Origin of the sequence: Prochlorococcus sp. MIT 1341 (genome assembly GCF_034092415.1) — a bacterium.
Taxonomy (GTDB): domain Bacteria; phylum Cyanobacteriota; class Cyanobacteriia; order PCC-6307; family Cyanobiaceae; genus AG-363-P08.
The window spans coordinates 1,758,689-1,872,912 of the sequence record NZ_CP139304.1 but is presented as its reverse complement, the minus strand read 5'-3'; the positions used below and the strand labels follow the sequence as shown (position 1 = coordinate 1,872,912).

Genomic DNA, 114,224 nt, shown 5'->3' with positions numbered 1-114,224 from the left:
TGCAAGTCAGGACGATGAAGGAGCCCATCCGCCGCTAAAACTGCGGCCAAAGTGACTTTTGGCAAATCCATACCTTTAGAAAGCATCTGAGTCCCAACTAAAACATCAGCTTCTCCATTCGCAAAGCGCTCCAAAATTTGGCGGTGTCCATCTCGACCGCGTATGGAGTCTCTGTCAAAACGCAAAAAAGTTACCCCTTCCAACTCTTGAGCAAGATGTTCCATTACGCGCTGAGTCCCAGCGCCAAAAGGCTTAAAAGCACTTGAGCCACAAAAACTGCAAGTCGAACAGATATTGCTTCGATAATCACACCAATGACAACGCAACCATTGGAACCCATCCTTTTTTTTGTGCACCGTTAAAGCAATATCACAGTGCGGGCATTGAACAACCTCACCACAACTTCTACAACTCAAAAAACTGCTATAGCCTCTTCTCGGCACAAGGATCACAGCTTGTTCTTTTTTCTCCGGCAACTCAGCTAATCGACTGATTAAGGCACGGCTAACAAGCAATCGATGTCCTTCAGCTAATTCCTGCCTCATGTCAATTAAATGAACAGTAGGTAAAGGACGGTTCTCAATTCGATTATTTAGTCTTGCCAAAGCTATTTGCCCTCGAGGGGCCAAGTTTTTCCAGGTAACTAAAGAAGGCGTAGCAGTACCCATTACCACTTTCGCTCCAACTCGTTGAGCTCTATCTAAAGCCAAGTCCCTTGCGTGATAGCAAGGCATTGGTGACTCTTGCTTATATGAACTGTCATGTTCCTCATCTACGACAATTAAGCCGAGCGGAACTAAAGGCAAAAAAACTGCTGATCGAGTTCCAACAACAACTATTGGATCTTCGGCGTTCAGTCCTTTACGCCAGGTTGATACTCTTTCTTTTTCGGAACATGCGCTGTGATATTCCCATACAACTGGTCCAAATCTTTTTCTAAAGCGATCAACCAACTGAGGTATCAATCCAATCTCAGGTGTCAAAATCAAACAATGATTTCCTGCAACCAACTCTCTTTCTGCTAATTGCAAATAAACCTCGGTTTTCCCTGAGCCAGTTACGCCCCAAAGCAACATCGCCTCCCCCGCAGATTGGGACTTGTAAATTTCAACAGCTTTAGCCTGTTCAGAATTTAGCTCTTGAGCTGGTTCTAAAGATTTTTTAAACTTAACCACACCCTCCAAGCATTCTTCTTCCTTAAGCTCACGTTTCTCTCGGCTTACTAAACCCTTCCTAATAAGACTATTAACAAGGCCTAAACTATATCCTTCACTGGCTAGATCTTTTTGCCAGGCTCCTCCACCTCTTTGAAGCAAAGTATTTCTCAAATCTAATTGCCGCCTTGGGAGGCCAACTGATTTATCGAACCCAAGCTCCAATTGAATCCAAAAATATTTAAGGGGAAGCAATTGCGATCCTGAACTCTGCCCCAACCAACCAGGGGGCAATGCTGCCTTAAGCATGCGAAATTGACTGGTATAACAGCAGGCTGCTCTGGATTCCAACCACTCTCGCCATAGAGGGTCAACTGCAGCAGATTGAATCAATCCTTCAATAGGCTTATAAAGCCGATCGGCTTTATCTTTGAAAGATTTTTTACTGAGCAAGTTTGAAGGAGAGGAAGCTCTCTTTGCGACAACCAATCCCTTCATTAATCGTCCCCGCAGGCGAACTAGGACCAAATCACCCAAACCAACCCCAAAAGGGCGCGAATCTATATAAGTAAAACAACGCCCCTCTCTGCCTGCCTCAAGCCAAACATCTACCTCAATGGAAGATGAGCATGAAGATTGGAAAAGGTCAGTTGCCGAGGTCACAAGTTTTTTTTAACATGAGTTTGTTGGGCAACCAAAAGGTTGCAGTCGGAATGAAGCACACTTCCGCCCAGAGGGAAGACGCGAAGATCTATCAATGGGGTTATTGCCCCAAACGATTGACCGGTCTGAGAAAGCCCCTGACAACCATGCAACGATCTACGGATACTTTTTATCAGCTGAATACCATCATCAATCCATCCTAAAAAGGTCTTCAAAATCAACTGCATGACGAAAATGTCATCAGTGATCTGTTGAATCATCTTTTTATTACCAAGGAGTTTTAGGTATTTAGTTTGATATGCCTTCCTTTGCATACCTTGCAGAGAAGTAATCCTCCTAATCATTTTTTTTTCGCGTCGTTTGCCATGAGTCCTGCCGTAACCAAACTAGAAACTAAAAAGGCCCAGCCTAAAGCCACAAAAAAAGAAGATGTCTTGCCTTTAACAAGTAAAGCAAAGGCGACTTCAAAGAAAGCTAAAAAATCAACCGCTAAAAGCAAATCTTCTAAAAAGTCAAAAGTTGCCACTGCTAAAGCGAAGGTTGATTCTAAGCTAGAAACTTCTACTCAGAGCCTTGATGATCAGGCGGATCAACTACTTGCCGCTTCAGAAACAGATATGAGTCCAAAAGGCCTTGATGATGCCGAGGTTAATGATATTTCTTCGATCAGCAAAGAGGCTAGAGCAAGAGCTTTGGCAAGTATACGGATTGGTCCAAAAGGCGTATATACAGAAGATTCAATAAGGGTTTACCTACAAGAGATTGGTCGTATACGACTGCTTCGTCCAGACGAAGAAATTGAACTTGCCCGAAAAATTGCAGATCTCCTTCACTTAGAAGAAGTTGCAGCTCAATTCGAAAGTGACAATGGTCACTTTCCAACGACTAAGGAATGGGCAGTCCTTGAGAATATGACTCTTGTGAAATTCCGTCGAAGACTAATGCTCGGGCGACGGGCAAAAGAAAAGATGGTGCAATCAAACCTTCGATTGGTTGTATCAATAGCAAAAAAATATATGAATCGAGGCCTCTCATTTCAGGACCTGATCCAAGAGGGAAGTCTTGGTCTAATTCGTGCTGCTGAAAAATTTGACCATGAAAAAGGCTATAAGTTCTCTACCTACGCCACATGGTGGATTCGACAAGCTATCACAAGAGCAATAGCTGATCAAAGTAGAACTATTCGGCTTCCTGTTCATCTCTACGAAACTATTTCCAGAATCAAAAAAACCACCAAAGTACTAAGTCAAGAATTTGGGCGTAAACCAACAGAAGAGGAAATAGCAGAAAGTATGGAAATGACAATTGAGAAGCTGCGCTTCATAGCGAAAAGCGCTCAATTACCTATATCCCTTGAAACTCCCATTGGCAAAGAAGAAGACTCTCGATTGGGAGACTTTATTGAGGCTGATATAGAAAATCCTGACCAAGATGTTGCAAAAAATCTATTACGTGAAGATCTAGAGGGAGTTCTAGCGACCCTTAGTCCTCGAGAGAGAGACGTTCTTCGTCTCAGATATGGTCTAGATGATGGCAGGATGAAAACACTTGAAGAGATTGGGCAAATTTTCGACGTTACAAGGGAGCGAATAAGGCAAATAGAAGCCAAAGCTCTCCGCAAGCTACGTCATCCAAACCGTAATGGAGTCCTAAAGGAATACATCAAATAAACGAAAAATCTCTACTTAATTAAACCCAAGAGATCAAATTAAGCCTCTTTAGATGGATAATGAAGCTAGAGGCTTACCGGGTTGGTAAGCCTCTAGCTAACAAACCAAAAATTTACACAAAGCATTAATGACCCTCGACCAACTGCGTATTGCATCCCGCAGAAGCCAGCTGGCTATGGTCCAGACAAACTGGGTCAAGTCAGAGTTAGAACTTGCGCATCCCAACTTATCAATTTCAATCGAGGCGATCGCAACACAAGGGGACAAAATCCTGGATGTAGCACTTGCAAAAATTGGTGATAAAGGCCTCTTTACTAAAGAACTAGAAGCACAGATGCTTGTAGATCAAGCAGATATCGCCGTTCACTCTCTTAAGGACCTACCTACCCACCTCCCGGAAGGTCTCATGCTGGGATGCATTACAGAAAGAGAAGATCCTGCCGATGCACTAGTGGTTAGCCCCAAAAATATTCAGTACTCCCTAGAGACCCTTCCCAAGGGCTCTGTGGTCGGCACAAGCTCGCTACGCAGGTTGGCGCAACTTAGATACCACTACCCAAGCTTAAACTTCAAAGATGTAAGGGGTAATGTAATTACACGTCTAGAAAAACTGGATTCTGGAGAATATGATTGTCTTATTCTTGCTGCGGCAGGCCTCACAAGACTAGGTTTTGCAGATCGGATACATCAGATAATACCCAGCGAAATATCTTTACATGCAGTTGGACAAGGCGCTTTAGGAATTGAATGTGTCCAATCAAAACCTGATGTACTTAAATTAATCAAAGTTCTAGAACATACCCCAACAAGCACTAGGTGTATTGCAGAACGTTCCTTTCTTCGTGAGCTCGAAGGAGGCTGCCAAGTCCCAATCGGAGTGAATACGAGTATCAATGGCAACGAATTGACACTGACCGGTATGGTTGCAAGCTTAGATGGGAAAAGGTTAATTAGAGATCACAAAAAAGGTTCGGTTGAGAGTGCCGAAACCATAGGTAAAGATCTTGCTGATAACTTGAAGTCACAGGGTGCTGGTGAGATCCTTGCAGAAATCTTTGAAGCAGTTAGACCAGATTCCTAAAAAAAATAAATTCTAGGAAAATAATTTAATTGAAGTCATTAGAAAAAATTTAATGACTTCAGTTAACCAACTTGGGATCAATCTCTGATTGATAACGTGCCTCGCAAGCCTTAATTATTTCGACTGCCTTATTCACACCAAAAAAACCATTGACTTTACAAGTACCTGGTTTCTTTAAGTCTTTATAGTGCTCCCAGTAATATTTAGTTTCTTTCTCCCAATGATCGCCTAACTGCTCATAACTATTTATATGATCCATACGTTTATCATCTGCAAGAACAGCAATAACCTTATCGTCGACTTCACCGCCATCATCGAAGGTCATAACACCAATAATTCTTGCCTCAACAACTGAACCTGGAATCAATGCCTCTGTAACCCCAACAATCTCAATATCGAGAGGGTCACCATCCTCATCCCAAGTCCTTGGAATGCATCCATATGCGAATGGATAAGCAAGTGAAGAGTAACCCACCCTATCTAACTTCAAATGGCCTGTTTCAGTAATCAGCTCGTATTTATTAAGTGTGTTGGAATTCAGTTCAATAATAGTATTCAGACGGAGGTCAGCTTCGGATGCGAAGGCCGGCAGTACATGTAAAAGATTCGGCATACTACGGCTTGGAGCTTGATCAAGATTTGCCATACGAGAAAATTAAGAGGCCCAAAACATCTTAAGAACAATCCTCTAATAGATCGAGCTTCGTCTCGAGATAACTAAGAAAAGCCCCGCTTGAAAGTTTTTTCCCACTAACTGATTTCACTAACTCCTCTGCATTAAGGCTTCGACCATGTAAATGAACATTTTGTCGTAACCAATCAAGAAGGGTTGACTCCTCTCCATCATAGATGAGTTTTGAGATTGGATCTGGTGAATCCACGCCTTGGGAATTCAAGTCATTTGACATTGCCTCAGAAAGTTGAGCACTTATAAGGTGCCCTAGCAAATAGGATGGAAAATAACCAAAGAGGCCCTCACTCCAATGAACATCTTGCAAGCATCCTTCTAGATCATTTTTGGGGGTTAAGCCTAAAAGGTCCATATATCTAAGATTCCACTCATGAGGAATCTCTTCAACTTCGAGATCCTTCTCCAATAAAGCTATCTCTAGATCTGTACGAATAAGAATATGAAGTCCATAACTAAGTTCATCAGCCTCAACGCGATTAGGTCCTGGAATTAAAGGGTTCATCAAACGCCAAAACTCATCCGAAGAACCAATAGGTGCACCAGCCTTCTTAAATTTTCTCCACCATCGATCAGCAAAAGCTTTACTACGCGCAACTCTGTTTTCCCAGAAAAGGGATTGACTTTCATGCAATCCCATAGAGGTGGCTTGACCTAATGGCCAAGCAAACCACTGGTGTGTTGTAGAAGGCAAACCCTGTTCATATAAAGAATGTCCCCATTCATGAGCAACCGCAAGAAAAGACGACAACGGCTGCCCAGAGACTATCCGAGTTGTCAATCGAAAATCACAAGGACCAAGAGTGATAGAAAAAGGATGGGGAGAGTTGCCTACACAGGCAATTGAGGGATCCCGACCCCATTCCATTAAAAGTTCCTCACAAAGTTTCTTTTGAATGGAAGGTTTCAGATCCCACTCTTTCCTTGTGATGGAGAAATCAGAGCTTCGAAATCTTTCAATCAAACAAGGTAGCCTTTCTTTCAACGGTTCAAACAGCTCGAGCAATCTTGAATAACTAACATCTGGCTCAAAAGGTTGTGCAAGCGTCTCCCAACAACTTCTAGGTTCTTGCAGCTGCCTAGCCTGCTCCTTACGAAGATCAATCAATCTTCTCAAGGCTGTGGCAAAACACAAGAAATCATTAGAAGCTCTAGCATTCTGCCAGCTGTGATAGCCAATTGCCTTAGCTTCGGCGATCTCACAGATCAATCGACTATCCAGGCGTTGATGTCTTTGAAGATCTTGTTCGAGAAGTCTGATATTGCAGGATTTTTCCCATTGTTCAGAAGGAGTTAAATCGCCAGCAATTTTTCCCTTCTCAAATTCGTCTTTCGCCTCTTCTAAAAGACTCACAAACAAAGGACTAGTCTGACGAGCATGCAACTCTCTTGCTACAAAAGTGAGTTGCTCGCCTCGCCATGAAGCTCCTGAGAAAGGCATTGCCGTGTTCTGATCCCAATAAAGGGTGTTCTGAATCGAACCCAAAAGCTGAGTTTGACGCAAATAGTCCCCTAGGCGCTCCCAAGCACCAAAATCCAAAGTTTCACTCCAGAATTTCAGAACAAACGTTAATCAAAACAAATCTAAATTAGTAGCACTAATCCATAAAAGTATCCATGTCCTGATCGAATCTCATTTGGCTTTTTAGTCATGAGTTAGAGAGCTATCACCGTAGATAGGACTTAACGATCCTGTTTCGGGTCCCATTCTTTTTCTTTCACTTCTGATTGAAGTGAAAACCTCTAAAAAACTAAGGCCGTTTAGGCCAAAGAATCAGCAAACAAGTCCAATCACCCGCCAAACGATAAAAGCTAAATACCATAAGGCGTCTTGAAACAAGCTTGCAACACTAGATATAGTTTGTAGGCATTGTTCACTCCCTATCAGTAGTATCTTGCTTTTTCGCCTAAATTCTCCTAGAAAGTGAATTCCCCATCATCCGGCCCTTGCATTTTGCATGGGCTTTTTTTTTATCTTTCCTCAAACGCACAAAAATCCTAAAAACAACATAGAAGGAAAGCTAAATCCAATATCTTCAAACAACAATCCCAAAGGGAAGATTATAAAAATTCCACATTATACAAATAATTTGCTATCAAAAGACTAAAGAGAAACTGTCTTATGGCTCACCTACCCATGCCAAAGAGTAAATCAGTGTTCTTCAAACTGTGGGGCGATCGCATTTTCCATCAATCGGAGAGAAATACTAAATTGAAGGAACAAGACTTAGTTACTAAAAAAAGCCCTGTAAATAATCAGAAATTCTTTATTGCTTTACAAAATGGAGGGGTATGGCTTTCATAACAAATAAAGACTCTAACTATATTCCAGGAAAATCACGCAAAAAAACTTTTAAAGAGATAAAATAACAACCAAACAAACACATGATCAGCAGAAATTAAACCGTATAGTTCTAGATCAAAATGGATCAAGTAATTTCAGATCTTACCTTCAACACCAATGGAGAAGGCTTTACAGATTTAACTCCTAAAATTAAATACTGGATCGCAGAAAGAAGAATTAAGTCCGGTATTTTGATCCTTTCAACAAAGCATACAAGCTGTAGTCTTGTAATCAATGAAAATGCGGACCCACGAGTCCTTGAAGATCTTTCTAGATACATGAAAGCGATTGTCCCCGAAGAAGGTATCGGAAAAATCTTCCCTTATGAAAACGCACAACCTTACAAACACTCCGAAGAAGGGCCCGACGACATGCCCGCACACATTCGGACAGCCCTAACTTCAAGTTGCCTTAGCCTCAGCATTGAGGAAAAAAATATATCATTAGGGACTTGGCAAGCTATTTATCTATGGGAGCACAGGTATTCTGTGAACGAAAGAACAATACATCTACATGCAATCGGCGAACTTACTTGAGGTAAAAGTATTTAAATAAAGAAATTTAGCTTAGATCAAGCCCAAATAAAAAGGTAGTCCTAAAGATTCTAAGCGGAAATCCCTAGAAAAGTTCTCACAAATTACACCAATAACAACGGTTATTCATCATGATTTCGGAATTTACGTCTTAAGCTAAGCAGCAACTATTAACTAAAAATGAACCTCGAGCTAATTAACCCTGACTCTCTAAAAAACATCCAAGATGAACTACCTGGATGGAACGTTCTAGGCAACAAACTTTCCAAAGACTTAAAGTTTAAAAATTTCATTTGTGCTTTTAGCTTTATGACAAAGGTAGCCTTAATTGCTGAATCAATGAATCATCATCCAGAATGGAGCAACGTCTATGGCTCTTTAAAAATTAGCTTAACGACTCATGACCTTGGCGGAATAACAAATATGGACATTGACTTGGCAAAAAAAATAAATGAAGCTGCCTCTCAGAATCATTAGGCTTGTACAAACCAAAACATCAATCTTATTGGATTCCTAAAAACGATTTATGAACTTATCAAACAACAATTTAGAGAGCGATGGTGAAACCTGTTCAGACTCAAGAGGGCCTGTACCAATAACAATACTCACAGGGTTTCTTGGTGCAGGTAAAACAACACTTTTAAACCATATTTTAAAAAACCAAAAAGAATTAAAAACTGCTGTTCTTGTTAACGAATTTGGGGAGATCGGTATAGATAATGAGCTAATTATCACCACTAGTGATGACATGATCGAGTTAAGCAATGGCTGCATATGTTGCTCAATAAATGGAGAACTGGTAGGAGCTATTGAGAAGCTCCTTGAAAGAGGTGATTCGATTGATTACATCATTGTTGAGACAACCGGTCTAGCCGACCCCTTACCTATAGCCATGACCTTCTTAGGAAGTGAACTAAGGGAAACAACCCGTCTCGATTCAATAATAACAGTAATAGATGCTGAAAACTTCAACAGCGAACTACTGGAAAGTGGCATAGTAAGGTCTCAAATAATTTATGGTGATATAATTCTTCTGAACAAATGTGACCTTGCAGAAAATGAACGTTTAAATCAAATCGAATCATCAATTGAATCAATAAAAAATGGTTCTAGGATCTTGAGATGTAAAGAAGGTCAAGTAGCCCTTCCATTACTAATGAGTGTAGGTCTATTTGAAACTGACAAATATATCTCGGAGCAAAAAAAATCAAATACTTTCAATGCTAAACATGACCATGAACATGACCATGACCATGAACATGACCATGAACATGACCATGACCATGAACATGAACATGAACATGAACATGAACATGAACATGAACATGAACATGGTCAACCCAAAGATATGCAAGAGATAGAAGGATTTTCCTCTCTATCTTTCTCAAGCGATCGACCTCTATCTTTAAGAAAATTTCAAAATTTTCTTGACAACCAACTACCTAAAGAAATTTTTAGGGCTAAAGGAATTCTTTGGTTTAATGAAAGCACAAGAAGACATATTTTTCATCTGGCTGGGAAGCGTTTTAGTATAGACGACTCTGAGTGGAAAGGGAAGAAAAGAAACCAGCTTGTCCTAATAGGTCGTCAACTAAATCATGAGTTGCTTCAAAAGCAACTCTTGAAGTGTATAATATGAAATTCATAGAAATCTCACTTCATATAATATAAATAGTTTTCTTTAAAAATCAAAAAATAATGCAAATAAGTATTGAGGAAATTAAAACAAGCCAATCCTTTAATACTTAAAATTTTTCAAGGTTAGTCTTGTAAAAGAATTCTTTTTATATAGAGAGTTTCTGCCAATAGCTTTAATTAAAACTTTTTACGCTCGAGCATGGAATTCGCTCAAAAGGCCTCATAGAGAATTTCTTTATCTAGAGGTAAAACATTCTATTCATATTAGGCTTATTAATGGCTAATATAATCAAGCATATTGAAGACTTTCCTCTTAAAGCCAAATGGCATTGATCCAAAATAGAAAGAATAATCAAAGAGTCCTTTTAAATGGCCTCGTAATTGTTATTGCAATCATAGTTTTATCTCCTCTATTAGGCCTTATCAATGAAGGGATAATCGGGTTGAGAAATAATCAAGTAACTTTAGGCATCGATGGGGTGAATCAAATCAAAGGGACTTTATATTTACTCATAGGTTCAGCTCTGCTAGGTGGATTTTTAGGAACAGCAAATGGGTGGCTTCTTGCAAACTGTAGATTTCCTGGGAGACGACTTTTAAAAATTGCCCAATTAATCCCCTTTGCTACCCCTGCATATCTTTTATCAGCAACTTTAATTGACCTAGGGAGCATTTATACAATCAGAATTTATGGAATGGTTTGGGGAATCCTAGTTATGACTCTTACAACTTATCCATATGTTTTTCTGCTTAGTACAGAAAGCTTCTCAAAAAGTGGGCGTCGTCAACTAGAAGCATGTCGAAGTCTTGGAATAGGACCTTGGAATAGCTTTCGAAAAGTCGCTTTACCTATAGCTATGCCAGCAATTGGGGCGGGGATTGCACTAATGAGTATGGAAATTGTTAATGAACTTGGAGCAGTACAACTACTAAACATTCCTAGTATTTCAGCTGGAATTGTTGAGAACTGGATAGCAAAAGGAAATCCAACAGGAGCAATTGCTTTAGCACTGATAGCACTAGTCCTAGTAATTACTCTTGTCGCCTATGAAAGAATACTTAGAAGTCGAAGTAGACGCTGGACAGATGGAGTTGCAGGAGGCGAATCTCCTGAATGGGAACTTAAAGGTCCCCGCGCAATACTTGCTCAACTTTTAGGTCTATTACCTCCCTGTTTCACCCTGGGAGTTCCACTCCTTTGGGCTTTTGTAAACATTGAACAATTAAAAACCGGGTTAAATCTCGAATTAATTTATCTCACAGCTCGAAGTCTAGGTCTCGGCCTAATCGCTGCGAGCACAACTTTACTAGCAGCCCTAATACTTGCAATCGCGAAAAGATGGAACACTTCTCATTGGATAAGAAGCCTAACGTTTCTTTCTGGAATAGGTTATGCAATTCCAGGAGCGGTTTTAGCTCTTGCTCTCCAATCATTTAGCAGTCCTCCCTTAAAACTAACTCCTATCATTCTTCTCATCTGGGGCTATAGCAATAGATTTCTTGCTGTTGCTAAAGGTGGTCTTGATGCTGCTTTAGAAAGACTTTCTCCTAGCCTAGATGAGGCAGCTACTGGGCTCGGATGTCAATGGCAAGAGGTTTTTCGCAGGGTTCACTTACCCTTACTTAAAGGGCCAATTGCAGTTGGTGCCTTACTCGTTTTTGTAGACACAATTAAAGAACTACCACTTACATTTGTTCTCAGGCCATTTGATTTTGATACTTTATCTGTACGAATATTTCAATATGCAAGTGATGAAAGAATGGCAGAGTCAATTCTTCCAGCTCTAATGATTCTTTTCTTGGGACTGATTGCCTCAGCAGCTTTAATACCTGGATTGGAAAGCGGAGAGACAATTGTCAAGAAAAAAATTTCTAACTAACGTTATTTATAAATAGCCATTAATAAAAACTTTATTTAGTTTAATCGATCCAATAAGAGCCTAATTAAAAATAAACTCACTCCAAAAAAAAGCTCCGATTATCCATCGGAGCCTAATAAAAGTAAGCAGAGATTTTTGCTATTTGGTATAGCTTTTACCGCGATAGGTAAGAAGAGGGTGCTTTGGTGCGACCTGCTCTTTCCTGCTTGTGTAAATCTTGCGTCGATAGGTCAGCTCAACAGGCTGCTTAGCCGCAGGATCCTTGTGCTGAACATACTCATGTCCACGGTAAAGAAGTTTTGTCATGATTCAGAGTCCGAAAGCGGCCCAAGTCCCCGTTCCTTGGCTTGGGTCGAACTGCGCCTCAATAAGTATTGAGGTGAACGTTTTGGTAGCGGTTGCTACATAACTATCATGCACTGTTTGATTCGTTTGGGAAGTTCACAGCGATACAAAGATGCATTTCTTTAGATCTTCATCATCATTGCTCTAACACTCCTATTAGAAATGCCATAGAAGGCAAACCTTCTCCTAATGATTAAGGCTCCTCCCTAAAGGAAGCTTTTCCTTAAAAGCTTTCACATAAAAAGAGTCACTTGGATTCATGAATGCAGCCAAGACATCTGCAAGGGTTGAAACCACCCGATAAGCAATAAGAGCCGCCAAAAAAGGAGCTTCAGGAACAAGCGCGCCAAGTCTTAGAAAAATTATCGCTTCAAAAACTCCAACCCCTCCAGGAGCAGCTGGGACAACCAAGCCACCAGTCCAGGCAATCACAAAAGCAGCTAACCATTGACCAAATGCAATTTGTGTAGTTATAGAAAAAGCTTTCAAACAAAACCAAAAGCCAACGAATCTAAAAAAAATAAACAACATTTCCCATCCAAGGGGGGCAAACGGATATTTCGTTCCTTCGTCAACCACCTTGGAAAAATTTGTAGATTCTATAAATTCTTTCTCAATCTTCTCCATTTGCTTCAGCTTTAATTTCCTAAAAAGTTTTAAAACTGGTTTACGGCATCTTGGAAGGAGGACAACTGGAGGCAAACAACAACAAACAGCGAGGCCTGCTTGCCATCCTCCAAAGGGGACCCATAGTAAAGCTGCAACCACCATCAAAATAGGTTCAAACAAAACAGCAGAAATAGCCGAAGACCCTCCTAAATTCATACGAAGAACCCTTATCCTTTCAATGAAGTGCCAAACTCCTCCAGGAAGATATTTGAGAATATTACTCCTCAAAAATAAACTTACTAGAGATATATTTTGAACTTTATATCCTTGCCAGTTTATCAAAATCTTCCATGCAATTGCATTAATAATTAAACTAATCCAGCTAAATATAGCTCCAAATGAAAGCAAAATAAATGTTTTACCTTCTAGGTTAATTTGAGAGAGCTGAGAGGCGTTATCGATCAGACTATATAACACAAACCCAATACAAGTGAATGTTATTATTATTCTTATGTCGACAAACAAAGTCGCTTGTTGAAGTCTCGACTTTAAAAAATTAAGAAGAGAAAATAAATATCTTTTTAGCATGTCCAATCTTGCTCTGGTGAAAACTCCCCAATCCCAAGGGAAGCTTCTCTACGTATATCCTCCAAAGACTGGCCTGATTGCAAGCTAATACGAAGCAGATCATCGTGTTCAATTTTTGTCGACAGTGCACCACCAGGGCGTCGTACTTGCTTTGCTTTCAATGGTCCCCACTTTGATGGAATGGACCCAAGCCTGCGTTGCAAGACCCAACGACCTTCTAATCTCTCTCTTAACCCCAATGTAAATCCTTTCCTCAACCAAGTCTTCCTAAGCTCTAAAGACTTTTCAGGAGCAACTAATGCCAAAAGGTTGAAGCCTTGGCGACCTTTCTTCATATGGACTTGTTGACAAACTACCTCTATTGCTCCAGCTTGTCTTAACTGTGTTTCTAATCCCGCTAAATCCTCAGGTGTTACATCATCAAGCCATGCCTCCTGAACAACTAAGTTTTGCCAAACAAGTCCATCCTTAAAATCACTAGAGGGAGTAGATCTAGAAAACTCACAAATCCTTAAAAGATTTGGCCTGTCTAAACTTCGATGACCCAACCCTATCCCAATAGCTCTAATTCCAACACTAGAAGGTCTGGAAAAACTTTCAGCCAAAACAGCCATAAGGGCCAACCCAGTGGGTGTAGTTAATTCACCCTCAGGGCAATTCTCATCAAAAGAAAGTTCTAACTGATGTTTTCTAGCTAGTTCTAAAACAGCAGGAGCAGGGACTGGCAATATTCCATGTGAAGTGTTAACCATTCCCCGGCCAACACATGGAACAGAGCAAACAATCTCCGAGGGATTTATGTAAGAAATTGCAGCACAAACTCCAATAATATCGACCAAAGAATCTATAGCACCAACCTCATGAAAATGCACTTTGTCCAATGGTTGTCCATGTACCAAAGATTCAGCCTCTGCCAAAGACTGAAATACTCTAAAAACTCTATCTCTCAGAACATCTGAAAAATCTGCAGTTATAATTTTCTGCTTAATATCACCCCATAGTCGCATTGGGGGATCTGATTCTAATGCAACAACAGAAACCTTCAAGCCTCTTATTCCAAGGCTATGACTTTCTTCGATGTTAATTTTATATTTGTCTTGCAGACCTATTGCATCAATAGAGGACTCAATCACCTCTAAAGGTACACCTAAGTCGAGCAATCCTGCAAGAATCATATCTCCTGCTAAGCCTGTTGGACAATCAATAAATAAACCGCTCATAATTAAAAAAAAAATCTATAGAACTGTCACTTCAAAAGTATGGGAGGGAAAACATCACACAACAAGTTAGAGATAACTAATAACATTAATTGTCTCGTCGATTTCGATCTTCACCTTTTTTCAATTGTCTTGAGTACTTATCTTTATTTTTATTATTTTTAGAAGGAATTTGAGCGAGAATTTCAGCATTCTCTAGATAGAGTTTCTGACCACGTCTACGAACATCTAAACTAATAAAATGTCGGAGTGCTTTAATCGGTAAATCTCCCTTTAACTTCAACTTAAAAGGCATCATCCTACCGTCATCGTCTCTTGCTCTCTGCCGAATTTTTACAACCAAATCACTAGTCTCAGGCTTAGTAAATATCAATTCTCCGCGGATTGAGAAATAATCATCTCCCTCTGGGAGCTTATCTTCTTCAATGTCTAAATCCGCGTTGGCCTTAGTTGTTTCAAGAGTACTTGGTTCCCATACACCTGCTATTTGTAAATGTAACTCATCTTCTTTACGGCATCGAGGATAAACCACCCATAAATGAGGTTTTCCGATGTCAAGATGACGGCGCATCAATGCCATAACTCGTCCCAAGACAACTGCTTCAACCTGAACCCCTTCTTTGTCCACTAGCTTGCCCTTGGTAAAGCAATCCGGCTCATTAGGACAGTAAGTAGCCCTTACTAGGCCAATTGCCCGATACTGCAAGGGTTCTGTGACCGGACTTATCGGATGTTTACGCATCGAATAAAAAGAACATCAATCGGTCCAAAAAGAAATCTAGCCAGCCCTCTAACTTGCGAAAACTTTTCATAAGGGCTAAGGAAGACTTACCTGTGAAGGCGAAGAAAGTAAATCATCACTCTCTTTATACTCAAATGAGCGAAGCGCCTGATCAACTGCATCTGATGGGCTCGTTGCATCATCCATGGCAGTGGCTTTTCTTAAGAAATTCATCAGCTCCATAGGATTTGTTGCATCAAAAATCGATGGTTCATTCGCAGCGCCAGGGGAGTTTTCATACATCTCTCTCTCCACCGGAGATTGAAAAGCATCCTTCAACTGCGCTTTCGCTCCAAAGTTAAATTCCACCAAGCTAAAAGAAATTAGGCAAGCAGAAAACGAAAAAGCGAGCCTAAGACTTTTTCTAATGGAATGCTTTTGATTGCTCACCTTGCTGCCAGAGTATCCAAATGGCACCCAATGTTAATGGTACCAGCAAAAAACAGTCAAAAAAAAATGCAAATCGCCACTTGGAATGTTAATTCAATTAGAACCCGTCTAGACCAAGTAATAGCTTTGCTAAACGAAACTCAGATTGATCTTCTGTGTTTGCAAGAAACAAAGGTAGACGACCCCCTTTTCCCTACAGATGCCTTTGAGAGCAAGGGTTATAGAGTCAAATTCTACGGGCAAAAGTCCTACAACGGAGTAGCCCTAGTAAGTCGCAAAGAGCTAAGTGATGTTCGATATGGGCTAGAAGGAGAACTACCTTTAGATGAGGAAGCCAGGGAACTTGGTAAACAAAAAAGAGTTATAAGTGCCTTAATAGAAGATATACGCGTCGTAAATCTCTATGTTCCAAATGGATCGGACCTTAAATCCGATAAATACAAATATAAATTGTCATGGCTAAAGTGTCTAAAAAGATATCTGCTTGAACAAGCTAAACGTAATGAGCCTCTTTGCTTATTAGGAGATTTCAACATCGCACTTGAAGATAGAGATATCCATAATCCGGATCGACTAAGTGGTGGAATCATGGCCAGCGCAGCCGAAAGAGAATCCTTGCAGAGGATAATAAGCAATGATCTCAAAGATGTTTTTCGTATATTTGAATCAGAGAGTAATCATTGGAGTTGGTGGGACTATAGAAGTGGCGGATGGGAAAGAGATAGGGGTTGGAGAATTGATCATATTTATCTTTCCGAAGAATTACTAAGCCAAGCAAAAGGTTGCAATATCTACAAAACCTTCCGTGGCAATCCAAAACCTAGTGATCATGCGCCAGTTTTACTAGAACTCAAATGGCCTGAGGAAGAAAACGAAGAGGAAGGGGAAGAAGATATGGACCTTTTATATATGTAAAAAAAGTCCATATTTTTCGTTAAAAAAATTCTCAAATAGCATGAAATTAAAACACATCTAAATCTGAGCGAAATTGCTTGTCATCGGTTGAAAGGCTTACTTTTCTTCTCGCTGACTCACCACAGCTACGCGGCGTCGGAAAAATCTTTCCTGGATTTGCCAATCCATTAGGGTCAAAAGCCTTTCTTACAAAACTCATCGTTGCCAAATCATTAGAAGAAAACATCCATTCCAAATAACAACGTTTATCAGAACCAACACCATGTTCCCCAGTAATACTTCCCCCAACAAGCAAACATTCTTTCAAAATTGCAGCACCGAGATCTCGAACTCTTTTCTGTACTTCAGAAGAGTCAGTTTTATAGAGAATTAATGGGTGAAGGTTTCCGTCTCCTGCATGAAAAACATTTGCTACGGGTAATTGATAGATCCGGCTAAGACGTTCTATCTCTTTAAGGACCCTAGGCAAAGTACTTCGAGGAACTACTCCATCCTGAACGTAATACCTTGAAGAGATCTTTCCTATAGCCGCAAAAGCGGATTTACGGCCATTCCAAAGCCGCTCTCTTTCTGCAAGCGTATGTGCCCTTTTGATATTTCTAGCGCCTGCTCTCTGGCACAAATCAATTGCCTTATCAGCACCAGCTGAAACTTCTGCCACCTGACCATCAAGCTCAATTAATAAAACTGCTGCTGCATCTGAGGGATATTCCTCACGACCAAATAGATCATTAACAGCAGAAATCATGAAACTATCCATAATTTCCATTCCTGCAGGCAAAACCCCAGCAGCAGTAACTTTGCTAACGGCAGAACCAGCAGCTTCCATCGTTGAAAAATCTGCTAATAAAACAGTTACATTTTCTGGAGCTCTAAGCAGGCGCAAAGTTATTGAGGTCGCAATACCAAGGGTCCCCTCACTCCCAATAAACGCTCCTCGCAAGTCCAACTCAGCATGTTCTAGTAAATGGCCTCCAAGCTGAGTAATACTGCCATCAGGAAGAACGACTTCTAAGCCCAAAACATGATTACTAGTAACGCCATACTTGAGACAATGAACTCCACCGGAGTTCTCTGCAACATTCCCACCAATACTGCAAACGACTTGACTTGAAGGGTCTGGTGCGTAATAAAACCCTTCACCTGCAACAGCCCTAGTCACCCAACTGTTTATTACTCCAGGTTGAACAACAACTATCTGATTAGCTAAATCAATCTCCAAGATTGCTCTCATTCGACTTGTAATAACCAAAAGCGCGTCCTCCTCAACCAATGCACCACCAGACAACCCCGTTCCACTTCCCCTTGCTACAAAAGGAATTGAGTGCTTATTACAGCATTTAAGAATTTTTGAAACTTGATCAGTAGTTTCTGGCAGTACGGCCAAAGGAGGACATCGACGGTCTATGGTCAAACCATCACAGTCGTAAACAAGCAACTCTTGCCGCTTGCAAACTATCGATTTACTTGGCAGGAACTTTCTCAGTTCCCTCTCCAAGACTTCCCAGTTGTGTGGCAAGGTAACCTCACATCTGTTAACAAATTAAGATCCTGGACCAACTACTATCAAAATCTCTAAATAAAGTTGTACGACTTTCAACCTTTTTAGGGCAAGATGGCAGATGGCCCACCAAAAACCATTGGCATCAGTCTCCGTGACAGCTAACGCGCTAAACACAAGCAGATCAAAAGAAATTTTTAGAGCTGCTCAAGAAATCATGCCCGGCGGAGTCAGCTCCCCAGTACGTGCATTTAAATCTGTTGGTGGCCAACCAATTGTTTTTGACCGTGTAAAAGGCTCCTATGCATGGGACGTTGATGGAAATCGCTATATCGACTACGTCGGCAGTTGGGGTCCCGCAATATGTGGCCATACTCATCCAGAAGTGATTGCAGCACTTCACGAAACACTTGAAAAAGGAACTAGCTTCGGCGCCCCCTGTGAACTTGAAAATAATCTCGCAAAGATGGTCATAGATGCTGTACCAAGTGTTGAGATGGTTCGTTTCGTAAACAGTGGAACAGAAGCTTGTATGGCGGTCCTCCGCCTAATGCGCGCCTTTACTGGAAGAGAAAAAGTCATCAAGTTTGAAGGCTGCTACCACGGCCACGCTGACATGTTCCTGGTAAAAGCAGGTTCAGGAGTGGCGACTCTTGGGCTTCCAGACTCTCCTGGAGTTCCAAGAAGCACAACTGCCAATACTCTTACTGCTCCTTACAACGATTTAGAGGCAGTCAAAGAACTCTTTGCTGAAAACCCTGACGCAATATCTGGTGTAATCCTTGAACCAGTTGTAGGAAATGCTGGGTTCATTACTCCCGAACCAGGTTTCTTAGAAGGACTAAGAGAGCTAACAAAAGAAAACGGGGCATTACTCGTCTTCGACGAAGTAATGACAGGTTTCAGGATCAGCTATGGAGGAGCCCAAGCTCGTTTTGGAGTCACTCCTGATTTAACCACTATGGGCAAAGTTATTGGAGGGGGGCTACCTGTTGGCGCCTATGGCGGAATAGCAGAGATCATGGAGATGGTTGCTCCAGCAGGGCCCATGTACCAAGCCGGAACCCTAAGTGGAAATCCCTTGGCAATGACCGCGGGAATTAAAACACTTGAGCTGTTAAAGCAAGAAGGTGCTTATGAACGACTAGAAACAACAACAAAACGACTAATTAGTGGGATCCTGCAAGCTGCCGAGGAGGCTGGCCTTCAAATAACAGGAAGTAGTATTGGAGGGATGTTTGGCTTCTATCTCTGCGAAGGGCCAGTTAGAAACTTCGAAGAAGCAAAGTCAACTGATACAGAGAAGTTCGGAAAATTACATAGAGCAATGCTTGAAAGAGGGGTTTACCTCGCTCCAAGCGCATTTGAAGCAGGCTTCACCTCATTAGCTCATTCAGATGTGGATATAGACGCAACATTAGAGGCATTTCGCGAGAGCTTTACAGCAATCTCATAAACTCAATACTAGCCATATTTAAATAGCACTCTTAATGAACCAAACCAAGTTAGAATAGGGCCTACTAATAGCAGATATTGTTTAAATATATATTCTTATAATTTATAAAAAAGGAATTTCAGATTAACTTGCCAATTAATTCCTTCCTCCGACAATTACTGGTGGCTGGCCACCGCTGGTTCCAGGCAAAGCAGGTACCACCTTTGTCTTTCCATCCCATTTATCAAGAAAAAGCTTGAACAAGACTTGATTATCCAGACTCCTTGTCAATGTTTCATACCTCTGGGCCTCCTGCTCAGCAATCTTGACTTCGGTTTGTGCTCTAAGCAACTGTTGTTCAGCAATTTGCTTCTGTTCAATAGCCGCACGATACTCCTCTGCAATTTCTAAACCAGTTAAATCCAAACCACGCACATCAACATAATCAAACTTGTCTAACTCCTCCGCCACAGTTCTTTCAACCAACTCAGATATGTCACTCCATTTACTAGCAATAGTAACCAACTCGTATTGAGAGAAAACTGACTTAAGAGCCTTTAATAAAGATGGTTGAATAATTCTGGGGTAAACATCTCTATCGCTATAAGCGATAGTGCTGTAAACACGACCTGCTTCGGTTGGCCTAACTGCATATTTAATTGTTGCGGTAGCTTCAATCACCTGTAAGTCTTTAGTTAAAGTTGCAAATTTTTCTGGTCTAACCTGAGTCCTAACATCAAAAGGGAAAACCGACTGAAGGAAAGGTATTTTCACATTCAAACCAGGCCTCCTTGAGCCTCCGCTAACCTTCCCAAGAGTTGTAACTACTGCGACCTGTCCCGCGGGTACAACAAACAAAGATTGGGTCAGCAATATGAAACCTGTAAAAGAGAGCACTACTAAAAGTGTTGCGGCACTTCCAGATCCATTCGGCGTGACATTACGAAAAGGAGTCGTCATAGGAGCCAAAAAATATCTGCATATGATATTGAATAAAACCTCTGATTGGGAAAATTGTAAGCCAGCTTCTAAAGTTAAATACCTGAGCTTACAAACCTAGGGTTACAACACATAAATAATGTGAGTTATCTTTCTTTAGTTTTAACAAGATAAAGCTTTATAAATTTAATTATAATAATATCAAACAGAGAGTTTTGATTAAGGTTGAAAGGGTTTACTTTTAAAGAATTAATATCAAGAAAAGTCTAAGATTAGTTTTATCAACCTTTTAATTCATAGAAATCACTATTTTACCTATAGTTCTCGAATTGCAGTGGGACTTCTAAACCGTCCTCTTGATCGCGAAGTATTGCTATCGCAGTTTGCAGATCATCTTTACTTTTGCCTGTGATCCTAAGACTTTCTCCTTGTATTGAAATATTCACTTTCTTAACAGAATCTCTAATGGATTTACTCAGTTTCTTTGCGAGCTCCTGAGTAAGACCTTTTCTTAGAAAGACCCTTTGTTTTATTCGGTTTCCCGCTGAGGGTTCAGAAGGTTGAAAGTCAAAAATTTTAATTGAAAGATTTCTCTTTACAGCCTTCTGCCGCAATATGTCTTCGATAGACTTTAAAGTCATTTCAGAAGCAGTCGTAATAACTAATTCTGTATCTTCTAAATCAAATAAGGAGTTTGAGTCTTTAAGGTCATAACGTTGATTAACCTCTCTTCTTAATTGGTCTACTACGTTAACCAACTCTTGGCGGTCAAAATCAGAAACCACATCAAATGAATAGTTATCAGCCATAAGAAAGACTTCTATTGGTTCGAATTAGAAAGCCCCCTACACTAATGAGCAGAAGACAAAATAAATATACACAATACTAGAAAGCTATTAAAGCGGCACTCTTAAAATAAGAAAAAAGAAAAGAATTTAGACTAGTCAAAATACATTAGGCTTACCACTTTTCCCATATCCTCAGCACTTCGACAGCTCGTTAGCAAAGTCTCACTGTCATGGAATGCGAAACAAATCAACTGATCACAGCGACCAATAATCTCCTGGTTACACAAACTACTCGCCATTGGCAAAGACAAATCGTCATTATCACCTTTCTCAATAAGATGTAAAACGTTTGCAAGTTCTTCACGAATTTCTGGCGTCTGACGTTCCAAGCTTTGGGGTAAAACAACAGTCAAAAGAGCAGGAGCAACTTGTAAAACACCTCGAATAACTGCTGCATTTACTCCTTGCGCCCCTGAGGTAATAATTGAATGCCCTTCCTGTGCCAATGATCGAGCTATTAGCTCAACAAGATGAATTGCAACAACAGGTACGTGCCTACTCCCTAAAAACGCTATATGCCTCTTGCCCTTGTCCTGCAACAAAGCAAGCTCTTGAGAGAGAGTGTCTACGCTATCAACAGAAGGCAAATCTAAAGATCTACTCAAGTAGCCCCCCTATAACAATAATTTGAAAGTAGCAGCGATACTCTCTTCAACACGACAATCCCAGAGTTGTAAACAAATCATCAAGATGGCAATGCTCTTCTACCAGACGAAAGGCATAAGCAGCTTTTACGGCCTCATGCAATCTGACATGTCCAAAAGCCTGCTCAATTACCTCAACAGTGGTCAAAGTATCTTGTTCTACCTTAAGCAAAGGAACCTCAAGTTCTTCCGCTCGATAAATCAATTGGGGCAATGGCTCTCCTGCACCAGTAAGGATTAGGCATTGCGTAGAGGCCTCAAGAGCAGCTAATTGAATTTCAGTCCGATCAGCTCCAGTAACTACAGCCATATTCCTCAACCGCCGAAAAAATTCCATAGCAGAGTTGACATTCATGGCTCCAATGCTCAAAGTCTCGACCATAAGTTCCAAACGTTCAGGGCAACAAATCACTCTTGCCTTAAGCCTCCTCACCAGCTCTCCTACAGTCACACTTCTCAAGAGGGGAGAACGAGGCATGACCCCATATACCTTTAAACCAAGCCTCTTCAATGCAGGCACTAAATCACTCTCTATCAAATCTATTTCATCTGGATCAACAGCATTTAAAACCACTCCCAAGAGTCGTTCTCCCAATTTTTCTTTTGCCGCAAGCAAGGGTTCAACACTCCTGCTGTCACTCCAAGGATGAGCTATCAAAACAGGTGCATCAAGCGCTTCTGCAAGTTGCCAAAGACTTAGCCCATAGAGGAGTCCCTCGTGAAGGCTGCCAGCCGCTTCAAGCAAAGTTAAACCATTTGACTGAGAAAGAACTTCCTCTCGAAAAACCTCAAAACTATCCCCAGGGGTAAGAGTTGCTTTCGACAAGCGATGCTGAGCTGTTTGAGGGTTGATTAGATGAAGTGATGGAATCAGTTGATCATTTTTCAGTCCAAGAGTTTCACCAATAAAGCGAACATCGTCATCAATCAATGGAACTGACAAATCCTGATCCATTTGCTCAGGCTCGAAGCTAGTAGCAAGTGGCTTACCAAAACGAACAAAAATGTTCGCATCAATAAGATACTGGGCAAATCCCAACACCAAAGCAGATTTACCGCTAAATGGCTCACAAGACCCAATGAGCAAGGCCTTACTCATAGAACAAATCCATATTGCGTTTAGAGAAAGATCTAATTTTCCACATTGACATATATACAGCCATAAGCAACATTCCAATGAAAACCTTAGGAAAGTTTTGGTGTTAGACCCAATCTGCTGAAGCCTAATACTCAGAAGTTAAACACATATTGCAAATATGAATAAATCACGTTAGCAATCAGGAAGAAAAATCTATATGTTTCTTTGAAATGTTGTTTAGTTCTGGCCTAAAAAGCAAATTAACCGGCAAGCGTATTGGGATCACTGGAGCCAAAGGGACTCTGGGAAAAGCTCTAACAAAATCCTTAAAGGAAAAGGAAGCTGTGATAATTGGAATCACACATGGAGAAATTCCAAAAATTGACGTTCTAGCTGACAGTCCTCAAGAATGGGTTAAATGGGAATGCGGAAAAGAGTCTTCACTTGAATCAACTCTTGCAGGACTTGATATTTTGATACTCAACCATGGTATTAATCATCATAGTAATCTGACACCCAGTGATCTAACCGAAGCCTTGGAAGTAAATGCGTTAAGCAGCTGGAGGTTAATGAAGCTGTTTCAATCTATTTCTGAAAAAGAAAGCAACAATTCTGCTCAACGTGAAATCTGGGTCAACACCTCTGAGGCTGAAATACAACCAGCACTTAGCCCTGCCTATGAGCTAAGCAAGCGTCTAATTGGCCAATTGGTAACTTTGAACTGGATCAATCTCTCGAAGAAACAAAGAAAGAAATATAGAATCAGAAAACTTGTTCTTGGACCATTTAAGTCAGAACTAAATCCAATAGGATTAATGTCTCCTAGCTGGGTAGCAAATCAAATAATCAATCAAGCAGACCTCGGACTTGATCTAATAATAATAACTCCAAATCCAATAACATATTTTCTAATGCCTATAACTGAACTCTCAAGGATATTTTACGCAAAGATTATGCAATCCACACAAATAAGCCATAGTTGAATTAATAACTGATCTCTTCTTTTTACAAATTATCCCTATCAGTAAGTATCTCACAACCATCAGAAGTTACGACTATAGTATGCTCCCACTGAGCAGAAAGGCTGCCATCTTTGGTAACCACCGTCCAGCCATCTTTAAGGGTTCTGCATGCTTTACTGCCTGCATTCAAGATAGGCTCAACAGCGAGTGTCATTCCTGCCCGAAGAGCAACATTTGGAAGTTCATTTGTTCGAAAATTGAATACTGAGGGCTCCTCGTGGAGATTCCTACCAACACCATGTCCTGTGTAATCCTCAACTACACTGAAATTATTTGCCCTAACGTGATCTTCAATTGCACCTGCAATATCTAAAAGAGTGTTTTTAGGTTTTATTTGCTTAAGCCCAACCATCAGAGCTTCCTGAGCAACTTTACTTAATCTCATTGCGAGCTCTGGGACTTGCCCCACGCAAATAGTTATACAACTGTCCCCGTGATAGCCATCAAAATAAGCGCCAGTATCAACCTTGAGCAAATCACCTTCCTTGATAACTCTTTTAGGTCCTGGAATCCCATGCACGACCTCATTATTGATACTTGCACAAATACTTGCTGGAAAACCTTGGTAACCCTTGAAACTTGGGACAGCCCCCAGATCTCTAATTCGACTTTCTGCATACTTATCAAGATCAGCTGTTGTCTGACCGGGCTCTGCCATCAAACTTATTTCACGAAGAACAGTTGCAACAATATTGCTCGCCTTTCGCATAATCTCTACCTCTCTAGCGGACTTTATTTCCACTCCTCTGCGCTGATTGATCCTTGGTCCAGCAACGACCTCCTTGGACAAGGTTTTCGAAGTTAAAAGGTCTGAAAAAAGTTTCATTTGGTCCAAAAAGGAATTTCCGGATAAAAATTTGGAGCGCAAAGTGTGAAGCTTCTGTCTCCAGCCAACTTAAATTTATCTCGATTTAGAATGTTTGCAGCAAGTGCTTGCTTGCAAGACAAAGCAAAGTAATTCCTTAAGGCTTTTAAAATCCGCTGTGCTCCAATTTTTTTTCACTCCTACTTGAGCAGCCAGTTGTTGATGGCTTTCATAAATTCTGCTTCAATAGAGTGTTAATCCCTTCCTCGAGCTTGTCCCAAACGAATCTTTTTTAAAAAGTGGTCTAAAAAAAATGGATATTTGGATTAGTGGGAATGTAATATTGAGGTTTGCCGAGTTATCGCGGAGCTTGGATGACAACCGAGTCGAAAAGTACTTCCCCTGAGGATAGTGCAACTACAACTGAAGAGACAGTTTCTCCTGACACTGAGCCCGCTTCTTCTCCAATGGAGGAAGAAGCTTCTAAAGCCTTGGTCAGAGAAAAACTAAATGCAGAGGAGCTAATTCACGGATTCGAGACGTCGCAGCAAAAAAACAAACTCCCCGAGATATACGTTGGAGACACTGTTCGCGTTGGTGTTCGAATAAGCGAAGGCAATAAAGAACGTGTCCAGCCCTACGAAGGTGTTGTGATTTCTAAGCGGCATGGAGGTCTAAATGGAACTATTACTGTGCGTCGTATTTTTCAGGGAATAGGAGTCGAGCGTGTATTCATGCTGCATAGTCCCCAGGTGGCCTCCATAAAAGTTGAACGTCGCGGTAAAGTTAGAAGAGCGAAGCTTTTCTATCTGCGTGATCGGGTGGGCAAGGCCACACGCGTGAAGCAGCGCTTCGACCGCTGAGGTTTATACCTCGTTCAAACCAAAAAACCGTCGTCTTATTACGACGGGTTATATGTACATCGTAAATGCGCCGTTAGTTCAGTTGGTAGAACGCAGGTCTCCAAAACCTGATGTCGGGGGTTCGAGTCCTCCACGGCGCGTCCGATGAATTGTCCTGCAGTTTCCTAGTTTTGAGCATGGAGTTGGATCTTCAACCTGGTGATGTCGTAAAAGTGCTCGAATCTGCAGCCTTAGGCTGGGTTCGTGCTCGAGTAATTCGAGTCAAATCTGGTGGTCGTGTAGTCGTACAAAGTGACCAAGGGCGGGAATTTACTGCTCGAGGGAATCAAGTTCGACTAATAGAACCAGCAGGTTTCCGACCATGAATTTGGTAAAGAGTCTTTAACCTTTAAACCTCAGAAGATCCTTATTAAGCATTAAGGATCTTTTTCCCTATGCAAGGCAAATCAAATGACCACTGCCCTGAACCTTCAATTGGAGAGATCTTATGAGCAAGTTGACGTGAGGCAGGGCAGAGGTTGATACTTCACTGATTGTTTAAGCGCAAACCACCCACCTCTTTTTCCTGCGACTTCAAGCAAACGTAATCCTGGGACCGTAGTTCAACTGGTTAGAGCACCGCCCTGTCACGGCGGAAGTTGCGGGTTCGAACCCCGTCGGTCCCGTTACCTAAGCTTTCCAAAAAAAACTTTGACTGTGCGTGTTCGCCTAGCCCCAAGTCCTACTGGGAAGCTTCATATAGGCACAGCAAGAACAGCCTTGTTCAATTGGCTTTTTGCTAGGAATCAAAGGGGGAAATTCTTACTGCGTATTGAGGATACAGATCAAGAAAGATCGCGCGAAGAATTTACTGAAAACATTCTCGAAGGCCTTCAATGGCTTGGCTTGAATTGGGACGAGGAACTTGTTCGGCAAAGTGATCATATAAATAGCCACCGCAAAGCCATACAAACTCTCCTAGACAAGGGCCTGGCCTATAGGTGCTATGCAACAGAAGCTGAATTGGAAGAAATGCGTAATGATCAAAAAAACAGAGGTCAAGCCCCTCGCTATGACAACAGACATAGAAATCTATCTTCCGAACAAGAAAAATCCTATATAGAAAAAGGCAGAACATGTGTTGTACGTTTTCGCATTGAGGACAACGAGTTAATTCAATGGAATGACCTCGTAAGAGGAAAAATGATTTGGAAAGGAGCAGATTTAGGCGGAGATATGGTTCTTTCTAGGCGATCCCCCTCAGACAAAATTGGTTCTCCTCTATACAACTTAGTGGTAGTTCTTGACGATGCTGCAATGCAGATCAGCCATGTAATTCGGGGGGAAGACCATTTAGCAAATACAGCTAAGCAATTAGTCCTATACAAAGCTTTCGGATTAGCTGAACCAATTTTCGCTCACACTCCATTAATCCTTAATACTGAAGGCCGCAAACTCTCTAAGCGTGATGGAGTCACCTCAATAAGCGATTTCAGAGATATGGGCTATACCCCTGACGCAATGGCTAATTATATGGCTCTATTAGGTTGGTCTGTCCCTGATGGAATGGATGAAAAATTTACTGCTAATGAGGCAGCAGAGGTTTTTAATTTTGACAGAGTAAACAAGGCAGGTGCAAAGTTTGATTGGGACAAGCTGAATTGGCTAAATGCACAAATTATTCATCAATGGCATCCCGAGAAACTTTTTGAAGAAATCAGCCCAATCCTAAGAGACAACAATTGGCAACTTCCAGAAAAGGCTTGGGGCATTGCTTTGGCAGAGCTAATAGGGCCATCACTCACTGTCATTAATGACGCTTTAGAACAATCAAGACCTTTTTTCGAGGTACCTTTACTCAAACAGGATGGGCTCGAACAATTACAACTAAAAGGTGCAAAAACGGCCCTTAAATTTCTCCTAGAGAAACTTGAAGAAGATCCTTGGAATGGAATGGAAATTCCAAAAGCACAAGGACTATTAAACGATTCCGCCAAAAAGGCCGAGGTAAAAAAAGGTTTAATAATGAAGAGCCTTAGAGCAGCACTATTTGGCCAACTTCAAGGACCAGACCTCCTCTCCTCATGGAGCCTCCTTGCCAGGGTCGGCCAAGACAGAAGCCGTATTAGAAGGTGCTTGTAAATCTGTTGCTTCTTCGCTCTTTTGTGGGGCTAACAAACCAAACGCCTTAGCCAAAGGTTGAGCTGTTAGCCCCTGAATCCCAACAGTCATTAGGATTGTCAAAAAAACTAACCCTTGAAGACGACCAGCCCCCAAAACGCCAGCTTGTTCAAGCCGAATTGAGAATAGGGACGCCACAGCTGCAGTCACAATCCCTCTAGGAGCCAACCAACCTAAGAAAAGTCTCTGCCTAAAATCAAGAGGCAAGCCAGTTGTAGCAAAACTAACGGCAAGAGGTCTGACTACAATCATTAGAGCCAAAACGCAAGTAAAACCACCCCAACCAAGCGGGCTTAGCTCACTCCATGAAACATCTGCGGCCAATAAGGGGAAAAGCATTGTTATTGCAAGTTGAGCAAGTTCTCGAATTAAGCCATCCAACTGACCAGCATTAGTTGCAGGCCTCCGACCAACAACTACTCCTGCCGAAACTGATGCTGGGAGCCCAGAAAGAGGGAGTAACCACTCACAAACTCCATATAAAAGAAAAAGCAACCCTAAAGTTATTTGAAGTCTCAAGCCAACTGAAGGCTCTGGCTTTAAAAACCTTAAAGCCTCTGACATTAGCCAACCAAAAATTAAACCCAGGCCTACGCCTCCACCTAATTTCACGAAAGCTCCAGAAGCGACCTCTCGCCATCCATGCAAATCCCCCAAAGCGAGCTGAAGAAGTAGCAAAGCCATAACCGCGCCTATTGGCTCCAAGACAAGACCTTCTGCTTCGAGCACATCTCCCAAAGGAGATGCAAGGCGTATTTGTTGCACTAAAGGGGTAACAACTGTCGGACCAGTGGCTAAAACAATTGCGCTATAGACAGATGCGACACCCCAGCCCAAACCAGCCAACCAATGAGCTGCAAACAAAACAGCCGGGAAAGACACTAAAAGTCTAATTACAGATATTCGAAAAACTGTGGCTTTTATTGTGTCACCAGGAAGTCGAAGGTTTAGTCCTCCATCAAATAAAACAAGGCTTACCAAAAGGCCTACTACCGTCTCGAGACCATCTCCCAAATCAAGAGGCTCGACTAAACCAAGCCCCGATCTACCAATCAAAAGTCCAGCAAGCAAAAGCAGAACCACCCCAGGGAGCCCTGTAAAAGCAGCCAATAGCCTTGCCCCCGCGCCGGCGAAGACAGTAACGCCCCAAAGCAGGCCTAGCCGCTCAGGTGTCATAGGAAGTCCTTTTGAGAGCTTTTAACACAAGAACTAATAAAAATAATGGCTGTTCTGATAGAGCCTCATGTCGGATAAATCGATTTATAACATCTAAAAACTAAATGGACAAAACAAACATTAATGGTTCTCTTATATCCGTGCAGAAATATTTCATGTTAGATCAATTTGAAACTGTTGTTTTATCTAAAGGCAACCTTATTCATTCAAGAGGAGAAGTGCACTATCATCTCTTCAAAACAAAGTCTCATAGATCTTTAACGACACATTTGCTCCAACATATAAAGGGTGGAGGGGATTACCTCCCAAAGTCGTTCCCAAAGCAAGAAGACCCTTTGTATTGGGGAAAAGTTTTTCTCTCTTCAGGACTGCGGGTTTCAACATTGACATTGCCTCTTCATTCCTTTTAAGGAAAGTTCCACCTTCTCCCCATCCCAACCATAAATCTAAATCAGATTCCTTTGACCACCTATTAAAAATGGAGAGAAGAACATTGTCATTTAGATCCCCGATAGGATCCCGAGATTTCCTAAGAGTTAAAGGAGACTTAGCAACTAGGGCAAATATATTCGCCACTAGAAGTCCTCCATAGCCCCAAGAGCTTGCAAAAGCAATTGCCCTCCGAAGGGTGGCATCATCCTGTAACTTATTTGCCTTAGAAGGATTTAAGCCCACAAATACAATTGTTTTAGGACTCTGCCCTATTTCGCGCTTCAACCACCAGCGATAATTTCCACAATTGCTAAACGAAGCATCAGGTCCCCTAGAATTCCAAACTTGCTCTAAAGATTCGAGAACTTGCCTTGCCATCACAAAATGGGTGTTTGGTTCTTGACATATTTTCGTAAGTCTTTTGATCCTCTAGCAATCTCAAGGTTTGTTTAAAGATGTTGTCTGAGTCAATACAAACCACAGCAGCAGCTTACATAGCTTGAAAAAGCTTAATTGTGTTACTTAAAATCAATACTGGCTTAACTAATACAACGCCAACCTTAATAACCTCTGAATGGGGGGGGTGAGGGGTAGGGTGTGAGGGTGGACTAATAGCTATAAAGAATAAAAGACTTACTCTTAGGACATTGCATAGCAAATCATCATGAAAAACAGGAAGTGCGGATATAGAAATACATGTTAAATATACAAACCCCTAATCTAAGAAGCTATAGCTCCAAGAAACAAGATCTTACTACTAAGTAAATCATCCCTGGACACTAAATCTAAGCAGAATAAGAATACTTATTCCTACTGCAAGTCCAAACATAGCCATCCTCCCATTCCATATCTCGGCCTGAGGAGTAAAGCCTCTCCTCCAGGAATTCAACTCTCCACTTGTTACTTTTTCTGGATCTGAAGATAACTCATTTTTAGATTTGGTTTCCATTTATGAAAAAGGGAAATAACTCAAAAAAGAGGCTTTTGACTATATAAAGCCTCTGCTTGGTTGAGGGGCATACGAGCCACAACTCCTAGTTCTAAAGAGCTAGAGCATTGCGATAATTTTAAACGATTTAAAGCTGCGGCGCCGATCATTGCAGCATTATCTGTACAAAAGGCTTTTGGTGCAAGATTGACTTCAATGGAATTTTTCTGACAAGACACTTCCATTAACTCCCTCAATCGACGATTAGCCGCAACACCCCCAACCATAACCACTTTACTCAAACCCCTGTCTGAAGCACAAATCACGGTCCTTTCAACCAAAACTTCCGCCACAATATTTTGAAAACTAGCGGCAAGGTCGGGAACTGGTAATTTCCGTCCCTCTGAGGCAAATAATTCGACCTTCCTAAGCATTGCAGTCTTTAAACCGCTAAAGGAAAAGTCGTATGAATAATATCCACCGCCAGGCTTTGAAACCTTTCCTTTAGGAAGTTGAAATCTTCTAGGGTCTCCTCCTTGAGCAATTGCTTCTATTGATGGTCCTCCTGGATAAGGCAACCCAAGTAAACGTGCAACTTTGTCAAAAGCTTCTCCCGCTGCATCATCATGACTCCTTCCAATACGTTCATATGCCCCATGATCTCTAACCTCAATCAACTCGGTATGACCGCCACTCACAAGTAGCACCAAATATGGTGGGTCGGGGGGCTCTTCAGACAATAAAACCGAAGCAAGGTGACCTTCTAAGTGATGAATTCCTATAAACGGCAATGAATACAAAGCCGCCAAAGTTCTCGCAGTTACTGATCCAACCATAAGGGCCCCTACTAAACCAGGAGTAACAGTTGCAGCAACCGCATCAACATTTGGGATATCCACTTTGGATTCTTCTAATGCATCAGCAATCAAAAAAGGAAGAGCTTCTAGATGTCTCCTTGAAGCAATTTCAGGTACAACCCCTCCCCATAAGGAATGTTCCTTAACCTGAGAAGCGATTTTGCTTGACAAAACATATGTTTTTCCTTGGTTTCTTCTGACCAAAGAAACCGCTGACTCGTCACAACTTGTTTCGAGGGCAAGCACAGTTGTCAACATATGGAGGTAACTGATCTAACTTTGTATGGTTACATGCTGCCTAGAAGGGCAGAATTAATACAGGTATCGAACTAATGCGTCGTCTCTTCGCCGTCTTGCTCTCGGGCCTTCTTGTATTCGGCTTTGCGCCAGTTGCAAAGGCTGAGATCTCCGATTTGCATGGCGGACTTACCCCTTGTTCTGAAAGCGCTCGCTTCCAGGAAAGAGCAAGTGCTGCATCAACTCCACAAGCCATAGAAAGGTTTGAAAGGTACAGCAAAGCAGTATGTGGGGATGATGGTCTCCCACATTTGATCGTACCGGCAACTATTGAGCCTTTTGGCGCAAATGTTTTCCGCGGCCATGAAGGAGATGTCTTAATACCAGGACATATTTTCCTATATGTTGCAGGAATTATCGGCTGGTCAGGTAGGGAGTATCTCAAGCTTGCCCGTGCCTCAAAAAATCCGGCTGAAAATGAGATTTTCTTGGATCCTGACTTCCTCAGAGCTGCTTTAGCAAAAGGTGCAATGTGGCCTCTAGAAGCTGACAAAGAGGCCCGCTCTGGTCGACTCCGTGAAAGCAACAGCAAAATCACAACTTCGCCAGAATCTGACTTCAGCAAAGTTTCCTTCTAGCTGAGCCTCCTCAATTCTCTAACCATCAAAACAAAACACCAGCCATGTCAAACACACCACATAAAGGCACCTATTACGACAAGCACAAGATTTTCAGATCTGTGCCAGTAGTAGCCGCTGGATGGGTTCTATTTACTGCAGGGTACTTAATTGAATTTAATCGTTTCCACCCTGACCTACTATTCCACCCAATGTCTTTTGGCTAGTAGAAACTGTCTCTAAATAAGAGAAAGAAGCTTAATGTCTTAGGACCTAAGTAGGTTGCGAAATTAATTTCAAAGAAGGGCCTCAAAGCCCTTCTTTTTTTGTGGTGAAGCCCATTAATTCCTCTACTTGATAACAAGCATCTTGCAAGTCATCATTAATTATCACAGCATCAAATTCATCTTTTGCATTTAACTCTTCCCTGGCTCTGAATAAACGTTTTTGAATAGCCTCATCAGAATCCGTTTCCCTACCTCTAATACGGTTTTCTAATTCTTCAAAGCTTGGAGGAGCTAGAAAGATATGAAAAGAATCAGGAGAGTTTTTGCGAATCTGTCTTGCACCTTCTAGCTCTATTTCTAACAAAACTGGCTGACCTTGTGAAAGGTGATCTAAAACAGGCTTACGAGGAGTGCCATAACTATTCCCTGCGAAGTCAGCCCATTCGAGAAAGCCTCCATCTGAAACCAATTGCAGAAAACGATCTTTTTGCAAAAAGAAGTAATCTTTACCCTCTATTTCACCTACTCTAGGTTCTCTTGTTGTTGCAGAAATAGAAAGCCAAATTTGAGGATGAGACTTTAAAAGTTCCCTCACCAAAGAACCCTTTCCTACGCCACTTGGACCAGTGATAACAGTCAGTCTGCCAGCATCAGTTGAGAGTTCCATCTACCTATGCAAAATCGGCGTACAGAATACAAAGATAACTCCAGAAAGAATACCTTCTTAAAAAATAAATGTTGTCAAATTCACTCCAGATAATGGACCTTACCACTCTAAAAGCAGTCCTTAGCGAATTGCGTAAAGAAATTGTCCCCAGCCGATTTGAAACAGCCCAACAACCAGAGCCCCAAACACTTCAAATTGGCTTAAGGACCCTAAAGGGATTGGTTTGGCTTGAACTCAGCTGGAAAGCAGATGCAGCAAGATTAGTTAGGGTACCCTCTCCATCACGTATCGGCAGTAAAAGCACTCTTGCAAAACAAATTCAAAATTGCCTTGGACAAATGACCTTGGTAGAAATCAAACAAAAAGACTTTGAACGTGTTGTTGAATTTAATCTAGCCTTGCGTCCAGGAGAGCCTATTAAACGATCTCTAATACTTGAATTAATGGGAAGGCATAGCAACTTTTTACTACTTAATGAAGATAAGCAAATTATTACTCTTGGTCGCCAAGTCCGTGAGAGTCAATCTCGCATCAGGCCAATAAGTACAGGAGACCGATATGTTCCTCCACCCCCTCTTAAAGGAATCAAGCCCAACAAGAGCGAAACAATAGACAGTTGGAAAAGACGCCTATGCTTAACTCCAGAAACCTTAAAAAAAAACTTACATTCAAGCTATCAAGGAATTAGTCCTTCGCTTTCATTGCAATTAGCCCACGAAGATTTTGAGATAGCAATAGAGATTCTCAACCTCCCTGTGCTACAGATAAGTGATAGACGATGGACAATGCTCCACAAAAGTTGGTGTCAATGGCTTACACAACTTGATGAAGAAATATTCAACCTCAGCTTTCAAGGACCAACTCCCTACAGAGTGTGGAACTCAAAAGTACTTAATCCCTCCAAATCAAGCAAAAACCTTGCACTTGCTCTAGGTCATTATTACAAAGAAGGTCTAAACAAAAAGGAAATAAATAGTCTTTCTAAAAAACTTAAAAAAGTTCTTGATTTGCACCTTGAACATGAATTAGAAGCGCTCCAAAACCAAGAAGCTTTATTAGAAAAAACCGTTGAAGGCCCTCAACTAAAAGAAGAAGCAGACTTAATTCTCAGCATGCCTTCGCTAACTCGAGATAGTGTTTTAAAAGCACAAAAGTTATATGAGAAAGCAAAAAAACTTAAACGATCTGTGGATCGTCTCAAAAACAGGTGCAAACATCATAAGCAAAGGATCGAACTAATTCATAACAGCGAGACCTATCTAGAAAATCTAATAACAAACACCTGGGAAACTAGCGTAGATCGTCTACAAAGACTTAAAGAGCTAAATATGGAAATTGATGATTTACTAAAAAAATCAAACCAAAGCAAGAAACACAAAAAGAACATTCAAAACCAACCTAATCCTTTAGAGATAAAAAGCCCAGCAGGTCTTCTTATCCAAATAGGTAGAAACCATCGGCAAAATGAATTAATTAGCCTCCGCTATTCAAAATCCGGAGATCTTTGGTTTCATGCACAGGAATGTCCTGGCAGCCATGTTGTCCTTAAATCTTCTACAACTTTTCCAGATGAACCTGATCTTCAGCTAGCTGCTGACCTTGCCGCATATTTCAGTAGGGCTAAAGCCAATAAAAAAGTTGCTGTTGTTATGACCCCTACGCAAAACCTGCAAAGAGTTAACAATTCAGCTCCAGGAACTGTCCGGCATCGTGGAGGCACCATCAGATGGGCTCAACCAGAACGGGCCAAAAAATATCTCACTTCGAATAGCCCTTAACCTCATAATGCTGTTGTATCTAACCCTCAAAACTATTTTGAAAATCTCTATAACCTCTCAATGACTAAACCTGCCACACCACATCAAAAAGCAGGCAAAAGGATGGAATCCCTCCCCAACGAAATAGAGATGCCATTGGTAGATCATCTTGAGGAGCTTCGGCAGAGGGTCCTCTTAAGCCTTCTTTCTGTGGTTATAGCAGCGGCAGGAAGCCTTTTATTTATAAAACCTTTAGTACGTATGCTTGAAGCGCCTGCCGGGTCGATTAAATTTTTACAAGTAGCGCCTGGTGAGTTTCTTTTTGTCTCATTAAAAGTTGCAGGATACGCAGGACTCACTTTTTCTCTACCTTTCATCCTCTATCAAGGACTCTCTTTTATTCTTCCTGGTTTAACTATCAGGGAAAGACGTCTTATTGCACCAGCTGTAGCAGGGTCAGCAATATTATTTTTTGCGGGACTAGCTTTTGCATGGTGGGCATTAGTTCCTGCTGCACTTAGGTTCCTTCTCCACTACGGAGCAGACGTAGTGGAGCCTATTTGGTCAATTGAACGTTATCTAGATTTTGTACTTCTACTAATGCTTTCTACAGGATTAGCTTTTCAATTGCCTGTTCTTCAATTGCTTTTAGGTGCATTTGGGCTAATCAACTGGAAACAAATGCTCTCTTCTTGGCGTTGGGTGGTTCTTGTAGCAGCTTTATTAGGCGCTGTTCTCACTCCATCTACTGATCCAGTCACAATGCTCCTATTGACTACTGCCATAACAGCCCTCTTCTTAATAGGGGTTGCTTTAGTTGCCCTAACTGATCAGGTCAAAGGACAAATTCATCCAAACGCTGATCAGCCACCAGCGGCAGACTAAGCGCCTTGCCAACCCGAGGTCTTTTTGGGGTATTTGAGAGCCAACTCCTTACTGAATCAGCTAAGCCAAGCCTATTAACAATATCAAGAACTTCTGCAATATGCAGTCTATAAGCGCTCTCTTCTAACGGAAAGGATTGCTGCTCCAGATAAGCCCACATAATTTGCAAATAAAGACGTTTATTCCTAACTACTAACTGCAAGTCATAGCTCACATCCCATCGTTGAATCAGGCAATCAATCACCTCGTCAACATCGAGTGGAAGGTAAAAGTCTTTAGATGCGCTGTCAGTCAAGGCGTAAGGGTTGCGACGAGATAACAAAGGCCTTTCCCAAAAGCAATCGGGGCCCTTCACAGTCCATAATGGTCATTATTGTGCTCAGGTTAACGACCCTTATGACACAAATGACCAGTAGCGATGTGCCCTCAATGGGGCGAAGGCAGTTCATGAATCTGCTTACATTTGGATCGCTAACTGGGGTCGCCCTCGGTGCCCTATATCCAGTGGTTAATTACTTCATTCCTCCTAGCGCAGGCGGCAGCGGAGGCGGGACAAGTGCGAAAGATGAATTAGGCAATTCAGTAACTGCAACTGGATGGCTAGCCAACCACCCCGCTGGAGACCGAAGCCTTGTTCAGGGGCTTAAGGGAGACCCCACATATTTAATAGTTGAAGGAAACGATGCTATTGGGGCTTACGGGATAAATGCCATATGTACCCATCTTGGATGCGTCGTACCATGGAATGCAGGTGCAAACAAATTTCAATGCCCATGTCATGGCAGTCAATATGACCCAACTGGGAAAGTGGTAAGGGGTCCCGCACCTTTATCACTTGCATTGGCAAATGTATCTGTCGAGAACGACAATGTTTTTGTAAGTCAATGGACTGACACCGATTTCCGGACCAGTGAAAAACCCTGGTGGGTTTAGAGCCTCACACAAAGTCTTTACCAAGCTTCCTATCTCCATCATGCGTCGATTTCTCTCACAGTTACTAAGTTCCTTCTTGATTCTTGGTTTAGCAATATCAATTTCTCCAACCAAAACTTGGGCATACCCTTTCTGGGCGCAACAAAATTACGAAAACCCAAGAGAAGCAACAGGAAAAATCGTTTGTGCCAATTGTCACTTGGCTCAAATGACTACACAGGCAGAAGTGCCTCAATCAGTAAGAGCTGACAGTGTCTTTAAAGCCGTTGTCAAAATACCCTATAAAACTGGGACAACAGAGATAGGTGCGGATGGCAGCAATGTTCCTCTGCAGGTAGGCGCCGTTGTAATGCTCCCTGACGGATTCAAATTAGCTCCGCAGGATCGTTGGAGCGATTCAATAAAAGAAGAAACACAAGGTGTTTACTACACTCAATACAGTGACGAGCGGGATGACATAATCCTCGTAGGCCCCCTTCCAGGAGACCAAAATAGAGAAATAGTATTTCCAATTTTGGCCCCTGACCCCTCGAAAGATAGCAAAATAAAGTTCGGGAAATATTCAATTCACGTAGGTGGAAATCGTGGCAGAGGCCAAGTCTACCCGACTGGAGAAAAGAGCAATAATACAATTTTTACAGCTTCTATCAGCGGCACCATCTCTTCAATCAATGATGGAGAAAACAATGAAAAATTAATTACAATTCAAGGAGAAGATTCTAACAAAGCCATTGAGAGTATTCCAGCAGGGCCAACACTCCTGGTTAATGAAGGAGATAAGATAGAAGCTGGCGAACCTCTAACTAACGACCCTAATGCAGGAGGGTTTGGCCAACTTGACACAGAAGTTGTGCTACAGAGTCCTACAAGAATCTTTGGTCTACTTGCATTCTTTGCTGCAGTTTCAATTGCACAAGTCCTACTGGTCCTCAAGAAGAAGCAAGTTGAGAAGGTACAGGCTGCAGAAGGAATCTAAAAGGGCCCTCATCCTAAACAAGTAAGACAGATAAGTACATTGTGATTGCCACCTTCCAGTCACCAGGGCCTGAGATAATTCAGATCGGTCCAATTTCCCTAAGATGGTATGGTTTACTAATAGCAATATCCGTTTTCATTGGTCTAAGAATTTCAAGTTATATAGCAAGAAAAAAAGGTTTAGGATATAAATTAATAGATGATCTTTTGCCTTTTCTCGTATTATCATCCCTAATTGGAGCACGTACATACTATGTGGCTTTTGAATGGGGAAATTATAGAGAAAATTGGTTAGAGGTTTTCGCTATATGGAAAGGTGGTATTGCAATTCATGGGGCACTGATTGGAGGAGCTTTAGCAATCTTTCTCTTCTGTAGATTCAAGAAGCAGAGGTTTTGGGAGATCCTTGATATAATCGTTCCATCTGTTGCTCTTGGCCAAGCAATCGGCCGATGGGGAAATTTCTTCAACAACGAAGCGTTTGGTTTACCCACCAATCTTCCCTGGAAACTATTTATACCGTTTATTTACAGACCTGCCGTATTCACCTCTGAAAAATATTTTCACCCAACATTCTTATACGAATCAATTTGGAACCTTTTAATTTTCCTTGTATTAATTTACCTACTAAGAAAGAGCATGAAAAAATCCGAGAAGCTTCTTAATGGCTCAATTAGCTGCTTATATATTTTCTCATACAGCATAGGGCGCATTTTGATAGAAAGTCTTCGTATCGATCCATTATGCATTGCATCAGCACCCCCCTTCTGCGAGGGCGGCATCAGAACTGCACAATTAATGAGTCTTATACTTTTAACTTTTGGAATCTTGGGCCTTTGGAGACTCTTTGTTCAAAAGAAAGATCTCCCCAGCCTGACATCAAATAACTACTAAAAAATGATTACCACACCTATAGCTTTTGTAGGCGCAGGACCCGGAGCCCCCGACCTTCTCACGATACGTGCAGCAGAGCACTTAAAGAAGGCCGATGTTCTGATTTGGACCGATTCGTTAGTCAACCCTCAAATAACTGACCTAGCAAAAAAATCTTGCGAAAAGATCCGAACCAGTTCACTAACTTTAGAAAATATTCTCAACCTACTAATTAAAAAAGCCCAAGAAGGAAAGAAAGTCGTTCGACTTCATGACGGCGATCCATGCTTATACGGTGCGATTTCGGAACAAATCTCTGGGCTAATTCATGCAAAAATCGATTTCGAAGTCATACCTGGGATTAGCGCCTATCAAGCGACTGCAGCGAATCTTAAAAGGGAACTAACAATTCCGGGAATTGTCCAAACAATCATTCTTAGCAGGGCTTCTGGTCGAACAGGTGTACCCAAAAAAGAATGCTTAGAGAGACTCGCCTCACACAGAGCATCTCTCTGTCTTTATTTAAGCGCTCGGCATGTAGAAGAAGCCCAATCAGTTCTTCTTGAGCACTATCCAGAAGAAACACCAGTTGCTATTAGCTACAGGGTTAGCTGGCCAGATCAATGGATAGCTTTAGTACCTTTAAGAGAAATGGCAAAAACTTCTATCCAAAAAAAGCTAATTCGCACCACCCTTTATTTAATAAGTCCTGCCTTAGAGGAAACAACAATGCGCTCGAAGCTTTACTCGCCTGAACATGACCATCTATTTCGACAAAAGCAATAACTGCTACTAAAAACTTCTAACCTCAAAACAAAGAAGCTATTTACATAACATGTGAGCAAGTAGAAAGAAATTCCGGAAATTAACAGCTTAATATGAGCAAATCATGACATCTGCCAATTAATCACCTATCTTTTAGGCACATTTTGAGTGGGCTGAAAATATGTATAAGGGCACTGAAGGTATTCATGACAAAAACCTTCTTCAAGCAAAACAGCATTCTTCACTAAAAGAAATTGGTGAGCTCCTTCAAAAAGCTAGGCAGGAACAAAATATTTCGCCTGAAGATTTTGCTAATGCCCTTAGGCTTGGGGAAGGTCAACTACATGCACTAGAGAATGGAGAAGTAGGGAATCTTCCCGAACCAGTGTTCATCAAGGGGATGATTAGAAGAATCGCAGAAAAACTAAACTTGAATTCTGAAGAAATAATTGAACACTTAAAATTAATTGAATAGGAATTTAAAAGTAACCTATGTTCTCGTGCTCTTAGGATTTGGCTCTATCAAGAGAATATCAGTTAAACAAAGATTGATTCATTACTCCTATTTATTCCTATAACACAACAACTTGAAAAGTGTGTCCTGTTAGATCTTTAAAGATTTTAGCACAACTTTTTAAACTCCACATTTCCAGATTCAAGTCATCTTCTGCACTAGCTCCATGAAGCTCAAAACATATACCCGGCTGATTATATTTAACTTTAATTGTTTCAACATATCTATCCGGACGTTTATCGATTGAAGTGGCGAGTCTTAAAATCAATGACATCTCAGAAACAATTTTCCTTTGCGAGGCTAATACAATTGACTGCCATGCCTCATGGCGGTTTTTAGGGAGACTTTTACGGTGATATCGAGCAATTGCAGCAACCATCAAATGCTCAGAATGAGAATAACCAAGCAATTCTCCATGTCGAATTAAATACCAAGAATGCTTATGATAGGCACTTATATTGATTACTTTTCCACAGGTATGTAGCATAGCTGCTGCCCACAAAAGTTCTCTACTTTCTCCCAGATTCTTATGTACGATACCAACAGTTTGATCATAAATACTAAGAGCATAACTAGATACACGATTCGCCCGGTTTAAATCAACAGAGAAGCGCTTTACTTGATGAAGAACTGTTCGTTTTCTAATGATACTTTGATAGCTATATTTATCTTCTAAAAGACCATGCCGAAACATCCAATCGACTATCAATCCTTCTCTTAATGATCTTTCACTAAGAACCAATTCTTCTACACCTAGCATCTGCATAGCAGTTTGCAAAATTAAAGCGCCTGGGACAATTATCTCTGCACGTCGATCATTAATTGGAAGCAAAGAACGCCTTTCCTCAAAAGACATGCTAATTAACCTTTGGCTTATATTCTCAATTCTTTCTCTAGATACAGTGTAACCGTGCAACTTAAGCGGGGAGATTTCTTGTTCACTAGCCAAAATTGATCCTAAAGCTAAGGCTGTTCCACTTGTTGCAACCATCAGTGGCTGCTCATCAGCTTTTATCCGACTAGATACTTTTTGCACTGCTGGCTCTAAGGAAGCCATAATAAATGTCTTTAAAAATTTTCTTCTTTTTGAAGAAATAGGCTCTTCTTTTACCAACTGTTTTTGGAGTCGAACTGCTCCAAGCTTCGTACTTGTAAGAGCTCTTGCGTCTCTTCCATCAGCAAGAACCAACTCTGTAGAACCTCCACCAATATCCAGCAAAATATGTGGTCTATCTTCAAATTTCATCCCAGATAGCACGCCTAAGTAAATAAGCCTTGCCTCCTCAGCTCCGCTAATCAAATCAACATCAAGATCTATGCGCTCTTTAATTCTCTTTAGAAATTCATCCCCATTAAATGCCTCTCTTACTGCGCTAGTAGCCACAGTCACTGAATGATCGACTTTATGGCTATCGATAATGGCCTTAAATCTATCTAGGGCTTCCAATCCTCTAACCATTGCCTTCTCTGTCAGGTCACCTGTCTCTGTCTCTCTATCTCCCAATCGAACTGTTGCCTTCTCTGCTAATTGAATAGAGAAAGAATTCAAACGCGTATCTACTAAAGCAATAAGAAGGTGAATGGAATTGGAGCCAATATCTATGGCGGCGACCTTTTGCAAACCTTGTGAAGAGTCTTCTGGCATATCTCCAACTGAAAAACTTGGCTGTTTCTCCAAGGGCAAATTGGAAGTCAGACTTAGATCTCTGGCTCCCATTGATCACTAATGTTCATAGAGAATACTCTTGCATCATCTACCCAAAGCAATGGCACAATTTTGATTAAGGTCTCTATAAATACAAAAATACGTGAAAAAGATTCAAATCCCATATCAATTAAAACAATGGAGTGCGTTACTTCGTTGGAACAAACCCAGCGGAAGGCTCATACTCCTCATTCCTGCAGGATGGGCTCTTTGGCTTACGCCCTCAGCTCCTCCAGAAACTGAATTGCTATCCCTGATTATCCTCGGCGGGCTTGCTATAAGTGCCGCAGGCTGTATAGCAAATGATCTATGGGATAAAAATATTGATAAAGAAGTAAATCGAACAGCAGAAAGGCCTCTTGCTAAAGGAAGTGTAAAGAATTCAACTGCTTTTTTCTTACTTCTATTTTTCTTATCGTTAAGCCTTTTTGTAGTCCTTTCTCTTCCAATGCATAGTCGAGGACTTTGTCTTCGACTAGCAATTTTAGCTCTACCCCCGATTTTGCTCTATCCATCAGCAAAGCGTTGGTTTCCATACCCTCAAGCGATTCTTGCTATCTGCTGGGGCTTTTCTGTACTAATACCATGGGGGGCAAGTGAAGCAAACCTAAATGGTGGAACCCCACTCTTAGGGTGTTGGTTAGCAACGCTTTTTTGGACCTTTGGGTTCGACACCGTATATGCCATTGCGGATAAAGATGACGATCAAAAGCTGGGCCTAAAAAGCAGTGTATTGAGTTTAGGAGAAAATATTAAATGGATAGTTCCGATAACCTATGCAATAGCATGTGCCTCTCTTGCTAATGCAGCATATTTTGCAGGAATTAGATTTATTTTCTGGCCAATCTGGATTATTGCCACAGCAGGAATGCAACGAGAAGCTTACTTAATTAATAATAATAAGCTAAAGAAAGGAGGCCATGGGAAACATTTCAAGAATCAAGTAAAGCTTGGTTCTCTTTTATTTTTAGGTTTAATCCTTGGCCAAATTAGATAAAATGATCAAACTACTTCAGCAAACAATTCCTGCCTCATTAAAGCAAGGAGATGAAGTCGCATTTGCCGCTACAGCATCAGCCTTTAATGATGAAGATCTTTTAATTGAAGGTACAAAAGTGTTGCAAGGGTGGGGCCTTGTATGTAGGTCGACAAATATCCTCAATCGAAGGTGGAGAGAACTTGCAGGTGAAGATGAAATCCGCAATAAAGATCTTCAACCAGAGCCTTCAGCACCGTTAATAGCATGTGCAAAGGGTGGGTGGGGGTCTTCACGATTACTAGAACTTCCCCAGAGATGGCACACAGGATGGATTCTTGGTTTTTCAGATGTAACTTCTTTACTCTTAGCAAGGCTTTCGGCCGGATTCCATGGTTGCATTCATGGTCCACTAATTACAACTCTTGCAGCCGAACCCGAATGGAGCAAAGAAAGGCTTAGATGTCTTCTTTTTGGGAAGCCAATTCCTGCAATTGAAGGAGATCCATGGTCCAAAGGAGAAGCAATTGGACCATTAGTTGTTGCCAACCTCACTGTTGCTTCTCATTTGCTAGGCAGCAAATTTGTACCCGATTTAAAAGGAGCAATTCTCATTCTTGAGGACATTGATGAAGAGCCATATCGAATAGATCGAATGCTCACACATTGGCGACTGGCTGGTCCCCTTCAACAAATAGCTGGCCTAGGCTTTGGAAACTTTAAAGATTGCGAAGGGGACGGACCACTTGCAAAACATGAGAAATCCTCTCTTGAAATGGTTCTAAAAGAAAGGACTTCGGACCTAGGGATTCCGGTCTTAGGAGAATTGCCAGTAGGCCATTTAGTCGGTAATGCAGCCTTACCACTAGGAAATCTGGCGAAAATTGATTGCCAAAAAGGGCTCCTCAAGCTTTTTCCCTAAATGAGATAACTGACTCAGCGACTAGTAAATCAAAAGGTGTAGTGACCTTGATATTTGAAGAAGGAGCTTCTAAAACTTCGACTGGCCAGCCAAGACTCTCATACAAAGAAGCATCGTCAGTAACAGACCAATTCTTTGCATCTGCTATTGCATGAGCCTCCTTCAATTGATCAACAGCGAAGCCTTGCGGAGTCTGGGCTGCCCATAATTCAGAACGACAAGGAGTTCCCAAAATCAAGCCCTTGTTATCTACACGTTTAATTGTGTCTGTAACAGGAACAGCCGCTATAACCGCTTTGCCTAAGACAACTAATTTCGCACAGCGATTAAATAATTCCGATTCCACAAGACATCTTGCACCATCATGAATCAATACATGCTTGGCTCCTTGTGGCAAGCCTGCCAAACCTCTCTTTATTGACTCCTGTCGAGTTTTTCCTCCTTCAATCCATTGAATTGGTTTTGGGGAAGCTTTCATGAAATGCGTTATTTCTTCTTGATCAACTTTTTGACCAACTATGCCTATCCAAGTAATTTCCTCGGCCAAAATGGCCGCATCTAAAGTCCAAGCAATGACTGCTCTTGAAGCCAAGGGAAGCAACAATTTATTCTTAGTTGCCCCCATTCGACTTCCCGAACCTGCAGCCGCAATAAGAAGATGCACAAGAGGCTCCTATCAATTAGCAAGTTGAGATCATATCCATACAATCAACTGAAAACAGTTCAACAAGCTGATCGAGGCTAATCCTCTCCTTATGAAAGAAAGATGGCCTAATTCAAAAGGGAGCATCCTTAAAGGGTTAAGGCTTCGTGGTCTTGCAAAACCTTGGTTAGGACCTCTTATTGCACTCAGCATTTTGCTGTTACTAGGTGCCTTTGGGTATCGAATAACAGAAGGGTGGGACTGGGGAGACTCTCTCTGGATGGTACTCATCACAATAAGCACAATTGGTTATGGAGAAGTTGCGCCATTATCTGCAGCCGGCAGGTTAGTGACTGTTTTAGTGATCGGCGGAGGTTTAATTGTTGTTCAGCTAACAATCAAAAGAGTTCTAGACCTAACAGCATCAGGCTATTTCCGTCAGATGCGGGAATTGAGATTTCGCCGGATAATGAGACGTATGCATGACCATGTAATTCTCTGCGGATATGGCCGAATTGGCCAAGAAATTGCAGACCAACTTCTCAAAGAAAATGTCCCGACTCTAGTTGTAGAAATAGATCCAACGTCAAAATCAACGGCCGAAGAACGCGGATTAATGGCTTTAGAAGGTGATGCAACTCTTGATGAGACATTGCTACAAGCAGGGTTGGATCGCTGCAGAAGCCTAATCGCAGCATTACCTAATGATGCGGCAAATTTGTATGTCATCCTCAGTGCAAAAGGATTGAGACAAGAATGTCGCCTTATCGCTAGAGCAGATACTGAAGAAGCCTCTGCAAAGTTAAAACTTGCAGGTGCAGATGTTGTAGTTAGTCCTTATGTCACTGCTGGAAGAACAATTGCGGCTACTGCACTTCGCCCATTGGCCGTAGATTTCATGGATTTACTAGCCGGTTCCGGTTGCGAGATAGAGGAATTCCTTCTAACGAGCGATCCGAATGAATTTCAAAAACTTCAAAATAAAAGCCTTTCGGAAGTTCAACTAGGGCGTCAAAGCGGCGCAATGGTTTTAGCTATTCGAGACGGAGCAAATCTAGTCACGAACCCTGGCGGAAACATGAAACTTTCCCCTGGACAAGTTCTTGTGGTTCTGGGGAGCAAACAACAACTGGCCAAGCTAAGAGGAATACTTGGGAAAACACTTTGCAACGTAGAAACCATGTCTAGCTAAAAAACAAGACTCTTTGTCCTTACGATGCAAAGAACAAATGCCTACAAATGACGTCATCTGAAATGGTCCCTAGTGAGACAGCGCTCGTAACCGGAGCAAGCAGAGGCATTGGGAGAGCCATAGCAATCTCTCTTGCTGAAGCAGGTTTAGAAGTTGCTGTGAATTACAGCAACTCTGCCCATGAAGCCGAGAAAGTTGTCAAAGAAATAATTGCATCAGGAGGTAATGCTTATGCAATTCAAGCCAACGTTTCGGAAGAACAGGAAGTTGAGCGCCTAATTAGTACTGTTTTGGAAAGAAGTGGGAAAATTGATGTACTGGTAAACAACGCAGGAATTACTCGGGATGGACTAATGATGAGGATGAAAATAAATGATTGGAAAAAAGTAATTGATCTAAATCTTGGCGGAGTTTTCCTTTGCACTAGAGCAGTCTCTAGACCCATGATTAAACAAAAGAAAGGTCGTGTAATCAACATCACTTCGGTAGTAGGGCTAATGGGAAATGCTGGGCAAGCAAATTATTCAGCCTCCAAAGCTGGCGTATTAGGTTTAACTAAGAGTTCTGCAAAAGAATTCGCTAGCCGCGGTATTACTGTTAACGCAGTTGCGCCGGGTTTCATATCAACTGATATGACCAAAGGGCTAGCAGCTGATGAAATACTTAAATCAATTCCCCTTGGCAAGTTTGGGACACCTGAGCATGTAGCAAGTATAGTGAAATTCTTAGCAACTGACCCTGGAGCTGAATACATCACAGGGCAAGTGATTCAGGTTGATGGTGGAATGCTAATGAACTAAAAGCCCTGGTATCAAAAGTTACTTTCAATTTATATATTGTAGAATAGTTTAAGCTCTTTCAAAGAAGTGTGAAAGCATAAGAATTCACCTGTAAGTATTGATGCATTTAACGCTGTAAAATAAATCAAGGCGATATGGGAGCAATAATTACCATACTTCGCCTAATCAAAATGTTCTTATGAAGTCATAAATTAAGAATGCAAATAATCAAATTCAGGAGACAAATGAGTCAAACCAGGAGTAGATTTATCATAGCTAATTATGATGTTAATATTTCTTCTATCTGGAGATAAACCAAGAATTTTTACAAGTTTACCCTTGATGCTCTATAAATATATGAAGTAAAGAATAACAAATTATATCCAAAAAAAAGAAGCTCCAAATCTCCATCAAGGATCCAAAGGCTGGCCAAGTTCATCGCGCAACCTTCTTATTCTTTGAAGAAGTTTTAATCTTCTACTTCTTGCTGTCGCAGTAAGAAAAAAGCGCAGTGGAACATAAACCAAGGTCATAGTGGCCGCCAAGCCTGTCATTAAAATAAAAAACAGCACACCTGAGTCATTCATAGCTCGACCATAACCACCAATTCCAAAGCACGCCAAATTTAAAAGTAAATAATTCGGCTTTCCCCACTTATAACCCCCTCCCCTTGAATCAACTTGCTGTGGGAAATTGTGCGGGGATCATATGTGGACCATGACAAAACTCCTAAGCTTTTCAGACGAATCTCGCAGCGCCCTAGAAAAAGGTGTCAACTCCCTGGCCAATGCTGTAAGAGTAACGATTGGTCCAAGGGGAAGAAATGTAGTACTAGAAAAAAAATTCGGAGCTCCTGACATCGTCAACGATGGAGTCACCATTGCAAAAGAAATAGAGCTTGAAGATCCATTTGAAAACATTGGCGCAAAGCTGATCGAACAAGTTGCTTCTAAAACAAAAGAAAAAGCTGGAGATGGAACCACAACTGCAACAGTTTTAGCTCAAGCCATGGTTCATGAAGGTCTTAGAAATACAGCAGCTGGCGCAAGTCCTATTGAGCTAAGAAGAGGAATGGAGAAGGCAGCCAAATTTGCTGTGGAAGAATTATCTAAGCTCAGCAAAACCGTAGGCAGTGGTGAAGCAATTGGACAAGTCGCGACTGTCAGTGCAGGAGGAGACGAGGAAATAGGGCAAATAGTTGCGGATGCAATGGAAAAAGTAAGCGTTGATGGAGTAATCACCGTTGAAGAATCAAAATCCCTTGCCACAGAGCTTGAGATCACAGAAGGGATGGCCTTTGACCGAGGCTATAGCTCCCCATACTTCGTTACAGATGGGGAACGTCAGATATGCGAGTTCGAAAATGCTTTGCTATTAATTACAGATAAAAAGATCAGCGCTATCTCTGATTTAGTACCTGTACTAGAAGCTGTTCAAAAGGAATCAACACCACTAGTAATCTTGGCAGAAGAAGTTGAGGGGGAAGCATTAGCAACCCTTGTAGTAAATAAAAATCGTGGAGTTCTAAAGGTTGCAGCTGTCAGGGCTCCATCATTTGGCGAAAGGCGTAAAGCAGCTTTGTCAGATATTGCTGTCCTAACTGGTGGGACATTAATCAGTGAAGACAGAGCAATGAGTCTTGAGAAAGTCTCACTATCTGACCTTGGTAAAGCAAGAAAAATAACTATCAGAAAAGATAAAACTACGATTGTAACAAACAACGAAAATATCAAATCTGTAAAAGAACGCGTGGAATCAATTAAACGGGAACTTGAATCAACAGACTCAGAATATGACAGAGAAAAACTAAGTGAAAGAATAGCCAAATTAGCTGGTGGAGTTGCTGTGATTAAAGTTGGTGCACCAACAGAAACAGAACTCAAAAATCGCAAGCTAAGGATTGAGGATGCGCTAAATGCAACTCGTGCAGCCGTTGAAGAAGGAATCGTTCCAGGAGGAGGGACAACACTTCTTCAAATAAGCCAAAAGCTTAATGATCTAAGAAAGAAGTTAATTGGTGATGAGCGAACTGGCGTGGAAATAGTTCAAAGAGCTCTTAATGCACCTGTCAGGCAAATAGCAATTAACTCTGGAGAGAATGGTGACGTTGTTGTTTCTGAAATAAAAAGACTTGGGAAAGGGTTTAATGCACTAAATGGATCCTATGAAGACCTTCTAAAGGCTGGCATCATTGACGCATCAAAAGTAATTCGTCTGGCGCTTCAAGATGCAATATCTATAGCCTCATTATTAATTACAACAGAAGTGGTAATTGCTGACAAGCCAGAACCTCCCGCGCCTGCCGGTCCAGAAGGTGGTGCAGATCCTATGGGTGGAATGGGTGGAATGGGTGGAATGGGAATGCCTGGAATGGGTGGAATGGGTGGAATGGGTGGAATGGGTGGAATGGGTGGAATGGGAATGCCTGGAATGATGTAACAAATTCAAAGGCAAATAACCATATCTAGATAGACGGAAATATTAATTTGAATCGATTCAAATACACATTTACATTTTCAACTTAAGGTTTAACAATCCCCTTCTAATTTTTTCATAAAAAGATTGAGCTTTTAAAGTAGACTTAAGATATTTAGGCTACATAATTTTTCTTCTAGTTTCAAGAAGCTCTAGGGAGTTGACCCTCTAGGTCTGGCACCCATCGACTTAATCTATTACCCCTCCGAGGCGGTGGTGGGGCGCTGATATAGCCATTAAGATCATCTCTACTGGAAGTTTCAATGGTTTCAATGGTTTCAATGGTTTTACTTTTCTTAGCTTTAAAAGTATTATTAACCTCCTCCAGACATCCATTCAAAGCGGTCTTTAGACGTCTAAAAGGGCTTGGAGAAAAGTTTTCCGAGAAAGATAAATCATTACTGATTTCAGAAATAGGTTCTTTATATTCCTGAGTTAAACCTGTTGGAATTAAGTCCTGAGGTTTCTTTTCATTTAATTTTGAAGCTGTTATCTCAAGATCATCCAAAATCTCTTCTGAATGTGAGTCCTGTAATTCATTCAACTTAGGAAGTGTGCTTACTTCTGAATATGAGTCCTGTAATTCATTCAACTTAGGAAGTGTGCTTACTCCATAACGATGAGCCCACTTGCCTAGCAAAAGTTCTAAAACCCTATCTTCCTTCTTCTCTGATGCCTCCAACATCTGACACAAAAGAGCCGCTTGGCGAGGTTCAGAGCAATTTGAGAAAAGTTCAGTCACTGAATAGCTTAGGAGAGTTTACGGTTCAACATTGGGCGGATCAAAAAGAAGAGTCCCAAGGAAAGAGCCATCAGCACACTCAAACACCCATAACCGTTCACAGCACCATAAGGAGCATTAATTAGAACAGTATTTAGATCAAGAGGGCCACCATAAGCAGCACGGATGGGTTCTATTGCAAAGGTAAGCGGATTAAGCGCTGCTAGCCAGCCCAACCATATAGGCATAAATGACAAAGGAGCTAAAGCTGTGCTAGCGAAGAGGAGAGGCAGATTAACAATAAAAATAACAGCAATCAATTCAATATGTCCCGGTAAAGCAAAAGCTAAGCCCAGGCTAAGAGCTGTAACAGAGAAAACTAGTAACAACAAAGTGAAAAGAACAATCAAAAGACCACTTTTTCCTGGCCAGCCATACCCAATGAATGAAGCAGTTCCCATAATTGCAAAACATTGAATAAGACTGATCGTTGTTATATAGATAACCGATGCGAAAACGATCGAGCTTCGACTTCTTAGAGGCGCAACCAGCAAGCGATTAAGAAATCCAAATTCACGATCAAACATCACTGGCAGGCCTGCATTCAAAGCACCACTAAACGCGGTGAAAACAATGACCCCTGCTCCTAGGAAACTTCCATAACTATCTCCTCCAGGGACAAGGCCCTCAGGGGCTTTTGAAAAAAGTGCCCCAAATAAAAGCAACCAAATCAAAGGCTGCAGAATCCCGGCAATCAAAGTTGAAGGCCGCCGCACAAGTTGGATGAAAAGACGACGAGTTAACGCAAAAGTTTCCTGGAACAGATCGAGCCATCTGCTTCTATCAGGCGCAAGAACTCTCTGTCCGGTGAATTGGCCATTCATTAGATCACTTCCAAATACAAATTTAAGAACGTACAAAAATCATAGAGAGAAAAACTTTTTCAAGCCCTAAGAACATCAACGCATCCTTTGTTTGGCTTCAAGTTTTGAATCCCTTTTGCCAGCGACTGCCAGCTCTGCGTCCATCAGAGTCCTCCCAGTTGCCTGTAAGTAAACATCATCCAAACTGGGACGGCTCTGAGCAAGCGCGAAGATCGGAAAGTTAGCGTTACATAACTGTTCGCGTAATCGAGGCAAAACCGTCTCGCCGTCTACGACAAGGTTTAGAGAAAAGCCTTGAGATCTATTAACAACCACCTGCTTAACTCCTTCAACATTTTCCAAAAGCTTTCTGACCTTATTCGATTCATTCTCATCACTAAACTCTCTAACCCTTAGCGTCACACGGTCGCCACCAAGTTCATTTTTTAGTTGATCAGGTGTTCCTTCTGCAATAACTCGACCTTTATCAATAATTGCAATGTGGTCAGCCATTATTTCTATTTCCTCAAGATAGTGACTACTTAAGAGAATTGTTACTCCTTTAGACTTTAATTCTGTTAACAATTCCCAAACAATTGTACGGCTTTCCATGTCTAAACCCACTGTCGGCTCATCTAATACCAATAACTGAGGTTGATGCAATAAACCAGCAGCCAAATCAAGCCTTCGTCTCATTCCGCCCGAATAAGTTCCGCAACGTCTATCAATCCAAGAGTCCATCTCAAGTCGCTTAATCATGGAAGCAATCATTTCCATTTTCCTCTCATGGTTCAAGTGATATAGATCTGCTTGGAACTCCAATAATTCTCGGCCGGTTAAAATCTTGTCAATAGCAACCTCCTGCGCCACATAACCCAACTGACTTCTCACAGAATCTGGATCAGTTAGTGCATTTATCCCACTTACTTGCACTCGCCCTGAGTCTGGAGCAAGCAGAGTAGTAATGATCCGAAGTGTCGAAGTTTTACCTGCTCCATTTGGTCCAAGAAGTCCATACAAAGATCCTTCTGGGACAGTCAATTCCAATCCACATAAAGCCTCAATAGACCCAAAAGATTTTTGAATTCCTTCCAATTCAATCATTTTCATAAACAATTCATCCCCTAGGTGTATCCGGTTGGAAATCTAAGCATTTGGATGAAATCATGCTGATGAGTTCTCTAAAGAAAAACCTGTTTAGACAATCTCCAAGCCAATAGAAAAATGTTTAATCAATTCCAATGACTGGTGGTGAAAGTCAACTGATAAAGGCAACCGACTCATAACTAAGATTAAACAGACCCCAAACATATAAAGAATCGACCATCTAAATAAACCTTTTGCTCGTTCGATATCATCTGGCTCCTCTCCTAGTCGAAAAACCATTTGAAGAAGACGGAAATTAAAAGGAACCATCATTAACCCATAAAAAAGTCCTCCTTCAGGTAAAGCCCAAACCCCGAAACAACTTAACAATGCAGTAGCCCAGCCATAACGATTAATTGCCCTAGCCGTAAATCCAGTTCCCTTAACTACAGGAAGCATTGGAATTCCTACCGAACGGTAATCTTCGCGAAGCAACATTGCTAAAGCCCAAAAGTGTGCCGGAGTCCAAACCATCACCAAGCCAAATAACCACCAACCACCCCATCCGATATATCCACTTGCAGCAGCTGCACCTACAAGAGGCGGAATAGCTCCTGCAACACCTCCAATAACGATATTTTTTGAAGTGCGTGGCTTCAGCCAAACTGTATATAAAAGAACATAACTACAAAGACCAAGCAAAGACAAAGATGCCGCTAAGTAATTAACACCAACACTTAATAAAACTGCTGAAATGAAAGTGCAAACAATTGCCCCAAGGAAAACAGAGGTAGAAGAGATTCGGCCCGAAGGTAAGGCTCTACCACTCGTTCGTAGCATCCTGCCGTCAAGTTCCTGTTCCCAAAGGCAATTCAATATTGCTGCTGCTGCTGCTGCTAATGCACCACCACAAAGGGTGCAAATAAATCTCGGCAAAGACAAAGGCCAACCTTCGCTCAATGCCATTCCACCAACGGTTGTAGCCAAAAGGAGAGGGATCAACCTGGGTTTAGCAACTTCTAACCAGGCGGGAAGCTTTACAAGTCGTCTTGATGGGACAACCTTCTTCCTAGAGACATCTTCTTTAAACAACTCAGGAGAAGTACTAACCATTGCAAGTCTCCAAAAAAGATGAATCACCTAGGGCTCTCACTTGTGGATACTCCTGAGGGCCCTTGAAAGCAAGGGATGACAACAACGCAACAAGTAAAGCTGCGATTAGCTGGTGGGCAACTGTCACAGATGGATTAGAAAGTTCAAGTTTTGCTGATAACACCCCAACACTGATCTGAAGGCCAACTAAACCAAGAGTCGCTGATAACCAGGGCCATTGACTACGAGGCCAACCACCTACAGCAAGAGAGCTGATCACAAATGCAAACACACATAATGCAACTGGCATCGCGACGAAACGATGCCAATGCAGCCATTCGCAAGACTGTCCATTCAAGAAACATCTTTGAGCAGCCCAAGTAGTTGCCATTCGCCCCCCCAAAAGGCACTGACAAAGAACTCCCACAAGTGATGTAACGCTCATTAAACGCCAAAACAAAGGAGGAGACTTTTGCCTCGAGCTGCTTAAGCCTTGAGAAAGAGCAGTCACTCCGACTAAAAGCAAAAGTCCACAGGCTAAATGAGCCGTAACAACTCCCGAAGGCAAAAGATCAAATACTGTCAAGGCACCTAAAGCTCCTTGAAAAATGACCAAAAAGAACAAAATTGCACATGTAGGAGGAGCCCAACTTGGCAATTCATTTCGCCTTAAGTGCGATAAAACCATTTGAATCAATAAGGCCAACCCAACAAAGAACGCGTCTAATCGATGAAACCACTCTAGAAAGACCTGGAGATTCATCTGACGGCCAGGCAGAAAAGAACCGAAGCAAAGAGGCCAGTCTGGGCATGCCAACCCAGCCTCCATAACTCTTGTGGCACCTCCTATAACGACCAGAGCCACAAGGGCTACAACAAGATGGGCTGCCAACTGAGAAAGGCGCCATCTAATCATTGGTTTTGATGAGGTGGTCATAAGGTCATCTCTGCCAAAAAGGGAAAAGCCCCTCTCAATCGAAAGTAGCGATCAAAAAAAATCCGTCACGTTCTATGGACGACTGCAACATGAGGAGAGCAACTAAATCATCTATTCCTGACAAACCGTAATTCAAACCAACCCAAAACCCCTTCTCTAGTGAGCATAAGGAGAAAATAATCCACTAATTTCATAGGGAATTAACAATCAACAGGTGCAGGTATTAAAAGATTTCCATAACCTTAACGAAGAAACAGGAGCTGATCTGTGCCGACTCCCTCGGCAATTTTTACAGTTTTAGCGGGGATAGTCCTTGTAATCGGGGGCCTCTGGCTAGGACAAAATATTGATCTACTTCCCAATAGTGCTAGCAGTAATGCTCCTATATATGACGAGCTGTTCAAAGTGCTCTTCAGCATTGGAGCAATCCTATTCATTGGGATGATGGGATTAGTGGTCTATAGCCTTATTCGTTTCCGAAGGAAGCCAGGTGAAACAGGAGACGGAATACCTCTTGAAGGCAATCTTCCTTTAGAAATTTTATGGACAGCGGTCCCTGCTGTTGTCATTCTCTTTATAGGCCTATACAGCTACGACATCTATGACCGCATGGGTGGAATGACATCTTTATCAAATCAAGGTCATGATCATTCAATAACTAAATCCAATGAGCGTATCTGGGGAGGGGTTGGGATAAGTACAAATCAGCTAGGCAATTCAAGTGAAATGAATCCATTAGCAATAGAAGTCACAGCAATGCAATTTGCGTTTTTATTTCACTATCCTGAAGGGGATATTCTTACCGGTGAGTTGCATGTTCCAACCGGAAAACCTGTCAGCCTAAAAATGGAATCTAATGATGTAATTCATGCGTTCTGGGTTCCTGAATTTCGCCTCAAACAAGATGTAATCCCAGGCCAAACTACTATTCTAAACTTTACTCCTACGAAAACTGGTAAATACCCAGTCATTTGTGCAGAGCTATGCGGCCCATACCATGGAGGTATGCGGTCAACAGTAATAGTCGAAGAGCCTGAGGCCTTCGATAGTTGGCTTACCAAAAATGCCAAACCAATTGCTTCGGAAACATGACTGTTGCGCCTCCTTCTGACATACGCAAGGCACCCGAATCCATGCAACCTAATGGATGGCTGAGATACTTCAGTTTTAGCTTGGATCACAAAGTTATCGGCCTACAATATCTTGTTTGTGGCTTTATCTTTTACTTAATTGGCGGTGCCTTAGCTAGCGCGATTCGAATAGAGCTTACAAGTCCAATCTCCGATTTTATGGCAAGGGATGTATATAACCAAGTCTTAACCCTCCATGGCACAATCATGATTTTCTTGTGGATTGTCCCTGTTGTAAATGGAGCATTTGGGAACTATTTAATACCGTTTTATGTTGGAGCGCGAGACATGGCCTTCCCACGTCTAAATGCGGTTGCATTTTGGATGATCCCTCCAGCAGGACTAATGCTTATAAGTAGTTATTTCATTACAGGTGCCGCCGAATCTGGATGGACTGCCTATCCACCTTTAAGCATTACCACTCCTGCTGCAGGGCAAATTATTTGGATTATTAGCGTTCTTTTGCTTGGGGGTAGTTCGATTTTTGGAGGGATCAACTTTATCGCGACAATTTTAAAACTGCGTCGACCTGGGCTGAAGTTAATGCAATTGCCTATGTACTGCTGGGCAATGCTTGGGACAAGTATCTTGGTCGTTCTCTCAACGCCAGTTCTAGCAGGAACACTAATTCTCCTTAGCTTCGACATAGTTGCCCATACAGGCTTTTTTAATCCTGTAATGGGTGGAAATGTAGTGGTTTATCAACATCTTTTCTGGTTTTATTCTCATCCAGCTGTCTACATAATGGTTCTTCCAGCATTTGGCTTAGTCAGTGAAATCCTTCCTGTTCATTGCAGGAAACCTCTTTTCGGATACACCACAATGGTGTATTCAATCATGGCCATTGTTGTACTTGGGCTTGTGGTATGGGCACATCACATGTTTACAAGCGGTACCCCACCTTGGATGCGCCTTTTCTTTACTATTGCCACCTCTTTTATTGCAGTGCCAACAGGAATCAAATTCTTCAATTGGGTGGCAACTCTTTGGGGAGGAAGGATATCTCTGAACAGTGCGGTATTGTTTTCCTGTGGATTCATCATCAACTTTGTATTAGGAGGAATTACTGGCGTAGCACTGGCGCAAGTTCCATTCGATATTCATGTTCATGACACCTACTTTGTCGTCGCACATTTTCACTACATAGTCTACGGTGGCTCGGTATTTGTTATCTTTTCATCCATTTATCACTGGTATCCAAAATTCACAGGAAAACTTTTGAACGAACACCTAGGTAGATTTCATTTCCTAATAACTTTTATTGGCTTCAACTTATGTTTTGCACCTCAGCATTGGCTAGGCCTTAATGGAATGCCTCGCAGGGTCGCTGAATACGATCCTCAATTCACCTTTGTGAACCAACTAAGCAGTGTAGGGGCATTATTAATGGCAATCAGTACCATTCCTTTCATATGGAATGTGATTCAAAGCAGTTTCAAAGGGGAGCCTGCAGGAGACAATCCATGGGGAGGCCTAACGCCTGAATGGTTAACCAGCTCACCTCCTCCTGTCGAAAATTGGAATGGGCCTGCACCTCTGGTAAAAGAGCCGTATGGATATGGTGCAATAAAAAAAACAAGCATTCTAGAAACAACTGAAGACAATCAACCGCCGGAGAAAATCCAATGACGACAATAAGCACTGCCAAGCAAGCATCGGAAACACAACTGGAAGAGTCGCATAGCCATGAAGATTTTAGATTATTTGGCTTAGCAACTTTCCTAATAGCGGATGGCATGACCTTCGCAGGTTTTTTTGCCGCCTACCTAACCTTTAAAGCTGTAAACCCTTTACCTGAAGGAGCCATATATGAAGTCGAATTAGCATTACCCACCTTGAACACAGTCTTACTTCTGGTGAGCAGTGCAACATTTCATCGTGCAGGTAAAGCCCTTAAAGGAAATCAAGCAGCGCTTTGCCAACGGTGGTTATTAATAACAGCCGGTCTTGGTATTGCTTTTCTTATCAGTCAAATGGTTGAGTACTTCTCTTTACCTTTTGGCTTAACTGACAATCTTTACGCTAGTACTTTCTATGCCCTTACAGGATTTCATGGACTTCATGTAACCCTTGGAGCCCTAATGATTCTTATCGTTTGGTGGCAAAGTCGCTCTCCAGGAGGACGAATTACAAGTCGTGAGCCCTTTTCTTTAGAGGCAGCTGAGCTGTACTGGCACTTTGTTGATGGTATTTGGATAGTGCTTTTCATCATCCTATATCTCCTTTAAAAAGCAACATTAATCACCCCTTCAGAACAAAGTTCCTTCAATCACTTGCCAACTTTGATAATACAGTCAGAATTAGTCTCAATCTAATGCTGACACATGCTGGTAGGCAAAGAGCTACTAGACAAAGCCCGATCTCTCAGCAATCGTCCTGAGGATGAAATCGCTAGGGGATGTGGTTATGTCGGCCCAAGTGGCCGTGTACTTCGCAAGAGCTTCTATAGAGCACTTGTGGAAGCAAAAGGCTACAAGCCCCCATCAAGCGGGAAGGGCAGAGCCTCAAGAGGACGGCAAGCCGAATTCAAAACCCGTGTACATGGCAATGGGAACCTATTAATTGGGCATGCCTATACCCGAAAGCTAGGTCTTGAGCCTGGGCAAGAGTTCAAAATAGAACTCCACAAAGAATCTAAGGTCATTGGCTTACAGCCTTTAAAGGGAAAATCCAAACAGGAATAATTTTCGCTCTAATTAAGAGCTTTAGCTAAATCATCACATGCTTAAATACCTCATCTACTTGGCAATTACTTTGTTGAGCAGATGAGGTATTTAAGCATTAATACCAACCGTTCTCACTCAACCAATCTTTAGAAACTTTATTTAAGATATTGTTTTTCTCAATCTCCTTTTTACTTGCTACTTGCCAAAATCTCTCGGAATATTTAGCTAGTAAATCCACTTCCAAGTTAACTTCAGAACCAACCACTAAATTCTGCAATGTAGTGCCATCCCAAGTGTGAGGGATGACAGCCATCCAGAATTGACTTCCATTTTCAACACAACCTGCAACCGTAAGACTGACGCCATCTAAAGCAATACTTCCCTTTTCACAAAGATATTTTCCAAAAGTCTTATCCGCCCAACGCACCTCAAGTCTACGTGAATTTTGAAGTTCTTCCAAAGCCACAACTATTCCCAACCCATCAATGTGGCCGCTTACTAAGTGGCCACCTAAGCGATCAGAAAATCTTAAAGCAGGTTCAAGGTTCACAAAACTTCCTTTTTCCGCCTTACGTCCTAAAGAGGTACGGGAAAGTGTCTCTTCACTAACAATTGCAAAAAAACCATCCTCCCCTGACACTTCCGCAACAGTTAAACAAATCCCATCAACAGAAATACTTTCCCCAATAGTAAGTGGTGAAAAACGAGCGCAACCCTCTACTAAGACACCTCCACGGCGACGTTGCACCCTACCTACCGACTGAATTAAACCAGTAAACATTTTTCAGCTCGAAAAGTATTTCATAGCCATAATCAAAGCAAGCATGCAGGAGGGCGCAACGTGGTCGAGATGAGCGTGGCAGGACTCGCACTCGACGCATCCAGTCGCAGCCCAATAGTGCTGCTTAGGGATCCTTCTGGTCAAAGACAGGTCCCAATCTGGATTGATCATGCACAGGCTCATAACATCATGGTTGGGTTTCAAGATAGAAGTCCCGAAAGGCCATTAAGCCATGACCTAATGATGGCATTACTGCAGGCAGGCAAGCTCAATCTGGAGAAAGTAATCATTCATTCCATTGAAGCAAGATCTTTTCAAGCCGTGCTGAAACTTAGTTTTCTTGAAGAACAAAAAATCTCTTTAGGGAATTCTAAAAACGTTATTGAAATAGATGCTCGTCCAAGTGATGCAATTGCCCTAGCAATCAGGGCTAAATGTGGGATCTGGATGCTCGAAAATGTTGTTGCAGAAGCCTCTATACCAGTTGATGCAATTGCTGACGAAGAAGACCAGGAACAATTCCGACAATTTATTGATGAATTAAGTCCTGCTGATCTGATTCGTCATTTAGAGGAAAAACAAGCCAACGAAAAAGACTCTTTCGAGCCACCTGAGCAAACTTCAGAAACTGACGAATGAAAGAAGCGATGCGTCGCCCCCTTGGAAGCAATAGCTTGGTAAGCCTCTTTACCCTTGGCTCGATGAGGGCAGCAAGTTCTCAAGAGGCAATGTATTCGGTCGTCAAGGAAGCATTTCAAGCAGGCATTAATCACCTTGAGACCGCTCCTACATATGGTCCTGCAGAAAGTTTTCTTGGATCTTCTATTAAGCGTCTTGAACAAGAAGGGATGAAACCTGAAGGAGGGTGGGTTATAACAAGCAAAATCCTTCCTGGTGCTGAAATTAAAGAAGGCCAAAGGCAAATAAAAAAAATTCTTGCAAGGCTGGGGAAATCAAAAATAGACAATCTGGCTGTACATGGGCTAAACCTTCAAGAGCATTTGAATTGGGCCATAAATGGTGATGGTGCTGAATTATTCAAATGGGCTAAACAAGAGAACATGGTTAATCAAATTGGGTTTTCTTCTCATGGAAAGACTTCACTTATAAAGGAAGCACTCTCTAGTCATTTCTTTCAATTCTGCAGTCTTCATCTACACCTCTTTGACCAAGAAAGACTCCCAATAGCCCGTGAAGCCTTGAGAGAGGGGATAGGGGTGATGGCTATATCGCCAGCAGACAAAGGTGGTCGCTTATATGAGCCCAGTCAAACCCTTCTAAATGATTGTGAACCCTTTCACCCCCTGGAACTGGCTTATCGATTCCTTTTAGCAGAAGGGATAACTACTCTGACTGTTGGAGCAAGTAAACCTAGCGACCTTAATCTTGTAAAAAGACTGATCAATTCAGCCAACCCACTCAATCCCCTTGAAAATGAAGTTATTGAGAGATTGAAAAGCAAAGCAGAGAAAAGGCTTGGGGAAAATCTCTGCAAGCAATGTAAAAAATGCCTCCCCTGCCCTAACAATGTGCCAATACCAGAGCTATTAAGGCTTCACAATCTTGCTGTTGGATATGAGCTTGTGACTTTTGCGAAAGAAAGATACAACCTAATTGGCAGAGCTGGTCACTGGTGGGAGCAACTTAATAGTACAGCTTGTAAAAAATGTGGGGATTGCCTACCTCGTTGCCCAGAGCATCTATCAATTCCTGATCTTCTTGAAGAAACACACAAACAATTAGTTGACTCCCCTAAAAGAAGATTATGGGGTTGACTCATACCACTTTGAACGTAAATCTTCTTTCTTCTGATTAGTTAATGGTGGCAAGGACCAACAACGTGACCAAACATCTGCTGAAGGGAAAATTAAAGGTTTAAACCTCGAAGGGACTCTTTTAATTTGCTCAAGTCTTTCTGAAATAGGAATAGCGGGGATCCAACCCTCTGCCATTATTCTCCCAATCAATGGTGGAGACCAAGCCTTCTCAATCCAAGAAACAGGTAAAGGCTGCCGGGTCTTTAAAGGTCTGACAAGCAAAGTCCAGTGCAATGGAACACCATCCTTTGGGAAGGCAATACTTAAACGTGGATCCATTCGAACGCTAGTTAAACATTGGTGCAAAGGAACAACCGCGACTCGTGCATCTCCGTTTGAAAGCCAATTCAGAGCATTCTTGTCATCAAAGGTCAATGCTTGGGCTTTTAATTGTCTTAATGAGTCATAGGACTTAAGTCTCTCCGATATAGATATCAACAAACGTGGGCTTCTCGGGAGAACCACAAGTCCTTTAAGTGCTGGATCTAATAATGCATCCCAACTATTATTTGCCTCCTGTAAAAAGTTTTCACCATTTCTAAAAAGCATTACCCAAGGAGTAAACCCTATAGGCAAAACATAAGAAGCAAACCCTCCTTTTAAGCTCTTAAGGAAACTCCAAGCCTGTTCACCTAATCTTTTATCAAGCCCGGTAGATCTAATTGGGCTTAATGTCTTTTCCGCAAGAACTTCTAACCAACCATCACTGAGGGCTAATAAATCTATCCTTGATCTAAATGCATTACCAAAAGGGTCTTGATTTTTTGATATTTCTAATGGCTTATATTGCCAATCAGAAGGCAATGACCTGATCCACTTTTTAGGCAATATTTCTGGTGCTCCTCTTAAAACAGCTCTTAAATCAGTGCCAGTGCAACCAGCTAAACCAGTAATTCCTGCACTTAATCCAAGCTGTAAGAATCTTCTTCTCCCAATCGAATCAAAATGCATCATTCAAAACTAATGCGGCAAGGTATTTTTCTTAGTGATCGGACCTATGAAGATCAGATAAAGCCTGGTCACATAATCGAACCAGTTCAAGTCGAGGAGCTCCATAAAGTTGAGCTAGAAAAGTCAAGACTCCTGCACCAACACCTTCCTTAACGTATCCACTTTCATAATCCCTAAGTGATTGATGAATACTCAGATCAAAGTGTAAGCCTGCTGCCAAGCCTAATAGCTTGACAGAGAAGTGATTAGAAACCCGATTCATTAAGCCTTCTAATCCAAAAGTATCTTGAGCGCCATCTAAAGCCTCCTCCAGAAGCCAGGCTGTCGTCCCAAGTGCAACCAAATCTATCAATCTTGATTGCAACTTAGAGGATAACGAGGCCAATGCCAAAGACAGAACAGCAATCATTTGACTCCCTCCTCCTAAAAAGACTGGTTGGCAGGATTCAACCGCACCCAACAAAATACCAACAGAAACTGCTTGAAATGGATCTCCAACAGCCGCCATTACCGCTTCAGGAGAGCTAAAAGTAGTTATCTCTGCAGCTTTTAGGCCAAGAGAAACCACTCTTTTTTTGATCTCTATAGGTGGCGTAATCAAGCTACTACTTATCAAATCACCAACATCAATTCCTAAACCTGTTAAAACAGCCTGAGCGGTAGTTGTTCCACCAGGCACACACTCACAAAGGACAAGCGGCCCCTTTAGCTTTTTGCCAATTGCCTTGCCCTTTTTTATAAGTGCACTAACGCGGAGCTTTCCCATCGACTTACCAGTAGTAAGACAAGCAGCTGGACCCAAATAGGGGGGCTCAATACGAAGATGTGGAAAAGGTGGGATTTGAGACAACCCCACTACCAACGCCATCGGCTCTACTTCAAGCCATCTAACAGCTACATGACTAATTAAAGCTGGCGACACTCCTGCAGCCAGAGGCGGCAAAGGCCAAAACCGATTCTGATTAGGACCAAAAAGAAGCAACTCTCCGTCGGCAACCGCTGTATATCTCCTCGCTTCAGGCGTTGATCCAGCAGCTGATATGCCATCTACCTCTGCAGTTCGTGTGCCCCCTAAAACCAATAAAACCGAAAGGCTACCTCGACTCGAGAGCCATAGTTTCAGCCACTTTTGAACATTCCCAGATGATGCCCCGGGGCCAAAAGCCTTGCATCCTTTTGGCAAAAGTCCATCAGTAAGGCTATCCACCTATTTAAAGCGGGTCTAAGGCGACCAAGCCATAAAGCAAAAGCGGAGGTTCAGGAATAGGAGCTTTCAAACGGGGAAAAATCCAGAATGCCAAAGCATGAAGCACAAGAACATAAATAACCTCCTGAAGCACAACCAAGGCAATTGCCATTATTTGCACTTGAGCCAACTCAGGGGAGAAGGGAAGATTAAGCAGTTCAAAAAGTCGATCTAAGAGGCCTGCTGATGCACGTGTAATTACTACCCACAAGTTCTCCCCTAACAAGACTGACAGGACAAAAACTCTTACCAGAAAACCTATTGAGCCAATGAAAACCCCGAAGACCCAACTCACCCACCAACTGAGCCTGCGATACCAACAAAAGCCCAACCAAAAAGACAAAAACCCGTAAGGGAAAAGTACTAAAGGGCCTCTCACTGGACCCATGAGAGCAACCAAAAGCAAAACCGCAAGAATTAAGCCTTCAAAACCAGCACGCAACCCTCTCCTCACCTGAAGTAATGCCAAAGGTAATGGTAAAGCCAATCGAAAAACAGCACCCCCAATCGGCAAATAATAAAGAGCAATCCAGATCAAAGCAAAAGCTGCAGAAAGATAAGAGGATTCCATCATTTGCAGAGCATTACGCCGACTAAGATTCTTTCTCACTGATGATTTCCGCTTCAAAGAAAATAAAACCCTTAAATTAATCAACGTTTGCCACCTGTTCGAGTGGGCTTTCTCTCCCTCAAGGCCTTTTCAAACTGAAGTCGTTCAATCATTTCCACTTCAAAACTAACTCCAGCATTTCTCAGCGCCTTCGTAACAGCTTCTGCAGGGGCTGACGGATCTGCTTTTGAAAGCTTGATAGTGATCCGATAAGGATGTGGAGATAAAGGAACAGATTGAACAATCTTTTTTGTTTCTTTACGAGGCAAATTCCTTAGAGCTGGCAAAGGAGTTTTTTCCTCAACAAGAGGTTTAGAGATATTAACTGGGATCTGTATTTTAGGTTCCAAAATACTTGATGATTTTTCTAAAGAAGTTTCATCGGAAGGAATATCGAAACTAGTTGCCAACTTCTGTCCAAAGCGACTTTGAGAGCATCCCTGAACAAACAAAAATATTACTGAAAAGCATAAAAGCCTCTTCGAAGAAAATCTCCTTCGCATTAAGAAAGAGTGTTTGGGCATCAGGTATTACCAGGTGTTATGACTCTCACAGAACTCGCTCTCAATCGACCTGTCTTCGTTAAAGCTGGCTTCTTCACTGCTGGCTTCTTCGCTGCTGGCTTCTTCGCTGCTGGCTTCTTCGCTGCTGGCTTCTTCGCTGCTGGCTTCTTCGCTGCTGGCTTCTTCGCTGCTGGCTTCTTCGCTTTTTTCGGAGCCCCACGTCCCTTCTTGTTAGCCATCTTTGCTGTAATTAAATCAACTGCCTCCGACAAAGTGATTTCATCGGCCTTCTTCCCTTCAGGCAAAGAAGCATTTACTTTCCCCTGCTTGACATAAAGGCCATAAGGACCGTCATAAACCTGAATGTTATCTGTCTCGCCTTCTGGAATTCCAAGATCTTTCAAAGCTGTCCTTCCCCCCCTACCACGCTTTGGCATTGCTAACAATTCAATTGCACGATCAAAACTCACACTCAATACATCATCATCTGCTTTTAATGATCGATAGTCAGGTTTTTCACCCTTACCTTTATTCCACACAACATATGGTCCAAATCTGCCCTGGCCGGCTTGTACTTTCCCCCCATCAGGATGCTCCCCAAGTAATCGCGGAAGACGTAACAATCCAATAGCTTCTTCAAGCGTTAAGTTTTCAGGAGCAAGCCCTTTAGGAAGAGAAGACTTTTTGGGTTTTGGATTATCATTGCTAACCTGACCTCTTTGCACATAAGGGCCATACTGACCAAAAAGCAAAAACACTTTCTCACCACTATCAGGGTCTGTACCTAAAGATTCAGGGCCATCAGCCTTCTGCTTAATAATCAATTCAACCTTTTCGGAATCCAAATCAGCAGGCGACGTCTCTTGGGGAATATTTGCCTTAATTAATTCCTCCTCTCCTTCATCATTTGTACGCTTCGACTCTAAATAAGCTCCATACCTGCCAATACGAACAACGCATGGGAGACCCTCTAGATTAATTGTACGAGAAACAGCCGAATCAATATCTCCTTCCCTTTGGGTAACCTGACTTTCTAATCCTTTATCTCCTTTATAAAAACCCTCCAAATAAGGCAACCATTCCACTTTTCCGGTTGAGATCTCATCTAGAGTTAATTCCATCTTTGCAGTAAAATTAGTATCTACCAAGTCAGGGAAGTGCTCTTCTAAAAGAGAAGTCACCGCGAAAGCTGTAAAACTCGGAGTTAAAGAATTATTCTGTAGATTTGCATAGCCTCTATCAACAATAGTCCCAATAATACTTGCATAAGTTGAAGGCCTTCCTATCCCCTCCTTCTCAAGAGTCTTCACCAACGAAGCTTCACTAAAACGTGCGGGAGGCTGGGTCTGATGTCCAAAAGCCTCGATTTCAATAGGCTTAGGGGAGTCACCTACTACTAAATCAGGGAGAAGAACTTCTTGCCCCTCTAAAGCTGCTTCAGGATCATCACTACCTTCTACATAAGCCCTGAAGAACCCAGGGAAATCAATTCTCTTTCCAGTTGCACGAAAATTCGCCTCTCTAACTGCAATGTCAACTGACAACATTGTTAAACGAGCTTCTGCCATTTGACATGCAACAGTTCTTTTCCAAATCAATTCATAAAGGGATAAATCACGTCCCTTAAGCCCAGTTTCATTTGGCGAACGAAAGGCCTCTCCTGCCGGCCTAATTGCCTCATGAGCTTCCTGTGCATTTCTTGCTTTAGTACTAAACTGCCTTGCTGATTTACTTAAAAACTCGTCACCATATAAAGATTTAACGCAATTCCTGGCAGCATTAATTGCCTGATCAGAAAGATTAACGGAGTCAGTACGCATGTAAGTAATAAAACCACGCTCATATAGACCCTGAGCACAACGCATTGTCTCCCTCGCAGAAAGCCGAAGTTTGCGGTTGGCGTCTTGTTGCAATGTACTAGTAGTAAATGGTGGAACTGGTCTACGAATAGTGGGTTTTTCTTCAACAGAATTAACAGTCCAAGCGACATTATTTATCTCTTTAACAAGATTTTGAGCCTCTTTTTCACGCAGCAAAAGTGCAGAAACATTTTCTTTCAAGGCACCCGTAGCCTGATCAAAATCGTTACCTGAAGCAATCTTTTTTCCACCCAAATGAGTGAGCTTGGCCTCAAAAACATTGCTTGCATGTCCAAGCTTGGCTTTTAAATCCCAATAGCTTCCACTTCTAAAAGCTCTTCTTGCTCTTTCTCTTGTTACAAGCAATCTAACGGCAACGGACTGCACACGACCTGCGGAAAGTCCCCAAGCAACTTTCTTCCACAAAAGTGGCGAAAGGGTATAGCCAACTAGACGGTCAAGGATCCTCCTTGTTTCCTGCGCATGTACCAACTCCATATCCAAATCTCGTGTCTTTTGAAGAGCACTTGAAATAGCTTCTTTGGTTATTTCATGAAAAACCATCCGTTTAACTGGAATCTTTGGGTCAAGAAGCTGCAAAAGATGCCAGCTAATGCTTTCACCTTCCCGATCTTCGTCAGTCGCCAAGAGCAAGCGGTCTGCTCCTTTTAAAGCCGTTTTCAACTCCTTAACAATTTTCTTCTTGTCTTTTGGAACAACGTAAAGAGGCTGAAAATCCTTGGTTGTATCTACACCAATCTTCGCCCACTTCTCACTTTTCTTAGCTGCTGGGATCTCACTGGCGTTGTTTGGAAGATCTCTAACGTGTCCCATAGAGGCCTCAACAACAAAATCCTTAGGCAGGAAGGCTCTAATAGTCTTCGCCTTAGTAGGGCTCTCAACAATGACGAGGGTATGCACCACACTTAAAAAAGGTAACCTTCTCAATCTTTATCGCACCAGAAGTCAAACTCCGTAAATAAAGCCGTTACGAAAGGTTTGATTTTCTTGCACCGCTAAAGTTGAAGTTAATTATCCAATACTGCGCTCGACATGCCCGAAATGGGTGCATTACTTCTTTCCACCCAGGCCCTTCCAGCGCCGGCAGACCTGCTCAATCTTGGCCTCAATGCTGGCGCAGTGGCTCCTGAGGGAGTTGTTCTCATAGCCTTGCTGGGAACGCTAATAGTGGACCTTGCAGGAGAGAAAGCTGCCGCACGTTGGGCCCCGCCCATTTGTTACGTAAGCCTGACAATTGCTCTTCTTCTTCTCGTTCGGCAATGGGATATACCTCTTGAACCATCTTTTTTAGGAGCCTTCGTTGCCGATAAGCTCGCAATATCCTTTCGGGGAATAGTTGCTCTATCAACACTAATTTCGCTTCTAATTAGTTGGAGATATGCAGAGCAAAGCGGAAGCCCTGTGGGTGAATATGCAGCCATCCTCCTCGCAGCAACCCTTGGAGCGATGTTGCTATGTGGTTCAACAGATCTCGTCAGCGTTTTTGTGTCTCTAGAAACACTCTCCGTTGCGAGTTATCTTCTTTCGGGGTACATGAAAAGAGACGCTCGCAGCTCTGAAGCCGCCCTGAAATACTTACTTGTGGGCTCAGCTGCAGCTGCAGTTTTCCTTTACGGGGCCTCACTTCTCTATGGAATAAGTGGGACCACAAGCATCCAGGGGATTGGACTAGCTCTTCTAACAAGCCCCACACCTCTCTCAGCAATTGCCCTAGTTTTCGTCCTTGCCACCGTTGCATTCAAAATTGCAGCAGTCCCCTTTCACCAATGGACCCCTGACGTATACGAAGGCTCTCCTACTCCCGTCGTGGCGTTCCTGTCGGTAGGTTCTAAAGCTGCAGGGTTTGCACTAGCCCTCCGATTATTGATCGGCTGTTTTAGTGCATTTGACGAGCAATGGAAACTTCTGTTCACTGTCCTTGCTGTTCTAAGCATGACATTAGGAAATGTTGTTGCTCTAGCTCAAACATCCATGAAAAGAATGCTTGCTTACAGCTCTATCGGGCAAGCAGGCTTCGTAATGATTGGACTGGTATGTGGGACTGAAGATGGTTTTGCAGCAATGGTGTTATATATGGCCGCTTACTTATTTATGAACCTTGGTGCATTTGCATGCATAATACTTTTCTCTATTAAGACAGGTAGTGACAGAATTGCTGACTATGCAGGTCTTTATCAGAAAGATCCACTAATAACTCTTGGGCTTAGTTTGTGTTTATTGTCTCTAGGGGGGATCCCTCCAATGATTGGCTTCTTTGGCAAAATCTATCTTTTCTTTGCAGGTTGGGCCAGTCATCAATACTTACTTGTTGTAGTAGGTTTAGTTACATCAGTTATCTCCATTTACTACTACATATCTGTAATCAAGATGATGGTAGTAAAAGAACCACAGGAAGCCTCTGAAATAGTTAAATTCTACCCAACAATCAACTTGCAAATGCTTGGCATCCCTGCCCTAAGGTTTGCCTTAATTAGTTGTGTTCTTGTTACTGCAATAGGTGGAGTGTTTTCCAACCCAATTTTTCAATGGGCCAATAATGCCGTAGCAGGAACACCTCTCTTGCAAGACTCAATTGCTCTCACTAATCAACAATTCCTTGGCTAAAGAGAAAGAAAGTACCAATCCAGTAGCCTCCTTATTGGAGGTAAGCAAGATCTATGGGGATGGGAATGCAGAAGTTAAAGCATTAGACCGTTTAAATCTAACCGTTAATCATGGAGACTTTCTTGCCGTAATGGGAGCAAGCGGATCAGGCAAAAGTACTGCGATGAATATTCTAGGTTGTCTAGATCGGCCAACAACTGGCAATTACCAACTAAATGGAATCTCCATCGAAGATCTTGATGACGACTCCCTAGCAGATATACGTAATCAAAAACTTGGTTTTGTTTTTCAACAATTCCACCTTCTCCCACAACTAACTGCTCTTGAAAACGTAATCTTGCCAATGACTTATGCCGGAGTCCCTGTACAAAGGAGACAAAAGCGGGCACAAGAAGCACTGTTAAAGGTAGGTCTTTCAGAAAGGATGGACAATAGACCTAATCAGCTATCCGGTGGTCAGCAACAACGCGTTGCCATCGCCAGAGCAATTATCAATCAGCCTTCATTACTACTGGCAGACGAACCAACCGGGGCATTAGATTCAAAGACTACAGAGGATGTCCTCAATCTTTTTGAAGAGCTTCATTCTCAAGGAATAACTTTAGTTCTTGTAACCCACGAAGATGAAGTTGCTTCAAGGGCAAAGAGAATTGTTCGTTTTAAAGATGGAAAAATAATTAGCTAGTTAAACTTCCTATTAGTTGCATTTTTTCTCAACGCCTCAATACTATTTCACCTAAAGAATTCAATACTTTTAACCCCCCATCACTTGAAATGCCATTAATACGCCAAGCCTCTCCCGAGGCCCTATCTAAAAACTCTTTTGCCCAAAGTCTTTGTGCAATTTGATCACACAACCAATCGATCTGATGAGAAAAAGACATTGCTCTTTCAAAAGCAAATAGGGTTTCCACGATCCATGGATTCAATCGACTCTTACCTGGACCAATTAAACGCCTAAGTGCTACTCCTTCGAAAGGAACATTATTATAAACATTTAAGCCTAAACCTATCCGGGCAAATCGCACATCATTACCACGGTATATCAAGCCTGGTAGAATTCCGGCAAGCTTCTTTTCTCCAACAACTAAATCATTTGGCCACTTAATCTTGACCGGTAAATCATATTTTTCAATCCTTTCAACTAATGCAAAAGCCACTGCCAAGCCTAGTATTCCAGCATATTTTTTCTCATAAAACCAAGGGAAAGCAGCACTGATCCATACACCTCCCCGGGATGATTGCCATTCACGTCCATACTGGCCTTTCCCATGACGCTGCTGCAATGCTAAAACTGCACGAGGAAATCTAGAATTTTCTAAATATGGCTTTTCTTTCAGCCATCTAGAAAGAACCAACTCAGTACTTGAACACACTGATTTACAACGCAAATCCCACAAGAAATTTGAAGGAGAACTCTTCTTCAATAAGCGACTTACTGCAGCAGCTCGACCAACAGATTCAACTCTCACTTTGCCACCATAGTTTCATTCGACCGACTGCTTCCTCCAATTCATCTACGGGTCTAACAAGTGCTAGTCGTAGCCAACCCAACCCCCCTTCACCAAATCCAGAGCCTGGGGTAAGAGCAACCCCTGTCCTCTCTAGAAGCCCAGCAGCCAAATCTTCATCCTTAACCCCTCGATCTCGTGCCCATAATGGAACTGGAAGCCACAAATAAATTGCCATTGAAGGGGAGGGCAGATCCCAACCCAATTTTTTTAATGCAAGCATTGTCCTATCTCTTCGTTCCCTGTAAACCTCAATCATCTGACTAGGCCAATTAGCAGCATGCGTCAATGCCACTATTGCTCCCCGTTGGACCGCTAATGAATGGTTGAAATCAACGACCCCTTTTAAATCTCTAAGTGCCGTGATCAAAGGCTCAGCCCCGACTGCAAAAGCTATCCGGAAGCCACCCATACACCAAGCCTTAGAAAACGAAAAAAACTCTATCCCTCTTTTTCGCCATCCATCAGATCTCAGCAGAGCAGGAGCCTCTCCTTCCAGCGCAAGATCCACATAAGGATTGTCATGCGCGACTATGAAGTCATGCCTAACTCCTAAGGCCAATGCTTCATCCAACCAAATCTGTTCTCCGACACAAGCTGTTGGATTATGAGGAAAGCCTAAAACCATCATTTTCATACGCTCTAAATCACTTTTTCTCAAGGAATTAAATTCTGGTTTCCAATTGTTTTCTGGATTTAGCTTTAAGTATTGGATTTTGGCATCGGCAAGCAAAAGGCCTCCTCGATGAGACGGGTAGGAGGGGTCCATAATCAATCCCATGTCCCCTGAGTTCATTGTCGCGAGTGGTAAATGTGCGGTGCCATCTTGAGACCCCAATAAAAGTAAAACCTCCTTATCTGGATCAACTTCAACATCAAAACGACGCGCAACCCAAGAAGTGACAGCTTCCCTAAAAGGCCTTGTATCTGCATGTAAGCAATATGCAGAACTATCAGGGTTTTCTAAATTTCGAGCAATCTCGTCTAAAACACTTGAAGGGGGCAACAAATCTGTTGATCCAAGTGAAAGGTCAACCAAATTAGGCATACCTAATTTGGTCTTCGCATTACGATAAATATTTTTACGTTGATCATTTCTTGCAAATACTCCTCTCCCAAGTTTGCTAAGACGCCTGGAAGTATTCATCTAAGTAAAAGGATAATCAAAGCTAATTTTCAATTGATTTCTTTAATTCTTCTAGTTCAGCATCTACCTCCGTAACTTTTACCTGCTCAATTTCTTCCGAAGAGATCAAAGAATCCTTATCTTCCTCATTTGTATCAACTGCAGGCAAGGCAACCGCTTCAGCGCCACTCTTTAGCTTTCTCCGAAGAGTATTTAACTCATCATCTAAATCATCACCCCCCTCAAGAGCTGCAAATTGGCTCTCTAAATCAGCTCCTGCCAACTCTGCTGATGCCTGACTGGTGGCTTCCAATGCTTGAACCTTATCTTCCATTCGCTCAAAGGCCTCCATAGCAGAACCAGTACCCAAAGTACCGACAGCACTTTGGAGCTGTTGCTGAGCCTTAGCCGCTTGGGCTCTGGCCTTTAACATATCCTTTTTGGTTTTTGCCTCAGCGATCTTGCCTTCTAAGGCAACCAAACTTCTCTTCAGCAAATCAACCTGTCCTTCTTGTGCCTTTAGTTGATTCCTCAAAGAAGTCGCTGTTTCTTGAAAAGTCTTACGACGAGTCAAGGCTTCTTTTGCTAAATCCTCTGAATCCTTTTGGATTGCAAGTTCTGCTCGTTCATACCAAGTTTTAACTTGATTCTCAGCATGCTGGGCCTGGCTAAGCAATCTTTTTTGGCTTGAGATGGCCATGGCAACTGCCTGCCTTAGCTTTACTAAATCAGTCTGCATGTCTGCTACAGACTGATCAAGGATCTTTACAGGATCCTCAGCCTTACTCACTAAGTCATTGAGATTGGCACGAATTAAACGACTAAACCTGTCAAAGAAGCCCATTGAGGCATATATAAAGCCTTAAGGAGACTAGCGACACTTCAGAGATCCTCCACCTAGATTGTGAAAATGAATTAGGTCGCAAATCCAAAGGCCAATCATCCGCAACGAATGAGAGCAAACCAAGAACCAGCTTCAGCACTTGGATCTTGCCTGGAAGGTCTTCAAAAAACTTGGCAAAAAAAAGGTAGTTTGGCAGGGCTTTTAAATGACTGGAAAGTTATTGCAGGACCGCAACTTTCGAGCAATTGCTCTCCTGTCAGCCTCCAACGCGGAGTACTAATAATTGGGGCTAGCCATCCCCAATGGCGTCAAGCACTTCTATACAACCGTCCCCAACTACTAGCGGCTCTTAAAGCCGCTGGGCACAAAGTTAGAGTCCTAAAAATTCAGCAACATCACCCAAGAGAGTACAAAACTACAGATAGTGAATTAAAGGTCTGGGCTCGCCACCCCAGCAGAATTGATGTACATGGAATAGCAAAATGTAATTTATGTGGCAATCCTTCTTCAGCTGGAGAATTAGAGATATGGGGAAAGTGTTGTTTTTGTAAACAAAAGGAGCTCAAGGAAAAAAATAATTAATTCCATAAGATTAACCCAAGTAATTCAAGAAATGAAGTCATATTTTTCAATACCTCTCGGGTCTAGGATTCATCCAGTCAGGACTTGTTCCAGCAGCCTTTAACTTATTTGCTCTGGCACTCAAGCTCTCCAATTCAACGCGCCATATCCTATATATACCAATTTCCCCGAGGACTTCATGCCTTAATCCTACCCAGTAACTCATCTCCGAAGTCTTCTTATCAATTACCATCAAAATAGTTTTTATGTCTTTCTTAGAAAATGAGATCTTAGGAGGAGATTCATCTCTTCTTTCATTTCTTATACGATCTTCTAAATTAACAAGAGCCTGAGGAGATCTTCCTTCATATATCACAACTTTCCCAGTATAAAAATGCAAGGATGGTTTCATAACTCCAACCATTGCAAAAGGCTCAGAAGATTTATTCTTTTTGACTAGAATCTCAGCAGATTTGCGAACTGGGAAATGACGCAAATCGTCTCCTAATGACCACAAAGGTACGAGCGTAGTAAGAGAAAATATCATCAGCATCAATTGAATTGGCAACAAACCAATAGACTCGTATCGCAATATCGCAATAATCCCGAATGCACTTGCAAGTGAAAAAATCAATGCTCCTCTTAAAGCGAGTCCACTTTTTACAATTTCCGATCCCAAGCTCGGCATCTCAGGATCACTAATAAACTGTATCCAATCAGCTGAAACAAGAAGAATTATAGATAGAAGAATAAGAATTAAAATAGTAAAAGTCCAGGCATATCTAATAGCTTTAAATTGTTTAAAAGATAACGTGGAGCAAAGGCCAACCAACAAGGCAGCAGCGGGAGTTGCTGGCAACCAATAGCTAGGTAACTTGGTTGCGGCAAAAGTAAAAAATAATAGTATAGATAGAAGCCATGCCTTAGCAAAATTATTTAGTGAATTTGGCGGATCTAAATTATTTTCTACCTTGTCAAAGTGCCTGGAAGAACTAGAACGAAACAAACCATAAATTAAGAAAGGAGTAAAAGGCAAAGATGCTAGGAGCATCATAGGAATAAAAAACCACCATGGTTGAAGATGGCTATTAACAACGCTTGTAAACCTCTGAAAATTGTGATACCCAAAGAAACTTTTCCAGAAAGGCTCTCCCTCAACAATCAACTCCGCCAAATACCAAGGCAATGATATGCATAAAGTAACTAAAAGTCCTCTGCAAGGCTGAGTTATCTTCCAAAGCCTCCCAAGATCTTTTTGTAAGCAACCAAAGACAAGCAGTACTAGCCCAGTCAAAATCACAGCAACTGGACCCTTTGTTAAAACTGCTAACCCCAAAAATGCCCAAGCCAGCCACCAAGGATGACTTGTCTTAAATGCATAACGCCTCCAATGAATCAAGAGACTGAGGCCAAGTGTGCAGCAAAGAAGGGGATCACTAACTGCTGTCCTACTCCATAAAAGAACCAATGGAGAAAGCCCGAAAGCCAAAGCAACTACAACTCCAGTCCTTCTCGGGTGTTTATCTCCAGGTTGAGGCCACCTCATAACCGTATCGCCTAGTGCACACATCAACGCCAACGTTGACAAGGCAGATGGAAGTCTTGCTGCCCAAGTACCTAAAGGATCCCAATGAATATGCCCAGGCAATCCATAAAAAAATGCCATAAACCAATAAACCAAAGGAGGCTTGTCATAACGAGGTAATCCATTAACTCTTGGAGTAAGCCAATCTCCTGTTTTTGCCATTGCTCTTGCTGCCGAAGCAAAAAGAGGTGGGGTCTCATCAACCAATCCTGTTGACCCCAACTGCCAAAGGAAGAGCACAATCCCAATAGCCAGGATTAGCCATATGGTTCTATTTCTTTTTTGTGGTGAAACTTTCAACTTCAATGAGTAATTAAGAGAAGAATTCTTCAGGGCCCTTACCTATCGCCTCAGCAGTAATGCCTGATCGAATCCACTGCTCAACAAGACTTGCAAAAATATCCAGCGAGGCATGCTCTTCAGCCCACTTTCTACACTTTTTTCGATCAATTTGATCCACTCGCGTTGTTGCCGAAATCAATTCATCTAAATCATTAGGCGGAACCAGCCAACCTGTAAGGCCTGAAACAATCAACTCTCCTGGGCCTCCTCTGTCATAAGCAACAACAGGGACACCACACGCCATTGCCTCAACAATCACATTGCCATATGCCTCATTCCACTTAGGAGTATTAATTAAAGCTCTACAAGCACCTAGTTGAAGCTGTAAAACTGAGGTCGGGAAAAACCCCATCCACTCTATTGTTCCAGTTGGGACAGATTCCTCAACACGCTTTGCATACGCAGGATCATCGATAACTCCCCATACCAATAATCGATCATCTAAAGCTGCTGCTACTGCTGCTGCATCTTCAAGTCCCTTCTCTGGGGAAACTCGTCCAACCCAACCCAATGGACCTTTAGGACTCGATTGAAATTCATAACTTCCCAAATCAAACCCATTTCCAACAACAATAGGCTCTTGAATCAATGAAAAATCAGCCGCTTGCCGATGAGTGTGAAAAGCAAATCGAGAAGGTGCTGATATAGCAACTTCACCGATTAAATCTTGCATGATTTCTGAAACACCACCCATACTTATCAAATGAAACAAGCGAGGGACGACTCTCTTTGTCAGCCAGATCGGTAGCCAGTCATACCCAAAATTAATTACTGCATCTGCTTTACCCCCTAAATCAAGTGCATCAGCCCAAAGTCCCGGGAGAACTCCTCTAGGAGGTATCAAGGCTGGTCCCTCAAATTTGCGTCGTTGCCAACTAGGTTGATCAACCCCCTCAACTTCTCTTAAATCAACCCCTGAGCAGCCTGAAGGCAGGACTGAGCCCTTTGGGGCAACCAAAGTGATTTGATGCCCTAGCTCTAAAAGCCCTTTCGTAAGAGAAGCAATTGTAAGTTCGACCCCACCGCCTCTCCCACTACCAAGACAACCCACAGGAGTGCTTACCAAAACGAGGTTCAATGCTGACTCCCTCTTCATGGATCTTGCCCTTCCTGAGAAAGGGTTGAATCATTCCAACTAGGTTCCCAAAAACGCCTTCGTTGGCTAACTAAAACAACCGATATCAAAACCAAGCCAACTCCTATCCACTGAAGAAATTCAAGTCTTTCTCCTAACCAAAATCCACCTGATGCCAATGCAAAAACAGGCGTCAGAAAAGCAAGAGTACTAAAACTTGTTAACTCTTCTTTACTTGCAAACCAAAAAAACAAGCCATACGCAATTGCACTCCCAAACAAACTTGCATATGTCATCAACCCCCAATCTAAGACGGTCCAATTTGGAACTATTGGCCAAGTTTTTTCAACTAAATGCCAACCAATAAGTGGAATACTTCCCAAAACCATGTGCCAGCCAGTAACTGCAACCGGATCACTTTCTTTACAAGCAAAACGAATCAAAACAGTGCCACAAGCCATTGCAATGGCTGCTCCCAGCATCCAGGCTTCCCCATTCGTAGTTAACGATTGAATCGTAGATGTCTCACCTAAAAGCCACCATTCTTTGAGCAAAGCTGGAGGGATTCCCAAACAAACAATCCCAACTAAACCAATCACTAAACCAAACCAGCCGATCGGGTTAATTGCTTCTCCGAAAAGGCTTCTAGCGAAAAGAGCGACCAAAAGAGGTTGAGAGTCAATCAAAACCGAACCCAATCCCGCCCCAGTTTCAGAAAGACCTTTCGCTAGAAAGATTTGAAACAAACTGGCATCAATAAGAGTGAAGAGTAAAAACCAACCCCAATCGGCAGAAGAGACAACCCAACTCCTACCCAAAAATGGCAAAGCTGCAAGAATGGTTATACCAGCTGGCAAAAGGCGCAAAGAAGCTACTAATAAAGGCCCTCCTGTTTCCACAAGTGGGGCCATTGCAGCCATGGCAGTCCCCCAAAGTGCAAAAGGAAGAACCATTAATAACCAATGCCGAATTAAAAACATAAATGCAACATGCTGAGTCCTTTTTAAGATCCGATGACACTCGCAAAAACAAAATGTTCTGGCCATTGCGCCGCAAATCTCGCAGAAAGATGGCGCGTATCAGCATTGAAGGACCAATTACCAGTTCTACCCGCAAATGGTTTCTGAAAGCTATTAAGCAAGTAGAGGAAAGGGAATTCCCTGCATTGTTGCTTCGAATCGACAGCCCTGGAGGGACGGTCGGGGATAGTCAAGAGATCCATTCCGCTCTGGTCAGATTGAGAGAAAAGGGCTGTCATGTTGTTGCAAGTTTTGGCAACATTTCTGCATCAGGAGGAGTTTATGTCGGTGTAGCAGCAGAAAAAATCGTTTCAAACGCAGGAACGATAACTGGTTCCATTGGGGTGATTCTGCGTGGGAACAACCTCTCTAAATTGCTCGAGAAGATTGGAATTCGCTTTGAGACTGTCAAAAGCGGAGCCTACAAAGACATCCTTTCTCCTGATCGCCCACTATCAGATGAAGAAAGAAATTTACTTCAAGAGCTAATTGACAGCAGTTATGAACAATTTGTAACTGCTGTTTCAGAAGGCCGAGGGCTTAGTGCATCAGAAGTTAAAAAATTTGCTGATGGGAGAGTCTTCAGTGGTGCTCAAGCAAAAGATCTGGGCTTGATAGATGCTCTTGGGGATGAAGAGGATGCCAGAAAACTGGCCGCCAAACTCGCTGATCTTGATGAAGAAAAAGCTCGCACTGTGAACATAGGAAGTCCAAAGAAAAGACTTTCTGGCCTAATCCCAGGGAACCATTTCTTTTCAAAACTCTTTAATTTGCTTTCTATGGAATTAACTAGTGGCACAGAAGTCCTTTGGCTCTTCAATCCATGAAGATGGCAGGCCAACAAGATGAATTAAAACTTCGAGGTTTACGCGGTGCAACAACCTGCAAATCCAACACAATCAAAGCCATCGAAACCGCAGTCCAAGAACTTGTAAGCGAATTGATAGATCGCAACCAATTGTCCCCTAACCAAATTGTCTCAATAACCTTCTCAGTTACGGCAGATCTAAATGCATGTTTTCCTGCATCCATAGCCAGACGCCAAGAAGGTTGGGATGACATAGCTCTTCTTGACTGCCAACAAATGGCAGTCCCAGGAGATCTAAGACGATGCATAAGGATCCTGGCATATGCTTGGCTCCCAATCGACACCGCCCCCAAACACCCCTACTTAGGAGAAGCAACCATCCTTCGTCCTGACAGATCCTCCACTCCCTGACAGATCCACCTCCGTCCCAAAACCTCTACTTAAAAACAAACCTCTTAGGAGAATTACCTAAGAGGCAAATTGCATGCCCCCTAAATCACTTCGAATCCAATGCCTAACAACCTTATAAACCTCAACAGAAAAAAAATAGCTTTTGCAAGTATTAGTGCAGGACTTATTGCAGTTGGAATGACAATAAATAGTTTTCCAAACTCAAAAGCAAAAGCTGGCAACCTAATGGAATTTCGCTGGGACGCAAGTAAAAACTACAAAAAGCTCTATTACTGGCAAAGCTCATCTAAGCAGAGGGATAGAGCAACCTATTATTTAGTTCTAAGAGAGCGTGATCGCAATGCTGCCGTCCTTAAACTGAGCATCACTGTTCCTGATTACTTCGATGCAAAGATAAACCCTAAAAAATTGAGCCTATGCAAGCTTCAACTTGGTGGAATGTTGAAACGAACAAAATGCATTGAAAAGATTCCTGCAGTGTTTGAAATAGCCAAAGACCGATCAGAGATTGATATTTTCCCTGACAAGCCAATACCTGATGGGGGACATTTCGCTCTAGTGATGAAAATTTTCAATCCGGCCAGCTCTGGAATGTATCAATTTAATGCCCTGGCACAGGCCCCAGGGGATGTACCAATGGCTGGATATCTCGGCAGCTGGAATATCGATATCGAATGAACTGATAAATTAATCAACCTAAGTAAAGACTCGTTCAGGTGAATTTCTTATGACTAAAAGGACCTTAGGTGGAACCAGCAGAAAGCGGAAGCGTGTTTCTGGGTTCAGGGTGCGTATGCGAACCCATACTGGCAGGAGAGTCATTCGAAGTCGCCGAAAAAGGGGGAGAAGCCGATTAGCCGTATAGGTTTAAATTGTGCAACAAAATCAATAGATCTAAGCCTTCTTCTAAATTCAAATCAGCTGAATATGGTTTTGCCTTTATCAATGCGGTTAAAGGGTTATCGCTGTTTTTACCACCTAAACAAAACAGGTAAAAGATTTCATGGCAATTCCATGGTTTTAAGAGTTGTCAAAGCAAAGCCGAATCTCCTTAAGCCTGATCATCGGAAAGTAGCAACCTCTAAGTGTCAATTAGCCGTGGCTATAAGCACCAAAGTCAGCAAAAGAGCAGTCATCCGTAATCGCATGCGCCGACTATTCCATAACCACCTCAGAGGTAAGCTCACAAATCCTCAAGATAATTCTTCGCATTGGGCGCTACTAAGCCTGAAACCAAACTCATTGAATGAACAAGAGAAAAAACTACTTGAAGAATGTGACAGGCTATTTTTCGCCGCAGGTTTGATCCAATGACACCTAGTACCGAAGAGACTTTCTATGAGGGTGGGCCTGCAAGAGGAGATCTTATCCTTAATCTTTTGGCGGGATTAACCCTGATTGGCCTCCCATTCACAGTTGGAGCCTTAGTAAGAGCCTTATGGCTTCGCTTCAGAATTACAAATAAGAGGGTTTCTGTTACAGGAGGATGGCTTGGTAGAGACAAAACACAAGTTGTTTATAGCCAAGTCAAGGAATTACGTTCTGTACCTAGGGGATTTGGCTCATGGGGTGACATGGTTCTTGTTTTAGAAGATGGGTCCCGCCTAGAAATTCGTTCGGTACCTAACTTTAGGAATACAGAGAAGTACATCCTTCAACAAATAAGTACCAAAAAGAGTCAAAATACCCTTCAAGAGGTAAAAGGCTTTGCGGGCTAATCCCAAAAACTAGTCATTCAGCCTATTGCTGTTGCAAACTGGCAGTACTTTTCCAATTCACCTAAGAGACACATCGTGATCGGGTTCATTTCAGACAACTTGCTAATCCCGATACTGGATTTCTTCTATGGATTGTTCCATAGCTATGGCCTGGCAATTGTCGCTCTCACCATTGTCATCCGCCTAGCACTCTTTCCTTTAAGCGCTGGATCTATCCGAAGTGCCCGTCGGATGAAAATTGCCCAACCGGTAATGCAGAAGCGGCAAGCAGAAATCAAGTCCAAATATGCAAATAACCCTCAAAAACAACAAGAGGAGTTAGGAAACCTCATGAAAGAATTTGGCAGCCCTTTAGCAGGATGCCTTCCTCTACTAGTACAAATGCCAATATTATTTGCTCTATTTGCAACGCTTAGAGGTTCACCCTTCGCCGATGTTCCTTACGCAGTTAACTTCAAAGTCCTTCCTTCTGAGCAAATAGCAGCAGTTGAACCAAAGCCCTTCACCAGTCCAAGACATTCCATCTTTATTACGGAAAGCGATCACTTCCCAGTCGTAGCGAGTCTTCCAGGAGGAACCAAGCTAGGAACCGGTGAAAGTGCTCAAATTAATCTACAAACACTTGATGGAGACAATTTTAAAAACCTACTTTCCAAATATGAAGGAGGCAAGAGTTACACCCCTTCTTGGAAAGTTACTAAAGGCGAAGGCCTAGTAAAAGTCTCTTCAGATGGAACAGTAACTGGAATATCCCCTGGGGATGCAACGGTTGAAGGAAAGATTCCAGGTTTAGCAGCAAAAAGTGGCTTCCTATTTATCAAGGCTCTTGGACAAGTCGGTTTTTATGTGGATGGTTCCATTAATTGGGATATTGCAACTCTTGTTGGAGCGTTCGGCCTAACTCTAGTAATTTCCCAAGTGCTTTCTGGCCGAGGTATGCCAGCCAATCCACAACAATCAACAGCCAACAAAATAACTCCGGTAATGATTACAGGGATGTTCCTTTTCTTCCCATTACCCGCGGGAGTACTTCTATACATGGTTATTGCAAACATCTTCCAGGCTGTTCAGACCTTCCTACTTAGTCAAGAAGCACTACCAGACAACCTTCAAACCATTCTTGACCAACAGCTATCAAAAAAACAAGACTCTACTTCAATTTCACCTGCTCTTGTTGAAGGTTCCGAGCGTCTTCCATTTGAACCCAAAAGTGGAAAATGATTGAAGGATTGGGGCCTATTAGCATCAAAGAATTGCAAATTCTTTCCTCCCCAAAAGTCTGGGCATTCAATTGTTTTTTTGACGGAATTAAATCAATAACCCCAATTGATGGCGAAGTAGAGGCTTTATATAAAGGCGACTCTATAAGTATTAAATGCAAAATCAATACTCAATTATTACTAACCTGTGACCGCTGTTTAAACGAATTCAAAAAGGCTATAGAAATAAAAGAACAAGAGATAATCCTAGTAAGTGATCAATTAGATGAAGTTTTGAATAACAATCTCGCAAAAAATATTTTTGATAATGCTGAAGATTTGCTAGAGGTTGTCAACCCTAAAGATAACTTTGACCCTGAAAGATGGGCATTTGAACAGTTGAGTCTGCAAATGCCACTTATAAATAATTGTGGAGATAACTGTCCTGGTCCTTGTCTATCTAGCCAGACAAATACAACACAGTCAGAGCTACGCACTCAGACAAATCACGACAATGACTCCCTTGATCCACGATGGAATGCGCTTAAGAGAATTCAGTCAAAATGAAAAGCTGGGATGACCATCTAGATCTCCTTATAAGAGCAAGGACTCCTTTGCTTTGGATAAGAAGCACAGAAGAAGAACGAGTTGAAGTCTTATTAGAAAAAGCTGCCAAGAGACTTCAACCGAGACGTCTTGCTACTTGGGACTTTATTGAAGGACTAAAAGGAATTCCAAACTCAGATGGCCTTGGTTCTAAGCAACCTATGGTCGTCTTGGAATGGCTCCAAAAACTTCAATCAACTAGTCCAACAATTCTTCTAGTAAAAGATTTTCACAAATTCTGCGAAGACGCTGGTATTGCAAGAATGCTCAGGAATCTATCAAGACACCTACGTCAACAACCCCATACAGTTGTCCTTTCTTCTGGGCAGTGGAACCCACCTAATGAGTTAGATGATTCACTGACAATTCTAGACCTCCCGCTTCCACAAGAAATAGAGATCAGGGAACTCCTCAGCAAGATCGCATTGGCAAGTGGGGAAGGCTTAGAAAGTGAAGTTTTGGAGGAGCTAACCCATGCATGTAGTGGGCTAAGTGAAGCAAGGGTTCGGCAAGTCGCAGCAAGAGCACTTGCTCAACGAGGCCAATTAGGAAGAGAAGACCTTGCCGAAGTCTTGGAAGAAAAGCGGCAATCCGTTGCCCGTAGTGAGGTTCTGGAGTACTTCGCAACAACCGCAACTCCTTCAGATATTGGCGGTCTTGACGCCTTAAAAGGCTGGTTAGATCAGCGTCATCAAGCTTTTTCAGACGAAGCTCGTCACTTCGGACTTCCTTTACCAAGAGGTGTTTTATTGGTAGGGCCTCAAGGAACTGGCAAATCACTTACTGCTAAAGCAATAGCCCACAGCTGGTCAATGCCATTACTTAGATTGGACGTTGGCAGACTTTTCGCGGGTCTAGTCGGTGCCAGTGAAGCCAGGACACGTGAGACCATCTTGAGAGCTGAGGCAATGGCTCCGTGTGTCTTGTGGATTGATGAAATAGACAAAGGCTTTGGTGGCGATGCACGAAGCGATGGCGGGACCAGTCAAAGAGTACTGGCAAACGTTTTGACCTGGATGGCAGAAAAAACTTCGGCAGTATTTGTTGTCGCAACAGCAAATGGAGTTGAACGACTTCCAGGAGAGCTTTTAAGAAAAGGTCGTTTCGATGAAATTTTTATGCTTGATCTTCCAGTAAGTGAAGAGCGTCACAGCATCCTTAAGTTGCATATCCGTCAACGTAGGCCAAACCTTTCTTTCCCTATTAATTCTGTTGTTGATAGAACAGAAGGTTTTTCTGGCGCCGAACTCGAACAAACAGTCATTGAAGCGATGCACTTGGCTTTTGCAGAACGAAGGGAGTTGCAAGAGACAGACCTTATCCTCGCAGCAACTCAGCTGATCCCACTTTCAAAAACTGCAAGCGAACAAGTCAATGCCCTCAAAGAATGGGCAGCCAGTGGAAGAGCTCGTCCGGCCTCATTGAAATTAAGTCAATCTATGAAGCCAACTTGAAAGCCCAAACGAGCTTAAAAACAAAAATATTTCCAAGAGTTGAAGCCCTGCCTGCCCAAAATTTTCTAATTAAAAGATTTTTTCCAAGCACTAGTCGGCCTACCTCTGGAGATAGTCAACCTAAAGCCCTAGGCTGCAAGCGGTTTTGATATTGCTCATTGTGCTTGACCAGCGTCTCGTACGTGAAAACCCCAATCTTATTGCCCAACAGCTTGCGCGACGTGGCATGAAAGTTGACCTTTCTGAAATTCAACTAATCGCGAAACAGCAAAGGGATCTCGAAGAACAGCGAAGCAAGTTGCAAGCAGAAGGGAACCTGATTGGAAAGAAAGTAGGAGAACTTATCCAAGGCGGCATTAGCCCAAAGTCAAATGAAGTATTAGAGCTGCGAACACAAGGGAATCATATAAAGCAAAAAGTTACCATCCTCGAATCTGCAGAAAAAAAATCTGCAGCAAAGTTACAAGAAGGCTTGCTTAATCTTCCTAACATTCCCGATCAAAAGTGCCCTGATGGCAAGGATGAAAAAGACAATAAGAAAATCCGTGAATGGGGCAAGCCAAGAATAGAAGAAGGTTTAAAAAAACATTGGGAGATAGGTGAGGGGCTTGAACTTTTTGAAACGGAAAGAGCTGCACGAGTCGCACAAAGTCGCTTTGTCATTCTTATGAATCAAGGAGCGAAGCTTGAACGGGCACTAATTAATTTTATGCTGGATTTACATTCTTCAAAAGGATATAAAGAGATACTTCCTCCTGTTTTAGTAAACACTGCAAGTCTTACAGGTTCCGGCCAACTTCCAAAATTTGCAGAAGAAAGTTTTAGATGTGCAGAAGATGACCTTTGGCTTACTCCAACTGCAGAGGTTCCTGTAACTTCAATACACCGAGGTGAAATTCTTCCTTCAGAAAAACTTCCCATTAAGTATGTTGCATATAGTCCCTGCTTTAGGAGAGAAGCAGGAAGTTATGGCAAGGACACCAGAGGTTTAATTAGACTGCATCAATTCAACAAAGTAGAGCTTTATTGGTTTGTTGCACCTGAACAATCAGAATCGTCTCACGAACAAATAACATCGGATGCCGAAGAAGTCTTGAAAAAACTTGAACTGCCTTATCGAGTTATAGATTTATGCACAGGTGATCTTGGGTTTTCTGCTGCACGTACTTTTGATCTAGAAGTCTGGCTACCAGGCGCAAAAGCTTTTAGAGAAATCTCAAGCTGCAGTAATTGCAAAGACTTTCAAGCAAGACGATCGTCTATTAGAACAAAAGCAAACAAAACAAAAAAACTCATTCATACCCTTAACGCCAGTGGGCTTGCCATTGGGCGCACTATGGCTGCACTCCTTGAGACAGGTCAGCAAGCTGATGGGAGTGTCAAACTTCCTAAATCACTAGTGCCCTACTTTGGAGCAGATCATCTGAAACCAGCACCAACAAATCAATAATCATTAAATGAACGTACTGACTGCACTAATAGTCCTTGGGTTTCTCATCCTCATTCATGAAGCAGGTCATTTCCTAGCCGCAACTATTCAAGGAATCCAGGTAAATGGATTTTCAATTGGATTTGGCCCTGCACTAATAAAACGAGAAATCAAAGGGGTTACATATGCAATTAGAGCACTTCCTCTAGGAGGCTTCGTTTCATTTCCTGATGACCAGGAGGAAAATAACATTCCTGAAGATGATCCAAATCTTCTTAAAAACCGCCCAATCCCTCAAAGAGCTTTTGTCATCTCTGCTGGAGTAATTGCAAATCTTCTACTCGCTTGGATTGTTCTATTTAGCCAAGGAGCATTATTAGGACTCCCAAGCCAACCAGAGCCTGGAGTTCTAGTTGTAGCAATTGAAAGCCATCAAAGAGCTGAGCAAGCTGGCCTGCAACCAGGAGACCGCATTATCGAAATTAACGGGATCAATCTTGGCCAGGGTCAAGAAGCTGTCCAGGTACTTGTTGAAAAAGTCAAGGCCTCCCCTGAAGGCGCTCTTTTATTAAAAAGCATCCGAGGCAAAGAGAGAATCGAGCAAAAGATTGTCCCAACCAATGTCCAAGGCAAAGGAAAAATTGGTGCTCAATTGCAACCAACCATAACCAGCAAGCTAATCCCCGCAAAAAATATTGGGCAAATCCTCCAAGAAGTAAACAAGCAATTCTTCGATCTACTTAGCAAAACAATTCGGGGATACAAAGGTTTATTTACAGAATTTGGAACCACAGCAAAACAATTAAGTGGCCCTGTGAAGATTGTTGAAATTGGTGCTCAGCTAACAGGACAGGGCTCTTCAGGCATAATACTTTTTACAGCATTAATTTCGATTAATCTTGCGGTTCTAAACTCCCTACCCCTTCCTCTTCTTGATGGAGGTCAGCTTGCACTTCTTATATATGAGGCCATAAATGGGAAGCCTCTACCAAAGCAACTTCAACTAGCAATACTCCAATCCGGCCTTGTATTCATGGTTGGATTAAGTATGATTCTAATAATTCGTGATACATCACAGCTATCTATAGTTCAAGCTCTTTTCTCTAATTAAACAAAGAAAAAGCCTTTCTTTCCTAGATTTAATTTATCATTTGAGACTCAAGAACAGTCATAAGGTTAAGATGGTGGATTATTCCCTAGGACTTAAAATCGCCGCATGGCTAAAAAGTCAATGATCGCAAGAGATGTGAAGCGCAAGAAGCTTGTCGAGCGCTATGCAACCAAAAGGAATGCTTTGTTAGCAGCCTTTAATGCTGCTAAGGACCCCATGGAACGTCTCGAAATTCATAGGAAAATTCAAGCTTTACCGAGAAATAGCGCGCCAAATCGAATCCGCAATAGATGTTGGGCTACTGGTAAACCCAGAGGCGTTTATCGTGATTTTGGACTTTGCCGTAACCAACTACGAGCTAGAGCCCATAAAGGCGAACTCCCAGGAGTAGTGAAATCAAGTTGGTAAATGCTTTTGCTAAAGGTTTCGATCTCTGACTTAACCCCAAAAAGCACCATCAATCAAAACAAAAAAGGGCTCTTATAAAAGAAGATCCCTTTTTTAATGTCACAAAATAAACAAATCAATAGGCACTAATTCAAAGATTTCATATCTGGGGGCTTATAAAATGCAAGAATATTCTCAGACAAAAAGACATAAGAGCACGTGCAAGGTCAGACAAAGTCGATCTCCTTTGATGGTCGGGAGATAAGGCTGACTACAGGGCGATTCGCGCCACAGGCCGGAGGTTCAGTATTAGTGGAATGCGGTGATACCGCAGTCCTTGTTACTGCAACGCAATCAACAGGAAGAGAAGGCATTGATTTTCTCCCACTAATTTGCGACTACGAAGAAAGGCTCTACGCAGCAGGGAGAATCCCTGGTAGTTTCATGCGACGAGAGAGTCGTCCCCCAGAGAGAGCGACCCTGGTTGCTCGACTTATTGATAGGCCAATGAGGCCTCTTTTCCCTGGGTGGATGCGAGATGACATCCAAATAGTTGCGACCTGTCTATCACTTGACGAAAGAGTTCCTTCTGATGTCCTTGCCGTAACGGGTGCCTCAATGGCAACCCTTCTTGCGGGAATCCCATTCCAGGGACCTATGGCAGCAGTAAGAGTTGGATTACTTGGCGATGATTTCGTACTAAATCCAAGCTACAGAGAAATTGAGCGAGGAGATCTTGACCTTGTAATAGCTGGGACCCCAGACGGGGTAGTCATGGTTGAGGCTGGTGCAAATCAACTTTCAGAGCAAGACATCATTGAAGCAATTGATTTCGGATACGAGGCCGTCTCTGAACTCATCAAAGCCCAAGAATCAATACTTAAAGAATTAGAGATCAAGCAAGTCCATCCAGAAAACCCTACCGAGGACAAAACATTACCTTCTTATCTTGATAAAAACTGCAGTAAGGAAATACGAGAAGTCCTAAAGAAGTTTGAACAAACAAAAGCTGATCGAGATAACAAGCTTGAAGAAATAAAAGCCGCCACTGCAGAAGCTATTGAGGCTCTCAAAGACGATAACAGTGTTAAAAAAGCAGTCACAGGAAACAACAAGCTACTTCCAACAGCATTTAAATCTCTCACCAAAAAGCTTATGAGGGAACAAATTCTTAAAGAAGGAGTAAGAGTTGATGGTCGAAAACTAGATGAAGTAAGAAAGATTGATGCAGCAGTTGGCGTTCTGCCTAAACGCGTGCATGGATCAGGCTTATTCAACCGAGGCCTCACACAAGTTCTTTCAACGGCAACCTTGGGAACTCCAAGTGATGCGCAAGAAATGGACGACCTCAATCCAAATACTGAAAAGACCTACCTACATCACTACAATTTCCCTCCATATTCGGTCGGAGAAACCCGTCCTATGCGTTCGCCTGGGAGAAGAGAAATCGGACATGGTGCTTTAGCTGAACGCGCCATTATTCCCGTCCTACCAGCAAAAGACACATTCCCTTATGTCCTGAGGGTGGTTAGCGAAGTCCTTAGCTCTAACGGTTCGACCTCCATGGGTTCGGTCTGTGGAAGCACCCTTGCATTAATGGATGCTGGTGTTCCATTACAAGCGCCTGTAGGTGGAGCGGCAATGGGACTTATAAAAGAAGATGAGGAAATCAGGATCCTGACTGACATCCAAGGGATAGAGGATTTTCTGGGTGACATGGATTTCAAAGTTGCTGGTACCGAAAAAGGCATCACCGCGTTGCAAATGGATATGAAAATCACAGGATTATCAGTGTCGACCGTCTCTGAAGCAGTTAACCAAGCACGTCCTGCAAGGATCCACATCCTTGAAAAAATGAAAGAAGCAATTGATAAACCTAGAGAGTCTCTTTCACCTCATGCCCCAAGGTTGCTGAGCTTCAGGATTGATCCTGAACTTATTGGAACAGTAATCGGCCCAGGAGGTAGGACCATTAAGGGGATTACAGAGCGTACTAACACCAAGATAGATATAGAAGATGGCGGCATAGTCACTATTGCCTCGCATGATGGTGCTGCAGCTGAAGGCGCAAGAAGAATCATTGAAGGCCTTACTAGAAAGGTAAATGAGGGAGAGGTCTTTACTGGAGCTATTACAAGAATCATCCCCATAGGAGCCTTTGTAGAAATCCTTCCAGGGAAAGAGGGAATGATTCACATCTCCCAACTTTCTGAAGCTCGAGTAGAAAAAGTAGAAGATGTTGTCAAGGTTGGGGATGAAGTCACCGTGCGTGTTCGAGAAATAGATAACCGCGGAAGGATCAATCTCACTCTCAGAGGTGTTCCACAAAATGGTGAATCAATGCATCCAGAACCAAGTCCCATGCCAGTTGCGCCACTCACCTAAGAAATATTAATTAACCAACACAATCATCCAAGGCGCGTAGCTCATCCATAATCTTTTTGCAGATTTGAGGATGTTTAAAGCCGTGGCTCGCGACCAAACAACCCGCTTGCTGCCAATCCCCTTTGTTGTATTCCAAAGTGGATCCATCTACATGTGTAAAGCCGCCCCCAGCAGCAATTAAGACAGCCTCAGGTGCAGCCATATCCCAATCTTTGGGAGCAGTTTTGCCTGAAAGTGAAATATAAATATCAGCCTCTCCTCTTAGAAGGGTTGCGACCTTACATCCCACGCTGCCCACTTTTTTTCCTGAAAGGAAGGGGATGCGTTCTAGAAGCTTTTCAAGTTTTAAATCTCTATGACTTCGGCTAGTGACCAACAACAAGTCACTTTCTAAGCGACGATTACTAAAGGAAGGTGAGATCCGATCTCCTAGGCGGTTTTCGCACCAAGTTCCAACTCCTAAACCCCCAAACCAAAGCTCTTCCAATTCAGGAATTAAAACAATGCCAAGCACAGGACGATTAAAATGGACTAAGGCTAAATGCACTGCGTAGTCAGTAGATCCCTCAAGAAAATCCTTAGTCCCATCCAACGGGTCCAAAATCCAGAGCCACTCGCTATCAACAGGTTTATTCACAGCCAATTGTTTCTTTACAGTCTCTTCACTCAGCAGAATCCAGTCTTCTTGTTTAAAAGAGGACTTTAACCCTTCTAAAAGCCAAGTATTAACTGCAAGATCAGCTACTGATACAGGTCCATCACTTCCTTCCTGAACCTCTAAAACAGAAGGAAAACCATATGGAGGGTTCTCTCTCCTCGAGTATGCAAGAAGAATATCCGCCGCACCCCAACACATTGGCCTTAGCTTCTCTAAGAGAGACGCTAAGGTCAAATTGAACGGCAAAACTGGATTAATAGACATCATGGCTTTGACTACTCAGGTACATTTTGAGCCAAAACTCTGAACCTGCACCAAGCGTGCTGTATGTCGTTGGAACTCCTATCGGTCACTTAGGGGACTTATCTCCACGGGCAGAATCTCTTTTAGCAAAAGCTTCAATCATCGCTTGTGAAGACACTCGTTATAGCGGAAAACTACTAAAAAGAATTGAGGCTAAAGGCCATCGAATTAGCTTCCATAAGCACAACTTTCGTAGCAGAATCCCAAAGCTCATTAATCTTCTTGAAGAAGGTAAAAGCATTGCAATAATAAGTGATGCAGGCCTGCCTGGTATTTGTGACCCAGGCCAAGAACTAGTAGCAGAAGCTAGAAAAAACAACCATCAAGTCATTTGTATCCCTGGCCCGTGCGCAGCAACTACAGCTCTCGTAAGCAGTGGACTTCCTTCAAGCCAATTCTGTTTCGAAGGTTTTCTTCCCCCAAAAGGGAAACATAGGAGAAAGAGGCTGAAATCAATTGCACTGGAGGAACGTACAACAATAATTTATGAATCACCTCATAGATTGATTCAACTTTTAAAAGAACTGCATGAACTTTGTGATGAATGCCGTCCTATTCAAGTAGCTAAAGAACTAACCAAGGTTCATGAAGAACAAATAGGACACAATCTTAAATTAGTTTTACAACATTTTCTTGATAACAAACCTCAAGGTGAATTCACGCTTGTGCTAGGGGGTTACAAGAATAATTCAGAACCGTTAACTGACAAGAAACAATTGAAATCTGAATTGAATAAGCTTATCAGAGATGGTTTATCTCCTACCGAGGCTGCTAAAAAGCTTGCCGAAGAAATAGGGGAGTCAAAAAGGGTGCTCTATTCACTTATTCATGAAGAAAATAAAGTTTCGAACAATGACTAGAATAAACACACAAAGTTTTCGCATTTCTCACTTCAGGTGCTTTTTCGATTGAAGCTACTAGTCTCAACATTGACTAATGGTGTTCTTTTACTATTTTTACTTTGCCTTGGTTCACAAAATCTAAACGACAAGGAAAGCCTCAATCTTGGATTTGATACAACAACTGAGCTTCCTATTGGATTTCTTGTAGGAAGCTCAGTTGTTGTAGGTTTCATCTGCGGAGGTAGTACGGCAGCGGTTTTGATCCCAAATAATTCTGATAAAAGAAATTAAGTTGCCTATATATCTAGGGCTATTAATGAACCCTCAACAATCAATCTTGAGATACCTCTTGCCAATAAAAATGGTGTTGATATATTAAAAACATTTGTGTTTGGGATCTTAATCACTCTCTGATTTCGTCCACACTGTCGTTTAGCAGACCTGGGGTTAGAAAATAAATATAAGGCCTTCCTTTCCTTATCAAGCTCAGACAATGAACCTAGCTCAGGGAAATCACTTAAAGGTCGAGCCTCCAGTTCAACTGTCTTTTCCACAAGCATATAAACACTTTCTGGGAGAACACCAGGTACAAGTGGTTTACATTTAATCTCACGATGATCATCAAAGATATCTTGATCCATCAAAGGCACAACCTCTTGAAAAATTGTTCCTTCAAAGGACTCTTCTAACTGGATAGAAGAGTCTTCTTCTGAGGAATTATCAAAATCCTCAGCATCATCTAAAGCCAACTGCGAAGAGGCTTTTGTATTCAATTCAAGGGTCTCTAGAGTATTGACTTCCTTACAAACAACAAAATTATCATCTTTAGACTCGCTTGCTTCAGCCTTTATCTCTTTCTTGGTTGCCCCACGAACCCGAGAAGCTTTAAGAGAGGCATAATCTTCTTCTGACAAAAAAGTTTTTAGAGTTCTAGTAACAGTGTTAACGCTGCATCCGTAAGCATCAGCCAATCTTGCTGAGGTCTCCCCAGCCCTATAGCTATCCACCAGTTGTCTCTTCTGGCTCTCGCTCAGTCTTCGCGTAGCCATTAAATCAAGAACTCATACTCAAACATTAGGCCTACGAGTCTCCAAAGGCTGTCAGAATGTAATGAAGCTCCCTTAGCTCAGCTGGATAGAGCATCTGCCTTCTAAGCAGCAGGTCGTTGGTTCGAATCCAACAGGGGGCGTTCAAATTATTTGTCCCTTCTGAGAACAAGCCTGACAAAGCGCTCAGAAGCCTTTAGCAATCAAAAAGCCAAGAGTCAAAGGATGCTGGTATGCAATGCACTTGACCATCTTGGGTCTTATAGCATCTCTCTATCCCCCACTCTTTCTCGATTATTTTCACTTCTGTAGTCCCATTCGGAATTGCTGGAGCAACTAATTGTGCACGGTTCATTTCAACTTTGTAAATAAGTTTTTCTAGCTGCTTATGAGTAAATAGCAATAAGCAAAAAATTGGATTGACAGCTCCATATAAGTTGAAGATCTTTTAAGGAGTCTATATTTGAAACCATTGGCAAGCTATCAGAAAATAAAATGCCAAAGGGAATAGAGCCCTAACGAATAATTAATTGGATAAACAAAATTCTAGGGAGATCTTGCTTTGGAGTTTTACGATGATCAATCTAAAGAAAATGATGACATGTTGCTTTTTCCCCTAGGTAGGTGGACTTAAAATTAAAGCTCCTTATGTTATGGCAATCAGCCTGAAAAAATCACTAAAGTAAAATGCCTTATTCCGAAACCTCAGTACTTGTAGGTGCTTTTGTCCACGTTCCGATAATTATTGGCTTGTTTTTCGTTCTCAACAATTTCACAAAAAAACGGTCTAACTATACTGAAGATACTGAGTCAGAGCTAAAAGATGAAACAGTTAAAAGACTTTCTAACGAAAACAAATCTCAATCAATTGGCATAGGTCTCTTAGAAGAACAAAATATTTCTAACCCTGATTCCGACAATAAAAAGCAAGTCAACAATGAGAAGCAGAAAGAAAAGGCCGAGGCTGAAAGACGTTCTATTGAGGCAAAAAAAAGGACTGAGATCGAAAGCCTTGCCGCTGATGCCGAAAGACTGACTACTGAAATAAAGCAAAAAATTGAAGCCGACAGACTTGCTGAGGAGAGCAATCAAAAAGTCTCTAGAGAAACTGATCTCATTGCAGATCAAGCTGACGAAGAAAATGACATTGAAACTCGTCTAAAAGTAGAAGTGGAACGACTAGAAGCAGAGGCGGAGTTCCTGCGAAAGACATCACAATCGGAGCTCAAAGACTCTTCAAATAGTGACAATATGCTCAACGCAAAAAAAACTCCTAGATTCAATCCATGGCAAATAGCTGCTATAGGGGTACTTGCTATAGGTGGAACAACAATTTTCTTTTCGAATAGCTCTCCAGAGAAAGATGATGCACTTAATCAGAGTTCTTCAATCAGACATTTTCTTGTTGAAAGAAGTTAACGCTATTAAAAAAGCTAGTTCCTCACAAAATCAATGCAATACACTTATATTGATTAATTTACTTCATACATTTCTACCAACATGGTAGATAAAGTTTTGAAAATTAGGATTATTAAAATACAAAATAACAGCTAAAACCAATAGAAGGTTTAATCCAAGAACCACTGAAGCAACAACAATTCTCTGCCTTTTCCCGGGGATTCTGTATTTTATCCCTCCAAGCGAATATTCATCTATGTCCACTTGCTTTTTATCATTAGCCTGTGAACCTTGTTGCTTTTTATTTTTAGCTCTAGAGCCTTCAATCTCAAACTTCATCCCTTTAGGACTTTGGGATCTCGATTCCAGGTTCACTTCTTCTGAGTCATCTCCTTGAGTGGGTTGGGCTAATTGCCCTCCCTCCTGATCGGACTGAAAACCACCCGCCTTTGTTTGCTTTGATCCTGACATTGACTTCAAAACTTCTTTCTCTATTCTCATAGCACTCCTTTAAGGAGATAGCCTTCTCTATTCACACTCTTAACCTGATTAATCATCCTTTAATTCAGGAGAAAAACGATTTCTCTCCCAGCAAAAACATCCTTCATCCCCTTTAAGGGCTGAGAGATTGGAGAAAACAAATCACAAAGAGACAATTCAAATCCTCGTTCCTAAGCAAAGTCGGTTGACACCCAAAAGCAATTGTTCAGCCTTCTTACCCCGACTAAATTTAAGCTGGCTCATTATTAAATCTGCAGCTAAACCTAAAGCCATTGTCTGGCAAGCATAATTTTCACTTAGCTCAGCTTTTGATTGAAGAGACTCTGCAAGAACCAAAGACCTTTGACAAATCAAGCGACTACCTGTGCTTAAGCAAACTTTTGCCAAATGATTCAACTCCGCAAGAAAAGTTGGGTTATCAGATGCATTAAGTCTCGGCTGAGAAAACCCACTACACAAAACTAAAAAAAGAACAAGCGCTTTTTTTTTCATAAGGCCGCTCACCCAAGTGATCTATTTGTATGAAGAATGCTGATCAACTCCAAAAGGACTATTCCAAAAATCCTAGTGAAATCAACGAGAATTGAAGTGGGTTCACCAAAAAATTAACTTCTAGAGGTATCTCAGAAGAGAAGTATGAATTTCAAGCTCATTAAACAAGATCATTCAAATAGCTACCAAAAAGTCCGATATGAGGGGTTTGCTGGGATACTGTGTTTCGCAAGAAAATCTCCTTTTCTGATGAATTTCGACTACCACGCAGTTGCCGCACTTCTGCACACTGCAATTCCTCTAGCCGCTGGGGCAGCAGGAGTCGCTTATTACGTCATGCGTCAGAGAGGCATTGGATTCACCGGTGCACATCTGCTTGTGGGTGTACCTATGACAATCATCGGCGGCGCAGCAGCCTTTCTGTTCTACGCAACCAAATAGGACATAAAGGCTCTAGGACAAGATCTTTAAACTTCTGTTTTTAACAGCCTTTGTCAAAAACAGAATAAAAAGTTTCGGGCCTTACTCTTAAATCACTTAAAAGCTCGTGAGCACTAAGTTCTGCTCCTTTAGGAACAAGATTAAGGCTCTCAGCTAATAAGCCCACCACTCTGGGTGAAGTCAGTCCGGTTTGCTTAAGTTTCTCCAGTCCGCAATTTCCATTTCTTTTTGATAGCTTGCTGCCTTTGCGGTCAAGCAAAAGAGGAACGTGTCGATATGCCACCGGAGAGGGCCTATTGATTACATCAAAAATAGCCAGCTGTGTCGACATCCCTTCACGAAGGTCTTCACCCCTAACAACTTCAGTAATTCCAAGGGTCAATTCATCAATAACAGTAGCAAGATGGTATCCAATAAATCCATCTGATCGTCTTACAACAATGTCTCCAGAGGATTTTTTAAATTTTTTATTTACATCTAACCTCCAGCTTGGCAATCTCCCCTCTTGAGCCCCCCAAGACAATCGAAGGTCTTTACAAGTACCTGGATATAGTTTCTTTTTGCCACTCTCTTCAGAAAGTCGACTTAATGTCCTTCTACTACAGCGACATGGATAAACCCTCCCGTTTCGCCTCAACGTCGAAAGCACTGTGCTGTAGAGGCCTCTCCTTCGACTTTGGCGAATAATAGGTCCATCCCAGTCAAGCCCTAACCAAAGAAGATCGGATTTAAAACTTTCAACAGCCCCTGGGCGAGTTCTACTTGAGTCAAGATCATCAACCCTTAAAAGCCAGATCCCTTCTTCAAGTCGTGCTCGCAACCATGAAAGCAAAGCGGTTCTAAGATTGCCCAAATGCATTACACCTGAAGGAGACGGAGCAAATCGGCCTCGATAAGAATATTTCCGAAGACGATTTCCTTCATCGAATTGCCTAGACAAATGTGCGGGCAGATCCAATTTGCTTAGTACTTTTATGGAACTCAGGTTTAAAAGAATACAAAAAAAGCGGCCTAATAAAGGCCGCTTTTTTTAATCGGAATAGCAAGTAATTTTTAGACTAACCCTGTACACGGTCCTTAAACATTTTTCCAGCAGTAAAAGCCGGAACACGCTTTGCAGGAATCTTGATCTTTTCACCTGTTTTAGGATTAAGACCTTGTCTGGCAGAACGATCACGAGGTTCAAAAGAACCAAATCCAAGAATGGATACTTTCTTGCCCTCTACGACTGAATCAATGATGGTGTCGATAGCGGCATCAACAACCAGTGAAACATCAGTCTTAGTGAGCTCTGTACGAGCTGCAACTAGGTTGACCAAATCAGCTTTGTTCATTGGGAATGTGAGTGGAGCGGGGGAATGGCTGAGATGAAACCAAAAATGGTTTTCATCAAGAAAAAATTCCTAAGCGCGCTAATGGTATTAAGCCCAGAGCCACACGGCAACCCAAAGAGCCTGTGGCGCAATGCTTTTTACGGTTAATTAAACATAGGCTCATCTCCCCAAAAAGGCTCTTTCCAGTCATCCCACTCAAAAAGCCTCATACAATCGTCCCCCCCAGAGCCTGAACCAAGAGCCAATGATGGCAATGGATTTGAAGGAACCCATTGGCGCAATTTTTTCAAACTTTCTCGCTGGCGACGCCAATGAAAAGTCTTTCTAGTCTGCAAAGGAGCCAATCGATCAACCTCCACAAGCGAGAGCAATCGTCCGCAGAACAGCACATTCCAGGATGCATGTACATGGGCAACACAACTGCCTGGGGTAGGGCCTGGAGTCCATAAAAGCCGAACACCTGCAGCTGTAACCAATTCCTCCGAAAAAGTTTCAACCTTTTCTAAAGCAGGCAATAGATAAGCCTCCTGCTCATGTAACAAAACAGGCCAATCAAGTGCTGCTTGAAGCGCAGCTACTCTTCCATGGCCTTCTCTGCTTGTCAGGAGGATCCGAGGTCTCGAATTCCTTGCAAGTTTTTTCAAAATGTCGATATTCTTCTTTGTTACATCTGGGCAGTCAATCAATAAGGGTTCTTCATCGGAACCCAACCACCAAGCGATACCACCTGTAGAAGAACTATCTACCTGAAAAGCACAAAGATCATTCCCAAGGAATAAAGGCATGTTCTCTTGCGTTCTTTCAGAGGTCCCACTCATATCGTTGATAAAGCTCCTTTTGCTATTAATTTGTAGTTACTGCTTCCATAAATGCGAGATCGAGGCAATTGACCAAGACAAATATCGGCTCACCATGGCCTCTTGGGAGCACCATAACGAAAAGAGGGGTAAATTTCTCTGTAGCTGCACCATTTGCATCCCAAGTTCAATTATTATTGTTTTCAACTGCTTTTGATAATAAGCCAAACAAAATAATCACGTTATCAAGTTCCCATAGATCCGGAGACTACTGGCATATAGAAGTTGAAGGAATAGGTGCGGGATGTTGCTACGGTTACCATATAAACCAATCAAGTAATTTCAATAACTCTATTGATTATTCCCAGAAAGTTTTATTAGACCCTTGCGCAAGAGCAATAACAGGTTGGGAGATTTACAATAGACAATTAACAATAAGTGCTTCGGCTAATTTAGAGAATTGCTTAAAAGGTGTTGTTTGTGAAAGAGATAGCTTTGACTTCACTGCTCATCCTAGGCCCAGACATATGTTATCTAAAAGTATCATTTATGAATTACATGTTGGTGGTTTCACTCATAGACCTTCGTCCGAAGTTAATCCCAAGCATAGAGGTACATTCTTGGGTTTGATTGAAAAGATTCCCTATCTAAAGCAACTTGGAATTACATCAGTTGAACTATTGCCAGTATATGCATTCGATTCTTCAGATTCACCTAGAGGTAAGAAAAATTATTGGGGTTATAGCCCTATAAACTGGTTTACTCCTCACCACGAATATATCGCAGGAAATGATTCACTTCAAGCAAGGCAACAATTCAGGAAAATGGTTTCATCGTTTCATGATGTAGGGATAGAGGTGATTCTTGATGTTGTTTACAATCATACGACTGAAGGGAATAATCATGGTCCAGCAATCAGTTGGAAAGGGTTTGCAGAGAATCTTTATTACCATATAAACGAAAACGGGGATTACTTAGACGTTAGTGGATGTGGGAACACTATTGCAGCGAATCGTCCCATTGTTCAACAACTAATTATTGAATCTATGCGCTGTTGGGCAACAGAACTAGGTATTGATGGATTTAGATTTGATCTTGGAATAGCATTAAGCAGAGGCGAGGGTTTAGAACCTCTTGATAGCCCCCCTCTTTTCAAAGCTATTGAAGCTGATCCAACATTAAGTGACTTAAAACTTATAACTGAACCTTGGGATTGTGGAGGGCTCTACAAGATCGGTGACTTTCCTTCTCAAAAGATGAGCACATGGAATGGGTATTTTCGAGATGATTTAAGAGCCTTCTGGAAGGGAGAAAACAACACTGTTTGGAAATTAAAGGAAAGACTTAATGGAAGCCCGGATCTATTCAATAATGATCCTAATTGCATATCGCGTTCGATTAACTTTATTACTTCACATGATGGTTTTACACTGAATGACCTAGTTAGTTTCAATCACAAACATAATCTTGCCAATGGGGAAAGCAATCGTGATGGAGAGAATCACAATAACAGCTGGAATCATGGCATTGAAGGCCCCAGTACAAGTATTTCCCTAAACCAACTAAGAGCACGTCAAAAAAGAAATCTTCTTGCAACCCTTCTCCTCAGTCCAGGGGTACCTATGATTGCCATGGGTGACGAAGTAAGCCGAAGCCAAGGTGGAAATAACAACAGCTGGTGTCAGGACAGTACTTTGGGTTGGATGATCTGGAATATTGAAGATTGCGATAGCCTTTTACAGGAATTTGTAAAAAGACTAATAAAGATTCGCAAGCAGCTTCCTTCGATATTTAGTCCCGCAATCTCAAGAACAGAAAAAGATTCCGATTTAACACTTGATGAAAAAAGATTTTCAATCCGATGGCATGGAATTGAAATAGGAAAACCAGATTTTAGTAGTTGGTCTCATAGTCTTAGTTTCAGCATCCATTTAAAAAATGATGAGGCAGCAATGTGGATGGGATTAAATGCATGTCCTAAAAACCTCAATTTCCAATTGCCTAACCCTTGCACTAAATGGAACCTTTTAGTTAATACAGCAAATCAAAGCCCTAATGATGCTCCCAAAGAACCACCGGTTTGGGACAAAAAAAATATAGAGCTAGAAAATCGCAGCCTTGTTGTCACCATAGATGAAAGGTTTTCTAAATCCTTAAGGCTTTAGGCTTTTAAGTGGGAAAGCGGGCGGCGGGAATCGAACCCGCATCATCAGCTTGGAAGGCTGAGGTTTTACCACTAAACTACGCCCGCATTTGTTGATGAAGACCATCTAAACACATAAGAGGTCTAGATGCTCTTTACTCATTCATTATGTCTTTGAGCCTCCCCTTCAAAATAGATTGAACAACAAAATACCTAGAGAAAGAGCAGCGCGCCGTAGATTAATGATCTCCTATGGGCTAGGAGATGCAGGTACAGGTCTTGCCGCAACCCAATTGGGGTTTTATTTATTTCCCTTCTTTACTGGGACTGCTGGACTGCCTGCTTTTATTGCAGGGTCGCTGTTAATGGTTATAAAGATTTGGGATGCGATAAATGACCCATTAATTGGCTGGCTAAGTGACCACACAAAAACCCGATGGGGTCCCAGATTGCCATGGATGATCGGAGCCTCTATTCCTTTAGGAATAGCTCTGGGGGCCATTTGGTGGGTTCCGCCTGGGGGCATCGCCCAAAAGACTACTTATTACATATTTATGTCAATACTTTTAATGACCGCATATACAGGGGTAAACCTTCCTTATGCAGCACTTTCAACAGAATTAACAGAAAATACTGCGATAAGAACAAGGCTAAATGCTGCAAGATTTACAGGTTCAATTTTGGCAGGTTTTACCGGATTAATTGTTGCCGCTTGGCTCCTTTCAAAAGGGGATAGTGGTTTTCTTTTAATGGGTAAAATAACAGGTACTATTGCAGCTTTGTCTACAATTTTGTCATGCTGGGGGCTGGCCCCTTTTGCGAAAAAAGCACGCCAACCTATTCAGCACTCAGAAGCATTATTAGATCAAGTCAAAAGAATACTTAATAACGGTAGGTTTCTCCAAGTTATTGGTTTATACCTTTTGCTTTGGTGCGGGCTACAGCTTATGCAAACCGTTTCTCTAATTTTTCTTGAGCAGGTCATGCATGTACCAAAAGAAATCTCAAAGTGGATACCTATCCCATTTCAATTAAGTGCTCTTGTTGGTCTTCAAGTATGGAGTCTTTCATCAAATAAATTTGGAAGGGTTAAGGTGCTTTTTTGGGGAGGCGGATTATGGATTTGTGCTTGCTTAGTAGCTATGTGCCTGCCTCCTCTTTCCACAACAGTTGCAACAACAAGTGCTCTATTTACTTATGGGTATGAGGGACTAAAGATGGGTTTATTAATTACAACTATTATGGTGATCGGATTTGGTGCATCTACTGCATATCTAATTCCATGGTCTTTACTCCCTGATGCAATCGACGCTGACCCAGATCATCCTGCAGGGTTGTATACAGCATGGATGGTTTTAATTCAAAAGATAGGGATTGGCTTAAGTGTTCAACTTCTTGGGCTTCTCCTTTCATTTTCTGGATACCAGTCATTGGCAGAATGCGAAAACCTAACCCTTTGCCTTAACCAACCAACCACAGCTCAAATCACCATACGTATTTGCATGGGGTTAATTCCTGCTCTGCTTGTTTCCTTTGGACTATTAATAATGAGACGCTGGCCCGACAAGGGTGCACACTTGCAAGCAATGAATTAATGAAATCACCTCGTTGGCTTAGGCGTCTTGGGAGCAGTCTTCTTATAGGAGGCCAAGCAATTACAGCGACCCTAAAGGGACGTATAAATTCTATTGATCTCTCTGATCAACTTATGGAGGCTGGGCCAGGTAGTTTCCTAATTGTATTGATAACTGGGGTAGCAGCTGGAGCAGTATTTAACATCCAAGTAGCAGCAGAACTAAGTCGGCAAGGGGCTGGAGGAACAGTTGGTGGAATACTTGCAATAGGTATGGCTCGTGAAATCGCACCATTACTCACTGCAACTCTGCTCACTGGGAAGGTGGCAACTGCATATGCTGCTCAACTTGGAACGATGAAAGTCACTGAACAAATCGATGCAATAACAATGCTTCGTACCGATCCCGTGGAATATCTTGTCGTACCAAGGCTTATTGCAATGGTCATCATGGCCCCAGTGCAATGTCTTTTATTTTTCAGCGTTGCTTTATGGAGTGGCCAAATAAGTAGCACCCATCTATATCAAATCCCACCAGATGTCTTTTGGAATTCTGTTCGAACTTGGCTTAGTCCTGACGATTTGCCCTTCATGCTTATAAAAGCCATAGTATTTGGACTCCAAATTGCAATCCTTGCTTGCGGATGGGGTCTAACCACTAGGGGGGGGCCAAAAGAAGTTGGAGCAAGTACAACTGGTGCAGTTGTAATGACCCTAGTCACGGTTGCTTTGATGGATGTTCTTCTAACTCAAATTCTATTTGGCTGATGTCAACAACAACAAACAAATCATCCGAAAGTAAAGACAGCGTGAGTCTCTCCCCAAATCCCAGACTCCCACTACTAATAATCCTTCTAGGGGGATCATTAGGGATTCTTCCAATTAATCATTGGGTGCCAATACTTTTAACCACTTTTGGGCTTTTCCTCCTTATTCAGACATATACCCTGCGACTAGAGTTTGATGCAAACTCCATGGTTGTTTGGCAACTAGGCCGAGAGTTGAGAAGGTTTCCATACGAAAATTGGCTTGCCTGGCGTCTTTTACTTCCAGGCCTGCCAGGAATCTTGTATTTTCGAGAAGTGGCAAGCCCTCACCTATTACCAATACTCTTTGACAAAGACACCTTACAAAACCAATTACGCCTAAGACTAAGCACTCTAGAAAAACCTGAAAAGTCACACCAAACGCTCTCTTAAGCAACAACAAGTCCTCCTGCTAAAAGGTCAATGCCTGAAGAAGACCTCCCAGTCTCCCAACAACCTTCCACAGAAGAAACCCTAGGTCAGGAAGGGGGGGGAACGCCAATTAATCAAAGGCCAATAACAGCAACTCCAGAAGGCGAAGCCATCAAAAACAAGTCTGATTTCGATGACTTTCTAGAAACAGCAGTCAAAGAACTTAAATCTCGTCGTAAAGACTTACTTATAGAGATCGAAGAGCTAACCAAGAAGAAAGCTTTTCTAGAAAAAGAGATCAACAAATCTTTTTCCGGCCAATCTGATGCAATAGCAAGAAGAGTAAAAGGATTTCAAGAGTACTTAACTGGAGCCCTACAAGATTTAGCTCAATCTGCTGAGAAACTTGAGCTAGTTGCTCAGCCAGTTTTAGTTCAACCTTCGCCTCTAGACCAAAACATTTCTAAGCCTGAAGAAGAAAAAGAAGAAACTATTAGTAATATGCCAATTTCTGAGACATTCAAACCAGATGAAGCACTTATAAGAGAATGTCTAGAACAATTTCTTGGTCAACCAGATTTCTATGCTGAACCTTGGAAACTTCGAAGAAGTTTGAGTAATAAAGATAATGAATTATTAGAAGATTGGTTTTTTAGTCAAGGTGGTAGAGGTGCTCAACCAAGCAGAGGTAATAGAGTAAGAAATACTCTTGTAGGTGCTGCTGTTATCTCAATCCTTGGAGAACTTTATGGAGATCGATTCCAAACCCTTGTACTGGCAAGTCAACCCGAAAGGCTTGGAGAATGGAGACGAGGACTTCAAGATGCACTCGGCTTAGGGAGAGAAGATTTCGGGCCTAGTAGTGGAATAGTTCTATTCGAACGTGGAGATGCCTTAGTGGAAAGAGCAGATCGGCTAGAAGAGAAAGGAGAAGTACCACTAATTATTGTTGATGCAGCCGAGCAAGTTGTTGAAATTCCTTTATTGCAATTTCCTATTTGGCTTGCTTTTGCAGCTAGTCAAGAAGAAATCTATGAAGAAGAAGAAGAGTTCCTTAGATGACCTTGATTTCGCTTTTCTTTTCGGCATTCGTCGTCCTACTTTGTTATTTACTTGGATCAATTCCTAGTGGATACTTAGCAGGGAAATGGTTAAGTAACATTGATCTTCGAGAACTAGGCTCGGGCTCAACAGGTGCAACCAATGTCCTTCGCCATATCGGGAAAGGTCCAGCATTAGCTGTTTTTCTTATAGATGTTGGGAAAGGCACTCTCGCTGTTGTTTTGGCAAAAATGTTCCTACAAGGAGATGGATGGGAGGTCCTCGGCGGAATTTCAGCCTTAATTGGGCACATATGGCCAATATGGCTGAATTGGCAAGGTGGCAAAGCTGTAGCAACAGGTTTAGGAGTACTTCTAGGCCTTTCATGGCCAGTTGGATTAAGTTGTTTTGTTGTTTTTCTAGCTGTATTTTTTGCAACCAAAATAGTTTCCCTGTCAAGCATCGTTGCTGCTATCAGCCTGCCTATTTTAATGTTAATAAGCTTTAGATTTACACATTATAGTCATGCATATATGGCCGTTTGTCTAATGGCAATGTCATTTGTTCTCTGGAGACATAGAAGTAATTTCAATAGATTAGTCAAAGGAACAGAACCTAGAATCGGCAAATTCTAATTCTTTAAAGCAATCTCTTCGCAACACTTCATAAAAGCTTCTAAAGGGTCATCTGCACGAGTAATAGGCCTACCAATTACCAGTCGAGAAGCTCCATCCTTAATAGCTTGCAAAGGACTAGTTACCCGTGACTGATCATCATTTTTAGATCCAAAAGGTCTAATACCCGGCGTTACAAGATCAAATGGGAGGGGATACTTTTGCCTCAAATGCCTTACTTCTAAAGGTGAGCAAACACATCCCCCTAAGCCAGCTTTAGAAGCCAACTCAGCCATTCGATCTACACGAGATTCAACAGACTCGTGAATTCCTAATTCTGATTGAAGTCGATTAGTCTCCCAACTAGTCAAGACTGTTACTGCAAGGAGCCTTGGACTTGGCAAACCCGTAGCTAAGGCGCCTTGTTCCGCGGCATACTTCGAATCTTTAAGAGCCTTAGCTCCAGAACATGCATGAACTGTAATCAGTTCAACACCGCTAGAAGCAGCTCTTCTACATGCATTGGACATAGTTGCAGGAATATCATGAAACTTCAAATCAAGAAAAATATGCAATCCCTTATCTCTTAATTCAAGTACAACATCTGGTCCTGCACTAAGGAACAATTCAATCCCCACTTTCACCCAACGCAGATCTGGGATCATTGTTGAAAAGGAAAGTGCCTGCTCTCTATTCATTCCATCAAGAGCAAGAATTATTTTATCTGCTGGATGTTTAGTCAAAATAGAACTAAATCTGAAGGATCTAATTTAATTAGTCAAGCGTCGAAAAGTCTTTTTGCCTAATTGAACAACCTTCCCCAATAAATTAGTGCTATTAATAAATTCAAAATTTGGATCAGTTAATCTTTTCCCATCAATTCGTATCGCTCCACCTTGTATCTGGCGTCTAGCTTCACTACTACTTACACATAGACCAAGCGCGCTAAGAAGATAAAAAGCTTTTACTGGAAATTTAATCTTAGAAATCGATATCTCTGGAACACCTGCTTGGTCATCCTGTGAGCCTGAGACTAGGGCTGCGGCATCATCTTGAGCAGCTTTTGCGGCAAGAGTTCCATGTCGCGTTTCGGTTACCGCTAGGGCCATTAATTTTTGAAGTTCGCGAGGGTTTGAAGGAAGTGTCCCAAGCTCTACATCTGTAAGCAGCGTAAGATAGCTCCTCACAACGTTGTCAGGGACTTTTTCCAACTTTGAATACATTGATATTGGATCTTCATCAATACCAACAGTATTCCCTAAGGTTTTACTCATCTTCTGTACACCATCCAAACCAGTCAAAATTGGCAGTAACAAGCCAAACTGAGGTCTTTGATGGAAATGCCTTTGAAGATCTCTACCCATTGCCACATTAAACTTCTGATCAGTTCCGCCTAACTCCACATCAGCCTTGATAGCCACTGAGTCATATCCCTGCAGTAAAGGATAAAGAAATTCATGCAATGAGATAGGGTTCCCAGAGCTATAGCGAGTTGCAAAATCTTCCTTGGCAAGCATTTGTCCAACAGTTGATTTACCTAGCAACTCAATCACATTTGAAAGATCTAAATCTTTCAGCCATTCACTATTTCGATGTATTTCCAGTCGGCCTGGGGTTTCAAAATCTAACAATGCCTTCTCTAAAGGTTGTCCCAAACCAAGTTGATTTAAATAAGTCTCTGCATTATTTTCAACCTCATCTGCCGTCAATTGCACTCTAGTAATACTTTTACCTGTCGGATCACCAATTCGTGCGGTGAAATCTCCAATAATTAAAACCGCAATATGCCCAGCATCCTGAAAAGCCCTTAACTTTCTGAAAAGGATACTGTGACCCAAATGAATTGAATTAGAGGTTGGGTCGATACCTAACTTGATACGGAGAGGTTTTTGATTCTTTACACCAACATCTAAACGAGTAGCAAGATCCTGGTCCAAATCACCAATTCCACCTAAAGGAAAGAGATCTGCAATTCCCCTTTCCAGCCAGGAAGGCAATGAAGTTATCTTGTCTGACATATCAAAACCTAAAACTTCCTAAAAGGATCGTAAATGGAGGGAGCTTGGCGTTCAATCTGACTCTCTATCCAATTGACTCTTCATACGATCCAAGGTGGTATTCATTTGCTCAAACATCTGTTCAGGAGTGACTCCAAACTGACCTAACTGAGTTCGAAGTTGCTCTACTGTCATCTTGGCCTGGAAGTCTTCTGAAAGTTCAAACCGTTTCATAAAGACCCTATATCTCTCCATTAGCCCTTCCATAGTCTGGATAAACATCTTCTTTCCTTCGCGGTCAAACTTGCCATAATCCGACCCAAGTTTCATAAGCTCCTGGTAGTCACTAAAAAGCCTCTTGGCCTCCTCCTGCACAATTTCGGATTCAAAGAAGGCCATTGACGGCTGAAAGATGACTCCTATTGATTCTGCAAAAGCCATAGGAACAACAACAGTACGGATCAACGTAATCATTTCCTCTTTGTTCTGAAATCACATAAGTTCTTTCAATTGGAAACCCCTAACCACCTTCAAAGGCAACTAGGGTCTACAGGATTAGAACCACTCTCTAGAGCATTGCTGGACAGCCATTTAGCACCGATCCCTTCCAAAAGTCTTCTTAACAAAGGCTTCTAAAAATGGAAAGATCTCGCGGACAGGGAGAGCTCTTCACTCCTTGGTCCCTTCCTATAGGGAAAAAGCCAATCACGGGAACAAACCTCTCAAGTGAAGTTCTCAAAGCCTGGCAGAAAAGTCTGCACAACCATCAAAAGAATCTTTTTACAGGAAATGATGAAAAGGGAGCAGAACAACGGCTACTTTTTACAACCCCACCAACAGAAGAAAATCCATTTATTAAAGCAGCAAAAAATCTAAATCCATTAGATTTAACTCCATTACCATTGAGCTTCTGGCGCTTGCCAGAAGACCCCTACAAGGGCCCAGCGATATATCTTGTAATGGACTCTCCAAAAGAATTAAACACTCCGATTTTACTTTATGTAGGAGAAACAATTGCAGCCGAAAAAAGATGGAAAAGTGATCATGATTGCAAAAGTTATCTTGCATCATATAAAGAGTCACTTTCTAAGGCTAAGGTCCTATTCAATCTTAGTATCCGTTTTTGGACTGATGTCCCAATGTCTACGAGAGAAAGAAGGAACCTTGAGCAACTTTTAATAAAAAAATGGCTCCCTCCCTTTAATAAAGAGACTAGAAACATATGGTCAACACCTTTCACAGCTGAAAGCAGCTAAGGCTCACAGCTAGCATCCAGCCACCCATCCAAAACCACCACATGAAGTTTTCCCTTAATGCCAATGCTTTGAGAGCTTGGGATGGGGACGTTCTCATCATTGGCGTCCTCGAAGACAAAAGCAAATCAACCTTCAAGCTTTTAGAAGAGAGATATGGAGACTCAATAACTAAAAATCTTACCAAGCAAAAGTTCACTGGAAAGTCAGGACAAATAGCGACTTTTCATCTCTTACAGCAGCACTCTGAAGAAGCAACATTTGTAGTTGGCCTAGGAGAAACAAACAGCCTCACGATCGAAAGCTTTCGAAAAGCAACCTCACTTGCAGTTAAACAAAGTAAAGGAACTGAAGGAAAAATAGGAGTTCTTTTCCCTTGGGGAAATATTGACAAAGCTAAAGAAATACAAGCTGTAGCCGAAGCAGTTCGTCTTTGTTTGTTTAAAGATGAGCGCTTTAAGAGTAAAACTGACACACAAAATACCCCTAGTGAATTAGAAATGATTGGAGTAGAGAGTATCCCTGAGATAAGCCTTAAAAACGTAAGTTCAACTTGCGCTGGTGTTGAACTTGCTCGAGAATTAGTTGGAGCACCACCTAACCAACTTAGCCCTGAGGCATTGGCAACAGAAGCTACTCAACTTTCTAAGGAATTTAATCTTCAACTAAAAATTCTTGAACAAGAAGAATGCAAAAAAGAAGGAATGGGAGCATATTTAGCTGTTGCACAAGGTTCAGATCTTAAGCCAAAATTTATTCATCTAACTTATAAAGGTAAAGGGAAAATAAATCGAAAATTAGCAATTGTAGGAAAAGGCCTAACCTTTGACTCAGGGGGTTACAACCTGAAAGTTGGCGCGGCACAAATAGAACTTATGAAATTTGACATGGGTGGAAGTGCTGCCGTTCTTGGTACTGCAAGAGCAATTGCAGAAATTGCACCTTCTGGAGTCGAAGTACATTTCATAATTGCTGCTTGTGAAAACATGATAAATGGATCAGCTGTTCACCCAGGTGACATAGTCACAGCCTCAAATGGCAAAACAATAGAAATTAACAATACTGATGCAGAAGGTCGGCTAACACTTGCAGATGCACTTTTTTATGCATCTAAGCTAAAGCCACATTCAATTGTTGATTTAGCGACACTTACAGGGGCTTGTGTAATAGCTCTAGGAGACGAAGTTGCTGGGCTATGGTCAGAGAATGATGAACTAGCAAATGATTTGCTAGCCGCTGCGACCGAATCAGGGGAGGGCCTTTGGCGAATGCCAATGCAGAATTCCTATAAAGATGGCTTGAAATCAATGCTGGCTGACCTAAAAAATACTGGCCCACGTGCTGGAGGCTCTATAACTGCAGCACTTTTCCTTAAAGAGTTTGTTGAAGCTTCTACACCTTGGGCCCACATAGACATAGCTGGGACAGTCTGGGCGGACAAAGACAAAGGAATCAATCCCGCAGGTGCGACTGGATACGGAGTAAGGACACTATTAAAATGGATCCTAATTAATAACGGGAAAGATTCCACTAACGATTAACACCTTTTACTTAGAAAATCACTTAAGTAAAAAATTGAAATTCCCCACTTGAAATATATTTAAAGTCTAAAAAAAATGCTCCCTATAAATCAAGAGGCCATGGCTTCCATAGAAAAATCTCTCGATTCAATTCTTTCTGAAAAAGAAAGGGTTTTAGGCCCCTCAAGCGCATGAATCTGCCAATGCGCTCTTTCGGAGCATGTATCCAAAACTCTATCCAAATCGTCAGAGGCTTGCTTTGGGGACTCATATGGACCTATATGCCTAGTCACAAGTCCATCCTTAATAGTCAGCAGATACATACATCTCCTTCCTCAAATCGCTCAGGAATGGTAAGCGATTTTTCTGATTACTGGGATGGGTGAAAACCCGCATTTTTAGCAGGCTCTTTGTATAATAACTATACCATTTTAAGGATTTCGTTATATTTGCCCATCTATTCGCGCCATGCGTTTTTGCTTCTAGCCTCTTCGCCCCAGACCTCTTCAAGTCTTCGGTCTCTACCACAATTAAACCTATAAAAAGAATATTTAAGATTATTTCTAACCGCAAAATCCTGGTGGTATTCCTCTGCAATCCAAAATTTATTTAAAGGCCGCAATTTAACCTTTAAGTTATCAGTTTCTGTACTTAATTCTTTCGCAGCAGACTTGAAACTCATCTCAGCTTGATCTGCTTGCAAGTCATCGCCAACAAAAATCATTGGCCTATATGAATCACCTCTATCGCAGAATTGTCCTTGTCCATCGAATGGATCAATATTTCGCCAAAAACTTCTCAACAAGCTTCTATAACTAACTTTTTCGGGATCAAACTTAACTCTTACGGCCTCCTGATGACCAGTATGCTGACGATACGTAGGAAGTAAAGAACGCCCCCCAGTATAACCACTCTCGACTGAACTAACCCCATCAAGTACCTCTAAATCATGCTCAAGGCACCAAAAACAACCGCCAGCAAAAACCGCTTCTTGATCAGATGCCATTAACTTTAAAGGAAACACTAATAATGAACAAATAAGAAATGCTAACGACGCAGAAAAAATCAGATTTCTTTTCATTTTACTTTAATCGAATCAAATATTAACTCAGCTGCTCTTTCCGTCACTCGAGGTTCACCTAATTTCTTGCGAAGACGCTTATAGCCCTCCTTCATTTCAAATACAGAGACAGGCTCTTCAAGCAATTCTTTAGCAAGAGAAACAATGTTATCAGAATTAAAATCTTCTTGCACTAATTCTGGAACCAATCGCTCGTTAAGTAGAAGATTGACTGGTGATATATGGTCCACACGAAATCCAAGTATTTGTTTAGCAATAAATGCCGTGATTCGACTAACTTTATAGCCAACAACTTGCGGAACCCCTTGTAAGGCTAGCTCCATATTTACAGTGCCTGACTTCCCCAAGGCAAGATCAGCTGCTGCAAAAAGGAATGGTTTAAGCATATCTGAATCCTTAGCATTCAAAACTCTTCCAGCTTTTACACCTGCCTTTTCTAGGCAGAGTTTAAGAGGGCGCTCAAAAGATTCCTGTCCAGCAAGAACTAAGACCTGAAGAGATTGATCAAAATTCTGCAAAGTTGCTGCTGCCTTGGCGAGATCAGGCATCAAATATCGAAGCTCTTGTTTCCTTGAAGCCGGCAAAAGTAATAACAAACGATCTTCTTTTTTTAAGCCAAGCTTTTCCCTGGCGACATTCTTTTCAGGAAGCGAAATAGTTGTATCGAGCATAGGGTGACCAATCCAAGTAACTTTGCCACCTCTTTTGGAATAAAAATCCGCTTCCTCAGGAAAAATCGCAAGAATTCTGTCAGAAAAACTAATCAAATCAGTTGATCCACCATTGCCAACTCTCCAAGCCCATTCCTGAGGAGCTATGTAGTAATTAATAGGGATTTCTGGTAAATCATTTTTTAATTTATTTCCTAGTCGAATATTTGGGCCCATGTAATCAATCAAAATAACCGCATCTGGAGTGTTCTCCTTAATTAATTCATCCACAAGAGACTGAACTCTTAAAGTCGGCAAAACAAATGGCAGAGCTTCCCAAAGGCCAATTGCCCCAAGAGAAGAAGTATCCGCGACTAATTGGGCTCCAGCCGCTTGCATGCGAGGACCACCAAGTGCAAAGACTTCAAGATTTATAGAACGTTTCTCAGCTTCCGCAAAAAGAGCCTTAACCAACAAACTTCCTTGAAGATCTCCAGAAACCTCGCCAGTGCTAACAAAAAGACGAACCATTAACGAGTTGAGGTACTGGCAGGCATAGGACCCCTTCTCCCATTTTGAATAGAAGCCTCTACAAAATCACAAAGATGGCTTGACGCAGGCATCAAATGTTGTTTTCTCGCATGAGTTAAAGCCTCTGACATCACATGATCAGACTTAAACAACAAAGTCCAAACCTCCTGAAGCTGACGTAGCTCTCCTCCATCCTCGATATGGTCAAGTCCACTCCTCCTAAGCCCAACTCTATTGAGGCCTCGTAGTCTCCCAGGATGACCTTCCACAAGACAATAAGGCGGGACATCTCTATCAACTCTCGTCATACCACCCACCATCGCAAGACCACCAATATGAACGAATTGATGTATACCAAGGCAACCTCCGATAACTGCTCGATCTTCAATAACTACATGCCCAGCAACTTGAATGCTATTTGACATAACTATGCCATTGCCTAACTCACAGTTATGTCCTAAATGGCAATAAGCCATTAACAAGTTCCTATCGCCAATCTTTGTTTGTTCTCCTTCATCAGTTGCCCTATTAATAGTCACATATTCCCTAATCGTGTTTTCATCACCAATAACCACCTCTGTAGGGGCACCACGATATTTCAGATCTTGAGGTTCTAATCCGAGGCAAGCACCTGCAAAGATTCGATTATTAGATCCAATAGTTAACCGTCCATCAAGGACTACATGGGGACCAATCCTGCTATTTGCTCCAATATGCACATCAGGCCCAACAACTGCACCAGGGCCAATAATTACGCCACTTTCTATTTCTGCTCGAGAATCAACTTCAGCACTGGAGTGAATCTCAGTGGCACCGTCGGTCTTAACCGATAAAGGGTTGAGAAACTTGTCCATATATTCAGTCGACAAGTGAGAACATTAAATTCCCGGAGCAAACAAGCTGACTATCAACAGTTGCCTCGGCTTGAACCTTGCCAAATCGTTTTCGCTTAAGACTTAGTAACTCACAGCTAATTCTAAGTTGATCGCCTGGCACAACAGGACGTCTAAATCGCACACCATCAATCCCAGCAAAAACAAAAAGCCCCTTAGGAAGATCAGGCATCTGAGTCACAATTAACCCCCCCACTTGAGCCATTGCCTCAACAATTAATACCCCTGGCATCAGAGGTCTCTCAGGGAAATGACCTTGAAACTGAGGTTCATTAATACTCACATTTTTAATAGCCACAGCACGTTTACCGGGCTCATGTTCAATAACTCGATCAACTAAGGCAAAAGGGTATCTATGGGGCAAAAGTCCCATAATCTGCTCAGAGGTCAAAATCGGGTTGTTGGAAGAGTCGTTAGTCAAGAGATATCGCAGTAGTGGTTGGAAAGATAAGTAGCTAAATCGGTGTGAAGCGCATGAGAGCCCCTGTAGACAATTACTTGTGCTTTTGGGAAACCAACAATAGATAAATCACCGATCAAGTCCAAGAGCTTATGCCTTACAGGCTCATCTGAGAATCTCAATGGAGGATTTAGCCACTTTTTGCCATCACAAACCAAAGCATTTTCTAAAGATGCGCCTTGAATCAAGCCCGCTGCTCTCAGCTCTTCAACATTATCCAAAAAACCGAATGTCCTTGCTGGAGCAATCTCTTTTACAAATTTTTCTGGGGTTAACTCAATAGAAAAAATTTGCTTCCCTATAGCTGCCTGAGGAAAGTCAATAACAGCTACCAAACAAAATCTTTCGGAAGGGGTAGCAGTAATAACACTTGTTTTCCTATGAAAAAGAAGTGGAGCATCAAGAGATATTTGATTTCTTCTAGGAGTTTCTGCAGGGATAACGCCAACCTCCTCAATAGCCTGAACCCAACCCAAGGCAGATCCATCCAAAATAGGAACTTCCTCCCCAGAAACTTGAATCTCCACATGGCTAAGACCACACCCTCCCAAAGCGGCTAAGAGGTGTTCCACAGTTGCCAACTTACGGCTGCCGAAATCAAGAGTTGTGCAAAGAGCACTCTCTCTAAGTTGTTTAGTAGAGAGAGTTGTTGAGTTGCTTTGGTCGTCAATCCATGAGACATGAAAGCCCGCCTTTGAAGAAGGCAAAAGCCTCAACGAGCAATTCTCCCCTGTATGAAGGCCAACTCCTTCACGAGTGACAACACCTGCAAGGGTCCAAGGAGCTTGATAATCAGCAGGCCAAATAGTCACTAAAACTTCCAGCCAACTCCAAGATTAAAGCGCCAATTACCTGAAAGTCCCTGACTTGCAGCTTCAAGACGTAGAGGCCCTACGGGAGTAGTGACAATAACTCCTGTACCTAGCGAATAACCAGCACCAGCCTTATTAAGAAGCCTTCCAGGCTTACCAGGTACTTTTGCTTGTGAGTCAAAAGAGGTTCCAGCATCAACAAAAAGCTCGCCAGCAACAATGCTCCATATAGGGAATCGATACTCTAGAGAGGCCTCCCCAAAGCTTCTTCCAACTGCCAAGTCGCAATTATGCCAACCTCTGACTGAATTCCCTCCACCCATACAAAAGGCCTCATAAGGAGGTAATTGTCCGAAAATGGAGCCTCCTTTTACCTGAAAACCTATGGCTTGAGGGCAATCAGCCTTTTCACCACGCTTAGGTCGACAACCTTTATGAATTTTCAACCAATTAACTGGAAAAAAGCGCGTATAACCAACTCGAGCCCTGTTAAAAGTAGGTGAACTTTCCCCTACCGATAGATATTGCTGTGTTCCAAAACTAAACACATCTCCAGATGTTGGATTTTTTGAATCATTCAAAGTGTTGTATGTAGCACCTGTTCTTAGTCCTATTAATTGATTTTCTCTAGCACAGTTAAAAGCTATGCAAATAACATCCCCATTAGGAACCTTTTTATCTTTTCTATCTCGAGTGCCTACCCCGTAAGGACGTGATTCGCCAGAGAACGCAATAGGCTCAACTATTTGTGCATTAAGGCCAGCAAAAATTGTCCATGGCACCCTCTTATAAGGATTGCCATTGTTTAATGGCCTAGTAAAAACTAGGTTCCCTCCAGTTCTCTGGAGGGCTACAGCATTACCTTCATAATCAAACCAGCTAACATTACCATCATTAATTTTAGCTTCTCCTACTGAATTATATTTAGTCCGTCCATGTGCATCAGTGCCCACTTCATAAGCATAGGTCGAGTCAGCATTATAATAATCAGAGACACCACGAATGTTGCCATGCTCTTTACTCCTAAATGCCTGAGGAACATCTCTACTTAAGAATACTGAAGTCCTAACAGAAGTCCTATAAGGATCACCCTTTATCCATGGATCTGCATACGTTAAATCTACCAATCCCCCGTATTGACCATAGGTAAAGTTTGTGGAGGCACTCCAAGATCTTCCAAAAAGATTGCTTTCTTGTAAGCCAATTGTACCAAAGAGTCCTTGTGCTCCGCTATAGCCAAGTCCCCCTGACAAAGACCCAGTCGACTGTTCAATAATTCCTAAAAGAATAACAACAGTTCCGGGCTCCCCTGGAACAGGCTTAAGAGTCACCTTTACATCACTAAAAAGAGAAGTCCCATAAAGACGCTTAATATCAGCCTCAAGTTGATTTCTATTGAATGTCTCACCTGGTTTAATTGATATCTCTCGTTTAATAACCCAAGGTTTTGTCTTGCCTCCGATTTTATTTCCGTTCTCATCTAGCGAATCACCCTCTTTATTTAAGAACTGAATTTCAACATTTGAAACAGAGCCTTCTAAAACTTTTAATTGAACAACTCCATTAGAAGTTACACGATTTGGGCCAGTTATCCTTGCCAAGGAGTAACCTTCGCCTAGATACCATTTCTGCAAGTCCTTCATTCTTAATTGCAATGAATTCAGATTTAAAGTACGTCCATATTCAGCTAAAAATATCTGATCTATAGTTTCTTCAGGGAGCCTAGGATCTTCTATATCTAATTCAACTTTTGTAAGAATAGGGTTCGGCTGGACCTTTACTAGGAGCTGAACTCCTAATGGCCCGTTGACTGGCTCAATACGAACACCAGAAAACCACCCAGTTGCATAAATTGACTCCAAATCAACCTGCAAATCCTTCCGAGTAACAGTTCCACCTGGGCGGACTCCCATTGCGTCATACGCAGCGAGTTGAAGACGGTCACGCTCAGGGTGATCGCCTATCCCCTCAATAATCACCTCTGTAATTAAGACTGTAGGTTCATCGGGCTGATCCAAATCATCACCCTTTTGACCTCGCTGAGGCTCTGCATCTATTTTTTGGGTTGTTTCCTGGTCATTAGCGAGCAATAGTTTGCCCTTCTCTAAATCTGTTTCAACTGGATGAGCCTCAATGGCGTGAGAATGTATAGCTTTTTCTGCTGACTTTGAATGATCAGTAAGCAAAAAAACTGGCAGGGTCAAAACCAATCCAAATAAGCCTTTTCGAAAAGCTTTCAATGATCGGGTTGAAGAGGATCTCTCCATCAAAATGAACAGGCGTGCTGCTTAGCAGTGAATCTCCGGTGACATTAAAGGCAGTTTCGGGGTTTAGCACATGCCCCTTGTACCCGTTTGAGGACCTCACCGTAGGCTTCAAGTAAATTATCAAGGTCCTGGCGAAAGCGATCCTTATCAAGAATCCTCGCTTTCGGGTCCGAAATTCTCTTATCCCAAAGCCTGCATGTGTCAGGGCTTATTTCATCTGCCAAGACTATCTCTCCACTATTAATAATACCAAATTCGAGCTTGAAATCTACTAGTATTAAATCTATCTGGTTAAAAAATGATTTCAAAAAATTATTAACATTTTTAGCGATCGTTTCAATCTCTGACCTTTGTTGAGCAGTTAACAACCCTAGTCTTTCCAGGCGAAGCTCAGTAAGCAGTGGGTCGCCTAATTGGTCATCTTTATAGTAAATGTCAAGCAAAGCTGGTGAAAGCTCAGTGCCCTTAATAATCGGGGTTTCTTTGCAAAGAGACCCTGCAGCAATATTACGTAAAACGACTTCTAGGGGGATTACCTCCACTTTCCTAGCAGCCATCCAAGAATCACCAGCCACTCCCAAGTAATGAGTTGGGATCCCTTTAGTCTCTAACAACTCAAAAAGGCAAGCAGAAATCTGACAGTTCAAACGACCCTTATCCTCGAACTCGGCTTTTTTAACCGCATTAAACGCAGTCGCTGAGTTCTTAAACTCAATAAACACCTTCTGCTCATGCTCTGCCAGAAAGACACGTTTAGCTTTTCCTTCATAGAGAAGAGAACCATGATTTGGAGTCATGAGAATCAGTAGGAGACTTCAGCCATTAATTGAAATGGAGCTTAATTCTGCAATCCATCTCAGTCGATTTATGACAAGAGAGGTTGGCAAAATGGTGTGGAAGGTCATTCTCCAAGAAGTTAGCCTTGGTAGAAGCCAACAAATTCCCCAATACAACTCAAGCAGATATACCTAGGCAGTCAATTCACCTGAGAACATGCTTTATGGGGAAATCGAAAAAATGACTCCAATCCCATTTCAAATGAACCATTAAACCAGTAAAACCGAAAGATGTGGTCTTTCCCAAGAACTCCCATCCCGCACTAATCAAGCCTCTCCTTCTTTAAAGATTTTCATGCCTAGCTCCACCACTGTGAAAAAGGAATTGCCCCCGCTTCATCAAATACTCATCATTGGAAGTGGAGGACGAGAAAACGCTCTCGCTTGGTCACTTTCAAAATGTCCAGATGTAAAAGAGGTTTGGGTTGCTCCAGGGAATGCTGGGACAAATCAACACCATCGCTGCAGTTCTTTAGAAATTGGAGAGGAAAATTTTGAAGAACTCCTCAAGGCCTGTAAAGAGAAAAAAATCAACCTCATAATAATTGGCCCGGAGGACCCTCTTGCAGCAGGTTTATCTGAAAAGTTTCGAGACCAAGGTCTTGCTGTATTTGGCCCATCAACTGAAGGTGCAAAGCTCGAGTCGAGCAAAGCATGGGCTAAAACTCTTATGAACGAAGCAGGGATCCCTACTGCTAAACATTGGACAACCAATACAAAAAAAGAAGCCCTTGAAGTCCTTAACGGATTACAAAAAGCCCTTGTAGTAAAAGCGGATG

At 42.1% G+C, this 114,224-nt stretch carries 121 protein-coding genes and 4 tRNA genes (2 of these 125 running past the window's edge); 64 read left to right on the top strand and 61 right to left on the bottom strand.

What is annotated here, in order from left to right; all coding sequences use genetic code 11:
- Positions 1-1,817, bottom strand: partial view of a primosomal protein N' gene (priA, locus tag SOI84_RS09635; protein ID WP_320674301.1) — the 5' portion only. Its footprint begins 478 nt before the window's first position; 1,817 of the gene's 2,295 nt are visible here — the first part of the coding sequence; it begins with the start codon at positions 1,815-1,817; its stop codon lies off the left edge, out of view.
- Positions 1,814-2,131, bottom strand: a complete 318-nt coding sequence (locus tag SOI84_RS09630; protein WP_320674300.1) for a hypothetical protein — start codon at positions 2,129-2,131, stop codon at positions 1,814-1,816. The genes priA and SOI84_RS09630 overlap by 4 nt, the downstream gene beginning before the upstream one ends.
- 51 nt (positions 2,132-2,182) lie before the next feature.
- Between SOI84_RS09630 and rpoD the strand changes: the two genes are divergently transcribed.
- Together rpoD and hemC are read left to right on the top strand one after the other, a co-directional pair.
- Positions 2,183-3,487, top strand: a complete 1,305-nt coding sequence (gene rpoD, locus SOI84_RS09625; RefSeq protein WP_320674299.1) for an RNA polymerase sigma factor RpoD — start codon at positions 2,183-2,185, stop codon at positions 3,485-3,487.
- 127 nt (positions 3,488-3,614) lie between these two features.
- A complete protein-coding gene (gene hemC, locus SOI84_RS09620; protein WP_320674297.1) occupies positions 3,615-4,568 on the top strand; it encodes a hydroxymethylbilane synthase in 954 nt (317 codons plus the stop codon).
- Positions 4,569-4,626: 58 nt separating this feature from the next.
- Here the strand turns inward: hemC and SOI84_RS09615 are convergent, their stop codons facing one another.
- Positions 4,627-5,214 (bottom strand): inorganic diphosphatase, encoded by a 588-nt coding sequence (locus SOI84_RS09615; protein ID WP_320674296.1) that lies wholly within the window; start codon positions 5,212-5,214, stop codon positions 4,627-4,629.
- 28 nt (positions 5,215-5,242) lie between these two features.
- Positions 5,243-6,796, bottom strand: a complete 1,554-nt coding sequence (locus SOI84_RS09610; protein WP_320674295.1) for a carboxypeptidase M32 — start codon at positions 6,794-6,796, stop codon at positions 5,243-5,245.
- 884 nt (positions 6,797-7,680) lie between these two features.
- Here SOI84_RS09610 and SOI84_RS09605 point away from each other — a divergent pair.
- From SOI84_RS09605 to SOI84_RS09590, 4 genes are all read left to right on the top strand, one after another.
- Complete coding sequence (locus tag SOI84_RS09605) at positions 7,681-8,136, top strand: secondary thiamine-phosphate synthase enzyme YjbQ (protein WP_320674294.1); 456 nt, start codon at positions 7,681-7,683, stop codon at positions 8,134-8,136.
- A gap of 177 nt (positions 8,137-8,313) precedes the next feature.
- Positions 8,314-8,610 (top strand): 4a-hydroxytetrahydrobiopterin dehydratase, encoded by a 297-nt coding sequence (locus tag SOI84_RS09600; protein WP_320674293.1) that lies wholly within the window; start codon positions 8,314-8,316, stop codon positions 8,608-8,610.
- A 49-nt stretch (positions 8,611-8,659) separates the two neighbouring features.
- Positions 8,660-9,772, top strand: coding sequence for a GTP-binding protein (locus SOI84_RS09595; protein WP_320674292.1), 1,113 nt, complete (start codon positions 8,660-8,662; stop codon positions 9,770-9,772).
- A gap of 322 nt (positions 9,773-10,094) precedes the next feature.
- Positions 10,095-11,651: an iron ABC transporter permease gene (locus tag SOI84_RS09590; RefSeq protein WP_320674291.1), complete on the top strand. Its 1,557-nt coding sequence runs from the start codon at positions 10,095-10,097 to the stop codon at positions 11,649-11,651.
- A 138-nt stretch (positions 11,652-11,789) separates the two neighbouring features.
- Here the strand turns inward: SOI84_RS09590 and SOI84_RS09585 are convergent, their stop codons facing one another.
- From SOI84_RS09585 to SOI84_RS09565, 5 genes are all read right to left on the bottom strand, one after another.
- On the bottom strand, positions 11,790-11,957 hold the full coding sequence (locus tag SOI84_RS09585) for a DUF4278 domain-containing protein (RefSeq protein WP_320674290.1): 168 nt from the start codon (positions 11,955-11,957) through the stop codon (positions 11,790-11,792).
- 225 nt (positions 11,958-12,182) lie between these two features.
- Positions 12,183-13,199 (bottom strand): UPF0104 family protein, encoded by a 1,017-nt coding sequence (locus SOI84_RS09580; RefSeq protein ID WP_414153594.1) that lies wholly within the window; start codon positions 13,197-13,199, stop codon positions 12,183-12,185.
- Positions 13,187-14,413, bottom strand: a complete 1,227-nt coding sequence (larC, locus tag SOI84_RS09575; RefSeq protein ID WP_320674289.1) for a nickel pincer cofactor biosynthesis protein LarC — start codon at positions 14,411-14,413, stop codon at positions 13,187-13,189. The genes SOI84_RS09580 and larC overlap by 13 nt, the downstream gene beginning before the upstream one ends.
- A gap of 85 nt (positions 14,414-14,498) precedes the next feature.
- Positions 14,499-15,152 (bottom strand): hypothetical protein, encoded by a 654-nt coding sequence (locus tag SOI84_RS09570; RefSeq protein ID WP_320674288.1) that lies wholly within the window; start codon positions 15,150-15,152, stop codon positions 14,499-14,501.
- Positions 15,153-15,227: 75 nt separating this feature from the next.
- Positions 15,228-15,581, bottom strand: coding sequence for a hypothetical protein (locus SOI84_RS09565; RefSeq protein ID WP_320674287.1), 354 nt, complete (start codon positions 15,579-15,581; stop codon positions 15,228-15,230).
- A 66-nt stretch (positions 15,582-15,647) separates the two neighbouring features.
- Between SOI84_RS09565 and xth the strand changes: the two genes are divergently transcribed.
- Positions 15,648-16,496: an exodeoxyribonuclease III gene (gene xth, locus SOI84_RS09560; protein ID WP_320674286.1), complete on the top strand. Its 849-nt coding sequence runs from the start codon at positions 15,648-15,650 to the stop codon at positions 16,494-16,496.
- Between the two features lie 46 nt (positions 16,497-16,542).
- On the opposite strand, the gene SOI84_RS09555 is transcribed toward xth, so the two are convergent.
- Complete coding sequence (locus SOI84_RS09555) at positions 16,543-18,015, bottom strand: FAD-linked oxidase C-terminal domain-containing protein (protein WP_320674285.1); 1,473 nt, start codon at positions 18,013-18,015, stop codon at positions 16,543-16,545.
- Between the two features lie 136 nt (positions 18,016-18,151).
- Between SOI84_RS09555 and hemL the strand changes: the two genes are divergently transcribed.
- On the top strand, positions 18,152-19,453 hold the full coding sequence (hemL, locus tag SOI84_RS09550; protein ID WP_320675459.1) for a glutamate-1-semialdehyde 2,1-aminomutase: 1,302 nt from the start codon (positions 18,152-18,154) through the stop codon (positions 19,451-19,453).
- A 135-nt stretch (positions 19,454-19,588) separates the two neighbouring features.
- On the opposite strand, the gene SOI84_RS09545 is transcribed toward hemL, so the two are convergent.
- The 4 genes from SOI84_RS09545 to SOI84_RS09530 form a co-directional block, all read right to left on the bottom strand.
- Positions 19,589-20,392 carry a prohibitin family protein gene (locus SOI84_RS09545; protein WP_320674284.1) on the bottom strand — a complete coding sequence of 268 codons (804 nt, stop codon included), beginning with the start codon at positions 20,390-20,392 and terminating at the stop codon, positions 19,589-19,591.
- Between the two features lie 290 nt (positions 20,393-20,682).
- Positions 20,683-21,180 carry a YajQ family cyclic di-GMP-binding protein gene (locus SOI84_RS09540; protein ID WP_320674283.1) on the bottom strand — a complete coding sequence of 166 codons (498 nt, stop codon included), beginning with the start codon at positions 21,178-21,180 and terminating at the stop codon, positions 20,683-20,685.
- A gap of 131 nt (positions 21,181-21,311) precedes the next feature.
- On the bottom strand, positions 21,312-21,824 hold the full coding sequence (locus tag SOI84_RS09535) for a DNA recombination-mediator protein A (protein WP_320674282.1): 513 nt from the start codon (positions 21,822-21,824) through the stop codon (positions 21,312-21,314).
- Between the two features lie 46 nt (positions 21,825-21,870).
- Positions 21,871-22,962, bottom strand: coding sequence for a phosphotransacetylase family protein (locus SOI84_RS09530; protein WP_320674281.1), 1,092 nt, complete (start codon positions 22,960-22,962; stop codon positions 21,871-21,873).
- Between the two features lie 209 nt (positions 22,963-23,171).
- Here SOI84_RS09530 and SOI84_RS09525 point away from each other — a divergent pair, with 209 nt between their 5' ends.
- Entirely contained in the window at positions 23,172-23,924 is a 753-nt protein-coding gene (locus SOI84_RS09525) for an SDR family oxidoreductase (protein WP_320674280.1), read from the top strand.
- Positions 23,925-23,946: 22 nt separating this feature from the next.
- Here SOI84_RS09525 and map read toward each other — a convergent pair whose 3' ends face one another.
- A complete protein-coding gene (gene map / locus SOI84_RS09520) occupies positions 23,947-24,789 on the bottom strand; it encodes a type I methionyl aminopeptidase (protein ID WP_320674279.1) in 843 nt (280 codons plus the stop codon).
- 353 nt (positions 24,790-25,142) lie between these two features.
- Here map and rplS point away from each other — a divergent pair, with 353 nt between their 5' ends.
- From rplS to gltX, 5 genes are all read left to right on the top strand, one after another.
- Positions 25,143-25,631, top strand: a complete 489-nt coding sequence (gene rplS / locus SOI84_RS09515) for a 50S ribosomal protein L19 (RefSeq protein ID WP_320674278.1) — start codon at positions 25,143-25,145, stop codon at positions 25,629-25,631.
- A 67-nt stretch (positions 25,632-25,698) separates the two neighbouring features.
- Positions 25,699-25,771 (top strand) — tRNA-Trp (locus SOI84_RS09510).
- Between the two features lie 36 nt (positions 25,772-25,807).
- Complete coding sequence (locus SOI84_RS09505) at positions 25,808-25,996, top strand: hyperconserved protein Hcp (protein WP_006043540.1); 189 nt, start codon at positions 25,808-25,810, stop codon at positions 25,994-25,996.
- Between the two features lie 226 nt (positions 25,997-26,222).
- Positions 26,223-26,296 (top strand) — tRNA-Asp (locus SOI84_RS09500).
- Positions 26,297-26,327: 31 nt separating this feature from the next.
- Positions 26,328-27,752, top strand: coding sequence for a glutamate--tRNA ligase (gene gltX, locus SOI84_RS09495; protein WP_320675458.1), 1,425 nt, complete (start codon positions 26,328-26,330; stop codon positions 27,750-27,752).
- Here the strand turns inward: gltX and SOI84_RS09490 are convergent.
- From SOI84_RS09490 to tsaD, 4 genes are all read right to left on the bottom strand, one after another.
- Positions 27,693-28,967 (bottom strand): cation:proton antiporter, encoded by a 1,275-nt coding sequence (locus SOI84_RS09490; protein ID WP_320674277.1) that lies wholly within the window; start codon positions 28,965-28,967, stop codon positions 27,693-27,695. The genes gltX and SOI84_RS09490 overlap by 60 nt on opposite strands.
- 234 nt (positions 28,968-29,201) lie before the next feature.
- Positions 29,202-29,777, bottom strand: a complete 576-nt coding sequence (locus SOI84_RS09485) for a DUF1643 domain-containing protein (protein WP_320674276.1) — start codon at positions 29,775-29,777, stop codon at positions 29,202-29,204.
- Positions 29,778-30,165: 388 nt separating this feature from the next.
- On the bottom strand, positions 30,166-30,348 hold the full coding sequence (locus SOI84_RS09480) for a high light inducible protein (RefSeq protein ID WP_320674275.1): 183 nt from the start codon (positions 30,346-30,348) through the stop codon (positions 30,166-30,168).
- Positions 30,349-30,368: 20 nt separating this feature from the next.
- Positions 30,369-31,439 (bottom strand): tRNA (adenosine(37)-N6)-threonylcarbamoyltransferase complex transferase subunit TsaD, encoded by a 1,071-nt coding sequence (gene tsaD, locus SOI84_RS09475; RefSeq protein ID WP_320675457.1) that lies wholly within the window; start codon positions 31,437-31,439, stop codon positions 30,369-30,371.
- 77 nt (positions 31,440-31,516) lie between these two features.
- On the opposite strand from tsaD, the gene SOI84_RS09470 reads away from it, so the two are divergent.
- A complete protein-coding gene (locus SOI84_RS09470; RefSeq protein WP_320674274.1) occupies positions 31,517-32,059 on the top strand; it encodes a Photosystem I reaction center subunit III in 543 nt (180 codons plus the stop codon).
- Between the two features lie 89 nt (positions 32,060-32,148).
- Positions 32,149-32,265, top strand: coding sequence for a photosystem I reaction center subunit IX (gene psaJ, locus SOI84_RS09465; RefSeq protein ID WP_320675456.1), 117 nt, complete (start codon positions 32,149-32,151; stop codon positions 32,263-32,265).
- An 82-nt stretch (positions 32,266-32,347) separates the two neighbouring features.
- On the opposite strand, the gene gmk is transcribed toward psaJ, so the two are convergent.
- Positions 32,348-32,932 carry a guanylate kinase gene (gene gmk / locus SOI84_RS09460; RefSeq protein ID WP_320674273.1) on the bottom strand — a complete coding sequence of 195 codons (585 nt, stop codon included), beginning with the start codon at positions 32,930-32,932 and terminating at the stop codon, positions 32,348-32,350.
- 68 nt (positions 32,933-33,000) lie between these two features.
- Here gmk and SOI84_RS09455 point away from each other — a divergent pair, with 68 nt between their 5' ends.
- Together SOI84_RS09455 and tatC are read left to right on the top strand one after the other, a co-directional pair.
- Positions 33,001-34,710, top strand: a complete 1,710-nt coding sequence (locus tag SOI84_RS09455) for an NFACT family protein (RefSeq protein WP_320674272.1) — start codon at positions 33,001-33,003, stop codon at positions 34,708-34,710.
- A 129-nt stretch (positions 34,711-34,839) separates the two neighbouring features.
- Positions 34,840-35,574, top strand: a complete 735-nt coding sequence (tatC, locus tag SOI84_RS09450) for a twin-arginine translocase subunit TatC (protein ID WP_320675455.1) — start codon at positions 34,840-34,842, stop codon at positions 35,572-35,574.
- On the opposite strand, the gene SOI84_RS09445 is transcribed toward tatC, so the two are convergent.
- On the bottom strand, positions 35,525-35,869 hold the full coding sequence (locus SOI84_RS09445) for a DUF3067 family protein (RefSeq protein ID WP_320675454.1): 345 nt from the start codon (positions 35,867-35,869) through the stop codon (positions 35,525-35,527). The two genes, tatC and SOI84_RS09445, sit on opposite strands and share 50 nt — an antisense overlap.
- A 101-nt stretch (positions 35,870-35,970) precedes the next feature.
- Between SOI84_RS09445 and petC the strand changes: the two genes are divergently transcribed.
- The 5 genes from petC to SOI84_RS09420 all read left to right on the top strand — a co-directional run bounded on the left by petC (position 35,971) and on the right by SOI84_RS09420 (position 39,595).
- Positions 35,971-36,507, top strand: a complete 537-nt coding sequence (gene petC, locus SOI84_RS09440) for a cytochrome b6-f complex iron-sulfur subunit (RefSeq protein WP_320674271.1) — start codon at positions 35,971-35,973, stop codon at positions 36,505-36,507.
- Between the two features lie 40 nt (positions 36,508-36,547).
- The gene (petA, locus tag SOI84_RS09435) at positions 36,548-37,483 is read left to right on the top strand and encodes a cytochrome f (protein WP_320674270.1); all 936 of its coding nucleotides are present in this window, start codon (positions 36,548-36,550) and stop codon (positions 37,481-37,483) included.
- A gap of 38 nt (positions 37,484-37,521) precedes the next feature.
- On the top strand, positions 37,522-38,376 hold the full coding sequence (gene lgt / locus SOI84_RS09430; protein WP_320675452.1) for a prolipoprotein diacylglyceryl transferase: 855 nt from the start codon (positions 37,522-37,524) through the stop codon (positions 38,374-38,376).
- Between the two features lie 3 nt (positions 38,377-38,379).
- Positions 38,380-39,141 carry a precorrin-4 C(11)-methyltransferase gene (gene cobM / locus SOI84_RS09425; protein WP_320674269.1) on the top strand — a complete coding sequence of 254 codons (762 nt, stop codon included), beginning with the start codon at positions 38,380-38,382 and terminating at the stop codon, positions 39,139-39,141.
- A gap of 160 nt (positions 39,142-39,301) precedes the next feature.
- Positions 39,302-39,595 carry a helix-turn-helix transcriptional regulator gene (locus SOI84_RS09420; RefSeq protein WP_320674268.1) on the top strand — a complete coding sequence of 98 codons (294 nt, stop codon included), beginning with the start codon at positions 39,302-39,304 and terminating at the stop codon, positions 39,593-39,595.
- Between the two features lie 97 nt (positions 39,596-39,692).
- Here the strand turns inward: SOI84_RS09420 and SOI84_RS09415 are convergent, their stop codons facing one another.
- Entirely contained in the window at positions 39,693-41,279 is a 1,587-nt protein-coding gene (locus SOI84_RS09415; protein WP_320675451.1) for a Ppx/GppA phosphatase family protein, read from the bottom strand.
- Positions 41,280-41,442: 163 nt separating this feature from the next.
- On the opposite strand from SOI84_RS09415, the gene SOI84_RS09410 reads away from it, so the two are divergent.
- Both SOI84_RS09410 and SOI84_RS09405 read left to right on the top strand, forming a co-directional pair.
- A complete protein-coding gene (locus SOI84_RS09410) occupies positions 41,443-42,336 on the top strand; it encodes a 4-hydroxybenzoate polyprenyltransferase (protein ID WP_320674267.1) in 894 nt (297 codons plus the stop codon).
- A gap of 1 nt (position 42,337) precedes the next feature.
- Positions 42,338-43,237: an LD-carboxypeptidase gene (locus SOI84_RS09405; RefSeq protein WP_320674266.1), complete on the top strand. Its 900-nt coding sequence runs from the start codon at positions 42,338-42,340 to the stop codon at positions 43,235-43,237.
- Here SOI84_RS09405 and ispD read toward each other — a convergent pair.
- Complete coding sequence (ispD, locus tag SOI84_RS09400; protein ID WP_320674265.1) at positions 43,221-43,901, bottom strand: 2-C-methyl-D-erythritol 4-phosphate cytidylyltransferase; 681 nt, start codon at positions 43,899-43,901, stop codon at positions 43,221-43,223. The two genes, SOI84_RS09405 and ispD, sit on opposite strands and share 17 nt — an antisense overlap.
- Positions 43,902-43,992: 91 nt before the next feature.
- Between ispD and SOI84_RS09395 the strand changes: the two genes are divergently transcribed.
- Together SOI84_RS09395 and fabG are read left to right on the top strand one after the other, a co-directional pair.
- Positions 43,993-45,072 (top strand): potassium channel protein, encoded by a 1,080-nt coding sequence (locus SOI84_RS09395; RefSeq protein ID WP_320674264.1) that lies wholly within the window; start codon positions 43,993-43,995, stop codon positions 45,070-45,072.
- A 47-nt stretch (positions 45,073-45,119) separates the two neighbouring features.
- Positions 45,120-45,872, top strand: coding sequence for a 3-oxoacyl-[acyl-carrier-protein] reductase (fabG, locus tag SOI84_RS09390; RefSeq protein WP_320674263.1), 753 nt, complete (start codon positions 45,120-45,122; stop codon positions 45,870-45,872).
- Positions 45,873-46,261: 389 nt separating this feature from the next.
- On the opposite strand, the gene SOI84_RS09385 is transcribed toward fabG, so the two are convergent.
- A complete protein-coding gene (locus SOI84_RS09385; protein WP_320674262.1) occupies positions 46,262-46,438 on the bottom strand; it encodes a hypothetical protein in 177 nt (58 codons plus the stop codon).
- A 130-nt stretch (positions 46,439-46,568) separates the two neighbouring features.
- Here SOI84_RS09385 and groL point away from each other — a divergent pair, with 130 nt between their 5' ends.
- Positions 46,569-48,290: a chaperonin GroEL gene (groL, locus tag SOI84_RS09380; RefSeq protein WP_320674261.1), complete on the top strand. Its 1,722-nt coding sequence runs from the start codon at positions 46,569-46,571 to the stop codon at positions 48,288-48,290.
- 178 nt (positions 48,291-48,468) lie between these two features.
- Here groL and SOI84_RS09375 read toward each other — a convergent pair whose 3' ends face one another.
- The 5 genes from SOI84_RS09375 to SOI84_RS09355 all read right to left on the bottom strand — a co-directional run bounded on the left by SOI84_RS09375 (position 48,469) and on the right by SOI84_RS09355 (position 53,025).
- Positions 48,469-49,068: a hypothetical protein gene (locus SOI84_RS09375; RefSeq protein WP_320674260.1), complete on the bottom strand. Its 600-nt coding sequence runs from the start codon at positions 49,066-49,068 to the stop codon at positions 48,469-48,471.
- 8 nt (positions 49,069-49,076) lie between these two features.
- Complete coding sequence (locus tag SOI84_RS09370; protein ID WP_320674259.1) at positions 49,077-49,931, bottom strand: ABC transporter permease; 855 nt, start codon at positions 49,929-49,931, stop codon at positions 49,077-49,079.
- Between the two features lie 75 nt (positions 49,932-50,006).
- Entirely contained in the window at positions 50,007-51,020 is a 1,014-nt protein-coding gene (locus SOI84_RS09365) for an ABC transporter ATP-binding protein (RefSeq protein ID WP_320674258.1), read from the bottom strand.
- A gap of 87 nt (positions 51,021-51,107) precedes the next feature.
- Positions 51,108-52,109 (bottom strand): heme o synthase, encoded by a 1,002-nt coding sequence (locus tag SOI84_RS09360; protein ID WP_320675450.1) that lies wholly within the window; start codon positions 52,107-52,109, stop codon positions 51,108-51,110.
- Complete coding sequence (locus SOI84_RS09355) at positions 52,102-53,025, bottom strand: COX15/CtaA family protein (protein WP_320674257.1); 924 nt, start codon at positions 53,023-53,025, stop codon at positions 52,102-52,104. Before SOI84_RS09355 ends, SOI84_RS09360 begins: the two co-directional genes overlap by 8 nt.
- Before the next feature lie 267 nt (positions 53,026-53,292).
- Here SOI84_RS09355 and SOI84_RS09350 point away from each other — a divergent pair, with 267 nt between their 5' ends.
- The 4 genes from SOI84_RS09350 to SOI84_RS09335 all read left to right on the top strand — a co-directional run bounded on the left by SOI84_RS09350 (position 53,293) and on the right by SOI84_RS09335 (position 56,839).
- The gene (locus SOI84_RS09350) at positions 53,293-54,117 is read left to right on the top strand and encodes a cytochrome c oxidase subunit II (protein ID WP_320674256.1); all 825 of its coding nucleotides are present in this window, start codon (positions 53,293-53,295) and stop codon (positions 54,115-54,117) included.
- A complete protein-coding gene (ctaD, locus tag SOI84_RS09345) occupies positions 54,114-55,784 on the top strand; it encodes a cytochrome c oxidase subunit I (RefSeq protein ID WP_320674255.1) in 1,671 nt (556 codons plus the stop codon). Before SOI84_RS09350 ends, ctaD begins: the two co-directional genes overlap by 4 nt.
- On the top strand, positions 55,781-56,383 hold the full coding sequence (locus SOI84_RS09340) for a cytochrome c oxidase subunit 3 (RefSeq protein WP_320674254.1): 603 nt from the start codon (positions 55,781-55,783) through the stop codon (positions 56,381-56,383). The genes ctaD and SOI84_RS09340 overlap by 4 nt, the downstream gene beginning before the upstream one ends.
- A 96-nt stretch (positions 56,384-56,479) precedes the next feature.
- Positions 56,480-56,839 (top strand): AbrB family transcriptional regulator, encoded by a 360-nt coding sequence (locus SOI84_RS09335; RefSeq protein ID WP_320674253.1) that lies wholly within the window; start codon positions 56,480-56,482, stop codon positions 56,837-56,839.
- 97 nt (positions 56,840-56,936) lie between these two features.
- Here SOI84_RS09335 and SOI84_RS09330 read toward each other — a convergent pair whose 3' ends face one another.
- The gene (locus SOI84_RS09330) at positions 56,937-57,602 is read right to left on the bottom strand and encodes a riboflavin synthase (protein WP_320674252.1); all 666 of its coding nucleotides are present in this window, start codon (positions 57,600-57,602) and stop codon (positions 56,937-56,939) included.
- 60 nt (positions 57,603-57,662) lie between these two features.
- Here SOI84_RS09330 and SOI84_RS09325 point away from each other — a divergent pair, with 60 nt between their 5' ends.
- Together SOI84_RS09325 and SOI84_RS09320 are read left to right on the top strand one after the other, a co-directional pair.
- A complete protein-coding gene (locus SOI84_RS09325; RefSeq protein ID WP_320674251.1) occupies positions 57,663-58,241 on the top strand; it encodes a bifunctional nuclease family protein in 579 nt (192 codons plus the stop codon).
- On the top strand, positions 58,238-59,377 hold the full coding sequence (locus SOI84_RS09320) for an aldo/keto reductase (protein WP_320674250.1): 1,140 nt from the start codon (positions 58,238-58,240) through the stop codon (positions 59,375-59,377). The genes SOI84_RS09325 and SOI84_RS09320 overlap by 4 nt, the downstream gene beginning before the upstream one ends.
- Here SOI84_RS09320 and SOI84_RS09315 read toward each other — a convergent pair.
- From SOI84_RS09315 to topA, 5 genes are all read right to left on the bottom strand, one after another.
- Positions 59,366-60,373 (bottom strand): ABC transporter substrate-binding protein, encoded by a 1,008-nt coding sequence (locus SOI84_RS09315; RefSeq protein WP_320674249.1) that lies wholly within the window; start codon positions 60,371-60,373, stop codon positions 59,366-59,368. The two genes, SOI84_RS09320 and SOI84_RS09315, sit on opposite strands and share 12 nt — an antisense overlap.
- A gap of 28 nt (positions 60,374-60,401) precedes the next feature.
- Positions 60,402-61,577 carry a nicotinate-nucleotide--dimethylbenzimidazole phosphoribosyltransferase gene (locus tag SOI84_RS09310; RefSeq protein WP_320674248.1) on the bottom strand — a complete coding sequence of 392 codons (1,176 nt, stop codon included), beginning with the start codon at positions 61,575-61,577 and terminating at the stop codon, positions 60,402-60,404.
- Between the two features lie 4 nt (positions 61,578-61,581).
- Positions 61,582-62,190, bottom strand: a complete 609-nt coding sequence (locus tag SOI84_RS09305) for a DUF2232 domain-containing protein (protein ID WP_414153637.1) — start codon at positions 62,188-62,190, stop codon at positions 61,582-61,584.
- Positions 62,191-62,267: 77 nt separating this feature from the next.
- Complete coding sequence (locus SOI84_RS09300; RefSeq protein ID WP_320674246.1) at positions 62,268-62,636, bottom strand: hypothetical protein; 369 nt, start codon at positions 62,634-62,636, stop codon at positions 62,268-62,270.
- Positions 62,637-62,749: 113 nt separating this feature from the next.
- Positions 62,750-65,512: a type I DNA topoisomerase gene (topA, locus tag SOI84_RS09295; protein WP_320674245.1), complete on the bottom strand. Its 2,763-nt coding sequence runs from the start codon at positions 65,510-65,512 to the stop codon at positions 62,750-62,752.
- 129 nt (positions 65,513-65,641) lie between these two features.
- On the opposite strand from topA, the gene SOI84_RS09290 reads away from it, so the two are divergent.
- Together SOI84_RS09290 and SOI84_RS09285 are read left to right on the top strand one after the other, a co-directional pair.
- Positions 65,642-67,213: an NAD(P)H-quinone oxidoreductase subunit N gene (locus SOI84_RS09290; protein ID WP_320674244.1), complete on the top strand. Its 1,572-nt coding sequence runs from the start codon at positions 65,642-65,644 to the stop codon at positions 67,211-67,213.
- Positions 67,206-67,898 (top strand): ABC transporter ATP-binding protein, encoded by a 693-nt coding sequence (locus SOI84_RS09285; protein ID WP_320674243.1) that lies wholly within the window; start codon positions 67,206-67,208, stop codon positions 67,896-67,898. The genes SOI84_RS09290 and SOI84_RS09285 overlap by 8 nt, the downstream gene beginning before the upstream one ends.
- Positions 67,899-67,926: 28 nt before the next feature.
- Here the strand turns inward: SOI84_RS09285 and SOI84_RS09280 are convergent, their stop codons facing one another.
- From SOI84_RS09280 to SOI84_RS09270, 3 genes are read right to left on the bottom strand one after another with little or no spacing between them, the layout of a single operon-like run.
- Positions 67,927-68,685 carry a biotin--[acetyl-CoA-carboxylase] ligase gene (locus SOI84_RS09280; RefSeq protein ID WP_320674242.1) on the bottom strand — a complete coding sequence of 253 codons (759 nt, stop codon included), beginning with the start codon at positions 68,683-68,685 and terminating at the stop codon, positions 67,927-67,929.
- The gene (locus SOI84_RS09275; protein WP_320674241.1) at positions 68,675-69,871 is read right to left on the bottom strand and encodes an aminotransferase class I/II-fold pyridoxal phosphate-dependent enzyme; all 1,197 of its coding nucleotides are present in this window, start codon (positions 69,869-69,871) and stop codon (positions 68,675-68,677) included. Before SOI84_RS09275 ends, SOI84_RS09280 begins: the two co-directional genes overlap by 11 nt.
- A gap of 22 nt (positions 69,872-69,893) precedes the next feature.
- Entirely contained in the window at positions 69,894-70,694 is an 801-nt protein-coding gene (locus SOI84_RS09270; protein ID WP_320674240.1) for a PspA/IM30 family protein, read from the bottom strand.
- A 108-nt stretch (positions 70,695-70,802) separates the two neighbouring features.
- Here SOI84_RS09270 and SOI84_RS09265 point away from each other — a divergent pair, with 108 nt between their 5' ends.
- Positions 70,803-71,276: a DciA family protein gene (locus SOI84_RS09265; protein ID WP_320674239.1), complete on the top strand. Its 474-nt coding sequence runs from the start codon at positions 70,803-70,805 to the stop codon at positions 71,274-71,276.
- 46 nt (positions 71,277-71,322) lie between these two features.
- Here the strand turns inward: SOI84_RS09265 and SOI84_RS09260 are convergent, their stop codons facing one another.
- The 3 genes from SOI84_RS09260 to SOI84_RS09250 are packed head-to-tail and all read right to left on the bottom strand — an operon-like array spanning position 71,323 to position 75,237.
- A complete protein-coding gene (locus SOI84_RS09260; RefSeq protein ID WP_320674238.1) occupies positions 71,323-73,140 on the bottom strand; it encodes a glycosyltransferase family 39 protein in 1,818 nt (605 codons plus the stop codon).
- A 13-nt stretch (positions 73,141-73,153) separates the two neighbouring features.
- On the bottom strand, positions 73,154-74,278 hold the full coding sequence (locus SOI84_RS09255; RefSeq protein ID WP_320674237.1) for a glycosyltransferase family 4 protein: 1,125 nt from the start codon (positions 74,276-74,278) through the stop codon (positions 73,154-73,156).
- The gene (locus SOI84_RS09250; protein WP_320674236.1) at positions 74,275-75,237 is read right to left on the bottom strand and encodes a DMT family transporter; all 963 of its coding nucleotides are present in this window, start codon (positions 75,235-75,237) and stop codon (positions 74,275-74,277) included. The genes SOI84_RS09255 and SOI84_RS09250 overlap by 4 nt, the downstream gene beginning before the upstream one ends.
- Before the next feature lie 53 nt (positions 75,238-75,290).
- Here SOI84_RS09250 and sppA point away from each other — a divergent pair, with 53 nt between their 5' ends.
- The 13 genes from sppA (at position 75,291) to SOI84_RS09185 (ending at position 86,784) form a co-directional block, all read left to right on the top strand.
- Positions 75,291-76,103, top strand: coding sequence for a signal peptide peptidase SppA (gene sppA / locus SOI84_RS09245; RefSeq protein WP_320675449.1), 813 nt, complete (start codon positions 75,291-75,293; stop codon positions 76,101-76,103).
- A gap of 2 nt (positions 76,104-76,105) precedes the next feature.
- On the top strand, positions 76,106-76,495 hold the full coding sequence (aroH, locus tag SOI84_RS09240) for a chorismate mutase (protein WP_320674235.1): 390 nt from the start codon (positions 76,106-76,108) through the stop codon (positions 76,493-76,495).
- 99 nt (positions 76,496-76,594) lie between these two features.
- The gene (locus SOI84_RS09235; protein WP_414153593.1) at positions 76,595-77,173 is read left to right on the top strand and encodes a DUF2808 domain-containing protein; all 579 of its coding nucleotides are present in this window, start codon (positions 76,595-76,597) and stop codon (positions 77,171-77,173) included.
- Positions 77,174-77,222: 49 nt separating this feature from the next.
- A complete protein-coding gene (gene rpmH / locus SOI84_RS09230) occupies positions 77,223-77,360 on the top strand; it encodes a 50S ribosomal protein L34 (RefSeq protein ID WP_320674234.1) in 138 nt (45 codons plus the stop codon).
- Positions 77,361-77,422: 62 nt separating this feature from the next.
- Positions 77,423-77,809: a ribonuclease P protein component gene (locus SOI84_RS09225; RefSeq protein WP_320674233.1), complete on the top strand. Its 387-nt coding sequence runs from the start codon at positions 77,423-77,425 to the stop codon at positions 77,807-77,809.
- On the top strand, positions 77,806-78,213 hold the full coding sequence (locus SOI84_RS09220; protein WP_320674232.1) for a PH domain-containing protein: 408 nt from the start codon (positions 77,806-77,808) through the stop codon (positions 78,211-78,213). The genes SOI84_RS09225 and SOI84_RS09220 overlap by 4 nt, the downstream gene beginning before the upstream one ends.
- 75 nt (positions 78,214-78,288) lie before the next feature.
- Positions 78,289-79,434: a membrane protein insertase YidC gene (gene yidC / locus SOI84_RS09215; protein ID WP_320674231.1), complete on the top strand. Its 1,146-nt coding sequence runs from the start codon at positions 78,289-78,291 to the stop codon at positions 79,432-79,434.
- Positions 79,431-79,979 (top strand): DUF177 domain-containing protein, encoded by a 549-nt coding sequence (locus SOI84_RS09210; protein ID WP_320674230.1) that lies wholly within the window; start codon positions 79,431-79,433, stop codon positions 79,977-79,979. The genes yidC and SOI84_RS09210 overlap by 4 nt, the downstream gene beginning before the upstream one ends.
- A complete protein-coding gene (locus SOI84_RS09205; protein ID WP_320674229.1) occupies positions 79,976-81,472 on the top strand; it encodes an AAA family ATPase in 1,497 nt (498 codons plus the stop codon). Before SOI84_RS09210 ends, SOI84_RS09205 begins: the two co-directional genes overlap by 4 nt.
- 160 nt (positions 81,473-81,632) lie before the next feature.
- Positions 81,633-82,922, top strand: a complete 1,290-nt coding sequence (gene serS / locus SOI84_RS09200; protein WP_320675447.1) for a serine--tRNA ligase — start codon at positions 81,633-81,635, stop codon at positions 82,920-82,922.
- Between the two features lie 7 nt (positions 82,923-82,929).
- On the top strand, positions 82,930-84,012 hold the full coding sequence (gene rseP, locus SOI84_RS09195; protein WP_320674228.1) for an RIP metalloprotease RseP: 1,083 nt from the start codon (positions 82,930-82,932) through the stop codon (positions 84,010-84,012).
- A gap of 105 nt (positions 84,013-84,117) precedes the next feature.
- Complete coding sequence (rpsN, locus tag SOI84_RS09190; protein ID WP_320674227.1) at positions 84,118-84,420, top strand: 30S ribosomal protein S14; 303 nt, start codon at positions 84,118-84,120, stop codon at positions 84,418-84,420.
- 198 nt (positions 84,421-84,618) lie between these two features.
- Positions 84,619-86,784, top strand: a complete 2,166-nt coding sequence (locus SOI84_RS09185; RefSeq protein WP_320674226.1) for a polyribonucleotide nucleotidyltransferase — start codon at positions 84,619-84,621, stop codon at positions 86,782-86,784.
- A gap of 10 nt (positions 86,785-86,794) precedes the next feature.
- Here the strand turns inward: SOI84_RS09185 and SOI84_RS09180 are convergent, their stop codons facing one another.
- Positions 86,795-87,709: a 3'(2'),5'-bisphosphate nucleotidase CysQ gene (locus SOI84_RS09180; protein WP_320674225.1), complete on the bottom strand. Its 915-nt coding sequence runs from the start codon at positions 87,707-87,709 to the stop codon at positions 86,795-86,797.
- Between the two features lie 23 nt (positions 87,710-87,732).
- On the opposite strand from SOI84_RS09180, the gene rsmI reads away from it, so the two are divergent.
- Positions 87,733-88,605, top strand: coding sequence for a 16S rRNA (cytidine(1402)-2'-O)-methyltransferase (gene rsmI / locus SOI84_RS09175; RefSeq protein WP_320674224.1), 873 nt, complete (start codon positions 87,733-87,735; stop codon positions 88,603-88,605).
- A 69-nt stretch (positions 88,606-88,674) separates the two neighbouring features.
- Positions 88,675-88,878 (top strand): hypothetical protein, encoded by a 204-nt coding sequence (locus SOI84_RS09170; RefSeq protein ID WP_320674223.1) that lies wholly within the window; start codon positions 88,675-88,677, stop codon positions 88,876-88,878.
- A gap of 5 nt (positions 88,879-88,883) precedes the next feature.
- On the opposite strand, the gene SOI84_RS09165 is transcribed toward SOI84_RS09170, so the two are convergent.
- Entirely contained in the window at positions 88,884-89,636 is a 753-nt protein-coding gene (locus SOI84_RS09165) for a helix-turn-helix domain-containing protein (protein ID WP_414153592.1), read from the bottom strand.
- A 66-nt stretch (positions 89,637-89,702) separates the two neighbouring features.
- Between SOI84_RS09165 and SOI84_RS09160 the strand changes: the two genes are divergently transcribed.
- A tRNA-Arg gene (locus tag SOI84_RS09160) sits at positions 89,703-89,776 on the top strand.
- A 53-nt stretch (positions 89,777-89,829) separates the two neighbouring features.
- Here SOI84_RS09160 and SOI84_RS09155 read toward each other — a convergent pair.
- Positions 89,830-89,988, bottom strand: a complete 159-nt coding sequence (locus SOI84_RS09155; protein WP_320674221.1) for a hypothetical protein — start codon at positions 89,986-89,988, stop codon at positions 89,830-89,832.
- 332 nt (positions 89,989-90,320) lie between these two features.
- Between SOI84_RS09155 and SOI84_RS09150 the strand changes: the two genes are divergently transcribed.
- The gene (locus SOI84_RS09150) at positions 90,321-91,052 is read left to right on the top strand and encodes a hypothetical protein (protein WP_320674220.1); all 732 of its coding nucleotides are present in this window, start codon (positions 90,321-90,323) and stop codon (positions 91,050-91,052) included.
- 63 nt (positions 91,053-91,115) lie between these two features.
- Here the strand turns inward: SOI84_RS09150 and SOI84_RS09145 are convergent, their stop codons facing one another.
- Positions 91,116-91,502, bottom strand: coding sequence for a hypothetical protein (locus tag SOI84_RS09145; RefSeq protein ID WP_320674219.1), 387 nt, complete (start codon positions 91,500-91,502; stop codon positions 91,116-91,118).
- A 186-nt stretch (positions 91,503-91,688) separates the two neighbouring features.
- Positions 91,689-92,024 (bottom strand): hypothetical protein, encoded by a 336-nt coding sequence (locus SOI84_RS09140; RefSeq protein ID WP_320674218.1) that lies wholly within the window; start codon positions 92,022-92,024, stop codon positions 91,689-91,691.
- A gap of 144 nt (positions 92,025-92,168) precedes the next feature.
- On the opposite strand from SOI84_RS09140, the gene SOI84_RS09135 reads away from it, so the two are divergent.
- Positions 92,169-92,465: a hypothetical protein gene (locus SOI84_RS09135; RefSeq protein ID WP_320674217.1), complete on the top strand. Its 297-nt coding sequence runs from the start codon at positions 92,169-92,171 to the stop codon at positions 92,463-92,465.
- Positions 92,466-92,505: 40 nt separating this feature from the next.
- Here SOI84_RS09135 and gluQRS read toward each other — a convergent pair whose 3' ends face one another.
- The 3 genes from gluQRS to SOI84_RS09120 form a co-directional block, all read right to left on the bottom strand.
- A complete protein-coding gene (gene gluQRS, locus SOI84_RS09130) occupies positions 92,506-93,423 on the bottom strand; it encodes a tRNA glutamyl-Q(34) synthetase GluQRS (RefSeq protein ID WP_320674216.1) in 918 nt (305 codons plus the stop codon).
- A 100-nt stretch (positions 93,424-93,523) separates the two neighbouring features.
- Complete coding sequence (locus SOI84_RS09125; RefSeq protein WP_320674215.1) at positions 93,524-93,799, bottom strand: HU family DNA-binding protein; 276 nt, start codon at positions 93,797-93,799, stop codon at positions 93,524-93,526.
- Between the two features lie 143 nt (positions 93,800-93,942).
- The gene (locus SOI84_RS09120) at positions 93,943-94,617 is read right to left on the bottom strand and encodes an MBL fold metallo-hydrolase (protein ID WP_320674214.1); all 675 of its coding nucleotides are present in this window, start codon (positions 94,615-94,617) and stop codon (positions 93,943-93,945) included.
- Between the two features lie 68 nt (positions 94,618-94,685).
- Here SOI84_RS09120 and SOI84_RS09115 point away from each other — a divergent pair, with 68 nt between their 5' ends.
- Complete coding sequence (locus tag SOI84_RS09115; protein ID WP_320674213.1) at positions 94,686-96,761, top strand: isoamylase; 2,076 nt, start codon at positions 94,686-94,688, stop codon at positions 96,759-96,761.
- A gap of 15 nt (positions 96,762-96,776) precedes the next feature.
- On the opposite strand, the gene SOI84_RS09110 is transcribed toward SOI84_RS09115, so the two are convergent.
- Positions 96,777-96,847, bottom strand: a tRNA-Gly gene (locus SOI84_RS09110).
- 134 nt (positions 96,848-96,981) lie between these two features.
- Here SOI84_RS09110 and SOI84_RS09105 point away from each other — a divergent pair.
- From SOI84_RS09105 to plsY, 5 genes are read left to right on the top strand one after another with little or no spacing between them, the layout of a single operon-like run.
- A complete protein-coding gene (locus SOI84_RS09105) occupies positions 96,982-98,334 on the top strand; it encodes an MFS transporter (RefSeq protein WP_320675446.1) in 1,353 nt (450 codons plus the stop codon).
- Positions 98,334-99,080, top strand: a complete 747-nt coding sequence (locus SOI84_RS09100) for an ABC transporter permease (protein ID WP_320674212.1) — start codon at positions 98,334-98,336, stop codon at positions 99,078-99,080. Before SOI84_RS09105 ends, SOI84_RS09100 begins: the two co-directional genes overlap by 1 nt.
- Positions 99,080-99,511, top strand: coding sequence for a DUF3119 family protein (locus SOI84_RS09095; protein WP_320674211.1), 432 nt, complete (start codon positions 99,080-99,082; stop codon positions 99,509-99,511). The genes SOI84_RS09100 and SOI84_RS09095 overlap by 1 nt, the downstream gene beginning before the upstream one ends.
- 30 nt (positions 99,512-99,541) lie before the next feature.
- Positions 99,542-100,552, top strand: a complete 1,011-nt coding sequence (locus SOI84_RS09090; protein ID WP_320674210.1) for a DUF3086 domain-containing protein — start codon at positions 99,542-99,544, stop codon at positions 100,550-100,552.
- Entirely contained in the window at positions 100,549-101,166 is a 618-nt protein-coding gene (plsY, locus tag SOI84_RS09085; protein WP_320674209.1) for a glycerol-3-phosphate 1-O-acyltransferase PlsY, read from the top strand. Before SOI84_RS09090 ends, plsY begins: the two co-directional genes overlap by 4 nt.
- Here plsY and pyrF read toward each other — a convergent pair.
- From pyrF to SOI84_RS09070, 3 genes are read right to left on the bottom strand one after another with little or no spacing between them, the layout of a single operon-like run.
- Positions 101,163-101,888: an orotidine-5'-phosphate decarboxylase gene (gene pyrF / locus SOI84_RS09080; RefSeq protein ID WP_320674208.1), complete on the bottom strand. Its 726-nt coding sequence runs from the start codon at positions 101,886-101,888 to the stop codon at positions 101,163-101,165. The two genes, plsY and pyrF, sit on opposite strands and share 4 nt — an antisense overlap.
- Before the next feature lie 27 nt (positions 101,889-101,915).
- Positions 101,916-103,163, bottom strand: coding sequence for a tyrosine--tRNA ligase (gene tyrS, locus SOI84_RS09075; protein ID WP_320674207.1), 1,248 nt, complete (start codon positions 103,161-103,163; stop codon positions 101,916-101,918).
- Positions 103,164-103,214: 51 nt separating this feature from the next.
- The gene (locus tag SOI84_RS09070; protein WP_320675445.1) at positions 103,215-103,541 is read right to left on the bottom strand and encodes a DUF1825 family protein; all 327 of its coding nucleotides are present in this window, start codon (positions 103,539-103,541) and stop codon (positions 103,215-103,217) included.
- Positions 103,542-103,780: 239 nt separating this feature from the next.
- On the opposite strand from SOI84_RS09070, the gene SOI84_RS09065 reads away from it, so the two are divergent.
- Positions 103,781-104,398, top strand: a complete 618-nt coding sequence (locus tag SOI84_RS09065) for a GIY-YIG nuclease family protein (RefSeq protein WP_320674206.1) — start codon at positions 103,781-103,783, stop codon at positions 104,396-104,398.
- A 41-nt stretch (positions 104,399-104,439) separates the two neighbouring features.
- Positions 104,440-105,936 (top strand): leucyl aminopeptidase, encoded by a 1,497-nt coding sequence (locus SOI84_RS09060; protein ID WP_320674205.1) that lies wholly within the window; start codon positions 104,440-104,442, stop codon positions 105,934-105,936.
- Positions 105,937-106,025: 89 nt separating this feature from the next.
- Here the strand turns inward: SOI84_RS09060 and SOI84_RS09055 are convergent, their stop codons facing one another.
- The 8 genes from SOI84_RS09055 to purC all read right to left on the bottom strand — a co-directional run bounded on the left by SOI84_RS09055 (position 106,026) and on the right by purC (position 113,406).
- Entirely contained in the window at positions 106,026-106,238 is a 213-nt protein-coding gene (locus tag SOI84_RS09055) for a hypothetical protein (protein WP_320674204.1), read from the bottom strand.
- A gap of 134 nt (positions 106,239-106,372) precedes the next feature.
- Positions 106,373-106,996, bottom strand: coding sequence for a peptide-methionine (S)-S-oxide reductase MsrA (gene msrA / locus SOI84_RS09050; protein WP_414153591.1), 624 nt, complete (start codon positions 106,994-106,996; stop codon positions 106,373-106,375).
- Positions 106,993-108,177, bottom strand: a complete 1,185-nt coding sequence (gene lpxB / locus SOI84_RS09045) for a lipid-A-disaccharide synthase (RefSeq protein WP_320674202.1) — start codon at positions 108,175-108,177, stop codon at positions 106,993-106,995. Before lpxB ends, msrA begins: the two co-directional genes overlap by 4 nt.
- Positions 108,177-109,031 carry an acyl-ACP--UDP-N-acetylglucosamine O-acyltransferase gene (gene lpxA / locus SOI84_RS09040; RefSeq protein WP_320674201.1) on the bottom strand — a complete coding sequence of 285 codons (855 nt, stop codon included), beginning with the start codon at positions 109,029-109,031 and terminating at the stop codon, positions 108,177-108,179. The genes lpxB and lpxA overlap by 1 nt, the downstream gene beginning before the upstream one ends.
- Positions 109,032-109,035: 4 nt before the next feature.
- Positions 109,036-109,443, bottom strand: a complete 408-nt coding sequence (fabZ, locus tag SOI84_RS09035) for a 3-hydroxyacyl-ACP dehydratase FabZ (protein WP_320675444.1) — start codon at positions 109,441-109,443, stop codon at positions 109,036-109,038.
- A 44-nt stretch (positions 109,444-109,487) separates the two neighbouring features.
- The gene (lpxC, locus tag SOI84_RS09030) at positions 109,488-110,342 is read right to left on the bottom strand and encodes a UDP-3-O-acyl-N-acetylglucosamine deacetylase (protein ID WP_320674200.1); all 855 of its coding nucleotides are present in this window, start codon (positions 110,340-110,342) and stop codon (positions 109,488-109,490) included.
- Positions 110,342-112,609 (bottom strand): BamA/TamA family outer membrane protein, encoded by a 2,268-nt coding sequence (locus tag SOI84_RS09025; RefSeq protein ID WP_320674199.1) that lies wholly within the window; start codon positions 112,607-112,609, stop codon positions 110,342-110,344. The genes lpxC and SOI84_RS09025 overlap by 1 nt, the downstream gene beginning before the upstream one ends.
- A gap of 44 nt (positions 112,610-112,653) precedes the next feature.
- Positions 112,654-113,406: a phosphoribosylaminoimidazolesuccinocarboxamide synthase gene (gene purC, locus SOI84_RS09020; protein ID WP_320674198.1), complete on the bottom strand. Its 753-nt coding sequence runs from the start codon at positions 113,404-113,406 to the stop codon at positions 112,654-112,656.
- Between the two features lie 334 nt (positions 113,407-113,740).
- On the opposite strand from purC, the gene purD reads away from it, so the two are divergent.
- On the top strand, positions 113,741-114,224 hold the start of the coding sequence (purD, locus tag SOI84_RS09015; RefSeq protein ID WP_320674197.1) for a phosphoribosylamine--glycine ligase. It continues 833 nt past the right edge of the window; 484 of the gene's 1,317 nt are visible here — the first part of the coding sequence; it begins with the start codon at positions 113,741-113,743; its stop codon lies off the right edge, out of view.

Excerpts from the sequence above, each read along its gene's own strand:
- SOI84_RS09490 (WP_320674277.1), bottom strand. The coding sequence starts at position 28,967 with ATGACACCTGAGCGGCTAGGCCTGCTTTGGGGCGTTACTGTCTTCGCC.
- SOI84_RS09540 (WP_320674283.1), bottom strand. The coding sequence starts at position 21,180 with ATGGCTGATAACTATTCATTTGATGTGGTTTCTGATTTTGACCGCCAA.
- SOI84_RS09330 (WP_320674252.1), bottom strand. The coding sequence starts at position 57,602 with ATGTTTACTGGTTTAATTCAGTCGGTAGGTAGGGTGCAACGTCGCCGT.
- map (WP_320674279.1), bottom strand. The coding sequence starts at position 24,789 with ATGAAACTTTTTTCAGACCTTTTAACTTCGAAAACCTTGTCCAAGGAG.
- SOI84_RS09100 (WP_320674212.1), top strand. The coding sequence starts at position 98,334 with ATGAAATCACCTCGTTGGCTTAGGCGTCTTGGGAGCAGTCTTCTTATA.
- rseP (WP_320674228.1), top strand. The coding sequence starts at position 82,930 with ATGAACGTACTGACTGCACTAATAGTCCTTGGGTTTCTCATCCTCATT.
- rpoD (WP_320674299.1), top strand. The coding sequence starts at position 2,183 with ATGAGTCCTGCCGTAACCAAACTAGAAACTAAAAAGGCCCAGCCTAAA.
- SOI84_RS09455 (WP_320674272.1), top strand. The coding sequence starts at position 33,001 with ATGTTGTCAAATTCACTCCAGATAATGGACCTTACCACTCTAAAAGCA.
- tyrS (WP_320674207.1), bottom strand. The coding sequence starts at position 103,163 with ATGTCAGACAAGATAACTTCATTGCCTTCCTGGCTGGAAAGGGGAATT.
- aroH (WP_320674235.1), top strand. The coding sequence starts at position 76,106 with ATGGCAGGCCAACAAGATGAATTAAAACTTCGAGGTTTACGCGGTGCA.
- lpxA (WP_320674201.1), bottom strand. The coding sequence starts at position 109,031 with ATGGACAAGTTTCTCAACCCTTTATCGGTTAAGACCGACGGTGCCACT.
- SOI84_RS09415 (WP_320675451.1), bottom strand. The coding sequence starts at position 41,279 with ATGCCAGAAGACTCTTCACAAGGTTTGCAAAAGGTCGCCGCCATAGAT.
- rpsN (WP_320674227.1), top strand. The coding sequence starts at position 84,118 with ATGGCTAAAAAGTCAATGATCGCAAGAGATGTGAAGCGCAAGAAGCTT.
- rplS (WP_320674278.1), top strand. The coding sequence starts at position 25,143 with ATGACAACCGAGTCGAAAAGTACTTCCCCTGAGGATAGTGCAACTACA.
- SOI84_RS09155 (WP_320674221.1), bottom strand. The coding sequence starts at position 89,988 with ATGAACCGTGCACAATTAGTTGCTCCAGCAATTCCGAATGGGACTACA.
- SOI84_RS09210 (WP_320674230.1), top strand. The coding sequence starts at position 79,431 with ATGATTGAAGGATTGGGGCCTATTAGCATCAAAGAATTGCAAATTCTT.
- rpmH (WP_320674234.1), top strand. The coding sequence starts at position 77,223 with ATGACTAAAAGGACCTTAGGTGGAACCAGCAGAAAGCGGAAGCGTGTT.
- petA (WP_320674270.1), top strand. The coding sequence starts at position 36,548 with ATGCGTCGATTTCTCTCACAGTTACTAAGTTCCTTCTTGATTCTTGGT.
- SOI84_RS09220 (WP_320674232.1), top strand. The coding sequence starts at position 77,806 with ATGACACCTAGTACCGAAGAGACTTTCTATGAGGGTGGGCCTGCAAGA.
- SOI84_RS09365 (WP_320674258.1), bottom strand. The coding sequence starts at position 51,020 with ATGAAAATGATTGAATTGGAAGGAATTCAAAAATCTTTTGGGTCTATT.
- SOI84_RS09570 (WP_320674288.1), bottom strand. The coding sequence starts at position 15,152 with ATGCGTAAACATCCGATAAGTCCGGTCACAGAACCCTTGCAGTATCGG.
- SOI84_RS09405 (WP_320674266.1), top strand. The coding sequence starts at position 42,338 with ATGATCAAACTACTTCAGCAAACAATTCCTGCCTCATTAAAGCAAGGA.
- SOI84_RS09480 (WP_320674275.1), bottom strand. The coding sequence starts at position 30,348 with ATGGAAACCAAATCTAAAAATGAGTTATCTTCAGATCCAGAAAAAGTA.
- petC (WP_320674271.1), top strand. The coding sequence starts at position 35,971 with ATGACACAAATGACCAGTAGCGATGTGCCCTCAATGGGGCGAAGGCAG.
- SOI84_RS09065 (WP_320674206.1), top strand. The coding sequence starts at position 103,781 with ATGGAAAGATCTCGCGGACAGGGAGAGCTCTTCACTCCTTGGTCCCTT.
- fabG (WP_320674263.1), top strand. The coding sequence starts at position 45,120 with ATGACGTCATCTGAAATGGTCCCTAGTGAGACAGCGCTCGTAACCGGA.
- lpxB (WP_320674202.1), bottom strand. The coding sequence starts at position 108,177 with ATGGTTCGTCTTTTTGTTAGCACTGGCGAGGTTTCTGGAGATCTTCAA.
- SOI84_RS09290 (WP_320674244.1), top strand. The coding sequence starts at position 65,642 with ATGCCCGAAATGGGTGCATTACTTCTTTCCACCCAGGCCCTTCCAGCG.
- SOI84_RS09335 (WP_320674253.1), top strand. The coding sequence starts at position 56,480 with ATGCTGGTAGGCAAAGAGCTACTAGACAAAGCCCGATCTCTCAGCAAT.
- SOI84_RS09145 (WP_320674219.1), bottom strand. The coding sequence starts at position 91,502 with ATGTCAGGATCAAAGCAAACAAAGGCGGGTGGTTTTCAGTCCGATCAG.
- SOI84_RS09525 (WP_320674280.1), top strand. The coding sequence starts at position 23,172 with ATGTTGTTTAGTTCTGGCCTAAAAAGCAAATTAACCGGCAAGCGTATT.
- SOI84_RS09265 (WP_320674239.1), top strand. The coding sequence starts at position 70,803 with ATGAGAGCAAACCAAGAACCAGCTTCAGCACTTGGATCTTGCCTGGAA.
- SOI84_RS09305 (WP_414153637.1), bottom strand. The coding sequence starts at position 62,190 with ATGATGGAATCCTCTTATCTTTCTGCAGCTTTTGCTTTGATCTGGATT.
- SOI84_RS09025 (WP_320674199.1), bottom strand. The coding sequence starts at position 112,609 with ATGGAGAGATCCTCTTCAACCCGATCATTGAAAGCTTTTCGAAAAGGC.
- msrA (WP_414153591.1), bottom strand. The coding sequence starts at position 106,996 with ATGAAAAGAAATCTGATTTTTTCTGCGTCGTTAGCATTTCTTATTTGT.
- SOI84_RS09255 (WP_320674237.1), bottom strand. The coding sequence starts at position 74,278 with ATGAAGAGGGAGTCAGCATTGAACCTCGTTTTGGTAAGCACTCCTGTG.
- SOI84_RS09140 (WP_320674218.1), bottom strand. The coding sequence starts at position 92,024 with ATGAAAAAAAAAGCGCTTGTTCTTTTTTTAGTTTTGTGTAGTGGGTTT.
- SOI84_RS09180 (WP_320674225.1), bottom strand. The coding sequence starts at position 87,709 with ATGATGTCTATTAATCCAGTTTTGCCGTTCAATTTGACCTTAGCGTCT.
- SOI84_RS09485 (WP_320674276.1), bottom strand. The coding sequence starts at position 29,777 with ATGGCAAGGCAAGTTCTCGAATCTTTAGAGCAAGTTTGGAATTCTAGG.
- SOI84_RS09395 (WP_320674264.1), top strand. The coding sequence starts at position 43,993 with ATGAAAGAAAGATGGCCTAATTCAAAAGGGAGCATCCTTAAAGGGTTA.
- SOI84_RS09420 (WP_320674268.1), top strand. The coding sequence starts at position 39,302 with ATGTATAAGGGCACTGAAGGTATTCATGACAAAAACCTTCTTCAAGCA.
- xth (WP_320674286.1), top strand. The coding sequence starts at position 15,648 with ATGCAAATCGCCACTTGGAATGTTAATTCAATTAGAACCCGTCTAGAC.
- SOI84_RS09385 (WP_320674262.1), bottom strand. The coding sequence starts at position 46,438 with ATGAATGACTCAGGTGTGCTGTTTTTTATTTTAATGACAGGCTTGGCG.
- SOI84_RS09060 (WP_320674205.1), top strand. The coding sequence starts at position 104,440 with ATGAAGTTTTCCCTTAATGCCAATGCTTTGAGAGCTTGGGATGGGGAC.
- purC (WP_320674198.1), bottom strand. The coding sequence starts at position 113,406 with ATGACTCCAAATCATGGTTCTCTTCTCTATGAAGGAAAAGCTAAACGT.
- cobM (WP_320674269.1), top strand. The coding sequence starts at position 38,380 with ATGATTACCACACCTATAGCTTTTGTAGGCGCAGGACCCGGAGCCCCC.
- SOI84_RS09055 (WP_320674204.1), bottom strand. The coding sequence starts at position 106,238 with ATGTATCTGCTGACTATTAAGGATGGACTTGTGACTAGGCATATAGGT.
- SOI84_RS09275 (WP_320674241.1), bottom strand. The coding sequence starts at position 69,871 with ATGAATACTTCCAGGCGTCTTAGCAAACTTGGGAGAGGAGTATTTGCA.
- SOI84_RS09370 (WP_320674259.1), bottom strand. The coding sequence starts at position 49,931 with ATGAATGGCCAATTCACCGGACAGAGAGTTCTTGCGCCTGATAGAAGC.
- plsY (WP_320674209.1), top strand. The coding sequence starts at position 100,549 with ATGACCTTGATTTCGCTTTTCTTTTCGGCATTCGTCGTCCTACTTTGT.
- tatC (WP_320675455.1), top strand. The coding sequence starts at position 34,840 with ATGCCATTGGTAGATCATCTTGAGGAGCTTCGGCAGAGGGTCCTCTTA.
- SOI84_RS09595 (WP_320674292.1), top strand. The coding sequence starts at position 8,660 with ATGAACTTATCAAACAACAATTTAGAGAGCGATGGTGAAACCTGTTCA.
- SOI84_RS09165 (WP_414153592.1), bottom strand. The coding sequence starts at position 89,636 with ATGGCTACGCGAAGACTGAGCGAGAGCCAGAAGAGACAACTGGTGGAT.
- SOI84_RS09205 (WP_320674229.1), top strand. The coding sequence starts at position 79,976 with ATGAAAAGCTGGGATGACCATCTAGATCTCCTTATAAGAGCAAGGACT.
- SOI84_RS09590 (WP_320674291.1), top strand. The coding sequence starts at position 10,095 with ATGGCATTGATCCAAAATAGAAAGAATAATCAAAGAGTCCTTTTAAAT.
- SOI84_RS09120 (WP_320674214.1), bottom strand. The coding sequence starts at position 94,617 with ATGAGTGGGACCTCTGAAAGAACGCAAGAGAACATGCCTTTATTCCTT.
- SOI84_RS09270 (WP_320674240.1), bottom strand. The coding sequence starts at position 70,694 with ATGGGCTTCTTTGACAGGTTTAGTCGTTTAATTCGTGCCAATCTCAAT.
- SOI84_RS09360 (WP_320675450.1), bottom strand. The coding sequence starts at position 52,109 with ATGGTTAGTACTTCTCCTGAGTTGTTTAAAGAAGATGTCTCTAGGAAG.
- gmk (WP_320674273.1), bottom strand. The coding sequence starts at position 32,932 with ATGGAACTCTCAACTGATGCTGGCAGACTGACTGTTATCACTGGTCCA.
- ctaD (WP_320674255.1), top strand. The coding sequence starts at position 54,114 with ATGACTGTTGCGCCTCCTTCTGACATACGCAAGGCACCCGAATCCATG.
- SOI84_RS09600 (WP_320674293.1), top strand. The coding sequence starts at position 8,314 with ATGAACCTCGAGCTAATTAACCCTGACTCTCTAAAAAACATCCAAGAT.
- SOI84_RS09105 (WP_320675446.1), top strand. The coding sequence starts at position 96,982 with ATGATCTCCTATGGGCTAGGAGATGCAGGTACAGGTCTTGCCGCAACC.
- larC (WP_320674289.1), bottom strand. The coding sequence starts at position 14,413 with ATGAGCGGTTTATTTATTGATTGTCCAACAGGCTTAGCAGGAGATATG.
- SOI84_RS09585 (WP_320674290.1), bottom strand. The coding sequence starts at position 11,957 with ATGACAAAACTTCTTTACCGTGGACATGAGTATGTTCAGCACAAGGAT.
- hemC (WP_320674297.1), top strand. The coding sequence starts at position 3,615 with ATGACCCTCGACCAACTGCGTATTGCATCCCGCAGAAGCCAGCTGGCT.
- SOI84_RS09470 (WP_320674274.1), top strand. The coding sequence starts at position 31,517 with ATGCGTCGTCTCTTCGCCGTCTTGCTCTCGGGCCTTCTTGTATTCGGC.
- SOI84_RS09225 (WP_320674233.1), top strand. The coding sequence starts at position 77,423 with ATGGTTTTGCCTTTATCAATGCGGTTAAAGGGTTATCGCTGTTTTTAC.
- SOI84_RS09340 (WP_320674254.1), top strand. The coding sequence starts at position 55,781 with ATGACGACAATAAGCACTGCCAAGCAAGCATCGGAAACACAACTGGAA.
- SOI84_RS09150 (WP_320674220.1), top strand. The coding sequence starts at position 90,321 with ATGCCTTATTCCGAAACCTCAGTACTTGTAGGTGCTTTTGTCCACGTT.
- SOI84_RS09355 (WP_320674257.1), bottom strand. The coding sequence starts at position 53,025 with ATGACCACCTCATCAAAACCAATGATTAGATGGCGCCTTTCTCAGTTG.
- SOI84_RS09070 (WP_320675445.1), bottom strand. The coding sequence starts at position 103,541 with ATGGCCTTCTTTGAATCCGAAATTGTGCAGGAGGAGGCCAAGAGGCTT.
- SOI84_RS09090 (WP_320674210.1), top strand. The coding sequence starts at position 99,542 with ATGCCTGAAGAAGACCTCCCAGTCTCCCAACAACCTTCCACAGAAGAA.
- SOI84_RS09630 (WP_320674300.1), bottom strand. The coding sequence starts at position 2,131 with ATGCAAAGGAAGGCATATCAAACTAAATACCTAAAACTCCTTGGTAAT.
- SOI84_RS09615 (WP_320674296.1), bottom strand. The coding sequence starts at position 5,214 with ATGGCAAATCTTGATCAAGCTCCAAGCCGTAGTATGCCGAATCTTTTA.
- SOI84_RS09250 (WP_320674236.1), bottom strand. The coding sequence starts at position 75,237 with ATGTTTTTAATTCGGCATTGGTTATTAATGGTTCTTCCTTTTGCACTT.
- fabZ (WP_320675444.1), bottom strand. The coding sequence starts at position 109,443 with ATGGGACTTTTGCCCCATAGATACCCTTTTGCCTTAGTTGATCGAGTT.
- SOI84_RS09235 (WP_414153593.1), top strand. The coding sequence starts at position 76,595 with ATGCCTAACAACCTTATAAACCTCAACAGAAAAAAAATAGCTTTTGCA.
- SOI84_RS09315 (WP_320674249.1), bottom strand. The coding sequence starts at position 60,373 with ATGATGCATTTTGATTCGATTGGGAGAAGAAGATTCTTACAGCTTGGA.
- SOI84_RS09605 (WP_320674294.1), top strand. The coding sequence starts at position 7,681 with ATGGATCAAGTAATTTCAGATCTTACCTTCAACACCAATGGAGAAGGC.
- groL (WP_320674261.1), top strand. The coding sequence starts at position 46,569 with ATGACAAAACTCCTAAGCTTTTCAGACGAATCTCGCAGCGCCCTAGAA.
- sppA (WP_320675449.1), top strand. The coding sequence starts at position 75,291 with ATGTTCTGGCCATTGCGCCGCAAATCTCGCAGAAAGATGGCGCGTATC.
- SOI84_RS09135 (WP_320674217.1), top strand. The coding sequence starts at position 92,169 with ATGAATTTCAAGCTCATTAAACAAGATCATTCAAATAGCTACCAAAAA.
- SOI84_RS09530 (WP_320674281.1), bottom strand. The coding sequence starts at position 22,962 with ATGAGTAAGGCCTTGCTCATTGGGTCTTGTGAGCCATTTAGCGGTAAA.
- SOI84_RS09505 (WP_006043540.1), top strand. The coding sequence starts at position 25,808 with ATGGAGTTGGATCTTCAACCTGGTGATGTCGTAAAAGTGCTCGAATCT.
- SOI84_RS09095 (WP_320674211.1), top strand. The coding sequence starts at position 99,080 with ATGTCAACAACAACAAACAAATCATCCGAAAGTAAAGACAGCGTGAGT.
- SOI84_RS09545 (WP_320674284.1), bottom strand. The coding sequence starts at position 20,392 with ATGACGACTCCTTTTCGTAATGTCACGCCGAATGGATCTGGAAGTGCC.
- SOI84_RS09320 (WP_320674250.1), top strand. The coding sequence starts at position 58,238 with ATGAAAGAAGCGATGCGTCGCCCCCTTGGAAGCAATAGCTTGGTAAGC.
- SOI84_RS09125 (WP_320674215.1), bottom strand. The coding sequence starts at position 93,799 with ATGAACAAAGCTGATTTGGTCAACCTAGTTGCAGCTCGTACAGAGCTC.